The organism is Antrihabitans auranticaus, from assembly GCF_016481275.1.
Lineage (GTDB): Bacteria > Actinomycetota > Actinomycetes > Mycobacteriales > Mycobacteriaceae > Antrihabitans.
The window spans coordinates 169,132-279,771 of the sequence record NZ_JAEMNW010000003.1 but is presented as its reverse complement, the minus strand read 5'-3'; the positions used below and the strand labels follow the sequence as shown (position 1 = coordinate 279,771).

The window sequence follows — 110,640 nt, the reverse complement described above, 5'->3', positions numbered from 1 at the left end:
ATGCGACGACCTGCTGTGTGCGAACGAGTTCGGACTCCATGCGTTCGAGGTGGGCGCGCAGTGCCGCGTTGCGGGTTTCGTCGTCGGCCGCAGTGACCACCGCTCGCACCTCTGCGACCGGCATGTCGAGATCCCGAAGGCGCCGGATGAGATGGGCGCTCTCGACCTGTGCCGTCGAGTAGCGGCGGTAACCGGATCGGTCGTCGATCGTTGCCGGGTCCAGGAGCCCGACCTCGTGGTAGTAGCGCAGCGTCTTGACGCTCAGATGGCTCAGCCGCGCGAACTCTCCGATTGGAACCAGTGCCGTCATGTCCTAGAGCAAACACTCTCCAGTGGCCGGAGAGTCAAGGCCCCGATTCCGGCGCGGGGGCGAATCCCCGAATCGTTGCAGCGTCTAGGCTGGCTGATGACCGTTTTGTGTTCGAGGAAGGACGCACGTGCAACCGGGTGGACAACCAGATATGTCGCAGATCCTCGCGCAAGCTCAGGCGATGCAGCAGCAGTTGATGGCGGCGCAGGCGCAGATCGCCGAGGCAGAGGTTACGGGCCAGGCCGGCGGCGGTTTGGTGACCGCGACGGTCAGGGGAACCGGCGAACTCACCGGATTGACGATCGACCCGAAGGTCGTTGATCCCGAGGATGTCGAGACACTGCAGGATTTGGTAATCGGCGCGATCGCCGACGCGAACGCCAAGGCGCAGGAAGTCGCTACCCGCACGCTCGGACCGCTCGCCGGCGCATTCGGTGGCGGTGCACTCCCGGGTCTGCCGGACTTCTAGTGTACGAAGGTCCAGTCCAGGATCTGATCGACGAACTTGGCAAGCTTCCCGGCATCGGGCCGAAGAGCGCCCAGCGCATAGCCTTTCATTTCCTGTCCGTCGAGCCGCCCGAGATAGAGCGGCTGCAGAACGCATTGCAGAAGATCCGCGACGGTGTTCAATTCTGCATCGTATGCGGCACGGTCGCCGACAAGGAGACGTGTCGAATCTGCTCGGACCCGCGACGTGATCGGACGATGATCTGCGTCGTCGAGGAGCCCAAGGACGTCCAAGCTGTCGAGCGGACGCGTGAATTTCGCGGGCGCTACCACGTGTTGGGCGGTGCACTGGACCCGTTGAGTGGCATCGGTCCGGACCAGTTGCGAATCCGCGAGTTGATGACCCGTGTCGGAAATCAGGAGGACGGTATCGATGTCACGGAGGTCATCATTGCGACCGACCCGAACACCGAAGGCGAAGCGACCGCGACCTACCTGGTCCGCATGCTGCGCGTCTTTCCGGGGTTGTCGGTGACCAGGCTCGCGTCGGGTTTGCCGATGGGTGGCGACCTGGAGTTCGCCGACGAGTTGACCCTCGGCCGCGCATTGTCCGGTCGGCGGGCGATGTGACGATGGAATCGACCTTCGACCCCGCGCAGGCACTCGCGCTTGTGGGTCATCACTATCGGGCAGACGACTATTACGAGGTCGGACGCGAGAAGATCCGCGAGTTCGCGCGAGCCGTGCAGGACTACCACGCTGCGCACTGGAGCGAGGATGCTGCCTACGAACTCGGCTACGACGGTCTGCTGGCCCCGCTGACCTTCGTGTCCGTGGCGGGCATGTTGTCGCAGCGGCGACTGTTCGAGACGGTTGCGGCAGGCTACGACCTGAGCCAGGTACTGCAGGCCGACCAGATTCTCGAGTTCCACAAACCGGTCGTCGCAGGCGACCAGCTCACGAGCGATGTCTACCTGGAGTCGTACCGCCAGGTCGCGGGCAACGACATGATGGTCACCAAGAACATCATCACCGATCAGAAGAACGAGCTCGTGATGGTCACGCGCACCACACTCGTCGGTCGTGGCGGCGATGGACTCGATGCGGAAATTACGCGCGCGGTCGAAGAGGTGATCATGCACGGCCAGTCGTTCGCGAACTTGAGCAACTCGGCGCAGCCTGCCTCGACCACCGCCCCGCCGACCGTGCCACCCACGCCCGCGACCGAGCCCGGCACCGGCGAGATCTTTACGCGCACGCCACGGACCGCACGATTCGAAGAGGTCTCCGTCGGCGACGAACTACCGACCAGGACGATCACGCTGACTCGTGGTGACCTCGTCAACTATGCGGGCGTTGCGGGTGACGCCAATCCGATCCACTGGAGTGACCACGTTGCCCAGCTTGCTGGATTGCCCAACGTGGTTGCGCACGGAATGCTGACGATGGGGCTCGGCGCGGGTTACGTCACCCAGTGGCTCGGCGACCCGGCGGCCGTGACCAGCTACCGCGTACGTTTCTCGAGCTTCACGCTCGTCGATCCGCACCGCGCGGGGCACGTCGAATTCAGCGGCCGCGTGAAATCGCTGGATCCCGACACGCGCTCGGCGGTCGTCTCGATCATCGCCAAATCCGACGGCAACAAGATCTTCGGCCGGGCCACCGCCGACGTCCGATTCAGCTGAGATCGGTTCCGCCGTTCGGGCTAGGACGCGCGTGGCACCCTGCCGCGCGCCAGTGCCTGGCAGATGCAGCCGCTGGCGAGATCGAAGCAATCGACGATGAATCCGTGTCGCGCGGTGTCGAAATCGATGCAGCCCTCGTGCGTGCACTCGACGATGTGCCCCGTGTGCACGATCAATGTTCCGTGGCAGTGGTCGGTGTCGGTTGCGCAGGAATTGCAAACCATGTGTCCGTGATACCACCGAATAGGTGGCGACCTGGGGATATACGAGGCGTTTCGGTCCGTGATCATGGTGTCCAGCGTCACTTGCGTACTCTGACGTGATGGACGACTCGACCTTTCATGATCGGTTTCGCACCGACCTGTTGGCACTGCAGGAAATTGCGGTGTCCGAGGGTTCGAAACCCGACGCACCCGTTCCGAGTTGTCCGGGCTGGACGGTCGCGGACCTGTTCGGACACATGTGGTCGAATCATCGCTGGGTGCGTGCTGTCCTGCGAACGCGAGATCGTGCGGAGGTCCCCGAACCGGGAACGCACCCGATCGCCGACTTCGTCGACAGCGTGCCGGATCACCTGATCGCGATTCGCTCGATCCATCCGGACGAGCCGTGCTGGAACTTCGGCCCGCCGCCACGGACGGCGGGGTTCTGGATCCGGCGGCAGGCACACGAGCACGCAATTCATCACTGGGACGTGGCGAATGCGCTGAACCTGTACGACGTGAAGTTCGATGCGGACTTCGCTGCTGACGGTGTTTCCGAAGTCGTCGACATGTTCTATCCGCGCCAGATTCGGCTCGGACGCTCGGGCGCTGTCGCGGCAGCCGTGCGGCTGATCGCAACCGACGTTCCGGGGGAGTGGACACTCGGTGACGGCGAGCCCGCGGTGACCGTCCGCGCCCCGGCAGCGACGCTGTACCTGGGAATCTGGAAGCGAATCGCGTTGCTCGACGCGCCCGAGGCGCAGTTCGACGGCGACCGCGCGGCACTGAAAGACGCGCTCGCCCTGGCGATTACGCCCTAGCAGGTGGTGCGAGGCCCGGTTTTACAGCGGCCACAGTCCGGCCGAGCCGGACTGAAGTTCCCGTAGCACGCCGAACATGGCGTTCCACAGAATGACCGCGATGTTTTCTGCACTGCCCATCTACCCGACCGTACTCCCGCGCTCGGCCCCTCACCATGGGTTACCGTGCCCGCAAACGTTCCCGGCGCAACTGTGTGACTTCGGGTAGATCCAACGGCGCCAGTTCGGTGACGCCGAGCGCGCGCGCAAGGATCAGGTCGGCAAGTTCGGGGTTCCGAGCCAGTGCTGGACCATGCATGTAGGTGCCGATCACAGACCCCTGTACGACCCCTTCGAGCCCGTCGCCGACGCCGTTGCCGACGCCGTGTGTGACGCGGGCGAGGCCCTTCGCGTCGCTGCCCAAAGTTGTTCCGCCACGATGGTTTTCGAAACCTGTCAGCGGTTCGGTGAGGCCGTCGATCGTGGGCGAGGTGATGACCTCGCCGATGGACCGGGTCGCCTGCGGGGCGGTCGTGCAGTCGAGCATCGACACGCCGTCGACGCGTTCCCCGCTCGAGGTTTCGTACCAGTGGCCGAGCACTTGAATTGCCGCGCAGATCGCCAGTACCGGTGTGCCGCGTTCGGCGGCCTTTTGCAGACCCGGGTAGCGCTGCAGATGCCGGGTCGCGAGGCGCTGGGCAGAGTCTTCGGCGCCACCGAGCGTGTAGGCGTCGAGCGATTCGGGCACGGGGTCGTTGAGCGTGATTTCGACGATCTCGGCGTCGTAGCCGCGAAGCCGCAGGCGCTGCCGCAGGATGAGAGCGTTGCCGCCATCGCCGTACGTGCCCATCACGTCGGGCAGGACGAGGCCGATCCGGACTGTCGATTCACCCATTGCGAGCCTCCAGAGCCCGGTTGAGATCGCGGAACGAGGTGTAGTTGGCCAGTACCTCGACCCGTCCCGGCGGACACGACGCGATCGCGCGCACGGGATCCGCGACGGTCGTGTGCTCGACACCGGCGTACGTCAGTCGAACGGCGAGGTCAGTGGCGCGCTCGCCCGCGGCGACGACCTGAACACCCTCGAAGTGCTCGAACTTCACATCCCACAGCCAGGAGAGGTCCTCGCCGTCGGGCACCTGGCCGTTGACCGAAATCACGAGTCCGTCGACGGAGTGGTCGATCATCGACAGTGCTTCCTGCCAGCCAGCTGGGTTCTTGGCGAGCAGCATCCGCACGTTGTGCGCGCCGACCTGAACAGTGCTGTACCGACCAGCGACCTCCTGGACGGACGCGGCTGCGGCGACCGCCGCTGCGGGGTCGGCGCCGAGTGCGACCGCTGCTGCGACCGCCTGCGCCGCGTTGCCGCGGTTCGCCTTGCCCGGCAGGGCGAGCGCCATTTTCAGTTTCAGGCCATCGGGGCCGTAGAGATGTTCGTCGTCGAGCCACCAGTCGGGGGCGGGGCGCTCGAAATCGGCACCCGTACTACGCCAGTGGACGCCGTCCCACACGATCGGTTCACCGGATCGCGGACAACTCGCGGAATCGCTTGCCCAGCCGCCACCCGCGGCGACCCACACGACGTTCGGCGAGTCGTAGGCTGCAGAAGTCATCAGGACGTCGTCGCAGTTCGCGACCACCGTGGTCGTCGGATGTCTGCCCAAACCGGCACGTAGCCGGCGCTCGATCATGTTGATCTCGCCGACCCGGTCGAGCTGGTCGCGGCTGAGATTGAGCAGGACCACCGCGGCAGGTTCGACGGCGTCGCACACGTGCGGTACATGCAGTTCGTCGACCTCGAGAGCAGCGAGGCGAGCGGCCTTGTCGACGTTCAGTGCGGCGACGATGCCGGCGTCCATATTGGCGCCGTCGGCTTGCGTCGCGACATCGCCGACGGTCGCGAGTGCCGCGGCCGTCATCCGTGTCGTGGTCGACTTGCCGTTCGTCCCGGTAACCACGACGGTCCGCCGGCCCTGTGCGAGTTGCGTCATGATCGTCTTGTCGATCTTCAGCGCGATGAGGCCGCCGATCATCGAACCCTTGCCGCGTCCGGCTTTCTGTGACGCCCAGGACGCCGTCGATGCGGCGCGGAGAGCAACGCGCCCGCGGAAAGTGACGCCGCCCGAACGCTCCGTCCGTCGGCGCCAGCGCGCACGCGTCTTGTCGGTTCTCGCCATGCGCCGAGTTTGGCACAGCCGCATTCACAACACCGACTTTGCGGGCCACACCACAGCCGATCCTCGACCCGTCAACCCCGGAATAGCTAGGCATTCGCGGCCGGCTGCGGTTACGCTTTGCCGGACTTTTGCACCCGGCTTACCAACGCGAAGCTCGCGGGGCCCGGTACCCATCTCCGAGAGGACGTCCATGCGTTCGAAAATCATTGCGGTTCCGTTGTTCGCGCTATGTGTCGTAGCGGCCACGGCCTGTGGTTCGGATTCCAAAGACAGCGAGCCGACGAAGACCGACAAGCCCAGTTCTTCGCAGACGACGAGCCGCGCCGCAGCGACCACCAGCGCCGCCGCAGCCGATGCGCCGACCAAAGAGGAATACATCGTCGAGGCCGACGCCATCTGCACCAGCCTGCAGGCGGAGTTCCAGGAAGCAGCGTCCGGAATCGAAGACACTTCGCCCGAGGGCGACATTGTCCAGTTCCAGGAGACCGTTACCGAGTCGATTCGCGACCACGCCGACCAGTTGCGTGACCTGACCCCGCCCGAAGGCGACGAAGACACTCTCGATGACGTCTACACCGAGCTCGAAGGCGTCGCCGACACCATCGAGTCGACACCGCCGAGCCAGCTTCTTTCGATCGACGACCCGTTCGAAGCGGCTGACCAGAAGGCCCAGGAGTACGGCTTCACCGTCTGCGGTTCCTGACCGAAACGTCCTGCCGGTTACGATTTGCCCGACTTCGCACCCACCGGGTGAGTCGGGCATTTCGCCGTTTCACTGAATTCCTCGAGAGGAAACCAATGCGGTCAAGAATCATTGCGGTCCCGCTGTTCGCACTCTGTGTGGCGGTCGCGACAGGTTGTAGCTCGGATTCGAGCTCGGACGCGAAGGCCGAAGCGCCGACGAAGGCCGAATACATCACGTCGGCCGACAACATCTGCAAGGAACTGGAAACCCAGTTCGACGAGGACACCAAGGATTTGGATCCCTCGAACGAAGCCGATCTCGCCGACTTCAAGGACGCGATCGTCTCGGGTCTGCGTGAGCAGCTCGTGAAGCTGCGTGCACTCACCCCGCCCGAGGGCGATGCGCAGACCGTCGATGCCATCTACGACGAGGTCGAGGCCGGCGCCGACAAGATCGACAACCTGAGCCCGGACGAGATCGGCCAGGGCGACAACCCGCTCGAAAAGGCCGATGAGCTCGCCACCGATTACGGCATGAAGGAATGCGGTTCGGCCTAGCCGACCGTGGGCCGGTCAGTGCTCAGTCGAGGCTGACCGGCCGTAGGTATTCGTCGATGTAGGTGCGGTTCCACCACTTGCCGGTACTGCGCCGTTCCTGCCGGTCGGTAAATCGGTACTCGTACATGGTCGCCCTGATGTAGGCGGGTGGCGCATCGGGAAATGGGTTGATACGGAACAGCTTCAGAGTCGTCCGGTCACCCTGCAGAAGTTTGTTCGCCAGCGGTAGGAGCCACGGCCCAGCGTAGGTCGGCGATATCGCCGCGAACCACATCAGCCAATCGAGCCGCAGGTGGTAGGGCGCGATCTGGCGTGGCCGGCGCGCGAGATCGCCCGGTTTTCCTTTGAACTCGTATTCCTTCCACTCGGCTTCGGCGAGGTTCTCGCGAGCCGCGGTGCCGGAGATGACGACCTCGAAACGGGTGTGGGTCACGCTGCCGAAAGCGCCATAGGTATTGACCAGGTGCAGCGGGTCGAAGCTGTGATTCATCAGCTGCTTGCTCGACAGCATGTTGCGCACGGGCCAGAAACTGAGCACCGCGACGATAACCGCCACGGCGATCCCTATTCCGACGTGCCAGTGCGGCAGCGGGTCCGGGTCGGCAGGTGCGTCGATCGACAGAATGCGATTCCACCACGAACCCTCGATGACCGAGAGCGCGAGCACGATCGTCAAACCGTTGAGCCACGAGAAGTTTCCGCTCAGCATGAGCCACAGCTGGGTCACGACGATGATGGCGGCCGCGACGCTCGCGATGGGCTGTGGCGCGAACAGCCCGAACGGCACCACGAGCTGCGTGAAGTGATTGGCGGCTACCTCCATGCGGTGCAACGGTTTCGGCAGGTGATGGAAGTGCCAGCTGAACGGTCCGGGCAGTGGCTGTGTTTCGTGGTGGTAGTAGAGGCAGGTGAGGTTTCGCCAGCAGGGGTCGCCGCGCAACTTGATCAGGCCGGCACCGAATTCGAGTCGGAACAGCACCCAGCGCAGCAGGAACAGCACGAGTACCGGTGCTTCGGTCGAGGCGTTTCCCAGAAAGATCGCGAGGAAGCCGACTTCGAGAAGCAAGGACTCCCAACCGAATCCGTACCAGATCTGCCCCACGTTGACGATCGACATGTAGAGGATCCAGAGCACTGCCCACACCAGCATCGACGCCCACAGCGGTATTGCTTCGGTAATGCCGAACAGCGCGATTCCGGCTATCGCTACCCCGACCCAGGCCGTCGCGGCGAAGATTCGGTCGGAGTAGCGATAGTGGAAAAGGCTTGGTGCATCCCGGAATTCGGTGTACTCGAGATAGCGGGGGACAGGGGTCAGGCCGCGTTGCCCGATCAGGGCGCGGAACTGCAGGGCTGCGGCGAGAAACGCGACGAGGTAGACGAAGGCGAGAGTGCGCTGGAAGACCCAACGGCTGGTGGCGTACCCAGGATCCGTGAGCCACTCCACGGCGCCTCCAATACGGTTTGCTCCCCAACAAGTGTTCTACTCCGTTGAGCAGCACCTTTATGGCCAGTTGACGAAGCCGTTACCGCGCCGATGATCACGACGACGCCACCGGCAAGGGCGGCGAGACTGGGTTGCTCGCCGTATACGAGCCAGGCCGCGGAGATTCCGACCACAGGCACCAGCAACGAGAAAGGCGCGACGGTTCCGGCGGGGTACCGGCTCAGCAATGCGGTCCACAGTCCGGACCCGGCGATCGTGCCGAGCAACACGATGTAGGCCAGCCCGGCGAGTGCCATCCAGCCGGAAGGCTGCAGTGATTCCGCGAGCGCATGCCACCCGGTCGTCGGACCCTCGACGGCCGCCGAGATGGCGAGCAGCGGAAGCGGTGGCACAACGGCCATCCACAACGTGAAGTGCAGTGGGTTGGCCGGCTTGGCGAGCCGGGAGCCGATGTTGCCGAATGCCCAGCCGAGGCCCGCGAGCAGAGTCAGCAGCAAAGGCAGCAATGTTGCGTTCTCCGCACGGTCCCAGCCGATCGCGAGCATGCCGCCCGCGGCCAGCAGGAGGCCGACGATCTGCCGTGTGCGCACCTTCTCCCGCAGCAGGGCCGCGCCCAGTACGACCGTGAAGGGCGCCGACGACTGCAGCACCAGTGACGCAAGCCCCGTCGGCATGCCGACATTCATGGCTGTGAACAGAAACGCGAACTGTGCGATTCCGAAACCTGCCCCGTACAGCAGCAGCCATCTGAATGGGACGTCCGGACGCGGGATGAACAGGATTACTGGAATTGCGATCACCAAGAACCGCAGGCCACCGAAGAAGAAGGGCGGGAAGTGGTCGAGCCCGGCACGGATGGCGATGAAGTTCAGTCCCCAGATGACGACGACGGTCAGGCCGAGCAAGCGGTCGCGGGTGGTCATGTGGTCAATCGTGGCCATGTCAACAATTCAGGACAATCGAATATTGGTGAGGTATCCATGTAGTTTTACTTCATGAATGTGCGCCTCGACGCCAACCGGTTGGCGATCCTGCGCGAGCTCGCGGATCGCGAAACGATCGCGGCGACCGCCTCGGCGTTGTCCATGACGCCGTCCGCGGTCTCGCAGCAACTCAAGGTGCTCACCCGCGAGGCCGGGGTTGCGTTGCTGGAGCCGGACGGTCGCCGGCTACGGCTCACGGATGCAGGCCATGCGCTCGTCGTTCGGGCCGAGGACGTTCTGGCCGCGCTTGACCGCGCCGCTGCGGAAATGGAGCTCTACCGTGGCTCACTGCGCGGTCGGGTGCGGGTCGCGATGTTTCCGTCCGGTGCGGCGCTGCTCGCGCCCGCTGTGCTCACGGCAATGGCGAGTTCCGGTGTCGTCGTAGAGGTCGGCGACGAAGATCTGCCGTCCTCGGCCGTCCCACGCCTGCTGGCCGATTACGACGTCGTGCTGACGCACCGTGACGACAGAGCGCCGGCAATCGGTTCTGACCGAGTGGCGTCCCGTGTGCTGCTCCGGGAGCCGATCGACCTGGTCCTGGCTGCGACGCACCGTTTGGCGGGGCAGTCGTCTGTCTCGCTCAGCGAGTTGGCGGACGAGAACTGGCTCAGCGTTCGTGGTGGTTTTCCGGTCGACGACGTCTTGCAGTCGGTCGCGACAGTCACCGGCGTCCAACCACGGGTTGTCCAGCGCCTCAACGACTTCAAGGTGATCGAGGCGCTGGTCGCCAGTGGTCTGGGTGTCGCGCTGATACCGAGACTCGCTGTCGGCAATCCGCACCTGGTCGTGCTTCCCCTCACCGGCGTGCGCGCCGGCCGCGTCTACGAACTTGCGACGCGGCCATACGCGGACCAGCGCCCGGCGGTGGCTGCCGTGCTTGCCGCCTTCGAGTCCGCCGCGGCGCCGTTTCGTACCTGACTTACGGACCGAACTCGTCGGCGACGATTGCGGCCAATTCGAGGAAGGCTCGACGCGTCGGCTTGCTGACCAGCTCGAGATCGATCTCTGCCCCCTCGGCGAGGTGATCGTCGTAGGGCACCACCTGAACCGCGCGTGTGCGGTCGAGGAACAGCTTGCGCAACTGGTCGATGTCGATCGAGCTCGCGCCCTTGCGAGAGGCATTCACGACGACGACGGTGCGCTCGACGAGCTTGCCGTAACCGTGGTGTTCGAGCCAGTCGAGGGTCGCCGACGCGCTACGCGCGCCGTCGATCGCGGGCGACGTCACGAGCACCAGCGAACTCGCCATGTCCAGCACACCGGTCATCGCAGAGTGCATCAAACCGGTGCCGCAGTCGGTGAGAATGATGTTGTAGTAGGCCTGCAGAATCTCGATGGCAGAGCGGTAGTCGGCTTCGCTGAAGGCTTCCGATACCGCTGGATCTTGTTCGCTGGCAAGGACTTCCAGGCGGCTCGGTGCCTGCGAGGTATGCGCGCGGACATCCGAATACCGGTGAATGCTGGGGTCGTCCAGCAGATCGCGCACGGTCGACCGGGTCTGTTTCGGCACGCGATGGCCGAGTGTGCCGAGGTCCGGATTCGCGTCGATGGCGATCACACGATCGCCGCGCAGCGAGGAGAAGGTCGAACCGAGACCGATCGTGGTCGTGGTCTTGCCGACACCGCCCTTGAGCGAGAGAATCGCGATTCGGTAGTCGCCGCGGACCGGCTTGTTGACGCGGTCCGCCAGTTCGCGGTGTGCGACATCCGCGTTCGATTCGCCCGGGTTGATCGAGCCGCCCGACGCCTTGTGCACCGCGAGGCGCCAGCCACTGCGCGGGGCCCGCTTGGCGCGGCGCAGCAAACTCAGGTCGTTGACGGACTGTACGGGCTGCGCAACCTGCGCGGGCGGCGCCTGTTGCCACTGATTCTGAACCTGCTGCTGTGCGGGCGGTGGCGCCCAGGTGTAGACGGGTCCGCTCGACGGGAGGTCCGGCGGTGCCTGGTACATCTGCGCGACGCGGTCCTCCTGGAACGGCACTCGGCGAACCGTGCCGTCCGTGCCGATCTCCGACTTCTCCCGCGGCAAATGCTGCGGATCGACGGTCGGGGGGTGGTTCGCGAGCGGCGGGGCGCCGTTCGCCGGTGCCTGCGGCGGTCGTGACGGCGGTTGGTAGTGCTGATTCGGCGCTTGCTGGTAGCCCTGCGGGGTTGCGGGCGCTTGACCGTTCATGCTCCACGGATTGGGCTGCTGTTCGGGTCGCCGCTGCTCGGGCCGCTGTTGCTCGGGTCGCTGTTGCTCAGGTCGCTGTTGCGGTTCGCGGATCGCCTGCGTGTTCTCGGCTTCCGTCGAGCTACCATTCGGCGTCTCGGGCAACTGTGTTTGCAGCCACGGTGGCGTGGCAGGGCTGTACTCATTGTTCACGGCTGATCCCCCAGGCTCGAACCGGCCCTCCCAATGTATGCAGCCGGTTTCTGTGCGCAATATGCGCGGATCAGGCTAGCACCCCATGCGGTATCGCTGCTGGTCGGACGATTGCCGGGTAATCGGGTACGCGCCCTGGACCGTCGGGCGTTGCTGTTACAGCGTCACAGTGGCCGAGGGCCGTACTTATGCTGGTCGGCAACGGCTTTCAGGGTCGGTCGGGTATTCCGTCGCTTATTCTTCTGTGCGGCCGCAGAGGATTTCGCTCAGCTTCGTTCGTTGTGGTGTTGGTCACTGTCGCCGAACTGCCCTCTCGGCACTAGCAAATATCTGGCTACGTAGGATTTCTAACCGCCGACGGCGACGACGGCCACGGTGATGTTGTCTCGGCCGCCCGCTTCCAGCGCGTGCGCCACCAGTGCGCGCGCCGCTGACAGGGGGTCGCCGGCCGTGACGAACGGTGCCAGCTCCGCAGCCGTGGGGAGGTAGTTCCAGAGTCCGTCCGAGCACACGACGAGCACACCCGGAACCGCGGTAGTCAACGTCGACACGGCAGACGTGCCCCACGGACCGGAGTTCGCATCCGCGCCGAGCCAGCGCGTCAGCATGTGTGCCCGCGGATCCGACATCGCTGCTTCCTCGTCGGCGACGCCCGCCGAAACCAACGCCTGCGCCCACGAATCATCGAGGGTCAGCCGCTGACCTAGAGAGTCGGCACCCGAAGGGAACCAGTACGCGCGGCTGTCGCCGACATTGCCGACCGTGATCTCGAAAGTGTTGTCCGCGCGTGCGACGACGAGCGCAGATGTGTAGGTACACGACGGTGATCGCAGGTGGTGATCCTCGGCGACGGCGACGACAGCCGCCGCAGCTGCGGTCAGCGCGTCGGAGGTTGCGGCAGCACCCTCGAGCCCGGCGGCGTGCCCGGCCAGCAATGCTTCGACACCCGACCGTGCCGCGGCGGCGGAGGCGAGCTGAGGATCGTCGCAACTGGAGACGCCGTCGCACACTGCGAGTGCCACTACATCCAGGCCTGCGTCGACCGCAGTACCTGCCGCAGCCGCATCGTCGTTGTGTTCGTGCACGAGGCCGACGTCAGTCACGAGCGCGACCGGGCCGAGCACGGTTTCTTCCCGGTCGGCTTCCCCGAGTCTTTGCGGTAGTGCCGCACGTTCGGTCGCCGGTTGCGCCACAGTCATCACTGTCCCCCTACCTGTCCTTCGCCGCGATAGTAGTGCGGCGTTGTAAGAGGGCGCTGTGTGCGAGGAAGCTGTGGCGCAACCGGGATGCCGATTTACGACGCGCGGTTGACCGCGGATACGACTGCGCGCAGCGAAGCGGTCGTGATGGACGTGGCGATACCGACGCCCCACACAACTTTGTCGCCGATGGCGCATTCGACGTAGGCCGCGGCCTGAGCGTCCACTCCGGACGTCATCGCGTGTTCGGAGTAGTCGAGAACGCGGACGTCGACGCCGATCGTCGACAGCGCATCGACGAACGCCGAGAGCGGGCCCTCTCCTGTGCCGGAGATCTCGTGCTCTTTGCCGTTGAGCTTCACGATCGCGGTGATGGAGTCGATGCCGTCCGACGCCGTCACCTTCTGCGAGATGCGTTCCAGCGGCAGGAGCGGCTGCAGGTACTCGGTCGCGAAGACGTCCCACATCTCCTTGGAGCTGACCTCGCCACCTTCGCCGTCGGTGATCTGCTGAATTGCCCGGGAGAACTCGATCTGCAGGCGTCGCGGGAGTGCCAGGCCGTGGTCGGCCTTCATGATGTAGGCGACGCCGCCCTTACCGGACTGCGAGTTGACCCGAATGACGGCCTCGTAGGTGCGGCCGACGTCCTTCGGGTCGATCGGCAGGTAGGGGACCTGCCACAGGATGTCGTCGACATCGGAGTCCTGCTCGTCTGCCGAGACCTTCATCGCGTCCAGGCCCTTGTTGATCGCGTCCTGGTGGCTGCCGGAGAACGCGGTGTAGACGAGGTCGCCGCCGTACGGGTGCCGCTCGGGCACGGGCAGCTGGTTGCAGTACTCGACAGTTCGCCGGATTTCGTCGATGTTGGAAAAATCGATCTGCGGGTCGACGCCACGGGAGAACAGGTTCAGCGCGAGGGTGACCAGGCAGACGTTGCCGGTGCGCTCGCCGTTGCCGAACAGGCAGCCTTCGATGCGGTCCGCGCCGGCCTGATAGCCCAGTTCGGCTGCCGCAACGGCAGTTCCGCGGTCGTTGTGCGGATGCAGCGACAGCACGACCGACTCGCGCCGGGCCAGGTTCCGGCTCATCCACTCGATCGAGTCGGCGTAGACGTTGGGCGTAGCCATTTCGACGGTTGCCGGCAGGTTGATGATCATCGGGTTCGCGGGAGTGGGTGCGATGACCTCCGTGACCGCGTCGCAGACCTCGCGGGCGTACTCGAGTTCGGTGCCGGTGTAGGACTCGGGGGAGTACTCGTAGCGCCAGTGCGTGTCGGGGTACTTCGCCGCTTCGACGAGGCACTTCGCGGCGGCGTCGGTGGCGATCTTCTTGATCGCTTCGCGGTCTGCCCGGAACACGACGCGGCGCTGCAGGATCGACGTCGAGTTGTAGAAGTGGACGATCGCTTTGGGCGCACCGGCGCAGGCGACGAACGTGCGCTCGATCAGCTCACTGCGACACTGCGTCAGCACCTGGATCGTGACGTCGTCCGGAATGGCGTTGTCTTCGATGATCTCGCGGACGAAATCGAAATCCGTCTGGCTCGCGGACGGGAACCCGACCTCGATCTCCTTGTAGCCCATGCGAACGAGCAGGTCGAACATGCGTCGCTTGCGGGCAGGACTCATCGGATCGATGAGCGCCTGGTTGCCGTCGCGCAGGTCGACTGCGCACCACATCGGTGCACGGTCGAGAACCTTGTCCGGCCAGGATCGGTCGGGTACCGCTACGGGCTCTACCTCTTCGGCAAAGGGGCGGTAGCGGAAGGTCGGCATCGACGAGTTCTTCTGGGGGTTCCAGATGGGCTGGTCGACGGGAGCGGGTCGGGTCGGCGCGGTGATGGTGCGCGATCCGGAAGTGAAAGCGTCTGCGGGTGACATGTCAATTCTCCGACGAATTGGGGGACGGGCCGTCCTGGTGATTGGATCGACCGGCGCGACTGGACCCCGCGACGGGAAGCCGGTCTGGATCAGACCCCGCCGCGGCGGCTGAGGAGGAGCGCCCGCTGCATAGTTCGTGAGTCTACATGCGCCGGCGGATGCCGACATAAAGTATTCGGAGCCGCAACCGTCGCGGATAGAACGCGCTGGTCGAAGGCGGTGTCCGAGGGCTATGCGCTTTCGGTGCACGACTGTACACTGAACAATGTGGCTGTACAGAGAACCCGACCCCTCAAGCGCGACCGTAGCGCTGCCGTCGAGGCTGTGCGCGCCAGGCTCGGTGCGCGTGACCCGGCGACCGTGCGGATGCGTGACGTCGCCAGAGTGCTCGGCGTACCGGTCACCGGGGTCTACAAATACTTCGACTCGATCGACGACGTTCGGACGGCACTCGGGGCACCGGTTCGGGTCGCACCGTTGGCATCGAAAGTCGATGCAGCACAGGCTTTCTCCGAAACCTTCATTGCCAGGGCGGCGGGCCCCGAGCACATCAAGCAGGTCGTCGCGGAATTGCTCGGCGACACCCTCGAGATCGGCCCCATGCCGGTCGGTCCGAAGAGTGCGCGAGCCGTCGCGTCGGCGATCGGGAAGATCGGTGATATCGATGTGCGGCGAACCGGCGGACCGTCGTCGATGATGGTCACAGTTCCGGTCGCCGTCGACGTCGATGTCCGGGTCGGTCGCAACTACCGACGCAAGTTCTCGGCCACCGTGTCCATGCCGGTGAAGGTCGATATCGCGCCGACCGCCAACCTCCAATTGAAGGTCGAGACGAAAAAGCCGCGGCGGACCGACATCGCGGTTTCCGTCGATGTGTACGGTCTGTCGCTCAAGTTGATGCGCCGCATCGGCAGGGTCGACGAGCTGTTGCGTACGCATTCGCTCGACTATCTCGACAAGGTCTTGAACAGTCCCGAGGGTCGAGCGGCCACGACCATCGACCTCGGTCGCGTGATCGACGAGGCGTGGAAACGCGGTCTGGTTTTGCCGTAACCCCAGTTCGGGAACTCCGCACTCACCCAAGATCGATTCGCTTACGATGCGGGAGAGCTGAGGAGCAGTGATGCGCAGTCGGAACGAAACGAGCGCTGCAGGCGAGATCGATTCGAAAGACCGTCCATATCCACGAAAACCGCCGACCAAAATCATCGACTTTGTCATGTTGGGGCTTGCCGTCGTCTCGGTGCTGCTACTCGCCTGGATCACGTTCTTCGACGTGCCGGACGACCTCGTGCACAAGGTGATCATCGCCGACTACATCGTGTGCGCGATCTTTGCGGTCGAGTTCGCCTATCGCTGGCGCAAGTCGGGCGAAACCTGGAAGTTCCCCGTGCGCTACTGGTACGAAGTGCTCGGCATGATCCCGGTGTCCGATCCAGCCTTCCGCAGCTTCCGGCTGCTGCGGATCATCGTCGTTCTCGCCCGACTCGGCCGGACCGCCGACCGCGCATTCGGTGCTCGGATCACCGGAGCGTTGGTCGACAGGTTCGTCGTCACCATCGTCGACGTCATCAAGCGACCGATCACCGTCGCAATGTTGGACGAGGTCGCCGGCGTTCTACAGGCCGGGCACTACACCGCGAACATTGCTCGTGCGCTGGAAGAGAACCGGTCCGAACTGGACGCGATGATCCTCGAGCAGATCAAGCGTGACCCACAAGCGGGACGTTTCAAGTTCCTGCCGTTCCACGACGACATCATCAACATCGCTGCCGACACGACGTTCCGGATTCTGTTGGCAACCCTGGCGGATCCGCGTACCGACGAATTGGTTTCGGACATGATTCGCGAGAACCTCGACCAGATCAGGGACGCGGTGAAGCAAGGGCACGACAAGGAGGAGTCGGTGGCGGAGTCGACCACGTTGACGAAGCCGACGGGAAACCTCGATTTCGCGAGATAGTATCCCAGCCGTGACGACCCAGACCGATGTTGCGCGTGCCTACCTCGACGCCCTGATTTCGCACGATGCGCAGGCTGTACGGTTCGCCGACAACGCGGTCCGCTACGAGAACGGCATCAAGACCGGTCGGTCGGGCAAGCATCTGACGCGCAGTCTTTCCCGGGGTCCGCAGTATCGCGTTGTCCAGTCGATCCGCGAACTGGAAACTTCGGTCGACAGCGACGTGGTCCATACGGAGTACCTACTGGATGCGGGCCTTTTCGGCCGCAAGCTGGCGACGGTTCGCGTCGTGGAGGACTTCGTCATCCCCGCCGACGACCTCCTGATCCACCGCATCGACGCGAAGATCAAGCCACGGCGTTAGTACTCGACAGAACTACCGAGCGCAGCACCGAAGAACCGACACCGACCGCAACACGTGGACCGTTGTCGTGTCTTCGGCGAGAAGGTCGGTAACTTGAGTAAGCGCGTAGGCGAATACAGGGTCGAAGAAGAGTTCGAGCTAGGAAACCGACGCGCGCTCGGACAATGACTGGACGCAAACGCGTTCGGGAGTGCTCACGGCGACAATCGTGCCACTCACGGGAGGATGAGGTGCGAATTGGACAGGCGTGACTTCCTCACGGCGGCGGGCGTGGTTTCCGCGTCGTGCCTCCTGCCGTTGGGCCTGCCGAGAGCTGCGCGCGCCGAGGGGCCGTGGGTACCGCTGTTCCGCGCGTGGGTGCCGGAGATCTTCGCGCCCCTGCCCGATCCGCCGCAGCATTCCACCGCGATCGTCATCGGGTCCGGCTTCGGCGGCGCTGTCGCTGCTCTGCGTCTCGCCGAAGCAGGTGTGCAGACGACGGTTCTCGAGCGCGGCTCGCGGTGGCCGAACGATCCGTGGCGCGAGATCTTCACCGGTGACGATCTACCGGACGGTCGCGGTTTCTGGCACCGGACGAGTTTCACCGGCGTCACCAAGGTGCCGGTCTTCTTCGAAAGCTTCGGCGGCGTACTGGACTGCACCGAGTACGGGACGATCGACGTCTGGCGGGCCGCTGCGGTCGGCGGCGGATCGGTGATCTTCACCGGTGCGATGGTGGAACCCGAGCGCAGGCACTTCGACGCCGTCTTCGGTGGCTCGTTGAGCTTCGACGAACTGCACGACAAGTATTACCCGCGTGTTCGGTCGATGCTCGGACTGAGTCGAATGCCGATCGACATCTACGACTCGGAGCCGTTCACGCATTCGCGCGCCTGGGACGCACAGGTACGCGCAGCCGGCTACACGCCCGAACCGCTGGAATCGATCTTCAAGTGGGACGTGCTGCGCGACGAGCTCGCCGGCCGTTCGCGGCCATCGGCCACCGAGGCCCGCAGCAATCTGGGGAACTCGAACGGCGCGAAGTTCGATCTCGGCCAGAATTACCTGCGGTATGCCGAGAACACGGGTCGGGCAGCGATATTCGCCGGTCATCAGGTCGACGCGATCGCGGCTGAGCCCGGCGGTGGCTACAGCGTCGCCCTGCGAAAACTCGATCCCACGGGTGCGGTCCTGAGCACGCGGACGATCACCTGCGATCAACTGTTCCTTGCCGCAGGCTCGATCGGTACGTCCGAACTGCTCGTTCGCGCACGTGAAACCGGTGCGCTGCCGAACCTCAACGAGCATGTCGGTCAGAACTGGGGAACCAACGGCGACGTTGCACTGGCGCGTGGCGTGACGTCACTCGCGGGCGGTACCGGTGGTGTGCCGTGCGCGAGCAAGATCGTCGACGACTCCGGTCTGCCGACGACGTTGGAGAACTGGTACATCCCCGGAATCCCGGTCGACGTAGGTGCTCTCGCGTCGCTCGGAATGGTCATCGAGCCGACGCGCGGTCATTTCCAGCACGATGCGCGGACCGGACGGGTCGGCGTGGTCTGGCCGCAGAACGGAAGCGACAACGCTGTGGCGGCTGCGCGCGCGGTCAACGACCGGGTGCAGGAACGTTCCGGATCGTTGTTCGACTACCAACCGATCGGCTACGACGCGAACGCGTCTTTCACCGCGCATCCGCTGGGCGGTGCAGTGCTGGGCGCGGCGACCGACAGCCACGGTCGCGTTGTCGGTTACCGCGGGCTCTACGTCATGGATGGTGCGTTGCTGCCAGGAAGTTCTGCGGCGGTGAATCCGTCTCTGACGATCGCGGCGATTGCCGAGCGCAACATCGAGGCTATCGTCGGCAACGGCGGGTGACGGTCAGGCAGCGTCGATGAATCCCTTGTCGGAGGCGAGAATTCGTTTGCGTAGCCGTGGCGCGAGGTTCGCCTTGCTGATGTCTCCGTCGTAGTGTGCGACGACGCGGTGGTCCATGACTGCTCGCCACAGCGGTGGGCACATCGCGAGCATGATCATCGTCGGATAGCCGGCGGGAAGTTGCGGTGCCTCCTCGGCTGACCGCAGGGTTTGATACCGCCGGGCCGGGTTGGCGTGGTGGTCGCTGTGCCGCTGCAGATGGAATAGGAAAACGTTGGTGACCAGGCGGTCGCTGTTCCAGCTGTGCCGCGGCAGGGTTCGTTCGTAGCGCCCGCTTGCAAGCCGTGCCCGCAGCAGACCGTAGTGCTCGACGTAGTTCACCGTCTCGAGCATCGTGAATGCGATGGCGGCCTGCAAAGCGAGATACGGTGCAATCGACAGACCGAAGACCGCTAGCAACGTGCCGAACAGTGCTGCGCTCAGAGCCCAAGCCTGCAGGATGTTGTTGTGAAAGGTTATTGGGCCCTGCCCTTTTCGGCGCAGCCGGTCGATTTCGAGCCGCCACGCTGAGATGAACCCGCCCGCGATGCTGCGGGGTAGGAATGCCCAGAGGTTCTCGCCGAATCGGGCGCTCGAACAGTCCTCGGGTGTCGCGACTCGGACGTGGTGGCCGCGGTTGTGCTCCACGTACCAGTGCCCGTAAAACGACTGCGCCAGAGCGACTTTCGCGAGCCAGCGCTCATGCTTCTCTGTGCGGTGGCCGAGTTCGTGCGCGGCGTTGATGCCGATGCCCGATACCAATCCGACCGTTATCGCCAAACCGATCTTTGCGGTCACGTCGAGCGCACTGCTTGCCCATAGATGTGCGGCGACGACGAGCCCGGACAGCAAGACCGGCAGAAACAGGTAGGTGCACCACCGATAGAACTTGTCGTTCGACAGCCGCTCGTATTCGGAGTCTGGGGGGTTGACCCCGTCGTCGCCGACGAGGGCGTCCAGAATCGGCACGCAGACGAACACGATGACCGGGCCGATCCACCAAAACGCTTCGATACCGGTTTGGCGGACAAATGTCGACGGGAGTAGAGCGCACGCAGGGGCAAGCAAGCCCAGCACCCAGCAGTAGCGCTTGCGGTCACGCCATGCGCGGCCGTCGTTCGTCCCGTCCATCACCATCCCCGCGATCTATTCCCACCTGCTAATTCATAGATCTGGCGCAGGAGATCGTTAACGCTGCCTCGATCACAGTTCAGTCTAGATTGTCCGTGCGTCGATATTGCATCGAAACGCACCGTGGCCGTGCTGCCGCGCGCGCAACGCCGCAGCACGGCACGGAAGACTACGCGCTGGCCGCCTCGTCCTGAATCCAGATCGGCCGCCAATCGCGCAGCTCGTGGTAGCGGCGGAGCTCGGCGAGGCCACTGACCGATCCCATCCAGCCGGCGTGCGGCGGGTTTTCGCTGCCCCACCCGCTTTGGACGAACGTGAGCCTGGTCTTGCCGCCCGAATCGGCCAGTTCCCAGGTTTGCACTCCGGGCTTGCCCCAATCGACGGTCACCGACTGGCCGGGCGTGAGGTCGATGATCTTCGCCGCGTAGCCGGACTCGAAACCACCCATCGCGTAGCGGCCGCCCTTGTACGGCTCGATTTCGATCGGATAGCCGAACCACGCGCTCACCTGCTTGGAATCGATCAGCGACTCGTAGACCTCGTCGAGCGGTGCGTCGATCACCGAATCCACGCGAAGCTCGGTTGCGGTGAAATCGTGCCGATGGGTGAGTTCGCGGCCCTCGAGGTGGTCGACCAGGTTGGCGATCGCAAGGCACCAGAACGTTTGCAGTGCACCGCGAATCGACGTGTCTTCCATCGCCTCCTGAATGTCGAAGTGCGACTGCGACAGCACGACGATCGTCGAGTCGTCGCTTTCGGGTTCGACCCCGAGTTCGACCGTCGTATCGACGCCGTCGAGCAGCCAGTTGAATTTCACCGACGTGTCGTCGGCGTGCACCAAGCGCTGATGCGGGGCATCGCCCTCAGGGGTGTACTTGCCCCAGAATTCGAACTTGTTCGGTACGTCGACCTCGACCTCCTCTGCAAGCCAGATTCGAAGCAGTTCCGGGTCGGTCAGCGCATGCCGAACGGTCGCGGCCGGCGCGGCCACCCGGGCACGAAGGATCATCGGTTCAGTCATTGTTCTCTTCTCCCTTGGGATAGCAGGCCAAAGCGAGCTTGAAGGCATCGCCCTCGTCGCCGCCGTAGCGTGTGAAAAGGTCCTGCAGCGTCGTCTGCAGGTCGTTCAGAAATTCCTGGCGCCTGTGCGCAGGAACGTGAATCTCGCCGGAGACGCCGATCGACGGCAACTCCGGACGCGTCCGATCGAGCGCGGCGACATCCGACTGCACTTCCTCCATCAGGTCCAGGAGGTACCCGAGGCTCAGTTCGTCGCGCGATTTCTGCAACCCGATCCGGCCGACCAGTTGGGGCGACAGCCAGTACGAGCGAGCCGTTGCCTGGTAGATGCCCTCGGTGATGCCCCGAACCTTGCGCTCCGAAACGAGATCGACCAGCCCGGCCTCCACCAGCTTCTTGACGTGGTAGTAGACGCGCTGCGGTGTCTGGTCGAGCAGCTTCGCGACCTCGGTGCAGGTAGCGGGCTCGGCCAGCTTCCGCAGAACGTCGATGCGCTGCGGCTTGAGCAAGGCCTCGGCCTGCTCGATCTCTTCTAGGAACGCAACTTCTCTCATAACAAAAACGAGTTTGTACGTAAAAATCTGTTTTGTCAATAGGGTGAGGGGGCGCGACGCCCGCTCGACGAAATTGCTCGCCGAGAAGGCGGAAATGGGGCTGGCTTGTCGGGCGATGGTCAGGCAACCGCCTGGTCGAGGCGGGTGTCCGGCGCGGCTAGGGCGCCAACATCGCCATGAAGTTCTCGACGACTTGCTTGCGCGTCGGCAACCCGCGGTCGTTGCCGATGAGCGTCATCTGACTCATTCGCATCTGACAGGTGCCGAGGATCATGAAGGCTGCGGCGCGGGTGTCGATCCCGGCGCGGACCTCGCCGCGCTGCTGGGCGGCCGCGAGGTAACCGCCGAGCAGTTCGACGCCTTTGTGCGGGCCCATCTGATTGTCGCTGAGGTACTTGTGGACCGGTTCGCGCAGGTCGATGTCGGCGTGAGCGGCGTAGAACACGATCAGTGAGTCGCCGAGGAACGTCTCGAGCGCTGCGATGAACCGATCGAGTGCGGCGGCGAGGTCGAGATCGCCGAGTCCCGCTTCGCGTAGGGCGGTGAGGGGTTGGTGCACCTGCTGGAAGACGGCCAGCAACACGCCGGACCGGTCGCCGAAGTGATAGAAGATGCTGCCCTCGGAGACGCCGGCACGTGCGGCGATGTCTTTGGTCGTGGTGCGCGCGACCCCGCGTTCGCGCAGCAGTTCCAGAGTGGCGGTGAGGATTTGCTCACGGCCACCCGAGGGTGGGCGACCACGTCGCGGCGCTTTCTCGATGTCCATCTTGCCTGGAAACATACTGCACCAGATTTCTTGAGTCTGCACTCAGATAAGTATATTCTGAGTGCTGACTCAGGAAAGGAAGCGCTATGACGACCAAATGGTGGACGTTGGGTGCGGTCTGCACCGGTGTGTTCATGCTGCTGCTCGACATCACGATCGTGAACGTCGCGCTTCCGGACATTCAGGCGGAGTTCGGTGCGACCCTCGAAGGCCTGCAGGGGGTCATCGACGCGTATGCGCTGACGCTCGCGGCTTTGCTTCTGACGGCCGGAACCATCGCAGACCGCTCTGGTCGGCGGAAGGTCTTCGCTGTCGGTCTCGTCGTCTTCACGTCGGCGTCGTTGCTCTGCGGCATCTCCAACGACGTTGTGGTGCTGTCACTTTCACGCGCGTTGCAAGGAGTCGGTGGCGCGATAATGTTCGCGACCTCCTTGGCACTGCTCGCCCAGGCCTTTGCCCCACGTGAGCGCGGCGTCGCTTTCGGTGTCTTCGGCGCCGTGACCGGCGTCGCCGTTGCCGTCGGACCGGTCCTCGGCGGTGTTCTGACGTCGGGGCTCTCGTGGCGTTGGATCTTCTTCGTCAACCTGCCGATCGGCCTTGCGGCGTTGGCGGTGACGCTGTGGCGGGTCGAGGAGTCGCGCGATCCAGCTCGCCGTCCGATCGACTTTGCAGGTTGCGTCACTTTCAGCGCCGGGCTCGCGGCACTCGTGTTCGGTTTGATCCGCAGTCACACCGACGGGTGGAGTTCGGCGACCGTCGCGGGCTCCCTGATCGTCGCCGTGGCCCTGCTTGTTGCTTTCGTCGTGATCGAGCAGCGCTCGGCGGCGCCGATGCTCGATCTCGACTTGCTTCGCGTACCGACCTTCAACGGCGGGCTTCTCGCCGCGTGGGGAATCTCGGCATCGATCTTCTCGCTGCTGACGTTCCTGGTGATCTATCTGCAGGGCGTCATGCAGTTCTCGGCACTCGAGGCGGGTCTGCGATTCCTGCCTTTCACCTTGACGATCTTCGTCGTGGCAGCGATCGCCGGCAGGCTCAGCGACGTCGTCCCGGTACGATTGCTCATTGCCCCGGGGTTCGTCTTCGTCGGGGTTGGACTGCTCCTCATGCGGGGCAGTGATCCGACCGGAAGCTGGACGCATTTCCTGCCAGGTTTCATCGTCGCGGGAGTCGGCGCGGGGCTGATCAACGTCCCGCTGGCATCGACCGCCGTCGGCGTCGTTGCACCGGAGCGCGCCGGCATGGCGTCCGGGATCAACTCGACGTTCCGGCAGATCGGCATCGCGACCGGTATAGCAGCGCTCGGCAGCCTCCTCGCGGCGCGCATTCGCGACAGTGTTGCTGACGCACTGGCGACCGGTCCGCTTGCGGCGCAGGCCGCCGATGTCGCATCGAAGGCGAGCCTCGGCCGAACCGCTGACGCGCTGGCGGTTCTGCCACCCGAACAACGCGTTTACGCAGAACAAACCGTTGCGGTGGGATATGCCGACGCACTCGACTCGGTCCTCCTGGTGGGAGGCGTTGTCGCACTGTGCGTCGCGGTCGGCACGTTCTTCCTCATCAGGTCACGTGACTTCGTGCAAAACGATGCCGCCGAGGACGGTGTGGTGGGCGTCGCGGTGGGCTGAGTCCCTGTTCGCGGGCAGTCGTCGGTAGGCTTGCAAGCTGGAATGACTGCACACCGCATACATCGGAGGTAGGTCCGCGTGGCTCTCGTGGTCCAGAAGTACGGGGGATCGTCGGTCGAATCGGCCGAGCGCATCCGACGCGTCGCTGAGCGGATCGTCGAGACGAAGAAGGCAGGTAACGACGTCGTCGTCGTCGTCTCCGCGATGGGCGATACGACCGACGAGTTGATGGACCTCGCGACGCAGGTATGTCCGGCTCCACCGGCTCGTGAACTCGACATGCTGCTCACTTCCGGCGAGCGGATCTCCAACGCGCTGGTCGCAATGGCGATCCATTCGCTGGGCGCCGAGGCGCGGTCGTTCACCGGTTCGCAGGCAGGTGTGATCACGACGAGTGCGCACGGCAACGCGAAGATCATCGACGTGACGCCCGGCCGGGTCCGGACGGCGCTCGATCAGGGTTTGATCGTGCTTGTCGCGGGCTTCCAGGGTGTAAGCCAGGACAGCAAGGACGTCACAACTCTTGGTCGCGGCGGCTCGGACACGACAGCCGTTGCGCTCGCCGCAGCGTTGAATGCCGATGTCTGCGAGATCTACAGCGACGTCGACGGCGTCTACACCGCGGACCCGCGCATCGTGCCCAATGCGCAAAAGCTCGACAAGGTCTCGTTCGAAGAGATGCTCGAGATGGCCGCGTGCGGCGCGAAGGTGCTCGGCCTGCGGTGCGTCGAGTACGCCCGGCGCTATCACACAAAGGTGCACGTGCGTTCGTCGTACACCGAACGAGAAGGCACTTACGTATTCGGATCGATGGAGGACATCCCCGTGGAAGAAGCCATCCTCACCGGCGTCGCGCACGATCGAAGCGAAGCCAAGGTGACAGTCGTCGGCCTGTCCGACGAGCCAGGTTATGCCGCACGGGTCTTTCGCGCCGTTGCGGATGCAGATATCAACATCGACATGGTGTTGCAGAACATCTCCAAGGTCGAGACGGGCAAGACCGACATCACGTTCACATTGCCCAAGACCGACGGCCCGCGCGCTGTAGAGAAGTTGACCAAGCTGCAGGGTGAGATCGGCTTCACGAACATCGTCTACGACGACCACATCGGCAAGGTCTCGCTCGTCGGCGCGGGTATGAAGAGCCACCCCGGTGTGACCGCAACGTTCTGCGAGGCACTCGCGGAGGCCGGTGTGAACATCGATCTCATCTCGACGTCCGAGATCCGGATATCTGTGTTGTGCCGGGACACAGAGTTGGACCACGCTGTACGGGCAATACACGAAGCGTTCGAACTCGGTGGCGACGAAGAAGCAGTCGTGCACGCGGGGACTGGAAGGTAGGAGAGAACAGTGGGCTTGCGGATCGGCGTTGTCGGCGCCACCGGGCAGGTGGGCGCAGTCATGCGCGCGCTGCTCGAAGAACGGAATTTCCCGGCTGACGAGGTGCGGTTCTTCGCATCTTCGCGTTCGGCGGGCAAGAAGTTGCCTTTCCGCGGCTCAGAGATCGTCGTCGAGGACACCGAGACGGCCGATCCGTCGGGGCTCGATATCGCGCTCTTCTCCGCCGGTGCGACCATGTCGCGCGTTCAGGCACCGCGATTTGCCGCGGCCGGTGTGACCGTCATCGACAATTCGTCGGCATGGCGTAAGGACCCCGATGTTCCGCTGGTCGTCAGCGAAGTGAACCCCGAGCAGACGCGCGACCTCCGCAAGGGCATCATCGCGAACCCCAACTGCACCACGATGGCTGCGATGCCCGTACTCAAGCCGCTTCACGACGAGGCCGGACTGGTCCGGCTTATCGTGTCGAGCTATCAGGCAGTATCGGGCAGCGGGCTCGCGGGCGTAGAGGAGCTTGTTTCGCAGGCACGGGCAGTCATCGACGATGCCGAGAAGCTGGTCCACGGCGGCGACAAGGTGCAGTTCCCCGAGCCCGTCAAGTACGTCGCGCCGATCGCCTTCAATGTGCTCCCGCTCGCGGGTTCACTGGTCGACGACGGCAGTGGCGAAACGGACGAGGACCAGAAGCTACGCAACGAGAGCCGCAAGATTCTCGGTCTGCCGGATCTGCTCGTCAGCGGGACCTGCGTGCGCGTGCCGGTGTTCACCGGCCACTCGCTGTCGATCAACGCCGAGTTCGAACGGCCGTTGTCGGCCGAGCGGGCGCGCGAAATTCTCGCTGCGGCAGCGGGCGTCAAGCTCGTCGATGTGCCGACGCCGTTGGCGGCTGCGGGAATCGACGATTCTCTGGTCGGGCGTATTCGGCAGGATCCGGGTGTGCCGGACGGTCGAGGTCTCGCGTTGTTCGTGTCTGGTGACAACCTTCGAAAAGGTGCCGCGCTGAACACAATTCAAATCGCAGAGGTGCTACTCAGCAACTCCTGACGCGGCGCGCACCGGCACGTCATCATGCGATCGAACGACTGTGCGGGCCCGCGTTTCGTGGTGAGATTTCTCGTGGGGCGAGGTCCGTCTCGGCGCAACACTCGGTGTCGCGCTGGGCGGACCTCGTTGCAGGGGTGGGCATCGAACCCGACCTCCCGCGAATGTCGGAGGCGAGCGTTAGGGTGTGCTGGTGATTCGGCCAGGGCGGGCCGGGATGGCTCTCCCGGTGATGTTGCTTTTCTTTGCGTGTGTCGTCGGCGTGCGCGCCGCGGCTGCAGAACCCGTGTCGGAGAAAGAATGCACGGTCAGCAGCGGCCGTGTGCAGGAGACGGCGCTCCCCGAAGAGGTCGGTCTCGATTCCGTCGCACTTGCCAGGGCAGTGGACTTCGCCGCACAGCGGAATCGTGCGACGGTCCAGATCTTTCGGCACAACTGCCTGGTCGCCACAGCCCCGGATAACGAGCAACGCGCGGACACGGCGTGGAATCTGTTCAGTGTTGCGAAGAGCGTCGTCTCGATGGCGACGGGTGTCGCGTACGACGAAGGCAAGCTCGGTTTGGACGATGCAATCGGCCGCTATCTTCCTGTCGGAGTGGGGGACGAGGCGCATCGTGGCTTGACGATTCGGCAACTGCTGACAGAGACCTCGGGGTTGCGCAGCGCGACGGTGTCCGAGGGCGTCACCGGTCTGACGCAGCTCGACCCAGACGTCGTACGGCAGGCTCTCGCAACACCTTTCGCGTATCGGCCCGGCACGGTGTACGAGTACAACCAGCGGGCCGTCGACCTCCTGAGCTACGTCGTCGAACGCGCTGTGGGGCAACCTTTTCAGTCGTATGTGCAGGAAAAACTGTTCGATCCGCTCGGTATTCTGAAGACCGACTTCTATTGGGCGCGTGACCGTTCGGGCAACACGTACGGGTACTCGTACCTGTACATGCCGCCGAACGATCTCTCGAAGCTCGGGCTGTTGCTCTCGATGAAGGGCAGCTGGAACGGCACGCGTCTGCTGTCGGAGAACTACCTGCGACAGGCGCTGACGCCGTCGGAGAAGAATCCCTGTTACGGATTTCTGTTCTGGCTGAACCCGCCGAGCTGTGACGATCCGGTGCCGAGCGGCGCACCCGAGGACACCTTCGCGATGTCGGGCTTCGGATTGCAGAACGCGTTCGTGGTGCCGAGTCTGGACATGGTGATCACGTGGACCGGCGTGCTCGGGAACTACTCCAATTACGGTGTGCTGGGTGTCATTCAGAACAGTTCGGAACTGACCCACAACTTCTTTCGCGATCTGCTGGCCGCGGTCCGCGATGTCGAGGTTGCGGACCCGGGTCCGTACGTCGAGTTGCCGATCCGTTCGCTCGATCCCGGTCAGTACACGGACCTGGACATCACGCTCGGAATCCTCGGTATCGGCCCGTCCGCGTATCCCGGTTGTACGGTGCTCGATTGCAACGGTCAGTTCCTGGTGCCACCACTGAGCGACCTGCCACCGGGTTGTGTGCTGATCGGCTGCTTCGGCACGGCGCCGGGCACTCCGCGAATCAGTTGAGCGCCGACCGGACGAGCCACAGTCCTGCCCCGAGCGACAAGACGACCATGCCGCCGACCACTGATTCCCACGGCAGGCACACCGCGAGAACAACGCAGCCGAGTGCGCCGAGCACCGGAATCCAGCGCGGTGGCCGATTCTGCTCTGTCGTCAGTGTCCACGCCGAAACGTTCGCGACCAGGTAGTACACCAGAACCGCAAACGAGGAAAAGCCGATTGCCGACCGGAGGTCGACGGTCGCGGCCAGCAGCGCCACGACCACGCCGACCGCAATTTCCGCGCGATGCGGTACGCCGAACTTCGGATGTACCGCGTCCAGGCGGCGGGGCAGGTGACCGTCTCGTGCCATGGCGAGCGTGGTGCGGGATACGCCGAGGATCAATGCGAGCAGCGATCCGAGCGCGGCAAGTACAGCGCCGATCCGAACGACGGGTGCGAGCCAACCGGCGCCCGCGGCAGTCACAGCCTGCGCCAGCGGGTCTGTGGTGGATGCCAAGGTGTGCGCGCCCAGTGTGCTCAGCACTGCCACCGCAACGGCCGCATACACCGCGAGAGTCAGACCGAGAGCGATTGCAATCGCACGCGGAATCGTGCTGGCCGGGTCGCGTACTTCCTCGCCGAGCGTCGCGATGCGGGCGTAGCCGGCGAAGGCGAAGAAGAGCAGCCCCGCTGCCTGCAGAATCCCGCCGGGAGTTGTGTCGGCTACGAGGTCGAGATTGGTGCGGGGGCCATTTGCGCAGGCAGCAAGCACCGCCGCCAGGACGGCAAGCACAGCCGCGACGATGACCCGCGCTAGCACTGCCGACTTCTGGACGCCGACGTAATTGATTGCAGTCAGCAGGATTACGGCACCCGCGGCGATCGCGTGCTGCTGGGCGGGCCACGCATACGCGCCGACCGTCAAAGCCATCGCCGCGCAGGACGCCGTCTTCCCGACAACGAAAGACCACCCGGCGAGGTAGCCCCAGAATTCGCCGAGCTGCTCGCGGCCGTACACGTACGTGCCGCCGGATTTGGGATGAACTGCTGCGAGTCGCGCCGACGACGTCGCATTGCAATAGGCCACAAAGCCTGCGAGGACCAGCGCAATGAGTAGGCCGGATTCAGCCGCCGCCGCGGCTGGGGCAAGGGCGGCGAAGATGCCCGCGCCGATCATCGAGCCGAGACCGATGACGACTGAGTCGGCGAGCCCGAGGCGTCGTTGCAGTTCAGGTGAGGACTGTGCGGGCACGTGCGCAATCATGTCCCATCGGGGACACGTGCGCAGCGTGGAAGTAGAGGTCGACGCCCCGCAAGCGCCTCTCGGCGAGTGGTCGCTCGTGGCGACAAATGGGGTGAGGCCCGGGGCTGCTCGGGCGCCGACGGGATATTCAACCAGCCGACTCCGGGATCTATTCCGTACTCGTCCGAAGGTGTTCGAGAGTGCCTAGGATCAAGGGCACAAGGTCACTTCTTGAGGAAGATCATTATCTTGACTCGTTCCAGAATCCGAGCATACTGAGGCCATGCAAGCCGATGGCGAAGACCGTCGCGCGCAGTTGCGTGCTGCTGGTTTGCGTGTCACGACGCCTCGGGTAGCGGTGCTGAATGCCGTTGCAGCACAGCCGCATTCGGATGCGGACCGCGTAGCTGCGACGGTCCGCGAGGAACTGGGTTCGGTGTCCACGCAGGCCGTCTACGACGTCCTCAGGGCGGGCGTCGGTGCCGGACTGCTCCGTCGTATCGAACCGGCCGGCTCGCCCGCGCTGTACGAAACACGGACCGGTGACAACCATCACCACCTGGTCTGCCGGAAGTGTGGCGCGGTAGCCGACGTCGACTGCGTGGTCGGCCAGAGTCCGTGCTTGCAACCGTGCGACGATCAGGGCTTCGCTGTCGACGAGGCAGAGGTCGTGTTCTGGGGTCTCTGCCCGCCATGTCAAAGCTGAACCCGTGGTGAAGTTCAGTGCAGGGGTGCTGCTGTACCGGTTCGACGAAAACGGCGCCCTGCAGGTGCTGATAGCGCACATGGGTGGACCGTTCTGGGCCCGTAAAGACGAGCGTGCGTGGTCGATCCCGAAGGGCGAATACGGCGAGACCGAAGATCCGGAAAGCGCTGCGCGGCGGGAGTTTCACGAAGAGATGGGTCGCCCGCTGCCGGCCGGCGATCTAACCGATTTGGGCGTGTTCAAGCAATCCAGCGCGAAGTCGGTCACCGCCTATGCGCTGGAAGCCGATTTCGACGCGGAGTCGATCGTCAGCAACGAGTTCGAAATGGAATGGCCGCCGCGATCTGGGCGCACGCAACTGTTTCCCGAAGTGGATCGGGCTGCGTGGTTCGATTGCGCGACGGCCAAACTCAAGTTGGTCAAGGGTCAGGTACCGATCGTGGACCGCCTGCAAGCGTTTGTCGGCGGACGAACTCAGAGCAATCCGAACCAGTAGACCAGCGCTGCCAGGATGAAGACGATCACGGTTTCCACGGCTTCTCACCACCTCCGTTCGCGAGCCGTACTTCCATAATCGTCGGAAGTGCCGGTTTCGCAACGTTTGTGGTCGAACCGATATCCGTTGTCTCGCAATCGTGCTCGGCGTAGGCGTCAGGCTGGTATTACGCGCAGCAGAACGGTCTTGACCTTCAGCGCGAGCGTGTTCGCCGCGTCCTCGTCACCCGACAGGTAGGCGAGCAGACTCTGCTGGAACAGCCCGTCGAACAGCGCATACATGACGCTCGACGAAACCGTCGGCTCCGATCCCTGTAGCTCCGCGTACCTCGTGACGATGCGCCAGATCATGTTCTCGAGGCTTTTGTCGATCTCGGCGACGTCGGCGCGGAACGACTCTTCGAACATCGACTGCACCCGGAGGTCGTACCACAGTCGGTGCATCGTGCCCTCTTCGCGCAAGGTTGCGGTCATAGCTGCGCCGAAGCCGGCCTCGAGTTCCTCGGGGGTCTGAGCCGTAGCCACGACGTCGTCGTACCGCGTCACGCAACGTGCCTTGTAGAACTTCACGCAATGCGTGATCAGGTCTACCTTGTCGCGAAAGTAATAGTGCAGAACGCCGTGCGAGAACTCCGAGTTCTGCGCGATCTCGCGGAGACTGGTCCTGGCGTAGCCGAGTTCGGACAGGGTGTGCAGCGCAGCCTCGGCAAGCTGATCTCGCCGCTCGGTGAACTTGTCGATCTGGCGGCGCGAAATTCTGTCGACACTCTTGTCGGCGACGGCTGACACTGCAATTTCTCCTGCGGTATGGGTGACGTGCGAGTAAGTGTACAGCCAAAGGTTTGACATCTGTCCAACAAATTCTTGACGATCGTCCAGAAAAATCTTGACAGTCGTCCAAAGTTGAATACGCTGTGAGCTACATCACCTCCGACGCCGCTGTCGACCCGGCAGCGAATCCGCGATCGGACCCACGAACTGGAGGCAGGTCGGATGAGCGTCTTTGATCTCAGCGGGCGGAAGGCATTGATTACCGGCGGAGCGCGCGGGCTCGGTGCGGGCATGGCGGAAGCTCTCGCGAATGCCGGGGCGGCCGTGATGATCGGCGATCTGCTCGAGGCCGAAGGCAAAGCGACCGCGGACAGGATTGGAAGCGCGGGAGCAACAACAGGTTTCGTGAAGCTCGACGTGACGAACGAAGGCGACTGGGAGTCGGCCGTCGCGGCAACGGTGCAGGAGCTCGGCGGTCTGGACATCGTGGTCAACAACGCGGGCATCGAGATTTCGTCGCTGTTGGTCGATATCGATCCGAACGATGTACGACGAATGTGCGAGGTCAACATCCTCGGCACGATCCTGGGCGTAAAGCACGGCATGCGCGCCATGCGACCAGAGGGGGCCGCGGGTAAGGGTGGCGCGATCATCAACGTGTCGTCGGTCGCCGCCACGATCGCGTTCCCGGCGATCGCCGGCTACTCGGCGACCAAGTCCGCGGTCGACCGCCTGACCCGCGTCGCCGCGCAAGAATCGGGCAAGCTCGGCTACGGCATCCGCGTGAACTGTATTTATCCCGGCCTCGTCGCGACCGATATGGGCCTCGGGCTCGCATCCGACATGGCCAGACTCGGCCTGTGGCCGTCACCCGAAGCAGCGGTCGGCGACGTGATCGGCCTGACCCCCCTCGGCCGGCTCGGCGAGATCGGCGATATGGCCGACGCCGTCGTCTTCCTCTCCTCGGACGCTGCCCGCTTCATCACCGGCATCGGATTGCCGGTCGACGGCGGCATGGGCATGTGAGAACTACCTCCAACTGTTCTGAATTCGAAACCTGCTGAAAGGCTGCATCGTCATGAGTTCGACCAAGCCCGTCGTCGTCTACGGAATGTCCGGCTACACCGGCCGGTTGGTGTGCGAGTACCTGCGAGAATTCAACGTTCCCTTCATCGCTGCCGGCCGTGACAAGGCGCGAATTCAAGAAGTCATCGATCGTGTTCCGGGAATCGACACCGTCGACCATGAGGTCGTCGAGGTGGATCATTCGGTGGAGGCTCTCACCGAGTTGTTCACGGGTGCAAAGGTTGTCAGCAATATGGTCGGCCCGTTCATCAAGCACGGACCGATCGTCGCCGAAGCAGCGCTCGCGGCTGGCTGTCATTATCTCGATACCACCGGCGAGCAGGACTGGCTGCTCGAAGTGAAGGCGTCCTTCGACGATCGCTTTGCCGAAAAGGGGCTGGTAATCGCACCCAGCATCGCGCAGATGTACACGACCGGCGAGATCGCCGCGAACATCTGCCTCGAGAAGCCGGGCCTCGATACGCTCGACATTCTGGTGCTGTGGAAGGGCTTCCCGACGTACGCCTCGACTCAGACGATCTTCACGATCCTCAAAGCCGATTGGTTCTACCTCGAACAGAACCAGTACATGAAGTGGGAGCCGAGTGCGTCGGCCGAGGTGGTAGTGCCCGGCCAGCACGAGACTGCGCTCGCGTTGCCGTGGGGCGGTACCTGCCACCCTGTGTGGTTCAAAGACGATCCGCGCGTGGCCAATTGCAAGGCTATGGGCGGCGTGTTCAACCGGGCCGTGATGGAAGGCGTCGTCCAGACCGCGAAGATGGTCGAAGAGCAGATCAAGACGCTCCCGACGGTCGAAGAGCAGGAAGCGGCCCTCGCTGAAATCGCCGGCTCCGTACAGGCAGGCATGCCGCCGCGCGAAAACCCGCGGGTGAACATCTCGCTCGACTCGGTCTACGCGTCGGGTCCGCTGGGGCGTGCGCACTGCGTCATCTACGGCAACCAGAACTACAAGCAGACCGGCCTGCTGCAGGCGTACGCGGCGTACTCCCTGTTGCAGCAGGCGCCGAAGCGCGTCGGATTCGCCTCGGGCTGCCAGGCATTCGGGCATCGTGAGTTACTCGGTGTGCTCCGCAGCTTCGGGTTGGTGCTCGAGCCGGTGCTGACAGTCCACAGCTGACGAACAGTCGCGTGTGTGTTCCGGACCGCCGTCGGGGGCCGGAACACACACGCGCTGAAGGGAACTGATCATGCGGTTGGTCGACTATCTGGACAAGGGTGCATCGCTGGGCCCCGAAAACCCCTGCCTGACAATGGGTGCGGAGACCGTCACGTACGGGGATGTGCAACGGTCCAGCCACCGAATTGCCTGGGCGCTCCAACGCTCCGGAATTCAGCCGGGGGACAAGGTAGCTATTCTGTCGGCGAACGATCCGGTGGCATTCTCCTGTGTCTTCGGAATCAGTCGGGCGGGCGCAGTCTGGTGCCCGGTCAACCCGCGCAACGAAGCAGCCGAAAACCGTGATCTCCTAGATCTTTTCGACTGCCGCGCACTCATCTACCAGAAGGCGTTCGAGGGTTTGGTCGAGCGGATCAGGCCGGACCTGCCGAACCTGATTTCGCTGGTCTGCCTCGACGGCGAGACGGACGAGGTGCCGTCCTTCGGCATCTGGCTGGGTGGTGAGTCGGACCCGGTTGATATTGCGCCGGTGGACGACGTGGCGTTGCTGGTCGGCACCGGGGGCACGACCGGGCGGCCGAAGGGTGTGATGCTGACCGGTCGAAACATCGAGACCATGACCGCTCTGACGCTGATGGGTTACCCATTCGAAGGTAGGCCGGTCTATCTCGCCCTGGCGCCGCTCACGCATGCCGCGGGAGTCTTGTGCTTCCCGATTCTCGCGTTGGGCGGTCAGGTGGTCATCATGCCGAAACCCGATCTCACTCAGTTTCTTTCGCTGATCGAGTCGAAACGCGTCACACATACGTTCTTGCCGCCGACGCTTATCTACATGCTGCTCGAGCATGCCGACCTCGCCACCACGGACCTCGGTTCGTTGCAATGTTTCTGGTACGGCGCCGCGCCGATTTCGCCCGCGCGACTCGAAGACGCTCTGACGCGAATCGGGCCCGTCATGGCGCAACTATTCGGGCAGAGCGAGGCGCCGATGATGGTGTCGATGCTCCCGCCCAAGGAGCATTTCAACGCCGACGGGACCGTTGCCCGAGCACGACTGGCATCGGCCGGTAGGCCGGGACCGCTCGTGATCGTCGGGATCATGGACGCGCAGGGAAACCTGCAGCCGAGCGGCGAACGCGGGGAAGTGGTCGTCCGCAGTTCGCTCGTGATGACCGGCTACTACAAGAACGAAGCCGCGACAGCAGAGGCGTCGAAGTTCGGTTGGCATCACACCGGCGACATCGGCTATCTCGACGCTGACAACTACCTCTTCATCGTCGACCGGGCAAAGGACATGATCATCACGGGCGGGTTCAACGTCTACTCCGTCGAGGTCGAGCAGGCGTTGCTCGAGCACCCCGACATCCAGGACTGCGGTGTGATCGGGATGCCCGACGACAAATGGGGCGAACGGGTCGTGGCCGTTGTTCAGCCACACGCAGGCCGCACTGTCGACGCCGACGAGATCATCCGATTCGTGAAGTCACGCATCGGCAGCGTGAAGGCGCCGAAAGAGATCGTCGTCTGGCCGGACCTGCCGCGCTCCAAGGTCGGCAAGGTGCTGAAGAACGAAATCAAAGGTCAGCTGACGAGCTAGCCCTTCGCGTAGTTGGCCGCCGTCGAGGTGTCGAACTCGTAGGCAACGAACGCCTCGTCGCCGACGACCCACGCGTCGTGTCCCGGTTCGATCGCGTACGCCTCACCGACGCCGACCTCGCCCTCGGTGCCGTCGTCGTGGACTACGTGGATGCGTCCTGAAACAACTACGCCCAGGTGTCGTGCCTCGCAGCTGTCGGTGCCGGCGACAGGCTTGATGCATTCCGACCATTTCCAGCCGGGTTGAATCGTCAGGCGAGCGGCCTTCGCGCCGTTCAGATCGACGACGTCGACCTTGGTTTTGTCGGGTGTCCGGCTCTCGTCGGGCGAATCGAAGCTACGTGAAGTCAATGTGGTCATGGCAATGCTCCTACGACGGGCAGAACTGAATTCGACTGTGCAGTCTGATAATTCGGATGGGGCGTGGGCTACGCGCACTCATACGGGATGCCTGCGATTCGGCTGGCAGCGGGTCCCGACCACTCTGAATTGTCCGCCATCGGACGACGACTTGCAATGCAGGCCGCCGCAACGAAAACAGCTCCCGATCTGCGAACAGATCAGGAGCCGTTTTGTGTCTCAACCAACACGTCGGGGTGGCGGGATTTGAACCCACGACCTCTTCGTCCCGAACGAAGCGCGCTACCAAGCTGCGCCACACCCCGTGTTTGCGACCTGACGTAGCTTACAACAGCTCTCGTGCGAGTCCTAAACGGGCGGGGCGCTCGCGGGGATCGTGGACGCGCCATGATCGGACGCGGCATCGATCTTTCGTGGTGGGGCTGCGATCAGGGTAAGCAGGGTGGCCTCGGGGCGGCAGCAGAACCGCGCCGGTGCCCACGGTGACGTGCCGATTCCGGCGGATACGTGCAGACGCATGTGGGCGCCCCACTTGGACGGGCCCTTGACTCGGGAGCGATCGATTTCACAGTTCGTGACGAGCGCGCCGTAGAACGGTAGGCATAGCTGACCACCGTGTGTGTGCCCGGCGAGAACGAGGTCGTACCCATCGTCGGCGAACTGGTCGAGCACGCGTGGCTCGGGAGAATGCGTCAGTCCGAGCCGCAGATCTGCGAGTGGATTCGGCACGCCCGCGATCGTGTCGTACCGGTCGCGCTTCAGGTGCGGATCGTCGACGCCCGCGCTCGCGATCCGCACGCCGGCGACCTCGAGCTCCTTGCGCACGTGGGTGAGATCGTGCCAGCCACGTTCGGTGAACGCCGCGCGCAGGTCCCGCCATGGCAGCGGATCGCCGAGCTGGCGCTTGTGACCCTTGTCGAAGTACTTGAGCGGGTTCTTCGGGATCGGCGCGAAGTAGTCGTTGCTGCCGAAGACGAAAAGGCCTGGGCGAGCGAGCAATCCATCGAGTGCCTGCACGACGGCGGGGACGGCTCTTGGGTGCGAGAGGTTGTCGCCGGTGTTGACGACGAGGTCCGGGTCGAGTCGGTCCAGTTCGCGCAGCCAGTTCTGTTTCATGCGCTGCGGCGGAGTCATGTGGAGGTCGCTGATGTGCAACACGCGAAGCGTGGATGCACCCGGCTCGAGGACAGGCAGCGTCGCTTCGCGGAGCGTGAATGCGTTGCGCTCGATAATCGACGCATAACCGATGCCGAGCGCGGCAGCACCGGCTGCACCCCCGACCACGCGCTTGAGGACACTACGGGTTGCAGCCATTGGCCCAGAATAGTTGACCAGGGAAATCCTGGAGCAATTGTCGTCAGCCTGCGCGTACCGTGACCGTCATGGCGGAACTGAAAGCACAACTGCGAAGCGACCTCACAGAGGCAATGAAGGCAAAGGATGCGCTCCGGCGCGAGACGCTGCGAATGCTGCTCGCCGCTGTACAGAGTGCCGAAGTTTCCGGCAAAGAGGCGCGCGAACTCAGTGACGACGAGATCTTGAAGATCCTCGGCAAGGAGTCCAAGAAGCGCGGTGAGTCCGCCGAGATCTACACCGAGAACGGGCGGGGCGAGCTGGCTGCGAAGGAGCGCGCCGAAGCTCAGATCATCGACGAGTACCTCCCCTCGCAGTACACGGATGCCGAGCTCGCCGACGTGGTCGACACTGCGATTGCCCAGGTTGCCGAAGAAATCGGCGAGCGGCCGTCGATGCGGCAGATGGGTCAGGTCATGAAGGCAGCCAGCGCGCTTGCTGCTGGAAAGGCCGACGGCACCCGAATTTCCAAGGCGGTCAAGAACAGGCTGTGAACCAAAACATGCCCTGAAAGAAAGGGACCGTCGCATCGCGCGACGGTCCCTTTTGGGTCGGCCTGCTGCTATCTGGGCAGCGGGATCGGTATCGGTATCGGTATGCCCGGCGGGATGTTGGGAATCGGGATAGGCGGCGGCACGGGTCCGGGGGTCGGCCGTGCCGGCGTGTTCCGCTGGCTGCCGTCGCTGACGTACATCGTGACCGACGAACCGGGGATCGCCGATCCTGACGGCGACGTGCCCGTGACTGTGCCCCGGCTCGGCGTACCCGGCACGGTGACTGCGGTGACCTGGAAACCCGCCGTCACGAGTGTCGACGTTGCCGAACCCTGGCTCATGCCGGTTACGTCGGGAACCTGCGCGTTCTGCGAGCCGCGGACGTACTTCTGATCGACCGGCGGCAGCGCGGGCGGCGGGAAGTTGCCGATGACAGGCTTGATCGCGTTGTACCAGGTCCGAGCTGGTTCGTTACCACCGAACAGCGTTCCGTCACCACAGTTGCGCAACGGGAACGAGCAGATCTCGCCGGGTGTTGGTGTGTCGCCGTACACGTAGGCGGCACCCGCCAGCGAGTTCGTGAAGCCGAGGAACCCGGAGGAGCGGTGCGATTCCGTCGTGCCGGTCTTGCCGGACACGGGGTAGGACCAGCCCGCGGACTGAGCGGCTCCGGCCGAGGTACCCGCACCGATGTCGTCCTTGCTGAGCGCGTTGGCCAGCGTGTCTGCCAGACCGGGCTCGACGACCTGCTCGCACGGCTGCTGCGTAAGCGCGACTTGCTTGCCGTCCCGGTCGAAGATCGAGTCGATCGGCGAGGGCGGGCACCACTTGCCCGACGATGCGAGCGTCGCCGCAACGTTCGCGAGCTCGAGGGGGTTGACCGCCGTGGGGCCGAGCGTGAACGAACCGAGGTTCTGCTCCTTGACCATGTCCGCGAGGCTCTGCTCGGTGAAGCCGGACGTGTTCGGCAACGTGTAGGAGCGCAACCCGAGGCGGACTGCCATATCGACCGTCGGTGTGACACCGACAGCCTGAATCAGCTTCACGAACGCGGTGTTGGGGGAGGTTGCCAGCGCCTCCGTCACCGACATCGGCGACTTGTAGTTGCCCGCGTTCTCGACGCAGTAGGTGGCGGCCGGGCAACCCCTTGCTCCGCCGTTGCCGAGTCCGCGAGCGTCATAGCGCCGGGGAACGTCGAGCGAGGCGTTGATACCGAGGCCACGCTCCATCGCAGCTGCTGTGGTGAAGATCTTGAAGATCGATCCTGCACCGTCGCCGACCATCGAGAAAGGCTGCGGCTGGACGGTCTCGTTCGCCTCGCCGTTCAGGCCGTAGGTGCGGCTACTGACCATCGCGAGAACGCGGTGACTGTCCTGCCCCGGCTGGATGACGTTCATCACCTCGGCGATGTCGTCGAGGTCGGGCCGTGCCGCAGCGGTGACGGCGCTCTTGGTCGAATCCTGGACCGCAGGGTCGAGGGTCGTGTTGATTCGGTACCCGCCCTTGTCGATCTGTTCGCGGCTGATGCCGTTGTTCACCAGGTACTGCATCGCGTAGTCGCAGAAGAACCCGCGGTCGCCAGCGGCAATACACCCGCGTGGCAAGCTCTTCGGCTCGGGCAGGACGCCCAGCGGCAGCGTCTTTGCAGAGCGGAATTCGGCGGCGCGCTCGGGGTAGTTGTCGATCATTGTGTCCAGCACCGTGTTACGGCGCTCCAGGACACCTTCGGGGTTGGTGTACGGGTTGAGTCGCGAGCTCGACTGCACCATGCCCGCGAGCATCGCGGACTGCGGGACTGTCAGATTTATCGCGTCCACGCCGAAGTAGGTCTGCGCTGCGTCCTGAATTCCGTACGACGAGTTGCCGAACGGGACGAGGTTCAGATAGCGAGTGAGGATCTCGTCCTTCTGCAGCTTCTTGTCGAGCGTCAGTGCCATCCGGATCTCACGGATCTTGCGTGCCGGGGTCGTCTCGATCGCCGCGCGCCGCTCCGCGTCCGTCTTCGCGAGAACGAGCAGCTGGTAGTTCTTCACATATTGCTGGTCGATCGTCGAGGCGCCCTGCTGGACTTCACCGCTCGTCGTGTTCGTCAGGAACGCGCGCAGGGTGCCCTGCCAGTCGACGCCCTGGTGCTCCAGGAAGCGCTTGTCTTCGATCGACACGATCGCCAACTTCATGTTGGCCGCGATCTGGTCGCTGCGAACCTCGAAGCGACGCTGATCGTAGAGCCAGGCGAACGGCTGGCCGGTGACGTCGTACATCGTCGTCACGGCCGGGACGGTTCCGTCGACCAGCTCCGCCGCGACGTTGTCGACCGTATCCGCAGCGCGGTTGGACAGGAATCCGAAGCCGCCCGCGATGGGGAACAGCAGACCCGCTACCAATACGGCAGCGAGCAGGCAGCTACCGATCAGCTTGGCGATGGTGTTTGTAACCGGCACGCTAGACAGACTACGTGGCCGGGCCGACGAGAACGATTTCGAAGCCGGGCGGTTGCGCAACCGTGGTGTCGGCGTAGCCGAGTGCCCTCCCGAGCGGTCCGCCGCGCTTCGTTGCAGGCTTGTTGCTGCGCAAATTATTCGAACGAAAAATAGAACGTAGAACGAACGATTCCCGACCTGGACGATCGTCCGACATTCTTCCGGTTCCGGTGTTTGCCACAAATCTGCTGCGACTTTCGCCGTGTGTGGACGCCCGTACCAAAAATTTGGTTGCTAACACTTGCGCAGAAGGGTTCTCTTTACCTAGATTATCTCCCAGTGTGATACAGCTAACACCGATAACTGAATGTGGTGTAGTTAACGCGGGGATACGTGGCTACGCACTTTCTTGAGCGCCGTTAACTCGGTGTTCGGACTGCAAAGGGGCATACCGAATGCACATGACCACCCCGATCGCCCGACTAGATGTAGAGCAGGCAGAGGCTCGGATCGCCTGGGTTTCTCGAGCCAGATGTCGCGAGGTGGACCCCGATCAATTGTTCGTACGTGGTGCAGCACAACGCAAGGCAGCAACGATCTGCAGGCACTGCCCGGTATTGATGCAGTGTGGCGCAGATGCGCTGGACAATCGCGTGGAATTTGGAGTGTGGGGCGGCATGACCGAGCGGCAGCGTCGTGCGCTGCTCAAGCAGCACCCCGAGGTCGAGTCGTGGGGCGACTTCTTCGAGGCGCAGCGGCACCATCAGCCTGCGATGTAAAAAAACTCAAAAACAAGCGGCGCGGGTGCACACCCGCGCCGCTTTGTTATTCAGCCGTGAAACATTTGCATTTCACAACGACCCATTTATAAATTACATGGTTAGGATTCGTTGCTGAAAAGTTATCCGTGCCGCGTGAGTTGATCGGCGACGGAGCGAAGTGCTTCGAGGTCTACAACTTCGAACGGAAATGCCGGAACGGTAACAATTTCGACACGGGGATGCGCGCCTGTAAACCGCTGCAGCAGACGATCTTCACGCTTCGACAATGCCGCGCGCTGGGCGTGAACCCGCAAAACTCCGGCGGCGAGCGCATTTTCCGGCGTCGCCCCGCTTGCTTCGAGGCGGTCCGCTGCACTGAGGGCGTGGTCGACCGGCAGTCCCGACAGTGTCGGATGCGTCCGGTTCAGGACGAGTCCGGCCAGCGGCATGCTCTCACTGCTCAACCTGTCGACGAAGAACGATGCTTCGCGCAACGCGTCCGGCTCTGCGGCAGCCACGACGAGGAAGTACGTGCCCGGGCGGGAAAGCAGTTCGAAAGTGCGTTGCGACCTCGCCCGGAACCCGCCGAACATGGAGTCCAGTGACTGCACGAAAATCGAGATGTTGGAGAGCATTTGGCCGCCGACGATGGTCGAAACGCCCTTGAGCGCGAGACCCATTGCGCCCGAAACCAATCGACCGAAACCACGGCCCGGAGCCGTGAAGATGCGGATCATTCGGCCGTCGAGAAATGCGCCGAGCCGCTTGGGGGCGTCGAGGAAGTCCAGTGCATTCCTGGACGGCGGTGTGTCGACGACGATCAGGTCCCAGATCCCCTTGTCCGACAACTGCCCCAGCTTCTCCATCGCCATGTACTCCTGCGTGCCGCCGAACGACGATGCCGCAGTTTGGTACACGGGGTTAGCGAAGATGGCTTCTGCTTTGTCAGGGGCATGTTCGATGACCATGTCGTCGAACGTCCGCTTCATGTTGAGCATCATGGCCTGCAGCTCACCCTTGACCTCCGGACCGAGGTTGACCGGCTGCGGATCGTTGTCGAGGTTCTCGACGCCGAGGGCCTGCGCCAAACGGCGTGCGGGGTCGATGGTGAGCACAACCGTCTTGCGACCGTGCTCGGCGGCGCGCAATGCGAGCGCCGCGGCAGTGGTCGTCTTTCCGACACCGCCTGCGCCGCAGCAGACTATGAGCCTGGTCTTCGGGTCCTGGATGATGCGATCGAGCTCGAGCGTGTTGGCCGTCGTTGTCATCGCACACCCTGTTCGCTCAAGATCGCCGCAATTTCGTACAGCCCGCCGAGGTCTACCCCGTCGGGGAGAGCAGGAACGTGCAGACGCGCAACGTCGACCCCGTCGAGTTGCGCCGCACTTTCGTCCTGGCCCTGCAAAGTCGCCGAGTGCTCGACGGTTTCCAGAAGCAGTCCGTCGAAGTCCTTGTCGGGCAGATTGATTCCGGCGGACTCGAGCCCGCTTCGGACCGCATCGGCATCGATGTCACCCTTGGCCGCCTTCGCGCGAATCTCCTTGGCCAGAATGCCTTTGTGCGCACGGTTGACGATTACAGTGCCGACCGTCAACTCGGCTTCCTTCAGATCGGCGACCGCGTCGGCCGTTTCCTGGACGGGCAGCGCCTCGAGCAGCGTCACGAGGTGAATGACCGTGTCAGGCGAGTGCAGCAATTTGACGACGCCCTCGCTCTGCGATGCAACGGGACCGCCCTTGGCGAGTTCTGCCATTGCCTTCGTGACATCGAGGAAGGTGGCAATGCGGCCCGTAGGCGGCGCGTCCACGACGATCTCGTCGTACACCCGCTGGCCCGTGTCATCGACGCGGATGACGCATTCTTTGATCTTGCCGGTGAGGATGACGTCCTTGAGGCCCGGCGCGAGAGTCGTGACGAACTCGATCGCACCGAAGCGCTTCATGGCGCGACCGGCAAAGCCCAGGTTGTAGAACATGTCGAGGTATTCGAGAAACGCGTGCTCGGTTTCGATCGGCAGCGCGTAGACCTCGCCGCCGCGATCAGCGGTCGCGATCTTGGTCTCGGTCGGCGGAAGCGGTGGCACGTCGAATAGCTGGGCTATTCCTTGCCGGCCCTCGACCTCGACGAGCAGAACGCGTCGACCGCCGGCAGCCAGCGCCAGCGCCAGCGCTGCAGCGATGGTGGATTTGCCCGTGCCGCCCTTGCCGGAAACAAAATGCAGTCGGGCCTTTTCGGCTTTCGACGGCCACTTGTCTTCCAGTGGGTTGTCGGCCTCCAGGGGTTCCTCTGTTGATGCCACGCTGGGAGCTTAACCGCCACGTCATCCAGTGCGGACACATGTGTCAGAAATCGCCGACCGGACCACTAAAGGATTACCAGGGCGTCTACCCTCAGCGACATGAGCGAATTGACCAAGTGGGAGTACGCAACCGTTCCGCTGCTGACGCACGTCACAAAGCAGATTCTCGATCAATGGGGAACTGACGGATGGGAATTGGTTACCGTCCTCCCCGGACCGACGGGCGAACAGCACGTCGCGTACCTCAAGCGGCCCAAGGGCTGACATGGCGGACTGGCTGGCTCGCCTTGCCGAGCTCGGAATCGAACTTCCGCCGGTCGCGAAACCGGTCGCGGCGTACGTGCCTGCGGTGCAGACCGGCTCGCTCGTCTACACGTCGGGTCAACTGCCCTTCGTGGACGGGACGCTGACAGTTAGCGGCAAGGTCGGCGCGGCTGTTTCTGCGGACGACGCCAAGGCCGCTGCTCGCATTTGTGCACTGAACGCTCTCGCCGCCGTCGACGGTCTTGTCGGGCTGGACGCGGTTGCTCGGATCGTGAAGGTCGTCGGATTCGTTGCGTCTGCGGAGGGGTTCACCGGACAGCCCGGTGTCATCAACGGCGCGTCGGAGTTCTTCGGTGAGGTCTTCGGCGACGCGGGTGTCCATGCCCGGTCCGCGGTCGGTGTGTCGGAGCTTCCACTCGGCGCGCCCGTCGAGGTGGAACTGATCGTCGAGGTCGAGTAACAAGCGCCTATGGTGGGTGTCGTGGCTGATCATCCCGCGTATGGCCAGGTCCGGCAGGTCACGTCGACGGCAGCAGTGCTGCTCGCGGACAACCCCGGCAAGATGACGCTCGAAGGCACAAACACGTGGATTCTGCGTGGCCCGGAGTCGGAGTCGTGTGTGGTGATCGACCCGGGTCCGCGCGACCGCAAGCATGCAGAGCGGATCGCAGCGGTGGGACCGGTCGAGCTCACGTTGGTCACCCACCGCCATTTCGACCACACGGCCGGGCTCAAGCGGCATGTGAAGCTGACGAAGAGCCCTGTGCGATCGGTCGATCCGAAATTTCTCGATGACTCGTCGGAACCGCTGCGTGACGGCGAGATCATCGAGGCGGCCGGGTTGCGGATACGGGTCCGGGCGACGCCCGGGCACACCGCAGATTCGGTGAGTTTCGTGCTCGACGACGCGGTCCTGACCGGCGACACGATCCTGGGCCGGGGAACGACGGTCATCGACACACGGGACGGCACCCTGTCCGACTATCTCAGCTCGCTGGAGTTGCTTGCCGCGGAAGGCGCGGGCAAGGCCCTGCTGCCTGCCCACGGACCGGACAGACCCGACACGGCCGACATTGCGCGGGAATACCTTGCCCACCGCCAGCAACGCCTCGATCAAGTGCGCGCTGCGCTCGCGGTTCTGGGGCCGGAGGCGAAGCCCATGCAGGTCGTCCGGCATGTCTACGCCGATGTCGACAAGAAACTGTGGCCCGCTGCGCGGAGTTCGGTAAAGGCGCAACTCGAGTACCTGCGAGGTCCGCATGCCTGATTACGGCCGCTCGGTTCAGTTCGGGCTGTTCCCGACTCCCGATGCCGATCGCGTTCCCGAGATCCTGCAGCTGTGCGAGATGGCGGACGCCGAAGGGCTGGATTTCATTGGCATCCAAGACCATCCGTACCAGAAGCGCTTTCTCGACGCCTGGTCGCTGATGGCTGTGGTGCTTGCTCGAACGCAGCGGGTACGAGTGTTTCCCGACGTCGCGAGCCTGCCGCTGCGTCCGCCCGCGATGCTCGCGAAAGCGGCTGCAAGCCTGGACATTCTGTCGGGTGGACGACTCGAACTGGGTCTCGGTGCCGGTGCATTCTGGCCCGCAATCGGCGGTATGGGCGGTCCGGAGCGAGCGCCTGGCGAAGCTGCCGGTGCGCTCATCGAGGCGATCGATGTCATCCGGCTGGTGTGGTCAGGTGAGCGGTCGGTGTCGTACGACGGTTCGGCGTATCGGCTGTCCGGAATGCATCCCGGGCCGCCGCCCGCACACGACATCGGAGTTTGGCTCGGTGTAGGCGGTCCACGGATGCTGGCCGTGCTCGGCCGCTCTGCGAACGGCTGGATTCCGTCGAGCAGCTTCTTCCCGCCTGCGAAACTGCCTGACATGCACGCGCGTATCGACGAGTCTGCGCGCGAGGCCGGCCGCGAGCCCGCAGACATTCAGCGCGTCTACAACGTATTCGGCGAGATAACCGACGGAGCCTCGAATGGGTTCCTCAACGGACCGACAGACCAGTGGGTCGACGACCTCACCCGGCTCGTTGTCGAGACCGGAATGGACACATTCGTGTTCGGTGCAGAGAACGACGACCCGGCGCAGCACCGGCGCTGGGCTGCTGAAGTTGCGCCGGCTGTCGCCGAGGCCGTCGCTCGCGAACGCGGTTGATGATGCCGGGCTAGCGTGCCCGGCGTGCCAACCGCTCGGAGTCGAGAATCAAGACGCTCTTGCCTTCGAGCCGCAGCCAGCCGCGGTGTGCGAAGTCGGCGAGCGCTTTGTTGACGGTTTCGCGGGAAGCGCCGACCAGCTGGGCGATCTCTTCCTGTGTGAGGTCGTGCGTCACTCGCAGCGATCCGGCCTCTTGCGTACCGAAGCGCTGAGCGAGTTGCAGCAGCGCCTTCGCGACACGTCCGGGGACGTCGGTGAAGATCAGATCTGCCAGGTTGTTGTTGGTCCGGCGCAACCGGCGAGCGAGGACGCGGAGCAGCTGCTCAGCGATCTCGGGCCGCTGGTCGATCCATTCCTTGAGGGCGATCCGGTCCATGCTGACCGCGCGAACCTCGGTGACGGTCGTCGCCGTCGAGGTGCGGGGGCCGGGATCGAAGATCGACAGCTCGCCGAACATGTCCGACGGACCCATGATGTACAGCAAGTTTTCGCGTCCGTCCGGCGAGCGCCGGCCGAGCTTCACCTTGCCGGTGACAATGATGTACAGGCGGTCGCCTGGCTCGCCTTCGTTGAAGATGACGTGCCCGCGCGGGAAATCGACCGGATGCAGCTGCTGGCTCAGCGCCGCTACGGCTGATGGCTCGACGCCTTGGAAGATGCCGGCTCTGGCCAGGGCCTCGTCCACGTGTGCTCCTTTTCAGGAAGAAGTTGATCAAGCGCGCGATGCTAACGAATGTGCAGTCTACTTCGCACCTGTCCAACCGTAGTGACAGAGGCCACTCGACGCTATGAGATTCGTTCAGGAGATAATGAGCAATTGCCGCAGATAGAGGGCGGTGGGCGAGATTCGGGTCAGCTTGCCTTGCGTGCGCTGAGGGGTCCGCGTGAGCTGCGACGCTGCCCGACACCACGAGTGCGACGCCGTTGGAAGCGGGCAAGAGCTTCGGGCATCGTCTGTTTTGCGAGTGCTGCAACTTCTGCGTTGTTGGCTTCTTCGAGGAACTCTTGTACCTCCTGCTCACGCACCGTGAGCCGACTCAACCGGAACTCCACACGTTCCATAGCGAGCGCAAACAGCATGAGCAGCACCGGGAAGAGCACCACAGCGAGTCCTTGCATACGGTGAGTAAACACGGCGAAGGTCTCAGAAGGAACACGGTAAGGAATTTGTTGTCAGTCATATCCGTACAGTTGTGAGGTGCCTTACCCACTGACAATCCGAGGTTGCCGCGGTGTCTGCGCCTGTTCGTGACGAGACGAAGCTGGGCCTGGTCCGGCGTGCCCGACGGATGAATCGCGCCCTCGCAGTGGCGTTTCCCCACGTCTACTGCGAGCTGGATTTCACCAATCCGCTCGAATTGGCTGTTGCCACAATCCTTTCCGCGCAGTGCACGGACAAGCGGGTCAACGAGACGACGCCCGCGGTCTTCGCGAGGTACCGCACCGCACAGGATTACGCGGCAGCCGACCGGCTAGAGCTCGAGGAGCTCATTCGCCCGACCGGCTTCTACCGGAACAAGACAACGTCGCTGATCAACCTAGGCCAGGCGCTGCTCGAGAAGCACGACGGTGAGGTTCCGCACACGCTGGTCGAACTCGTCAAGCTTCCGGGCATCGGGCGCAAGACCGCCAACGTGATCCTGGGCAACGCGTTCGACATTCCGGGCATCACCGTCGACACCCATTTCGGCAGGCTAGTGCGCCGCTGGGGTTGGACGACCGATGAGGACCCCGTCAAAGTCGAGCATCAAATCGGCGAGCTGATCGAGCGCAAGGAGTGGACGCTGTTGTCACACCGCGTCATCTTCCACGGGCGCCGGGTCTGCCATGCCCGGAAGCCGGCGTGCGGCGTCTGCGTGCTCGCCAAGGACTGCCCGTCCTACGGGCTCGGTCCAACCGACAAAGAGACCGCAGCCAAACTCGTCAAGGGTCCCGAGACCGAGCACCTGCTCCACTTGGCCGGCCTCTGACATGAAACTGTCCAACAGTGCCCGGTGGAGCCTTGCTGCCCTCGTTGCTGTCATCGCGCTGATCGTCGCGTTGTGGCCGCGGGCGGGTGGCTCCGGCGACGCAGACGGCAGCGACATTGCGTCTTCCCGCGCGAGCAGCACGAATCCGTCGGCGCAGGCCTTGCCGGGTGAGCCGGTGGCGGGCCTGTCGGATTGTCCGCGCAGCGAAAATGCGGACGCCGCGCTGACGGCCGCGGGTCCGCTCGTCGGGATCACGCTGGAATGTCTGGGTAGCGGTGCCGTCATCGATCTGGCGCAGTCGCTCGCCGGGACGCCCGCGCTGCTCAATCTGTGGGCCTATTGGTGCGGTCCGTGCGCGACCGAGTTGCCGATCCTGCAGGAGTTCGCTGCCGAGGCCGACAAGTCGATCAACGTGGTCACCGTGCATTCCGACCCGGGCCGTGAGCAGGCCGTCTCGCGGTTGCGGGACCTGAACGTGACCCTGCCCGCGGTGCTGGATGGTTCCGCACGGGTGCGGGCGGCGGTCGGCGCGCCCGCGGTGCTACCGGTCACCGTTCTGGTGCGGGCAGACGGCACAATCGCCAAGGTGGTTGCCAAACCGTTCGACAGCGTCGAGGAGATCCGAGCGACCGTCGCAGAGAACCTCGGCGTGGCGCTATGAGTGGTCAGCCAAATCTCGTCGAGCCCGACCGCATTCCGGAATGGCTGCGCCGCGTCGCGGCATCCGAGCCCACCGATTCGACGGGCACCAACCCGATTCTCGCGCGCTATGCGAGCGCGGACCCGAACGCGCGCAAGGCCGCTGTTCTGGTACTCGTGGGCGGCGATTTGCAGTCGGCACCCGATGGGCCGGGTGGGCTGCCTCTCGACGCCGACGTGCTCCTGACCCAGCGGGCGTCCACAATGCGCCAGCATCGGGGCCAGGTCGCCTTCCCAGGCGGTGGCGCAGACCCCGAGGACGGCAGCCCGGTCGCGACCGCGTTGCGCGAGGCCGAAGAGGAAACCGGGCTCGATCCGGCCGGTGTCGAACCGATCGCGATCTGGCCGGGGATCTACGTGCCGCCGTCGCGTTTCGACGTCACGCCGGTCGTCGCCTACTGGCGCTCGCCGAGCCCTGTCAGCGTCGTCGATCCGGCCGAGGCCGAACGCGTTGTCCGCGTGCCGGTTCGGACACTGATCGACCCCGGCAACCGCTTCGTCGTGCGCCATCCCCTCGGGTACCGGGGTCCGGCATTCATGGTCGACGGAATGCTGGTCTGGGGCTTCACAGGCGGTATCTTGGCAGGTCTACTGGCGATTTGCGGCTGGGAGACGGAGTGGGATCACCACGACGTTCGTGACCTCGAAACTGCGCTCGAAGCCGCGGGTATGGCCGATTCGCTGGTCGTACCTCCCGAACTGGATTCGCCGTCGTTGCGCGGGGACCGCTCGGGCACAGCGAAGGATCGGGGAACGCGTCGATGACATCCTCCACATGGCTCGACATCGCTGTCCTGCTCGTTGCGCTGCTCGCCGCGACGTCGGGTTGGCGGCAGGGCGCGGTCGCGTCGGCGCTCGCATTCCTGGGCGTCGTGCTGGGCGCTGTCGCGGGGATCCTTATCGCTCCGCACGTCCTGGTGCACGTGAACGAGGGGCGCGGCCGAGTTCTGGTCGGCGTCCTGCTGATCGTGACGCTGGTGATCATCGGCGAGGTCGCGGGGATGGTCCTGGGCCGCGCAGCCCGTAGCGGAATGCACAGTCCCACGGCGCGGGGCGTGGACAGTTCGGTCGGAGCAGTCCTGCAGATGGTCGCCGTGCTGGCCGCGGCTTGGCTGCTCGCAGTTCCTCTGACGGCGTCCTCGCAACCGGAAATCGCTGCGGCAGTTCGTGGCTCGAAGGTCCTGGCCAAGGTCAACGCAGTCGCACCCGAATGGATGCGCGAGCTGCCGAGCGAATTCTCGGCGCTGCTCGACACATCCGGGTTGCCCGACGTGATCGGGCCCTTCGGGCGCACACCGATCACACGCGTCGATCCGCCGGACGCAAGCGTGCTCGAAAGTCCGATCGCGCGGAACCTCGAGCAGAGCGTGCTGCGCATTCGCGGAGTCGCGCCGAGTTGCCAGCGTGCGCTGGAGGGGTCCGGCTTCATCGTCGCGCCTGAGCGCGTGATGACCAACGCGCACGTCGTCGCCGGAACCACGGGCGTCACCGTCGACACCGAGGGTAAGGAACCGCTGGAAGCGAAGGTCGTCCTCTTCGATCCATCGGTCGACATCGCAATTCTCGAAGTGCCCGGCCTGACAGGTCGGGTGCTGGAGTTCGCAGACCAACCCGCGCAGACCGGCGACAACTCCATCGTGCTCGGCTATCCGGGCGGCGGCCCGTACACCGCCAGCGCGGCGCGCGTACGCGAGACCCTCGACCTCAAGGGCCCCAACATCTATCGGTCGGGAACGGTCGAGCGCGAGGTCTACACGGTGCGTGGATCGATTCGCCAAGGCAACTCGGGCGGTCCGCTGGTGGCCGAAGACGAGAAGGTGCTCGGCGTCGTATTCGGCGCTGCGGTCGACAACAGCGACACCGGGTTCGTGCTGACCAAAACCGAAGTTGCGGACCAGTTGGCCAGCGCAACCCAGCTCTCGGCGCCGGTGGAAACCGGCAGCTGCATCCTCTAGCCGGTCGGTCGGCCGGCCGGGACTTCGGCGAATCGGACGAGTTCGGCTGTCACCACGTCAGGCCGTTCCTGGTGTGCGAAATGGCCGGCCGACGGCACGGTGAGGAGCTCACGGTGCGGTGCCCACTGCCGGCAGCGGCCGAGTGTTCCGACGAGAATGTAGGGATCCAGGTCGCCATGGATCTGCAAGACGGGCACTTGGATGGGCCGATTCATGATCGCCATGAATCTGCGGCCGTCAGGTCGCCATTGGCTACGGAACGACCAGCGCTGATACTCCAGCGCGCTGTGCGCAACGCCTGCGATCCTGATCGCCGAGCGCATTCGCTGTGCCGCCGCCGTGAACTCGGTGGTGCGCGCAAATGCCGGGCCCGCTCGTAGACGTAACAGCCGCTCGACTTCGAAGCCGCCGTCGCGGGTCAGGCGGCGCTCCGGCCATCGCGGGATCTGATGGTGCAGGAAGCTCGGCAACCACGCCGATCGCTGCGGCTTGTCGCGCAGCACACCGCGTTTCAGGGCGATCGGATGCGGCGAGCTGACGAGTGCGATCGACCGCACCAAACGCGGATGCAGCACGGCTGTAGCCCAGCAGACGAGGCCGCCGTCGGCGTGCCCGACGATCATCGCGTCGGTGTGCCCGAGCGCCCTGATCAGACCCGCTATGTCGCCCGCGAGCGTCCAGCCGTCGTAGCCGCGGGGCGGTTTGTCGGAATCCCCGTAGCCGCGAAGGTCTACGGCGACCGCGCGAAATCCGGCGTCGGTCAGGCCCGTCAGCTGATGCCGCCAGGACCACCAGAAGTCGGCAAAACCGTGCAGGAGCAGCACGAGGGGAACATCGCTGCTGTTACGGGACGCTTCCGCGTCGGAGCGCGTGCCTTCGACGATGTGGAAACGGATGCCGTTTGCGTGAATGTCACGATGCACCCACGGACCGTCGATGCGGACTGTGGACGGATCGGGTTGGCTCAGCCTGGCCATTCAGTATCCACTGCCCATCACGAAACCACTGCCCATCACTAGCCACTGCCTCGAAGCGCGGGCACTGCCGATGTGCCTAACCGGCGTGTCGACCGTCGATCGCGGTCTGCTCGCCGACCGAAGACGGGAGCACCGTCTTGGCCTCTTTCAACGAGTTGATCGTCTTCTCCGGCGCCCGGATCTTGCGGACCCGCAGGTAGCCGAGGAAGGCGAGGAAGAACGCGAACACCACCATCGCGAGGAAGACGATCAGGAACGCGAGCCAACGCGACATCCAGACATCGAGCAGTTCCGCGAGGAAGAAGAAGAAGAAAAACGAGCTGAAGAGAAGAACAGTGAGGGCGAGGATGAACAGGACGCTGCCCTGCAGACCCTTCTTGATTTCACCGGTGACCTCGGCTTTGGCCAGCTCGACCTCGGCGCGGACAAGCGTCGAGACCTGGGCCGTGGCGTCTTTGACCAGGCTGCCCACCGTTGCCGAACTCATCACATCGACGTCCGTAAGCGGTATGGCCGTAATCGTCGAAGGCGCACCCGCCTCCGGCGCAGCGTGCCGGCCGCCGGTCTTGTCTCGGCCGTTGATGCGGTTGGTGAAGCTCACTTGTCGACCCCTCCGGTGCTCTCGTCCGTCGCGTCACGGGTGGGCGCACTCGGTGTCGCCGTCCCGCGGTGTTCTCTCACTCCAGCAGTGAATCACGCCGCGCCTGGTGGACGCGCCCGCGTCGCAACAGTAGCGCTGATCCTGCCAGTGATGCGGCCAATGACGTGATCAGAACAGCGGCTTTCGCAATATCCGTACTCGCCTGGTCGTCTACACCGGCCATCGCGAGTTCTGCCACTAGAAGGCTAACCGTGAACCCGATCGCGCCGAGAACCGACAGCGCAAAAACGTCGCGCCAGCCCACATTCTCAGGTCGCGAGGCGATCCGGAATCGCACCGCGAGCCAACTGACCCCGAAGATCCCGATCGTCTTCCCAAGTAGCAGACCAGCGATTATCGCCAGCGAGATCTGGTTGGTGAACAGCTCGCCGAGCAAGCCGCGGTCGATCACGACACCCGACGCGAACAGGGCGAACAACGGAACGCAGAGACCGGCGGAGATCGGTTGAATGCGGTGCTCCAACCGTGCGGCGGGGGCCTCGTCCTCGTTGGGATCGCGTCGGACACGCGTGAGTAGGCCGAGCGCCACGCCCGCAAGCGTCGCGTGGACGCCGGATGCGTGCACGGCGTACCAGGTGAAGAGCGCAAGTGGAACGTAGAGGAACGGCGTCGTGATTCGCTTGTGCTGGGCGAACGCGTATACGGCGAGACACGCCAGGGACGCGGCGATCCACAGCATTGCGATCGACGCCGTGAACAGGATTGCGATCAAGGCGATGGCCAGCAGGTCGTCGACGACGGCCAGGCTGAGCAGGAACACGCGCGCACCGGCCGGAACACGCGACCCCGTCATCGCCAGCACAGCAAGCGCGAACGCAATGTCGGTTGCCACCGGAATGGCCCAGCCGCGATCCATGCCGGGAGCGCCGAACCCGACCACCGCGGCGATTATCGCGGGCGCCAGCACGCCGCCGCAGGCCGCGATCACCGGCAGCAGTGCCTTCTTGCGATCCGAAAGCTCTCCGACGACGAGTTCGCGTTTGAGCTCCAGTCCCGCGACGAAGAAGAACACCGCAAGAAGTCCGTCCTGTACCCAGGTGCCGACGGTCAGTTCCAGGTGCACCGCAGACCAGCCGATCACGGCATCACGCAAGTCGATGTAGGAATCCGACACCGGGGAGTTCACCCAGATCAGGGCGATCGCTGCGGCGGCGAGCAAGATCGCGCCACCGACGGTCTCGGTGCGTAGGTAACGGGATAGTTCCGAGCGAAACGGTGCGGTCACGGCGGCCTCTCGAAGGGGTCTCCAAATCGATGCCGACCAGACTTCCCGGCGCTCCGCAAGCGATCTTACGTGGCGAGGGTGGTGTTCTCGAGTCCTTGGGGGCGTAGTTCCGGGTGCCGAAAAAGCGCACTGTGTGAGATAAGCAGCGGCTGACCCGGCCGTCGGACCTCCGGAAGGGAGGGGTTCACATGACTGTCGAACAGTTCACCCAGTACTTCATCGACTTAGCCCTCGAGGAAGAGGGCGAAGCCGAGTCGAGTCCGCTCGCCGCCTGAACCCTGTCCGCGGTGTTATAGGCGCTCGTTCACGCGTCACTTGCTTGCGCGGATCGCCTCGAACACACTCGGGTCGACCAGGGTCGAGGTGTCGCCGAGTTCGCGGCCTTCGGCGACGTCGCGCAGGAGGCGTCGCATGATCTTGCCGCTGCGGGTCTTGGGAAGCTCCGGGACGACGTGGATCTCGCGTGGCCGGGCTATCGGACTGATTTCCCGTGCGACCTCGGCCTTCAACTCCTTGACCAGGGCATCCGAATCGACTTCTCCCGCACTACCTTTCAGGATCACGAAGGCGACGATGCCCTGACCGGTGGTGTCGTCGGTTGCACCGACCACGGCAGCTTCCGCGACTTTGCGATGCCCGACGAGTGCAGATTCGACCTCGGCGGTCGAGATCCGGTGACCGGACACGTTCATGACGTCGTCGACTCGGCCGAGGACCCAGTAAGCGCCGTCGGTGTCGATCTTGGCGCCGTCACCCGCGAAGTACCAGCCCTGCTCGGCGTACTTCTCCCAGTAGGTGGCCTTGTAGCGCTCCGAGTCGCCCCAGATGCCGCGCAACATCGACGGCCACGGCTGATCGAGGACCAGGTAGCCGTTGGCCTCGGTATCGCCGCGCGTCACGTCTTTGCCGTTTTCGTCGACGACTTTGGCGCTGATCCCGGGTAGGGGTCCCATGGCTGCGCCGGGTTTGGTCGCGGTCACTCCGGGCAGCGGGGACATCATGATGGCGCCGGTTTCGGTTTGCCACCAGGTGTCGACGATCGGTGCCTTGTCGGCGCCGATGTATTTGCGGTACCAGCGCCAGGCTTCGGGGTTGATCGGTTCGCCGACCGAGCCGAGGAGGCGGATCGAGGACAGGTCGTGGGCGCCGGGGATGGTGTGTCCCCATTTCATGAAGGTGCGCACGAGGGTGGGGGCGGTGTAGTAGATGGAGACTTTGTATTTTTCGACGATGTTCCAGTGGCGGTGTTCGTCGGGGGAGTTGGGGGTGCCCTCGTAGACGACTTGGGTGGCGCGGTTGGCGAGGGGTCCGTAGACGATGTAGGAGTGGCCGGTGACCCAGCCGATGTCGGCGGTGCACCAGTAGACGTCTTTGCCGGGTTTGTGGTCGAAGACGTAGTGGTGGGTGTAGGCGGTTTGGGTGAGGTAGCCGCCGGTGGTGTGGATGATGCCTTTGGGTTTTCCGGTGGTGCCGGAGGTGTAGAGGATGAACAGGGGGTGCTCGGCATCAAAGGCAGTGCAGGCGTGTTCCGGCGAGGCCTTGGCGACGGTGTCGTGCCACCACAGGTCGCGACCTTCCGTCCAGGGGATCTCGATCTCGGTGCGGCGCACAACCAGCACGTGTTCCACGCTGTGCGGGACGTCGCCGTTCGCGTACAGGGCTTCGTCGACAGCTTCTTTCAGGGGCGCGGATTTGCCGCGACGCCACTGGCCGTCGGTCGTGATGACCAAGCGCGCTTCGGCATCGTCGACGCGCGACCGCAGGGCGGTCGGGGAGAAGCCGGCGAATACGACTGAGTGGGTGAGACCGAGGCGAGCACACGCGAGCATCGCGATGATGGCTTCGGGGACCATCGGCATGTAGATGGCGACGCGGTCACCGGCTTCGAGACCGAGGTCGGTGAAGGTGTTCGCGGCGCGGGAGACCTCGGCGAGCAGGTCGTTGTAGGTGAGGTCGCGGGAGTCGCCCGGGTCGCCTTCCCAGTGGATCGCGACCTGGTCGCCGTGGCCGTCGAGGACGTGGCGGTCGACGCAGTTGTAGGCGACGTTGAGTTTGCCGCCGACGAACCATTTCGCGACCGGAGCGTCGGACCAGTCGAGCACCTGGGTGAACGGTTCGTGCCAGTGCAGGCGGTTGGCCTGTTCGGCCCAGAATGCGTCGCGGTCGGCGTCGGCAGCGTCGAACAATTCCTTGCCAGCATTCGCCTGCGCCACGAACTCTTCGCTCGGTTCGTACGAATCCTGTTGCGCGTGGCCGGTTTCGGTCGTTGACATGGTCCCTGCCTCTTCCTGTTCGCATCCGTTGGACTGCGCTTGTGCGAGGACTTGCCGAGTACCCGCCGTGGCAAGTTCTACCCACGCGCGAGGCTAGTCCATCGAGACAGGCGTCACATGTGCGAGGTCGGTGCAGATGCCGTGTGACGTGCGCTCGGACGACTCCGGTGGTTGTCTGGACGGCATGGAACAGTCACTCAGCTTGATCACGCTCGGTGTTGCTGACCTCACCGTTACCCATTCCTTCTACGTGGACGGCCTCGGTTGGACCCCGACCCTCGTCGTCCCCGACGACGTCATCTTCATTCAGATAGGGCACGGCGTCCTGCTCTCACTGTGGAACTCGGAGGCCATGATCGCGGAGGCCGGACCGATCGTCGATGCGCGTGGCGGCGACGGCGCACCTCCCATCACGCTCGGTCATCTGACAGCGGACGAGAAGGGTGTCGACGACGTGCTCGACCTCGCCGCAAAGGCAGGAAGCCCACGAGTGATACCCGGTGAGCGGCGGCCGTGGGGCGGCTACAGCGGCTATTTTTCGGACCCCGATGGCTATCGCTGGGAAATAGCTCACAACCCGGGATTCGTCGTCGACGAGAGCGGCCGAGTGCGCATCGGTTGATGCCGGTAGCGTTTGACGACGTGTCCGATCCATTACAGCCGTTGGTCGAACTGCCAGGTGTGCGGGCGGCAGCCGACGCCGCGCGCGACGCGTTGGCAGAGGTCCACCGCCACAAAGCGAACCGTCGCGGCTGGCCCACGACCGCCGCAGAGGCCGCAATCCGTGCTGCGCGCGCATCGGCCTCGGCGGACGGCGGCTCCGTCGACCTCCCTGCCGAAGGGCCCGTCGAAGATCCGGTGCTCGCCGGAGCGTTGCGTGTCGGGCAGGCGTTGGACGGCGATTCGCTCAAGATCATGGTCGGTGTATGGAACAAGGCTCCGCTTCAGGCCATCGCGCGCTTGCATCTTTTGGCTGCGGCCGACCTCGTCGACGACGACAACGAACGGCTCGGTAGGCCACAGCAGGGGCGCGGGATCGGCGAACGGCTGTCGCTGTTGGCAGATGTCGTCGTGACCAGTTCGGCACCGGCGCCCGTAGTCGCTGCCGTCGTACACGGCGAAATACTTGCGTTGCGGCCGTTCGGTTCGGCCGACGGCGTCGTCGCCAGGGGCGCATCGCGTTTGGTGGCTGTGGCCAGTGGCCTCGACCCGCACAACCTCGGGGTACCGGAGGTGACGTGGATGCGATTCGGCGAGAAGTACCGAGCCGACGCCGCGGGATTCGCCTCGGGATCGGCCGAAGCCGTTGGTGCCTGGGTGATTTCGTGCTGCAACGCGTTCGAGGCCGGCGCGCGCGAAGCGAAGTCGATCGCCGATGCGGTTGGCGGATAAAGACTTTCGGACAAAATAAAAGCGGGCGGCGCTGCCGATAAATCGACTTCGCCGCCCGCTAGCACGGACTGCCCGGTTACCAAGCGTGCTAGGTGGGTTGTGTGACTGGCCTCGGCGTCGATCCGAATCCCGCTGGTTCATCCCCGCAACTTGTGCGAGGTCCTCGCCAACGAATCTTCGAATTACGCAGGCCCACAACACTTCTGCCCTTGTCGCGGCGCGCTCCGCGTGGGTGCCTGGTGCCCGTGCTCGGAATGACGGTCGGGGGATCGTTCCTTCTCTTCCGGATCGACCTTGGCCTTCCGTTCTTCCTTAAGTCATTTGTACCCCGTGACCACCGTCACATCAAGGGGAACCGCCAGATCAGAACAGTTCAACGTTTTCGACGTAGGAGACCGTATGTCAATGCGCCGGCCGCCAGGGCGCTCAACCCGACCGCTGCGGTGGCTGCCACGGTGGTCGACGAGGGTGCCTGGATTCGGGCACGAAGCGAGACCGGATTGGAGAACGTCAGGATGGGCCAGCCGCGCGCGGCGGCTTCCTTGCGGAGCCCCCGATCGGGGTTCACGGCCGTGGGATGGCCGACGACCTGCAGCATCGGCAGGTCCGTGATCGAGTCCGAGTAGGCAAAGCACCGGGCGAGGTCGTAGCCCTCTCGCTCGGCGAGCAAGTTGATTGCCTCGACTTTGCCGGGCCCGTAGCAATAGAACTCGAGTTCGCCCGTGTACTTGCCGTCTTCGACAGCGAGTTGGGTGGCCGCCGTGTGCGTCGCACCCAGGGCTTCTGCGATCGGCGCGACGACTTCTTCGCCCGACGCAGAGACGACGACGATGTCGTGGCCGCGGATGCGGTGATCGGCGATGAGGTCCGCAGCTTCGGCGAAGATGAGCGGATCTACGATGTCGTGCAAAGTTTCTGCCACGATTGCTTTGACCTGTGCCACATCCCAACCCGTGCACATGTCTGCCAAGTGGGCGCGCATGCGCTCGACCTGATCGTGGTCGGCCCCCGAGAGCAGAAAAAGGAATTGGGCGTAACTGCTCTTCAGTACCGCTCGGCGGTTGAGCAGTCCTTGATCGAAGAACGGCTTGCTGAAGGCGAGCGTGCTCGACTTCGCAATGATCGTTTTATCGAGGTCGAAGAACGCCGCGATGCGGGTTGCTGCGATGCCTGGGTTGCTCTGTGCCGTCACGGTTACAGGATAGGCACGCGGTGCCGGAATCGGTTTGGCCACGTCGGAACGACGGTGGATGACATGGGCATATGGACTTGCAAACGGGGGCGGGTCCGGGTGTAGTATTGCCAACACCTGGACTAGTTCCAGGCGCGTTCAGCCCGACCCCCCGGGGCTGAACCCGACGGCCCTCGCCTCCTCCCCCCCTGGCGAGGGCCGTCCTCTATTTTGGGCCAGGATCCCGTTCATTCCTGTACGACCGTCCAAGAAGTTATCCACAGGGGTCGAGTTATCCACAGTTGGGCTGCAGCCCCTTTCGCAGTGCTCGGTCGTCCCGCACGCTGTGTCCATGGATGACGGGACACCACGAAGGCATGCACTGGTGATCATGGGGGACGCCGCCGCGCGGCAGGAATCGGCGCGGATCGCGGCGGCAGCGGAATGCTTCCTGATCGAATCCGCGTGGCCGGTCGGGCGTCCGGCCTGGACGCGCGCGACGGTGGTTCTATTGGACGCCGAAACTGCGCGAATGGCTGCGCAGGAATTGTTGCCGCGCCGACCCGGAGTTGTCGTGATCGCGGATGGCGTTCCGGCACTGGAGGACTGGCAGAGTGCGGCGGCGATCGGCGCCGACAATGTGCTCGGTTTGCCCGGTGACGAATCGGTACTGGTGGCGCTGCTGGGCGAGCGACCAGAAGCGGGCTCCGGGCGCGGCGCGGTGATTGCGGTACTCGGTGGGCGTGGGGGCGCGGGCGCATCGACGTTTGCGGGCGCACTTGCGTTGACCGCGAATGCGACGCAGTTCCGCGAGCACTGCCTACTTGTCGACGGTGACGGTCACGGCGGCGGAATCGACTTGCTCCTCGGTGCGGAACACACGCCGGGCCTGCGTTGGCCGGCTCTCGTTCTCGAGGGCGGCCGGGTATCGGCGGCCGCATTGCACGCCGCGCTTCCGGCCGTGCAGCAAGGCGTTTCGGTGTTGGCCTGCGGTCGGGGTGATTCGGCGGGAGAGCCGAGCGCAGCTGCGGTCCGAGCTGTCGTGGAGGCGGGCCGAAATGTTGGGGACCTCGTGATCGGCGACATCCCGCGCAGGGGGTGCGATGTCGCCGAGGCGCTCGTGGAATCCGCGGACCTTGTCGTATTGGTGGTACCTGCCGAGCTTCGTGCGAGTGCTGCGGCAGAGGTGGTCGCGCGGTATGCGCAGTCACGCAATTCGCAATGCGGGCTCGTAGTCAGAGGGCCTGCGCCGGGTGGTCTGCAGGCTGCCGACATCGCGAAAGCGCTCGGGCTTCCGCTGCTGGCCGCGATGAGACCCGAGCCGCGCCTATCCGATCGACTCGAGCGTGGTGGTCTTCGATTGCGTAAGCGTGGTCCCTTGCGGACCGCGGCAGAGTCTGTGCTCGATGCGGTCGCTGAGCGGTCCGGCGTCCGGAGGTGGGTTGCGTGACCGCGCTCGAGTCCACCGATCTCCTCGATCGGGTTCGGGATCGGCTGTCGCAGACCGCTGCCGAACCCACTCCCGCGACGGTCGCGGCAGCAATACGCGCGGAGTCGGGCGGAGTGCTGGGCGATACGGATCTACTGCGAGCGTTGCGCCTGCTGCAGACCGAACTGACCGGCGTGGGTCCGCTGGATCCACTGCTCGCAGATCCGGCAGTGGCCGATGTACTTGTGACCGCACCGGACGAGGTGTGGGTCGATCGCGGCCGCGGACTGCAACGCGTGCCGATCACCTTTGCCGACGATGCAGCGGTGCGACGCCTTGCGCAACGGCTGGCGCTCGCCGCGGGGCGCAGGCTCGACGATGCGCAGCCTTGGGTTGACGGACGATTACCCGGCGTGGGGAACTCGGCATTCGGTGTTCGATTGCATGCTGTGCTGGCACCGATCGCGCAGGGCGGCACGTGTCTGTCGTTGCGGGTACTGCGACCCGCAACCCAGGGCTTGGATGCGCTGACGGAGTCGGGTGCAGTATCGGCCGACGCTCGTGCTCTGTTGTTGCGAATCACCGCTGCCCGCTTGGCTTTTCTCGTCATCGGCGGGACCGGTGCCGGCAAAACGACACTACTCGCCGCGCTGCTTGCGCAGGTCGACCCGGCCGAGCGCATCGTGTGTGTCGAGGACGCCGCCGAACTCGCACCGCAGCATCCGCACGTCGTCCGGCTGGTTGCACGGGCACCGAACGTCGAGGGGGTCGGCGAGGTGACGGTTCGGGATCTGGTCCGGCAGGCGCTGCGCATGCGACCGGACCGGATCGTGGTCGGCGAGGTCCGCGGCGCCGAGGTTATAGACCTCCTCACCGCGTTGAACACCGGCCACGACGGGGGAGCCGGAACGGTTCACGCGAACGCGCCCGAGGAGGTGCCTGCGCGTTTGGAAGCGCTCGCCGCATTGGGCGGCATGGACCGTGCCGCATTGCACAGTCAGCTGGCGGCAGCGGTCCAGGTCGTGTTTCACGTGGAGCGGCGTGCCGATGGCGCGCGCCGACTGGTCACGATCGGAATCCTGGAGCGCGACAACGACGGGTGGGTTTCGATCCTTCCGGCGTGGTCGGCCGACTGTGCCGACATGCCCGGTCGAGCTGCGTTGAACTCACTGTTGCACAGGCGGTCTGCGCGATGACCCTGGCGATTCTGTGCGTGGCACTCGCTCTGCTGGTTGCGCCGGTACACGATTCGCGGCGGCGTTTGGGGCGGCTGTTCGTGGTCGCAAGGGTGCAACGTGGCCTGCCAGATCCGCTGCTTCTCGCCGGGTTGCTATGTATCCCAGCCTTTCTCGTCGGTGGACCGAGCGCGCTGATCGCCACGGTATTGCTGGTGAGCCTCGTGCAGCATCGGCGACGGCGTTCCGGCGCGGACGGAGCAACGCAGGACGAGCGGCGAAAACTGCTGGACGGCATCGAGATTGTCATCGGTGAACTGCGGGTGGGTGCGCATCCGTCGGCGGCCTGTGACACAGCAGCGGTCGAGTGTTCAGGCGTGGGTTCGCGGGCATTCGCAGTTGCTGCGGCGCGCAGCCGCCTGGGCGGGTCGGCGGCGGATGGCCTCCGCAAGGCCGGCACTCCGGTCAGCGCCGAACTGGAGCGCATCGCGCACGCATGGCGAGTTGCCGAAGAGCACGGGTTGGCACTTGCCGAATTGCTGGTGGCCGTGCGGTCGGATCTGCAGGGGCGCATGCGCTTTCGAGGCAGGACCGAATCCGGTTTGGCCGGCGCACGGGCAACGGGTGCGGTCCTTGCGGGCTTGCCGCTGCTCGGGATCGGCTTGGGGCAGCTGATGGGTGCCGGGCCGCTGCGGGTGCTGCTCGGCGGCGGCGCAGGCGGGGTGTTGCTGGTGCTCGGCACAGCGTTCGTGGCTGCCGGTCTGTTGTGGACCGATGCCATCACCGCACGGGTACTCCGATGACGAGCCTCGAACTTGTCCTTGCGGCGGCCGCTATTCTGACGCTGCCGCGGTCGGCGACGGCAGGTGTTCGGTTGCGCGGGCTGAGGGTGAATGAACCCGTCGCGGTGGTACCTGAAGCGATTGCCTCGGATCCCCTCGCGCTCGCGGCCGCCTACGACCTCCTGGCGGCATGTTTGCGGGCCGGACTTCCGATGTCCACAGCCGCAGCGGCAGTATCAGTTTCGGCGCCACCCCCTCTTGCGGGGTCGTTGCGGCGGGCGTCGGACCTCCTTGCACTGGGTGCCGATCCGTCGACAGCTTGGGACGACGCGGCGGCGAACACCGAAACGGAGTCACTCGCGAGGACGGCCCGGCGGTCAGCGCGGTCCGGCGCGCCTGTCGCAGCAGCAATGGCTGAACTTGCAGCTGCGCAACGAGTTTCGGCCGAGGACACGGCGGCTGCCAGGGCGGAGCGAGCAGGCGTCCTGATGAGCGGACCGCTCGGGCTGTGCTTTCTCCCCGCATTCATCTGCCTCGGGATCGTTCCCGTGGTCATCGGACTTGCGAGCCGGACGCTCGGCGGTGGGTTGCTATGAGCGCTGGGACTCGAGAACTTCGGCACGGATCGGCCGTGTCGAGAGACGAAGGAGGGGACACCGATGCTTACATCGGCTTATCGGGAATTGCAGGCTCGACTCGTGCTGGCGGCGACAGCCGACGACGGAATGAGTACCGCCGAATATGCGATCGGCACGATTGCCGCGGCAGCGTTCGGCGCGGTGCTCTATACGGTTGTCACCGGCGACAGCATTGTGAATGCGCTGACCCGGATAATCGACAAGGCGTTGAACACAACCGTGTAACCGGGTTGGTGCGCGGCGATCGTGGAGCAGTGACCGTCGAGGCTGCGATCGCCCTCGCGTCGATAGTGTTCGTGGTCGTTCTGTGCCTCGGTGCCGCTCTCGCCGCGTCGATTCAGATTCGCTGTATCGACGCGGCGAGGGAAGCGGCTCGTCTTGCGGCTCGCGGCGACTCGGCGAACGCGGTGACCGTCGCGGAGCGGATAGCGCCCGACGGCGCTCAGGTCAGCATTCGGGTCGACGGCGAGCACATCGTGGCGACGGTGACCGCAGCGGCGGGATTGCTGCCGATCGACATCGAGACACAGGCGGTCGCAGCGGTCGAGCCGGAGCCGGAATGACCGAGAAACGAATCGGCGACGATCGTGGTGGCGCAACCATCCTCGCCAGCTTCGCAATTCTGGCTCTTGTCGTTGTCGCGGCGATGATCCTCCAAGTCGGTGCGGTCGTCAGCGCCCGGCACCGGGCGCAGTCAGCGGCAGACCTCGCGGCCCTGGCGGCGGCTGGTGCGCTGGATCGCGGTAGCGAGTCAGCTTGCGCCGCAGCGCAAGACGTTGCCGGGCGGATGTCCGTATCGGTCGGGTCCTGTGCCATCGAGGATTGGGACGCGACCGTCACGGTGCGTGCACGCGTCGAACTGTCGAACTTCGGGGTCAAGGAAGTGGAAGCGATTGCTCGCGCGGGACCGGTCGAATCCGATTAGCCTCGTTACGTGCCCGGAAATTCGGTTCTGAACAAGGTCATGGCGTTCGGCAACAGGACGATGTCGCGTCTCTACGCGAAGTCGAACGGCCGCATCGGTGGGAAGGTCAAAGGTTTGCCGGTGCTGGTGCTGACGGTCCGCGGGCGCAAGTCCGGGGCCGAGCGGAAGGCGCCCGTTGCGTACTTCGACAAAGACGGGGCGTACGTGGTTGTGGGGTCCGGGGGTGGTTCGAAGGAAACCCCGCAATGGTTCCAGAACCTCGCGGCCACCGACCGCGCGCGTGTCCTGATCGGCGAGGTGACGAGGGACGTGTCTGTTCGAATCGCCGAAGGTGCAGAGCTGAAGCAGCTTTGGGACGGTCTCGTGCTTCCGCGTGCCGCGTTCTTCGCCGACTACGAGAAAAAGTCGGGCCGGACGATCCCGATCGCGGTGCTGACGCCGACCATTTAGGCGGGATCGCACCGCCCGGACCGCACGCCACCCACGTGCTTGCGGCAGGCGTGGCAGGATGCGATCCAAGTTTGGCTCATGCTCGTGTGCGCAGGAGGCGACGTGACAACCGCACCGCGATCGCCGTCTCGGCTTCGTGCCTGGTTCCTTGCGGACATCACCGAACAGCCCGCCGGTCACCAGGGTCCGTACCGGAAGCCCGTGAAGGGCGAGAAGAAGCACGGCTGGTGGAAGGTCATGTGCCTGACCGGCGTCGATTACTTCTCGACGCTGGGCTACCAGCCGGGGATCGCGGCGCTCGCCGCAGGCGTGTTGTCGCCGCTGGCGACACTGGTCCTGGTCGCGCTGACGTTGTTCGGCGCCCTGCCCGTCTATCGCCGGGTGGCGCGCGAGAGTCCGCGCGGCGAAGGTTCGATTTCGATGCTTGCAAACCTCATTCCGAGCTGGGGCGGAAAGGTTTTCATCCTCGTTCTGCTCGGGTTCGCAGCGACCGACTTCATCATCACGATGACGTTGTCCGCGGCGGACGGCGCTGCGCACGTCGTCGAAAACCCTTTTGCGCCTGAGTTTCTGCACGACGAGAACATGCTCATCACCCTCGGTCTGCTGGCCTTGCTGGCGGCGATATTCCTGAAGGGATTCACCGAAGCCATCGGGATCGCGGTGACGCTGGTTGCGATATTTCTCGCGCTAAACCTGGTCGTCGTCGGGGTAGGTCTGTGGGAGATCGCCTCGGCCGATCACCTGGTCACCGACTGGACCCATGCGATGACCGCTGAACACGGCAGCATCTGGATGATGATCGGTATCTCGCTGCTCGTCTTTCCCAAGCTGGCACTGGGACTTTCGGGTTTCGAGACCGGGGTCGCGGTGATGCCGCAGATCAAGGGCGATCCGACGGACGACATCGACCACCTCGACGGCCGGATCAGGGGCGCGAAGCGGTTGCTGACCACGTCGGCGCTCATCATGAGTGGGTTCCTCATCACCACGAGCTTCATCACGACCGTCCTCATCCCGGAGGACGATTTCGAAGCCGGCGGACCCGCCAACGGTCGCGCCCTCGCGTACTTGGCCCACGAACACCTCGGCGAGATCTTCGGAACCGTCTACGACGTCAGCACGATCGCGATTCTGTGGTTCGCGGGTGCGTCGGCGATGGCGGGTCTGTTGAACCTGGTGCCGCGCTACTTGCCGCGCTTCGGCATGGCGCCTGAATGGGCGCGTGCGGTCCGTCCCCTGGTCGTTGTGTTTGCGCTCGCCGCGTTCGCAATCACCTGGTACTTCGATGCCAGCGTCGACAAGCAGGGTTCGGCATACGCCACCGGCGTCCTGGTGCTGATCACGTCCGCGGCTGTGGCGGTGACGTTGTCGGCAGTGCGCAGTGGCCAGAGGGGACGGGCAGTCGGCTTCGGCGTCGTCGCAGCGATCTTCCTGTACACGACGATCGCGAACGTCTTCGAACGTCCCGAAGGTGTCCAGGTCGCGTCGCTGTTCATCCTCGCGATCGTGACCGTCTCCTTCGCGTCACGCGTTGGCCGGGCATTCGAGTTGCGCGCAATCGAAGTGACCTTCGACGACGAGGCCGCGGCGATGATCGCGGACGCTGCCGCGAGCGGCGCGATCCGGATCGTGAGCCACGACGCCGACAGCGTCGACGCCGAGGAGTATCGGGCGAAGGAAGCCGAGCAGCGCACCAAGTGTCATATCCCGTCCGGTGATCGGATCCTCTTCCTCGAAGTGCAGATCAAGGACCCCTCGGAGTTCAAAACCGACCTCCATGTCACAGGCACCGATCGGTTCGGCTACCGCGTGCTGTCCGTGTCGAGTGCGGCAATCCCGAACTCGATCGCCGCGATCCTTCTCCAGATCAGAGCGGAGACAGGCCTCAATCCACACATCTACTTCGATTGGACCGAAGGGAACCCGGTCGAGAACCTGCTCCGCTTCCTGTTCATCGGGCAGGGCGAGGTGGCGCCGGTGACGCGAGAAGTGCTCCGCCGCGCCGAGCCCGACCCCGCGCTACGACCGCACGTTCACGTCGACAGCTGACGCTTTCGGCCGGCGCGTGCTCCATACCAGCGCTGCCGCCAGCAGTGCTGTCGTGATCCCGAACAGGATGGCCAGATTGCGGGCTGTGAAGAGCTCGAATCCGGCCGGCCTGTTCTGATCGACGACGGAGATCGGCGCACTGAGCACTGCCGACGCCTGCTGCGGATTTCCCGCGGGGATCGTCGATACACCGGTGTTGAGCTGGTCGGCAAGCGATTTGGACACGTTCTTGAGCTGTGTGATCGCACCGAGAATCTGGTCCTTGCTGCCGCCGAGCAGTTCGGGCGCCTGGTCGGCGATCGGCCCGATGCCTTCCTGCAGAAGCGCTCCGGCATCGCTCAACTGGGCCGATACCGACTGCAGTTGGCCGAAACCGCTGCGCAAGACTTCGCCCAGCTCGGTGTCGGGTCCGACGTCCGAGCCGACGAGCCCGGTCACCGAATTGAGTTGGTTCGACGCGAGTTCGAGGTCGGACCGCGTCTGACGCAGATCACGGACCACGTCACCGGTCGGGAGTCCACTTGCTTCCAGCAGGTTCGCAGCCTGATCGAGGCCGGTCCGGGCGCGTTCGTTGCCCCGGTTCAGGTCACCGATCGTGACGCCGAGCGCCGAAAGTCGATCGGCCAGTTCGGTGACTGAGCCGTCGGCACCGTTCACGGCTCCCGACACCTGACCTGCGACGTCGACCAACTGGTTCGCACCGGCGCGAGCTGTCTCCAGGTAGGGGAGGATCTGGTCCGCACCCGACAGCATCGTCTGGGCCTGTTCGTCGGCCGCGGCCACACCTGAGGAGAGCAGATTGGCGATGGTCTGGGTCTGTTGCAGTTTCTGGCGAGCCTGGGAAATCGTGAGCAGGTAGTCGCGAACACCTGCTGCACCCGTCTGGTCCGATACCGCGGTGATCAGGCTGTCCACCTGACGCTTGTCCCGGACGGAACCGCTGCCGTTGTAGCTGACGGTGAGTACGGCTTGGCGCGGCGTCGGTGTGCCGAGCGACGAGACCGCGTCGGAGAAGTCTGTCGGGATCTTCACGGCTGCCAGGTACTTACTGTTGTCGGCGACATCGGGGGCTACGACCTCCCAGTCGAATTTCGACTCCTGCTTCAGCAGGTCGACGACCTGATCACCGATCTTGACTGGTGAACCGGGTGATCCTTCATCTTCGTTGACGATCGCGACGGTACGTGCGGAATCCCGGTCCGACCGCACGGTCCAGTAGTAGAACCCCGCGCCCGCGGCCAGAAGTAGGACGAGGGCGCCAACCGCGACGCGCACTGCGAGACTGCTTGAGTTCAATGAGCGCATAACGCTCGAGAGTAGATCGAAACTATGACCGGGCCGTGGGGCGGTTGTGAGAACTCTCTGAGAATGAGCGGACTACATTCGTGCCCGCGTGCCGAGTCCGTCGAGCAAACCGTCGAGTGCATCCAGGTCCGCCCAGCCGTTCACGGCAATTCGCCCGGCGGGGTCGATTGTGACCTCGACACGATCGGGAGGCAGGTCGTGCGCAAGCTCGTTCCGGTAGCGCTCGGTCAGTGGGCGCAGCGACTGATTCGTCGAGCCGATCCACGGCCGCGTCGAATCCAATCGATCGGCAAGGAAAGGCCCGTCCGCGAGGAGGTCGGTCGCGTCGAGCAACGCCGCGATGTCGGCGCGCTCGGCGGACCACGTCAGGAGGTCGGCGTACTCGTAGCCGGTGAACGTCATCACCGACAAACCTTCGGCGCGAAATCGCTCTCCGAGTAGCGCAAGCGGTGCGGCTTGCTCGAAAGGTTCGCCGCCCAACAGCGTCACGCCTTCGACGCCGGCAGCAAGCGCCTCGCGCAGCGTGGTCTCGGAGAATTCGACGGTGTCGACGACGACGCCACCGCGGCTGGTCCAGAGCTGCGGATTGAAACAACCTGGGCAGCGAATCGTGCAGCCCTGCACCCACACCGCCGACCGCCGACCCGGCCCTTCCGATACCGTCGAGGTCAAGGTGCGGGCTATCCGGAGCGTGCCGGGTTCGCCAAGGGCGGGCGCGGTCACAGGTCCAGCCGCCGACCGCGCGCTTGAAAGCCGTGCTGCTGAACGGGTGGTGGTGGTGTGAGGGTGATACGCGCCGAGACCGCGCTCAGCTCATGGGGTTTCAGCCCGGCAGCAGCCGCGAACTCCTGCATGGACGTGAACCCGCCACGACGCTCGCGGGCAGCAAGCAGTTCTGTGACGACAGTTTCGTCGAGGCCCAGTCCCGCGAGTTCGGCGTGCCCCGCGCGGTTGACGTCGACGCGGACAGCGGGCTTGCCGAGGTTCACCGCGGGGGCCGGCTGCGGCGGCCCCCAATAGTGCCGGTTGTCGAACAGTGGCGCGGCGTGCGTCGAATTATGTTGGACGGGTTGGTAATACAGCGGTGGCGGATAAACGGGGTTGGTCGCCGGCGAACCTTCCCACCATGGCGCGGCGTTCTGCGCACGCCACTGCAGGTACTGCCGTCGCACGATTCCGGCGTGGACGATCCCGCCGATCCAGGTTGCGACCAGCAAACCGGACGCCCATGAGTTGATGGTTTCTTCGGTAGGCGTCCGGGTGGCGCCTGCGACGATCTCGTCGGAAGACGGTCCGGCGAGCTCGATGCAGACGATGAAGCCGATGAACAACACCGCGTAGACGGCAGCCGCGCCGAGCCAGATCTTGTTTCGCGCGCGCATCCCGATGTAGAGGAACGCTGCCCACGTCAGCATTCCGCAACCGAGGATGACGGCGAGCATCCACAGGCTGTTCCGCAGACGCCACGAGGAGTCTGCGAGCAGCATCTGTGGTGTCGGTCGCGCCTGGTAGTACATTCCCGCTAGCCGAGCCCGTCGCGAGCCGTGATGTGCGCCGACTCGTCGGTTCGAACCTGTACCGGCGCCGACTTCCACCAATCGTCGGTGTACGAGCTGTCGACCGTTGTTGCGTCGAGCAGGTCCTCCAGGACCTGGATGTACGGCAGGCACTCTTCGCCGACTGCCCGGTGGGTTTCGGCAGTCACGGACCCATCGGGTCCGATCACGACTTCGATGCGGACGCGTTCGGTAGCCATCACCGATCACCCCGCACTTCGAGCACCATCGTCACCGATGCGTCGGAATTCGCGGTCTCCGAAAGCAGTGTCATCCCCGCCGCGGGCGCACGATCTTTCAACTTCGCGATCACTTCTTCCTGCACCCGGAGGCCGTACGCCCTATCGATGGCTTGCACGACCTCGGTGCAGCGTGCAGCGTCTTTCGTACCGGTGAAGTGGGCCGACCACACGCCGTCGGGATCGCGGCGCAACTGGGCTGCGAGGCCTTCCCATTCGGCATCGATCGAATCCGGAGACTGGAGCGTAGTCCTGGCGCCGGTGTCCGGCAGAGCGGTTCGCAGCAGGTTCGGATCGCGCATTCGCGTCGACACCGTGCACGCGTTCCCGGCACCGCTGCGCATCGACGCCGCCTTCGTGGCCGCGGCAACCGCTAATGGCACGAGAATGATCGAAATGCTCACGCCGCGATTATTCACCCGAATCGGACCGGTCGTCAGGGCTGTAAGGGAAACGTCACACCCGTTGCGGATACGGCTCGCACGCTGGCCCATTCGCGCAGGTCGGCAATTTGGTCGTGTTGTGTCGTCGACAGCGGAACTGTGTTCTCCAGCGCATGGAACAGGTCGGCTGCGTCCAATGGCCGCCGGTCGGAATATGCATCGAACAGGCCCGCGATGACGGCTTGCTCGATCTCCGCGCCGGAGAACTCGCTGGATGCGGTGGCGAGGTCTTCGAGGAGGACCTCGGTCACCTTCAGCCCGGCGGCGGGTCCGCTGCGGACGCGTCTGTCCAGGTGTAGTCGCCAGATCTCCTCGCGCTCGGCAGGAGTCGGCAGGTCGACGAAGAAGATCTCGTCGAAGCGTCCCTTGCGCAAGAATTCCGGCGGCAACCGGTCGATATTGTTCGCCGTCGCGATGACGAACACCGGCGCGGTCTTCTCCTGCATCCAGGTGAGGAAGGTGCCGAAGACGCGTGCGCTGGTCCCGGTGTCACCCGCGGATCCCGCACCGGCGAAGCCCTTTTCGATCTCGTCGATCCACATGATGCAGGGTGCCGACGCCTCGGCCGTGGCGATGCTTGCGCGCATGTTGTGCTCGCTCGCACCCACCAAACCGGCGAACACCTTTCCGATATCCATCCGGATCAGCGGTAGGCCCCAGGCGGAGGCAACCGCCTTGGCCGTCATGGACTTTCCGCACCCGGGTACGCCGGTGATCAGGACGCCCTTGGGTGCAGGCAGGCCGTAGCGCGCGGCTTCTTCGAGCCATGAGTCCTGCCGCTTCACCAGCCAGGCTTTCAACGTGTCCAGGCCGCCGACGTCGGCGAGAGCGACCGGCGTGCGGACGATCTCGAGCAGTCCGGACTTTCTGATCGTCTGGGCTTTCTCGGCGAGCACGAGCTCGACGTCGTCCGCGGTCAGGCGGCCGTCGGCGACCATGGCTCGGGCGAACGCATTCTCGGCCTCGGCGAGCGTGAGTCCCTGCGCGGCCTTGGTCAGGCGGTCGCGGCCCTGGTCGTCGATCATGATCGCCACGGACCCGGTGTTCTCGACGATCATTCCGTCGAGCAGCTCCCGGATTTCGTCCTCGCGCGGCAGCGGGAAGTCGACAACCGTTGTGTCCTTCTCCAACTCGGCAGGAATTCGCAGTACGGGCCCGACGAGGACAAGCGTGCGAGCCGCCTCGCCCGCGCGGAAGTCGCGGACCGCGTCGCGCAACCACCGCACGACGACCGGGTCCGGTGGTCGCGTGCCGTCGCCGAAGAACGCATGCAGGTCGCAGAAGACGAACACTGCCCGCTCGTGAATCCGGCCGGCCGCGCTCAGTGCCGCAGCGGGTTCGAGGGTGCCGCGTTCGGTCGCCTCGCCCGGACGCCGCAAGCCCTGCGTCGCGGACCACAGCCACATCGACCGCGGGGTCTTCAGCGCGGACCGCACGGCGTCGATCTCCGCGAGCACGCGTTGTTCCTCGTGCGATTCGACATAGATCAGCGGAAACCGGGCTTGAAGCAGCTGAGTCAGCGTGTGGCGAAACGACGATGCTGTGCGCACGGCGACCACGTTAAGCCGTTCGTGTGAAATTTTGCGTAGTGGGTATCCGGCGCTCGTGGAGGTTCGCAAGGGGCGACGTCCCGTGGTGCACACAAGCGATCGAGTGGGAGACACGGTCGCGGATTTCGTCGTGGCAGTCGCCGCGGGAGATGCCCAGACGATAGGCGCCATCCGTCGGTCGCTCGCGAAGTGGCTGGCGGACGCTCCGATTTCGGAGGACCGCGCGTGCGACGTGCTGCTGGCCTGTTACGAGGCGATGGCGAACGTCGTCGAGCACGCATACGCGGGGGACGAGCCCGCATCGTTCGAACTTCGCGCGAGCAGGCACCGTGCGAACTGCGTTCTTGTCGTGACGATTACCGATCACGGGTCGTGGCGCATTCCGCCGACTGATTCCGCGGGCCGTGGTCGCGGTCTCCTGTTGCTGTCGGCCCTGTGCGACAAGGCCGATATTCATGCCGAACGCGAGGGTACGACAATCGAATTGGCGTGGGATTTGCCGAATCCGGTGCGGTAGTAATGTCCGGCTGCTCGATGGGTGACTAGGCTCTGTCATGGTCGGTCCGTTGAGCAGGAGGTTCCATGTCAGAGACGTCCATCGAGTCGGCAGTCTCGGTGATGCAGGGGGTTTCCAGCGAGGGGTTGCTGCCACAACTCGTGGCGCACCTCCGGCAGAACCGGACCGTGCTGCGCGAAGAGTGGGCGCGCCGAATCACGGACGCTCAGTTGCTGACAGCGATGACCTCGGAGGAGATCTTCTCCGAAGCAACCTCGGTCTACGACAACTACGTCGAGGTGCTCGAGACCGGTAGCGTCGAGGCGTTGCAGGCGTACGCGCGCGACCTGTCCGAGCGCATCATTCCGCGAGGCGTCGAGACCGACGAGGTCCTCGGCATCGTCCTGCTGCTGCGCGACGTGCTCGCGCGGTCGCTTTTCGAGAAGTACCAATCCGACTTCACCCTGTTGAACAGGGTTCTCGACGCGTACGAGCCCGCTGCGAACCGCATCGCCAACACCGTGGGCGTCAGCTTCGTCCAAGAGCGTGAGCGCATCATCCGCCAGCAGCAGGAAGCCATCCGCGAACTCTCGACGCCGGTGCTCCAAGTGCGCGAGCAGCTGCTGATTCTGCCGATCATCGGTGTGCTCGACGGCCAGCGTGCGCGTCAGCTCACCGAGCAGTTGCTCCGCGCGATTCGCGCGAACCGCGCGAAGGTCGTCGTCATCGACATCACCGGTGTACCGACGATCGACTCCACTGTGGCAAACCACCTGGTCCAGACCGTCGACGCTTCCGGTCTGATGGGCGCGAACGTCATCATCACCGGCCTGTCGTCGGAGATCGCCCTGACGCTCGTGACAATCGGTCTCGACCTCTCGAAGATGAACGCGGTCGGCGACCTGCAGGGCGGTATCGAAGAGGCGGAGCGCTTGCTCGGCTACGAGGTCACCCGCCAGGGCGATTCCCTCCGCGACGCGCGTTAAAGGATCAAGCGACCGATGCCGGTTCCGATTCTGAAGCAGGGTACGTACCTGATCGCGACAGTGCAGGCGGCTCTCACCGACGCCGACGCGCAGCGGCTGCAGGACGACCTGATGGAGCGCGTGAGCAGATTTCGCTCGCAGGGAATCATCGTCGACGTCACCGCGATCGACGTCATGGATTCGTTCGCGGCGCGCGCACTGCGCACGATCGCGCACATGACCCGCCTGCGTGGTGCCGAGACCGTGATCGTGGGATTCCAGCCCGAAGTTGCCTTCGCCATGGTGCAGTTGGGCTTGACCTTCGACGACATGTACACCTCGCTCGATCTCGAAGAGGGCATGGCGTTGCTCAACGGCCGAATTGCGCAGCGACGAAGCACGAATGGACGCGATGGTGGGAGGTGATCTCGTGGTTGCAGTCAACATCTCGGACGACATCGTTGCCGCCCGACAGGCCGGGCGTGAACTGGCGACGGATCTGGGTTTCTCGCTCACCGACGTCACGATGATCGCGACCGCGATCTCGGAGATCGCGCGCAACATCACGAGCTACGCGGGTACAGGCGAAATCCGGCTCGCCGTCGCCGACCGCGAGGGGCGGAAGGCGCTCATCGTGGAGGCGATCGACGACGGACCGGGTATCGCCGACATACCGCGGGCACTCGAGGACGGCTACTCGAGTGGCATGGGTCTCGGGCTCGGACTGCCCGGTGCGCGTCGGCTGATGGATCACCTCGAGGTCCGCTCCGAAGTCGGCCACGGGACGGTGGTCGAGATGTGGAAATTGGTGCCTCAGGTTGCGTGAACACGGGCGGTCCGGACCGATCGAATGGGCTCTCGCCGGGCGTCCGCTACCCGGCGAGGAAGTCTCCGGTGACCATGGGATCGTGCTCGATCTCGGCGACAGCGGCGCGCTCTTCGGGCTTATCGACGGGCTCGGGCACGGCCTGGCAGCCGCTGCCGCCGCAGAGCGGGCGGTCGCGGTGCTCGCGGAGAATCGGGCAGAGCCGCTCGACGTCTTGATGGTCCTGTCCGACCACGCGCTCGCGGACACTCGTGGTGCGGCGATGACGCTCGCGATGCTGTACTTCGGCACGAGTGAACTGTCGTGGCTGGGCGTCGGAAATGTGAGCACCTGCCTGATCGAGGCGACGCCGACCGGTCCGGCTGCGCGTGACACCGCTTTGCTGCTCGGTGGAATCGTCGGGTATCGGTTGCCGGCGACACTGCCGTCGCAAACCACGAAAATGCGGCCGGGCGATCTGCTGTTGATGGTCAGCGACGGCATTCTCGCCGACCACGGCGACGCGATCGACCTGTCGAAGCCGGCACACGTCATCGCCGACGACATCCTCAGCGGATACGCCAAGGAGATCGATGACGCGTTCGTGCTCGCCGCCCGGCATCGTGGCACGAAGCAGTGACGGACTCGGCAGACTCGTTTCGCGGTGCGTACGCGGCCGCCCTTCGCCGTCATCTCGCCGCACGCAGCGATTCGACTCTCGAGGCGGGACACGAACTGGGCCGTTGGGCGCTGTCGAATCGGGTCAGCCTGCTCGACATCACCGAGAATCATTTTCGAACGGCCACCGAACTCGGCGCGACCGAAGACGGTGCGGCACTGCAGTTCCTGTTGCAGACGTTCACCGCGCTCGACATCGCGACGCGCGGTTTCCTGGATGGAACACGACGGTACGAACAGCAGCGGACGCGTGCGGAGGACCTGGCCGAACGGGACGCCTTCCGTCGCGCGCTCGTCGACTCGCTGCAGGACGGTTTCTTCGTCGCAGACGGAGACGGCACGATCGTCGAGGTCAACGGTGCGTTCGGGGAGATGACCGGCTACGGACCCGAGGGAGTCCCGTACGAGTGGCCACACCCGTGGTTGCCGCCCGACGATCCCGGGCACCGAGATCGCTTCGCCGCTTATCTGCACGGGCGGGGTGGCCGGTTCGAAGTCGCCATTCGGCACAGGGACGGCCGGCGGATCTGGCTCGGGCTGAGTTCGAGTTCGGTGACTGGTCCAGAGGCGGCCGTTCCCATGTATGTCGGCACGATTCGCAACGTCACCGCGGAACGCGAAGTCGCGACACGGGAGCGAGCGGCTGCTGCCCTCGCGACCGCTCTCGTGTCGGCGACGAGCGTGGCAGAAGTGCTCGGAGTCGGCTTGCGAGAGTGCTGCGCCGCCGTCGATTCCGAACAGGCCTACGCGGCGGTCTGGCCGGAGGGTTCAGGCGACCCGGTCGTGTTCTCGGTTGCGCAACGGCCGCCGATCGCCTGGACCGACCTCGCCGAACGCACGCGGACGATCCTCGATCACGCCCGGCACCTACCGGCGCTGACTGTCACCAGCTCGCTGGAATCCATGTCGGAGACGCCGCGCGGATTCGCCGCGACCCTCGGCGAAGGCCATGACGCGACCATGATGATCGAGTTGCCTCCGACGCGGACGCTCACGACGAGCGACCGCGGCCTGCTGTTTCCGCTCGTCGGCCAACTCAGCCTCGCCTTGCAGCGCGCACGCAATTTCGACCAGGCTCGCACCACGTCGTTGACGCTGCAGCGCGCGATGCTCGGACCGCTCGAACTGCCGCCGCGCTTCGCGGTCCGCTACGAGCCTGCGGTACCGCCGCTGGAGATCGGCGGCGACTGGTACGACGTTGTGCCGTTGCCGGAGAACAGGATTGGAATCATCGTCGGCGACTGTGTCGGCCGCGGTCTGTCGGCCGCCGCCGTCATGGGTCAACTCCGGACGTCGGGCCGTGCGTTGCTCCTGCGTGGCGCTGGTCCGGGCCAGCTTCTCGACGAGCTCGACGCCGTGGCGCATCGAATTCCCGGCGCGGTCTGCACAACCGTCTGCGCCGCGATCCTGGATCCTGACACCGGCGTACTGCGGTACAGCAGCGCGGGCCATATGCCCGCGATGCTTGCGGCGCCGGGCGCTGTCGCGACTCCGCTGAACGAGGCTCGCGCGGTGCCACTGGCAACCTTCGATTGCGCCCCACGTCCCGAAGCGACCGCGGACCTGCCGCCAGGGTCGACAATCGTTGTCTTCACCGATGGACTCGTCGAGCGGCGGACCATGCCGATCGATGCCGGCTTCGACGCGGTTGCCGGGCTCCTGTCCGAAGCGGCCGAGCGGACGGCGGACGAGGTTGCGGACATGGTCCTCGCGGGGCTGCAGCCGGCAGAGGGGTACGACGACGACGTCGCGATGGTCGTGTACCGGCAGCCGCCGGCGCTGCTGGTCCTGGACGTCGATGCCCAGCCGACTCAGCTCGCGGTGATCCGCCGTGCCCTGCAGCGCTGGCTGTCGGCCGCCTCGATCCCGCCCCTGCTCGCTGACGACGTAATCTCGGCCGCCAACGAAATCTGCACGAACAGTGTCGAGCATGCGTACCGAAATCAAACTCCCGAACGAGTGATCCTGTCGGCGCGAGCGGACCCGGGTGAACTCATCGTCACCGTCGCGGACACGGGGACGTGGATCCCGCCCGCTGCCGATCCTGGTCTGCGAGGGCGGGGCCTTCCCATGGCGCGTGCTTTGACCGATGATGTGCAGATAGAGCACATGGAACGCGGCACCGCCGTCACGATGCGCACTGTTCTCACGCCACACCGACTTGCGGTGCCGGAAAGACCGACAGCGTGAAAATCGACACAGGCCAAGACCTGCGACTATTGGACCGATTTATGCGCTCCCGCGCCTTTCGTGAAAGATTATGGACATGAGCACCGACCCCGCCGATCAGTTGCGATCACCCGACACGCTGACGACCGCGCTCTCCGAGCAGAGTGATCTGACGGTCCTGACGGTGTCCGGAACGATCGACCTGGCGACGGCGGCAACACTACGAGACGCGGTGGACGTCGCGATCGGCAAAGCCCGCACGGGATTGATCATCGACCTGTCCGGTGTCGACTTCCTTGCCTCGGCAGGAATGACGATCCTGGTCGATGCTCGCCAGCGTGTGGCCGACAAGGCGTTCGCGGTGGTTGCCGACGGACCTGCCACAGCCCGGCCGCTCAAGCTGACCGGTCTGGACGAGGCGCTGTCGCTCTACGCGACCCTCGTCGAGGCGGTCGAGCGGATCGGCTGACCCGGCTACCCGGTCCGGAGTTCGCCGAGCACCGCGTCGAGCAGCGCGACAGCCCCCGCTTTGTCGAGGGGGTGGTTACCGTTTCCGCACTTCGGCGACTGGATGCACGACGGGCACCCCGCGAAGCATGCGCAGTCGGCGATAGCGTCGCGAGTCGCACCGAGCCACGTCACGATCTCGGCATGGCCGCGGTCGGCGAAGCCGGCGCCGCCGGGCTGCCCGTCGTAGACGAAAATCGTCGGCAGACCCGTGTCGCGATGCAGCGCGGTCGACACACCACCGACGTCCCAGCGGTCGCACGTCGCGACCAGCGGAAGTAGACCGATCGCAGCATGTTCTGCGGCGTGCAACGAGCCGGGCCACCGATCTTCGCTGATGCCAGCATGTTCGAGGAGTTCCGGGGTCACCGTGTACAGCACCGCACGGGTATTGAGTTGCTGCACCGGCATATCGAGTTCGACGGCGTCGAGGACCTCGCCGGACAACAACTTTCGCAGGTAGCCGACCACTTGATGGGTGACTTCGACGTGGGCAAGCGCAACTCGGACCTTGCCGTACGAGCGGTCCGCGAGGACGTCTTCGATCGTGATGTCCGTGATCTCGCGGGCCATGGTCGTCCATTCGGGTTCAGCCGCGCGCACCAGCGCGACGCCGTCCTCGAGATCGAGTTCGTCGACGACGAAAGTCTCACCCTGGTGCAGATATACGGCACCGGCGTGCAGCGTTGCGTGCGCGCGGCCGGCATCCGACGTGCCGAGCATGCGGCCCGATTCGCTTTCCACGATTGCGACCTGCATTCCGGCGCCGCCGCGAATGTTGATCTCGGCGTGCGGTTTCGTCTCGGCCGCAACGAACCAGCCGTGGCCGCGACGCCTGATCAGCCCCTGTTCCGCGAGTTCGCTCAGCACGTCCCACCCGCCGTACTCGCGGACCTCGTCATCGGTGAGCGGCAATTCCAGAGCAGCGCAGAGTAGTTGCGGCCCTAGGACGTACGGGTTCGTCGGGTCGGTGACGGTCGCTTCCACCGGCTTGTCCAGCAGTGCTGCCGGATGGTGCACCAGGTAGGTGTCGAGTGGATCGTCGCGCGCGATCAGGATGACGAGCGATCCCTCGCCCCGCCTGCCGGATCGGCCGGCCTGCTGCCAGAACGACGCGACCGTGCCGGGGAAGCCCGCCACCACAACGGCGTCGAGGCCTGCAATGTCGACGCCGAGTTCGAGCGCATTCGTGGTTGCCGCGCCGAGCAGGGTGCCGTCGGCCAGATTCGCTTCGAGCCTGCGACGGTCCTCGGGGAGGTAACCGGCGCGATACGCGGCGACGCGGGACACCAGGTCGGGGTCGACTTCCGCCAGCAATCTGGCAGTACCCAGCGCCGTGAGTTCTGCTCCCCGACGGGATCTCACGAAGGTGAGCGTCCGCGCGCCTTCGACGAGAAGGTCGGCCATGATTCGCGCGGCTTCGCTGGACGGCGCCCGCCGGACGGGTGCACCGTTCTCGCCGGTGACCTCGGTCAGCAGCGGCGGTTCCCACAGCGCGATCGTGCGCGGACCGTGCGGCGACCCGTCGTGGGTCACTTCCGCGCACTCGGCCCCGATCAGAAGAGATGCGGCAGCACCCGGGTCCGCGGTCGTCGCGCTGGCCAGGACGAAAACCGGGTCGGCACCGTAGCGCGCCGCAAGACGGCGCAACCGACGCAGTACCAACGCCACGTTGGAGCCGAAAACACCACGGTAGTAGTGGCATTCGTCGACGACCACGTAACGCAGATTCCGGAAGAAGCGTGACCACCTGGCATGGCCGCACAAAATGCCGATGTGCAACATGTCGGGGTTCGTGAAGACCCAGCGAGCGTTGTCGCGCGCCCACTTGCGGACCTCGCCGGGGGTATCGCCGTCGTAGGCGATCGCCGCGATGTCCGCGAGGCGGTCATCGGCGTCGATGAGGTCGTGGGTTGCGCGGAGTTGATCTGCGCCAAGGGCTTTCGTGGGTGCCAGATAGAGGGCGGTCGCCAACGGGTTCTGGCTGAGCTCGGTGAGGATCGGCAACTGGTAGGCCACCGATTTCCCGGACGCAGTACCGGTGGACACGACGACATGCCTGCCCTTTGCGGCGAGCGTGGCTGCCTCGACCTGATGAGACCAGGGCATGGCGATTCCGACCTCGCGCAACGCGTCGATCGCGGCCGGCGCGGCCCAGACCGGCCAGCCGGAGAACTGGGCGATGCGTGCGGGAAGGTCGACGACGTGCGTCAGCGGATCGTCGCGAGCGGGTGTGCCCACGAGGACACGATTCAACAACGATCGCCCGTAACTGAGTTCTGCGATGTCGTCGATGGTTGCGGCTTTGGACAGGTCGGTCAATCGAAACTCCGCCATTTCCGGCGATACAGTCTCGCGATGTCCGCGAGACCAGCGGTTTCGATGCTATACGGACGTCGGTCGAGTGCCGATCTAACCGACCGCGAACCGGTTATCGTATAGCAAACCGACTCCTTGTCCAGATTTGTCGGCACTACCACTCACCTGCGCTTTCGCATGATCAACACTTTCACGAATTGTCGTCAACTCGACTGTCGCACTGCACCAAACCGTGGTTGACTGATTCCTGGTCGCAGCTTCTGTGTTCGTACGCTCTTCGATGTGCAAGCGCTCGCAGGATCTTTTGTTGCGAGCGGTGTGCTTTGTGCTTCCTGAGGGGGTCAGAAGTACAGCGGTCGGAACGGGCCCGGCGAACTGGACGTGCTGTTCGTCGATTCCGGTATGAAAGAGAAGGAAAAGCATGGCACAGGGAACTGTGAAGTGGTTCAACGCGGAGAAGGGCTTCGGCTTCATTGCTCCGGAAGACGGTTCGGCTGACGTCTTCGTTCACTACTCCGAGATCCAGGGCAGCGGCTTCCGCACCCTCGAGGAGAACCAGCGCGTGGAGTTCGAGGTGGGCCAGGGCACGAAGGGCCCGCAGGCCACCGGAGTTCGCGCAGTCTAAGAGAAATATTTCGTTCGTTTCGAACGAGAAAATCCGCATGGGCGCGGTCGGCCAGACGTGCTCAGCTCGTCCCTCGTCACCTACGGGTGGCGGGGGACGGGTCGGTTTTCAGGTAAGCCCAGCCCGGATGTGAACTGTGGCAATGACAGTCCGGTTTCTCGGCTCGACTTGTGCAGCAGTGCAGCTTGATTCGGCAGGTCTCAATTCGTCGAAACCTGCACTGTCAAAGATTCGCCCAGCCGGCCGGCAATGTTGCGATGCCGGAAATCTTTCGTGTCCGCACTCGTGACCGAGCCTAAGTGTCTTACTGTCCCTTCTGTGGGTCAGCTGTCCTTCTTCTCTGCCGAATCGGTGCCGCCTGCGGTCACCGATCTCAGCGGGCTGCTTGCGGGGACAGGTCAGGTCGTGACGGCGAACTCGGCAGCGCGGGTTTCGGTCGTCGTCGCGCAATCGTGGCGAGCCCGTGCGATTGCGGGGTTCGTCGAAGAGTGCGGCCTGGCTGCGGAAATTGTGCAATCGCAGGAAGGGCACCCGCTGGTACGGACCGAGACGGTCCTCGACCTTGCGCCGCTGGCGTCGCAGTGGACAAAGGGTGCAGTGAAGTCGGTGCCGCACGGCTGGGTTCCCGGCCCGCGCGAGTTGCGTATCTGGGCGCTGGCCGACGGATATGGGGAGAACGACGGTGAGCGGTTCGTGCTCGGCCTCGATCCGCATGCACCCGAGACTCACACGCCACTGTCTCTGGCACTGATTCGAGCAGGTATCGCGCCGACGCTGATCGGCACGAGAGGCTCCAGTCCCGGACTCAGAATTACCGGACGAAGGCGTCTGACTAGGCTCGCGGAAAACATCGGTTCGCCGCCCGCTGCCGCAGATCCCGACCTCGGCTGGCCCCGCTTCTGACAGCCTTGTGAGGACTGAACTGCAGCTACGCGCGTACTGTGTGTAATTCTGGAGGGCCTGGGACCCGTTATTTACGGGGAACGGTGTAGCGCATCGGGGCGGTCCGCACACGATGCAAGCGATGTGAAAGGTACGGCACAGGTGGCAACACGAGACAAACCGGCGACGAGCGCGCCGGTTGCGGGACGAACTATACGTCGCCTCGTCATCGTCGAGTCACCCACAAAGGCGCGCAAAATCGCGCCGTACCTGGGCCGCGGATACACGGTGGAAGCCTCGGTCGGTCACATTAGAGACCTCCCGCGCGGTGCCGCCGATGTGCCGGCGAAATACAAGGGCGAGTCGTGGGCGCGACTCGGCGTGAACGTCGACCACGATTTCGAGGCCCTGTACGTCGTCAGCCCGGACAAGCGCGCGAAGGTCACCGAACTCAAGGGCCTGCTGAAGGACGCCGACGAGCTCTATCTCGCCACCGACCCTGACCGCGAGGGCGAGGCAATCGCCTGGCACCTGCTCGAGACGCTGAAACCGAAGATTCCGGTCCGTCGAATGGTGTTCCACGAGATCACCGAGTCCGCGATCCGCGCTGCCGCCCAAGACACTCGTGAGCTGGACAACGACCTGGTCGACGCGCAGGAAACCAGGCGCATCCTCGACCGGCTCTACGGCTACGAAGTAAGCCCGGTGCTGTGGAAGAAGGTCATGCCGCGGCTGTCGGCCGGCCGCGTGCAGTCGGTTGCGACGCGTGTGATCGTGCAGCGCGAGCGCGAACGGATGGCGTTCCGCTCCGCTGAGTACTGGGACATTCTGGCCAAACTGGACGCCGGCGCGGAAGCAAGCCCGCGGACGTTCGGTGCCAGGCTGGTCAGTGTCGACGGCTCGCGTGTCGCGTCCGGTCGCGATTTCGGGCCGGACGGCAAGCTGAAAGCCAGCACCGTCACGGTGATCGACGAGCCGTACGCGCGCCGGTTGGCCGAAGCGCTGAACGGCGTCGATCTCACGGTGTCCTCGGCCGAGTCGAAGCCGTACACCCGTAAGCCCTACCCGCCGTTCATGACGTCGACGCTGCAGCAGGAAGCGGGCCGCAAGTTGCGGTTCACCTCCGAGCGCACGATGCGCATAGCGCAGCGACTGTACGAAAACGGCTACATCACCTACATGCGTACCGACTCGACCACGCTGTCCGAGTCCGCGATCAACGCGGCGCGTGCTCAGGCGACCCAGCTGTACGGTCCCGAGTACGTGCACCCGACTCCGCGGCAGTTCACGCGGAAGGTCAAGAACGCGCAAGAGGCACACGAGGCGATCCGTCCTGCCGGTGACGTCTTCGCAACCCCGGGCCAGTTGCATTCGTCGCTCGATCAGGACGAGTTCCGGCTCTACGAGCTGATCTGGCAGCGCACGGTCGCGTCCCAGATGGCCGACGCTCGCGGCACCACGCTGACGCTGCGCATCACCGGCGTCGCAGGTACCGGCGAGGAATGTACGTTCTCCGCGTCCGGCCGCACGATCACCTTCGCGGGCTTCTTGAAGGCATACGTCGAGAGCGTCGACGAAGAAGCCGGCGGTCAAACCGACGACGCCGAGTCACGGCTGCCGGTCCTCGAAGAGGGCCAAGCGGTCACGGCGACCGAGCTGAATCCGGACGGCCACACGACCAACCCGCCCGCGCGCTACACCGAAGCCTCCCTCATCAAGGTACTCGAAGAGATGGGGATCGGTCGGCCGTCGACGTATGCCTCGATCATCAAGACCATCCTCGACCGCGGCTACGTCTACAAACGTGGCAGCGCGCTGGTGCCGGCCTGGGTCGCGTTCGCTGTAATCGGCTTGCTCGAAGCACATTTCGGCCGGCTGGTCGACTACGACTTCACTGCCGCGATGGAAGACGACCTCGACCAGATCGCCGGTGGCCTCGAACAACGCGGAAACTGGCTGACCAACTTCTATTTCGGTGGCGACAAGGGCGTCGATGGATCGGTTGCTCGCTCCGGTGGCCTGAAGCGGATGGTCGGCGAGCGGCTCGAAGAGATCGATGCCCGAGAAGTCAACTCCATCAAGATGTTCGAAGATTCCGAGGGTCGAGACGTCTTCGTCCGGGTCGGCCGTTTCGGTCCGTATCTCGAACGGTCCGTGCGCAATCCGGATGACCCCGACGGCGATGCCATCTCGCAGCGCGCGAATCTGCCAGATGATCTGCCGCCCGACGAGTTGACCGTCGAGCTCGCCGAAAAGCTGTTCGCTACACCGCAGGAGGGCCGCAAACTCGGCTCCGATCCGGCCACCGGACACGAAATCGTTGCCAAGGAAGGCAGATTCGGTCCGTACGTCACCGAGATCATCCCCGAACCGGCTGCGCCGGTGGAAGATACGACCAAGCCGCCCGCAAAGAAGGCTGCGAAAAAGGCTGCTGCTCCCAAGCCGCGGACCGGCTCGCTGCTGAAGTCGATGGACCTCGAGACGATCACACTCGAAGATGCGCTGCGGCTGCTGTCGCTGCCGCGAGTTGTCGGCACCGATCCGGGTACGGGCGAGGAGATCACCGCGCAGAACGGCCGCTACGGTCCGTACCTCAAGCGTGGCACCGACTCTCGTTCGCTCGCGAACGAAGAGCAGATGTTCACGGTCACGCTGGACGAAGCGGTTGCGATCTACGCGCAGCCGAAGCAGCGCGGTCGGCAGGCATCTGCGGCGGCACCGCTGCGGGAGCTCGGCAACGACTCCGCGACGGACAAGCCGATGGTGATCAAGGACGGCCGGTTCGGCCCGTACGTCACCGACGGTGAGACCAATGCCAGCCTGCGCAAGGGCGACGAGGTCGAGTCGATCACCGATGCGAGGGCGTCCGAGCTGCTCGCCGATCGTCGTGCACGCGGCCCGGTGACTCGCAAGAAGGCACCCGCCAAAAAGGCGCCGGCGAAGAAGTCCGCAACGACAGCCGCGAAGAAGGCGGCTGCGAAAAAGACGACCACCGCTGCGAAGAAGGCACCCGCGAAGCGAACGGCAGCCGCAAAAAAGAGCTGAGCAATTAAGGACAGACGCTGTCCGCAATTGCCTCTAACGTGTGGTTCATGACAAACACCGAACGCGAAGACCTCATCACGATGCTTGCCGACCAGCGCGAGCAGTTCCGCATCGCCGTCAGTGGACTCGACGAGACCCAGGCTCGGCTGCGGTCGACCGTGAGCGAGTTCACGCTCGGCGGCCTGCTCCATCACGTGTCGAACTGCGAAAAGCACTGGCTGGAGGTCGTCGTCGAGCGCGACGAAAACGCCGAGATGGATATGTCCAAGGCCGCCGAAGAGTATGTGATCGGCGATCACCAGACAGTCGACGGACTGCTCGCTGAGTGGGACAAGATCGTTGCGCGGACCGAAGAGGTCGTCCGGGGCGTCGCGAGTCTGGACGATGTGGTTCCGCTTCCGACCGCGCCGTGGGCGCCGGAGCGCGAATGGTGGACGGTGCGGCGGATCCTGCTCCACGTGTTCCGCGAGATCGCGCACCACAGCGGGCACGCGGACATCATCCGCGAAAGCATCGACGGCTCGAACACGACGTTCAAACGCGCGGGCATCGACCCCGAGACCGCCGCGAGCTGGGCTGCGGAGTGGAACTGACGCTGTCGGTGGGCGCCGCTACTGTGTAGCGGTGGCCGGGGTATTCGATCGTCTGGTGGGGCAGCAAGCCGTCGAGGCAGAGTTGACGGCTGCTGCCGTCGCCGCGCGGCGTGGCGCGGCAGCGGCGGGATCGTCCATGAGCCACTCGTGGCTGTTCACCGGTCCGCCGGGGTCGGGGCGGTCCGTCGCCGCACTCGCCTTTGCCGCCGCGCTGCAGTGCACCGATCCGGGAACTCCCGGGTGTGGTCATTGCCGGGCCTGCACGACCACTATGGCCGGTACACATGGCGATGTGCGGCGTGTCATTCCCGAAGGCTTGAGCATCAGCGTCGACGAGATGCGGGCGATCGTCCAGACTGCGGCCAGGCGGCCGAGCACGGGCGAGTGGCAGGTCGTGCTGATCGAGGACGCCGACCGTCTCGGCGAGCGTGCGTCCAACGCGCTGCTGAAGGCGGTCGAGGAACCGCCAGCGAAGACGGTGTTCCTGCTGTGTGCGCCGTCGACCGATCCAGAAGACGTCTCGGTGACCATCCGCTCTCGCTGCCGGCATATCCACCTCGTCACACCGGGCGTGGAGGCGATCGCGCAGGTCCTTCGCGAGCGGGACGGGCTGGCGCCCGATGTCGCCGAGTGGGCCGCATCGATCTGTGGTGGTCACGTGGGCCGGGCGCGGCGCCTTGCGACCGACGTCGGTGCGCGCGATCGCCGTCTCCAGGCACTCGGCTTGGCCGATGCGGCCGCCCGTGCGGGCCGTGGCTACGAGGCGGCGGAAGAGCTCGTGAAGGCCGCGGAAGCCGATGCGGTTTCGATGAGCGCCGAGCGTGACGAACGTGAGACCGAAGAGCTGCGTACCGCGTTGGGTGGCGGCGGGACGGGCAAGGGCGCTGCCGGCGCGCTGCGCGGGTCGGTCGGCGCCCTGAAAGACCTGGAACGCAAGCAGAAGTCGCGGCGGACGAGGTCGAGCCGCGATTCGCTGGACCGTGCCCTGATCGACCTGGCCGGGCTGTATCGCGATGCACTGGCGGTTCGGATGGGAGCAAGCGTGGCGCCGACGCATCCCGACATGGCGAACGACGTTGCCAAGCTGGCGAACCGGGCCTCGCCAGAGGGTTTGCTCCGTTCGGTCGAGGCGATTCTGGAATGTCGCGAGGCCATCGACCTGAATGTGAAACCGAAGTTCGCCGTCGCGGCCATGGTGGCCACTTTGAGCGCCGCAAAGTAGCGTTTGAGCAGCCAATTTTCGTCTAGCCCAGGAGACACGATAGACTCGCCTGCGCCGCAAGGCACGCCGCCTTAGCTCAGTCGGTAGAGCATTTCACTCGTAATGAAAAGGTCAAGAGTTCGATTCTCTTAGGCGGCTCCAGCAGAAAGGCCCCAACCCAGCGCAAGCGGGTCGGGGCCTTTCTCGTCTGTCAGGCTCGTAGTCGGTCAAAAGCAGACCACGACCCAGTTGCCGTAGACGTCGTACTCGTAATAGCAGTACGACGAGCTGACCGGTTCGGTGGTGGACGCTGCGGCGGCGACTGCGGGTCCGGCGCCGATGGCGACGGCCGCGGCGATGCCGACAACGGCGGCAGATGCGCGAATTCTGTTCTTGAACATGATGTTTCGATCTCCTGAATGGGTCTTCCCGTGGTCCTGCTTGCGAATAAAATATTCCCGTTCTGCCCCACGGATTGTCGATGGGCAGAACTCCCCCGTAGGTGACTCGGGTACGCTGCGGCACTGAGCTGATGGTTCGTCGGGGGACTTGAGAGATAAGAGGGAACATGCGCCGATCGTCCTTGTTTGCCGTTGTCGCTATTGCGGGGTTGCTGGTCTCGGGCTGCGGCTCCGACGACAGCTCTTCGGGCGGAGGCGACAAGCCGAGTACGTCGCTCGCGGAACTGCTGCTGACCGAGCCGGAGCTGCCAGCGGGGGCGAAGATTCAGCCGGTGCCGCAAGAGCAGCTCGCAGCTCAGGCCGAGCAACTCATTGAAATCATGGGCTCGGCGGAGGTGAACCCGCCGGAGTGTGCGACGAGCCAGAAGGACCTGTCCGAGTTCTCGCACGAGTTGCTGCAGAACGGTTCCCTCGTGGCCGCGTCCGGCGCCAACGGTGAGCTTTTCCTCGAGAGCGTCATGAACAGCGAGATGGACCTCGGCCGGATCGACTCGGCCATGGGTGGCACGTGCACCAACATCACCATGAAGTTCAGCGTCGAGGGGCAAAGTTCCGAAGGCGCGGTCGAGAACGTGAAGCTGACGGTGCCGGCGGAGCTCGGGGACATCGACGCCATTGCCTACAGCACCAAATCGACCTCGACGACCGGCGGAATCGGACCCGTCGAATCGACGACGATGCAGGGCATCGCCGTAATTCGCGGGTTGACCGTCAACGTCGGAGTTCGCGGCGAGAAGCCGGATCAGGCAGCCTTCGACCAGCTCTTCGTCGCGGCTGTCAAGAAGGTCCAAGCTGCCGAGTAGCGAAATGTGACTCGTCTGACCCTCCGGTGAAATCCCTGCTCAGCGTGGATGTTTCGACAGAATCGCTGGTCAGCGGCGGTGGGACGGCTGCGTTGACTTCCGTAGGCTTTCGGGATGTCACAACTAGCAATCGAACTGACCGAGGCAGGCCGAGTCTGGCTTATCCAGCGTCCGATCGAGATCGTTGCGTACATAGCTCTCGCCCTGCTGATCCGTTTTCTCGCGCATCGCGGGATCGACCGGTTGACGAAGCCACGGTCGGGTGGCGGTCCGTCGCTGCTGCGCCCATTGCGGGAGCGAGCGTCCGCCGAGGCTCGTGGGTCGAGGCTGAGCGAACGCCGGGCCCACAGGGCAACCACTATCGGCTCGGTGCTCAAGTCGACTGCGTCGATCGCGGTGCTCGTCTGGTGTGTGCTGCAGATTCTCTCGGCGGTCGGGCTGGACGTCAGACCGTTCCTCGCGTCGGCCGGCATCCTCGGACTCGCGATCGGGTTCGGTGCGCAGAACTTGGTTCGCGACTTCCTGTCGGGGATCTTCATGTTGCTCGAGGACCAGTACGGCGTCGGTGACGTCGTCGATCTCGGCGAAGCTGTCGGCACGATCGAATCCGTGGGTCTGCGCGTGACGACGCTCCGAGACGTCAACGGCACCCTCTGGTACTGCCGCAACGGCGAAATCATCCGGGTCGGCAACATGTCCCAGGGTTACGCGGTCGCCGTCGTCGACCTGCCCGTCGCGCACGCGTCCGACATCGACCGGGCTTGCGACGTCGCACAGCAGACCGCGGAAGAAACAGTGACTGCTTCGAACATCGAGTCCGACGTGCTGGAGCCGCCCGAGTTCCTCGGCGTGCAGAAGGTGACTGCCGACGGCGTCACCTTGCGCCTGACGGTGAAGGTCAAGGCATCGCGCCAGTGGGCGGTCCAGCGGTCGATTCACCGCGCTGTTCTCGACGCCTTCGCGGCGGAAAAGATCCGCGCACCGTACCCGAACGGGCTTCCGTACACGTCCAGTACGGCCTAGTTCGCAAGTTGCCTTCGGCGACCGGGCCGCGCTACGGTCCTGGCCATGATGGCGCGTTCCGGTCTTCGTCGAAAGCTCCTGGCTGCATTGCCGCTTGCGGTCGTAGCCATGCTGATCGCGGCGTCGCCGGGTTCCGCCGATCCCCGCCCGAGCGGCCCGGATGTGTCGGGTTGGCAGCATCCGAGCGGCGCACCGATCGACTGGTTCGCAGTCAAGAGTGCGGGCCACGACTTCGCTCTCGTGAAGGCAACCGAAGGCACCAATTACGTCAACCCGCATTTCCAGCAGGACACCGCGAGCATGCGTGCCGCAGGCGTACTGCGCGGTGCGTACCACTTCCCGCGGTTCGACCAGAACAATCCCGAGGAGCAGGCACTCTTCTACGTACAGAACGTGTTCCAGCAGAACGTTCTCGGTTCGCTGCCGCCGATCCTCGACGTCGAGCGTAGTAACGGTATGCCTGCCGACGTCATCATCAACTGGATGCACCGCTGGCTGACGACCGTGAAGGTGCTGACCGGACGTAACCCGATCGTCTACACCTGCCCCGGCTTCTGGAAGTACGAAGTTGCCAACTCGAACCAGTTCACGAGCTACCCGCTGTGGATCGCGGACTGGACTGGCAGCCCGCAGCCCGAGTTGGTCGGCGGCTGGCCGAACTGGGTCTTTTGGCAGCAGACCGATCGTGCAAACATCCCCGGGATCGACGCGCCGAGCGACAGCAACGTCTACAACGGCGACATGGGTCCGCTGATGGTGTGGGCCAATACCCCGTACTACATTTCGATGGGCAGCAGCTAGCTACGGAAGTTCGATCGACAGCCCGTGGCGGAAGACGTTCCCCGGGTCCCAACGTGCTTTGACCTGCTGTAGGCGTTGGTAATTCGCGCCGTAGTACAGCGTGTGCCACGGTACGCCCGAGCCGTTGTACCGCGGATCGCGAAGGTCCGGATCGGGATAGTTGATGTAGCTGCCGCCGGTCGCTCCGCCCGGCACCGGAACGCCGCCCGTCGTGGCGAAGAGATTGCTGTACAAGCTTCGAATCGCTTGCACCCGTTCACCTTCGGCTGCGGGGTTGCTCCACGAGCCCAGCAGTACCATCGTCATGAACGAGTCGCGCGCAGGCATCGCGGTGGCATCGGACGGCCGTGAATTGATCGCGCCACCCATCGGCACGAACTCCATTCCCGACTCCATACCGCCGCTTTGCGGACTCATCAGATATCGATAGATCAGTCGAATCTGGTCGGGTGACAACGCCTTTCGCAAGAATGCGGCCTTGTATGCGCCGGGGCGCGGTGCTGGTCCGCGGGGCGTCGACACCTGATTCATGTGATCGAGGAACGAACGGCGAACGGGCGGCGTGACAATCGGAGGCGGCCAGATTCCCTCGACGAGTGCGGAGACGAACTCCGCGTGCAGCGCATCCGCGTCGGGACGGTCCGCCGCCAACTGCGTGGTCACCTGGCTGAAGCTACCGACCAGCGAGCCGACATTCAGCGCCGCGAAGAGGTCTGCGAAGCGCGTACCGCTCGCGGTGTTCTGCTCGAAGATGTTCAGGTAGTTGCCGACAAATCTGGTGAACGAATTCTCATCGGCCACAGGCAGATAGATCGATGCGCTGAGCATCTGTCGGGGCGGTTTCGGCAGTAGCGCATCGAGAGAGCTGCCGTCGGTATCGTGTGAACGCAGCAGGAATCGGGTGATCACGCCGAAATTTCCGCCGCCACCGCCGGTGTGGGCCCACCACAATTCGGGGTTGTTCTCCCGTGTGGCGAGTTCGAGGGACGCGTTGCCGTCTTTGTCGACGACGACGATCTCGACGCCGTAGAGGTGATCGACGACCGCACCGTGCGTGCGCGACAGCGCACCGAAGCCGCCGCCGGTCGCGTGTCCGCCGACTCCGACGCCGAGGCAGGTGCCACCGGGAATCGTGACACCCCAGCCGCGAAAGAGCTTCTCGTACACCGTGCCGAGGTCCGCTCCGGCACCGACCGCGTAGGCGCGAAGGCCCTCGTCGTATCGCACATCGGTCAGCTGCGACAGATCGATGATCGCTCTGTTTTCCGGGCTGTCGACGAAATTTGCGAAGCAATGCCCGCCGGACCGTGGTGCACACCGCAGGCCCTCGTCCAGCGACTGCTGGACCGCTGCGGTTGTCTCCGCGGGTGTTCCTGGCAAGAAGATCTTCTCCGGACTGCCACGAAAGCGAGGGTTGTAGCCGCGGCCCGCCAAGCGGCGAAAGTCTGCGTCCGCGGGCCCGAGCGCGAGTGCGGTTCGGCGCTCCGGCACAGCGCCCGCGAACGGCGGGAACCCGAGGGTGATCGCGGTGCCGCCGAGGGCAGCGGCGCCGAGCAGCAGTCGTCGCCGCGACAGTTGCCTCATGCTTGGACAACCTAGTTGCCCGGCCCGAATCCGTGGCCTCAACCCTGTGGCAGCGCACACCTCACCGCACCTTGAGCCCGTTTTAATGGTACGAATCCGGGGGACGGTATGTTTTCGGGAGGTAGCGGGATGGCAGAAGGCGAATGGGTCGAACTCACCGACGCGCTCGACAAGCTCGAGAAGCAGTTGGCTGCGCGCGCTGAACAGAACGGTTTCGAGCTTGGCAAAGTCGAAGTCGAACTCGAAGTGCAGCTGCGCAGCGACGGCGATTCGGCGCCGATCTTCGGTGTGGTGACCTCGAACGGTGCGGATGAGCCGATCGGGCCGGTCCACCGGATCAAGACCTCGCTCCATCCGGCGCGACCTGGACTTCCACTCAAGGGCGCACGGCACCGGCGGACCTGATTAGTCTTGATGGCGAACGTCGTCGACCAGGGAGTTCGCCTTGTCATTTCCTGAACAGCCGTCCGATCCCCAGCAGCCGAACCTGAACAAGACGCCACCGCAGTACGGCCCTCCGCCACAGTACGAGGCGCCTCAGTACGAGGCGCCTCAGTACGCGGCACCCCAGTACGGCGCACCGCCGCAGTACGGGCAGCAGCACGGCGCCCCACCGCCGCAATACGGCGCGTACGGGTACGCGCAGCAGCAGTACGGTGCGCCACCCACCTACGACTACGCGTCCTGGGGCGCGCGAGTCGGTGCGTCGCTGCTGGACGGTCTGCTGACGCTACCCATCACGATCCTGATGGTCGCGGGTTTCTTCGTCCTCTTTGCGGGCGCCGAAGTTACCGAGTACTCGGACGGGTCGATCAAAGAAGTAGATCTGAACAGTGGCGGCGTGACGGCGGGGGTCGTCTTGATCGTCCTCAGCGTCGTCGGCGGTCTGGCGTTCACTATCTGGAACGTGATCGTGCGCCAGGGTCGGACCGGTCAGACGATCGGCAAGAAATGGGTCGGCATCACGACGATTGGCGAGCGGACCGGTCAACCGCTCGGTGTCAGCACGTCCTTTCTCCGATACCTACTCGCTTCGATCCTGACGAGCGCGTGCTTTCTCAACGTGCTGTGGCCGTTGTGGAGTGACAAGAAGCAGTGCTGGCACGACATGATCATCAATTCCGTGGTGATCAGGCAGCAATGACGCCGCAGGCTGTCGACTCTCGCGTCGGTTGGCGGGCTCTCGGTCCGCCGACCCTCGTCGCGGGCGTCGGCATCGGCGCGACAGTGCTCCTGCATTTCCGCGACCCGCACCAGCAGTACTCGTACGGGGTGTGCCCGTTTCATTTCGTGACGGGTCTGTGGTGTCCCGGTTGCGGCGGGATGCGCGCGGTCAACGATCTGACGTACGGCGATGTCGGCGCTGCGCTGTCGAGCAATGTCCTGATTGCGCCGCTGATCGTGCTGCTCGGTGTCTCGTGGGTGCTCTGGGTGCGAAAGCGGTGGCGCGGTGAAAAGGGCAGGATGATCGTAGTGAACCGCAAAGTTGGAACCGGCGTGCTCGTCTTCCTCGCCGTGTTCACGATTCTGCGAAATACGCCCTGGGGTTCGTGGTTGGCCCCGGCCTGACGGAGGCAGAAGTAGATGTTGCTTCAGATATTTTCGATCGTGCTCGTGGCGGGCGCGATCGTTGCCATGATCCCGGTTGCGCGCCAAGTCTTTCGGCGATCCGACGAAGACCGTGACACGGGTGGCGAATGACGGGCTCAGGTGACAGCGCCAGCGTCGACGGGCATGCTCTACAGATGACCGAATCGCTCAAGGCGCGGGTACGGGAGAAGTTGCTCCGGCAGATCACCGAGGACGGCTGCGACCCCGGTTTCGAAGCGGATACCGACGACCCGAGGCTGATCTCGCTTGCCGCGGATCTCGCTGCCCTGGATGAGGCCGCAGAAGACGACCCTGTTGTCGAAGACCTGGCGACGAGGTATTGGGTGCCCTGAAGATGACTCGAACAGCTCTCGTCACTGGTGCGTCGTCGGGCATCGGTGCGGCGACCGCCGCCGCGCTGTTGGCCAAGGGTTACCGCGTGATCGGCACCAGCCGCAACCCGGACACCATTGCCGCAGACGTACGCCTCGCCGGCGTCGAATACCGTGCGCTCGACCTGACGGACACAGCGGCCATCGAGAACTTCGCTGCGGTGCTGGGGGACGTCGACATCCTCGTCAACAATGCGGGGGAGAGCCAGTCGGGCCCCATCGAGGAACTGCCGATCGACGCGGTCGAGCGACTTTTCCAGCTCAACGTGTTCGGTCCCGTACGGCTGACGCAATTGGTTCTGCCCGGCATGCGTGCGCGGGGGTACGGGCGGATCGTCATGGTCGGCTCGATGCTCGCAAGCTTCCCGCTGGCCTACCGGTCGTCGTATGTCGCGACCAAGGCAGCGATCAAGGGGTTCTCCGACGCGGCGCGTTTCGAAGTTTCGCCGTTCGGTGTCTGGGTGACGACCGTCGAGCCCGGCTCCATCAACACCGGTATCAGTGAGCGGCGGACCAAGTACGTCGGGCAGGATTCGCCCTACGCGGCCGAGTTCGCCGCAATGATCGCGAAGTTGGACGGCCGCGAAAAGGAAGGCGTGTCCGCTGCGGAAGTAGCGGAGACGATAGTCGAAGCGATCGAATCGGAGCGTCCGAAACCCTTGTACGCGAGGGGGAGTCGAGCGCCCATCGTGTTCCTGCTGAAGCGGCTCGCGCCTGCGACGCTCGTAGAGAAGGTCATAGCCAAGCAGTTCGGGCTGAGTCGCTGACCATGAAGCTGGGATTGACGATTTTCCTGACCGATCAGGTCATCGATCCGGTGACGTTGGCCAAGGAAGCCGAAGCGCGCGGCTTCGGGTCGCTCTACTTTCCCGAACACACCCACATTCCGGTCGCGCGCAAGACACCGCACCCGGCGGAGGGCCGGGATTTCAGCGCGAGCTACAGGCGCACGCTCGACCCCTATATTGCATGCGCCGCTGCGGCTTCGGTGACGGACCGCTTGCTACTGGGCACGGGTGTCAGCCTCGTCATGCAGCACGATCCTGTGGTGCTCGCAAAGGAGATCGCCACGCTGGACCTCATCTCGGGTGGCCGCTTCGTCCTCGGCATCGGATACGGCTGGAACAAGGACGAGATGGAGACCCACGGCATCGATCCGGCGACCCGCCGCGCGCTGACCCGTGAATACATGCTCGCGATGACAGCGCTGTGGAGCCAGGACGAGGCGAGTTTCGCGGGCAGGTTCGTCGACCTCCCGCTTAGTTGGGCATGGCCGAAACCGGCCGGCCGAACCCGGCCGCGCACTCTGATCGGTGGGGCGGCCGGTCCCAAGCTGTTCGACCACATCGCCGAGTTCGCCGACGGCTGGGCGCCGTTCGGCGGTTCGGGGATTCGGGAGGCGCTGCCGAACCTGCACCGCGCGTTCGACGACGCGGGACGTGATCGCGCGGGACTGCACATCGTGCCGTTCAACACCGTCCCGACTCCGGGCAAACTCGAGTACTACGAGTCGCTCGGCATCAGCGAAGTGGTGGCGGGTCTGCCCGAGGGTGGGCGCGACGAGATCCTCGCCGAGCTCGATCGATTGGTCAAGGAATTCCCGGACTACTTGGGCTGACGCTTCAGCGCGGCGAAAGCTCCGGCAGGTTCTTCTCGTTCAGCCACGCATTCCACAGCGGATGCAGCGGTATGTGCGTGAAATGCGAAGCGAGATCGGTGAATTCGTCGGTCGTGACGGACGAGTGGGCGTGCCGAGCGGTCCAGGTCCGGAGAAGTTCGAAGAACTGCTCACGCCCGAGTACCGCGCGTAACGCATGCAGGGTGAGCGCGCCGCGCTTGTAGACGCGGTCGTCGAACATCAACTCCGGGCCGGGATCGCCGATGACGATGTCCTGTGGCATTCGGGAAAGGTTGTGCCGCGCTGCTTTTGCGAGCTGCTCGGCCGTCGGGCCGCCCGACTCCTCGGACCACACCCACTCGGCATACGTCGCGAAACCCTCGTGCAGCCAGATGTCCTTCCACGCCTTGATAGTCAGGCTGTTGCCGAACCACTGATGCGCAAGTTCGTGCGCAACGAGTCGCTCGGCGCCGCGCCTGCCGTCGCAGTGATTTGCACCGAAGATCGAGATGCCTTGCGCTTCAACAGGGATCTCGAGTTCGTCGTCGGTCACGACCACGGTGTAGTCGGTGAACGGGTACGGACCGAACAGCTCGACGAAGGCGCTCATGATCTGCGGTTGCCGACCGAAGTCGTGATCGAAGCGGTCACGCAGCCGGGGCGGAATGATCGCGTTCATCACGACCGGCTTCTGCCCGACCCGACGCTTCTCGTACTGGCCGATCTGCACGGTCGCCAAGTAGGACGCCATCGGCTCGGGCTGCTCGTAGACCCAGGTCGTCTGGCTCGACTTGACCTGCTTGCGAACCAGTGTGCCGTTGGCGACGGCATAGAACGGCGAGTCGGTCGTGATCGAAATGCGGTAGCTCGCTTTGGAACTGGGATGGTCGTCGCACGGGAACCAGGACGATGCCCCGTTGGGCTGGCTCGCGACGATGGACCCGGACGTCAGCTCTTCCCAGCCGACCTCGCCCCACAGGCCGCGGACCGGCTTGGGTGTACCCGCGTATTGCACGCTGATCGAGAGCACACCGCCTGCCGGAATCTTGTCCTGCGGGGTGATGCTCAACTTCCCGTGTTGATGGGAGTGCTTGGCGGCGCGACTGCCGTTCACGAAGACCTTCGACACCGACATGCTCTGGGCGAGGTCGAGGGAAAACTTCTGCCGGACAGCGGTTGTCACCGCCGTGATCGTCGCTGCGCCGGCCAGGCGGTTGCTCGCAACCTTGTACTGCAGCTCGAGCTCGTACCGCGAGACGCGATAACCCCGGTTGCCGGCTTGCGGCAGGTACGGATCGATGGGGTCTTCGTAGAATTTGCCTGACATCGCCTATCCACCCGTCCACGGAGCGATCGGGTTGCCCTGCCAGCGCGTAGACGGCGGCACGGTATCGCCGCGCATGACCAGTGATGCCGGACCGACCGTCGCGCCGGCGCCGATCCCTGCAGCAGGCAGCGCGACGCAGTGCGGACCGAGCGTTGCCCCTTCACCAATCGTCACGGTGTCCATGGCCATGATCCGATCATGGAACAGGTGAGTCTGCACGACGCACCCCCGCTCGACCGTTGCCCCGTCGCCAAGAGTCACGAGATCTGCCTCTGGGAGCCAATAACTTTCACACCACACGCCACGACCTATCTTCGCACCGAGTGCGCGAAGCCACACATTCAGAACGGGTGTACCGGTCGCCGCGCGGGCGAACCAGGGTGCTGCGACGGTCTCTACGAACGCGTCGGAGACCTCGTTGCGCCACACGAACGAACTCCACAGCGGGTGTTCGACCTTCTCGATCCGACCCACGACGAGCCACTTTGCCGCGACCGCCGACGCGCCCGCGACCGCTCCCGCAATCAGCAGGACGATTCCGCTGAGGAGTGCCGCAGCCGCGTAGCCGACGTCGGTGGCAATTCCCGCCAGCGCGAACAACACTCCCAGCCCGATCGCGAACGTGACCATCACCGGAATCAGCCGGCAGGTTTCGACGAGCGCACGAGCGATCTTCAGCTTCAGCGGCGGGTCGAAGGTCCGTTCGGAATCACCGTCGTTCTGCGCGCGGCGCAGCCGTACCGGCGGGCTGCCCAGCCAGGACGAACCGGCTTTCGCTTTCGAGGGCGCCGCGGAAAGAACCGCCACCAGCCCGTTTTTCGGCACACGGCGCCCAGGTGCGGTCATGCCCGAGTTGCCGAGGAATGCGCGCTTGCCGACCTTCGCTTCGGCGATGTGCATCCAGCCGCCGCCGAGTTCGTAGCTTGCGATCATCGTGTCGTCGGCGAGAAATGCGCCGTCGGCGACCGTGGTGAATTTCGGCAGGAGCAACACCGTCGACGCCTCGACATTGCTGCCGATCTTCGCGCCGAGCAAGCGCAACCAGATCGGCGTCAGCAAGCTCGCGTACAGCGGGAACAGGAATGTGCGCGCGGAGTCCATCAGCCGTTCGGTCGCCCAGATCTGCCAGCCGATGCGGCTGCGAACCGGGTGGTGGCCTTCGGTGAGGCCGATCCCGAGCAGTCGAACGGCGACCACTGTGGCGATCGCGAAGACCGCGAGGCTGACGATCGTTGCCAGGGGGAGGATCGTCAGTGCTCGCACGAATGCGGATACCACGGATGTGTCGTTTCGAATCCACCAGCCGATCAACGCAATTCCAGCGCTCAGGCCGAAGATCGGCATGCCGGCGATCAGTATCGAGGAGATGCCGAACGCGCCGATCCAGTGGACCGCCCGGCGCGGTGTCTTGTCGGGCCACGGGTGCTCGGCCTTGCCGACCTTCACAGCGGGTGAACCGGCCCACTCCTGCTCGGCTTTGACCTTGCCGATGACGCCCGATCCCGCTGCGACCACAGCGTTTCGTCCGACGGTCGAGCCCGGCAGCAAAGTGGATCGAGCACCGATGACGGCGCCGGGACCGATCACGACCGCACCGATATGGATCACGTCGCCGTCGATCCAGTGACCCGACAGATCGACCTCGGGTTCGACGGAACAACCGTCGCCGAGTTCGAGCATTCCGGTGACCGGCGGCAGTGTGTGCAGATCGACGCCCTTGCCGACCTTGGCGCCGAGCGCCCGCGCAAATGGGACCATCCAGGGCGCGCCCGACAGATTTTCGGCGCCGCTGGCTTCGGACAGCCGTAACGCCACCCAGAGGCGCAGGTGAACGCTGCCGCCGCGCGGGTATGTGCCGGGTTCGACGCCGCGCAACAGCAGGCGCGCGCCGACAACGCAGATCGCAATCCGCCCGATCGGCGTGATGAACAGGAAGAACCCCAGTGCGGTCCACCACCACGACAGTGTGGGGAAGACCGGGTTGACATGCGAGAACAGGTTTGCGGCGATGGCGAGCCAGGTGACCCACTGCAGGCCGGTCAATGTCATCAGCGACACTGTCAGTGCGACTTGGATCAGCTGCGAGCGCAACGGAGTCGGCTTCACCGTGCGCGGTTCGACGGCCACCGACGGCGCGAACTCGTCGAGCATCTCGGCGAGCGAACCGAGCCGGGGGTGGTCGTACAACTCCGCGACGGTGACTTTCGGAAAGCGCTCACGAAGGGCCGTCACCAATTGGGCGGCCGCAAGCGAGCCGCCGCCGACCTCGAAGAAATCGGTATCCGGACCGGAGACCTGTGCGCCCAGAATCGAGGTCCAGAGTCCCGCCACCCACGCCGCGGTGCCGGTGAGTCCGTGATCTGGTTGGTCGTCGTCACCAGCACCGGGCAACGGCCATGGCAGGGCCGCGCGGTCGACTTTGCCGGAGGTCCGCGTCGGTAGTTCGTCGACAAGGGCGAGCCTCGGCACCAGGGCGGCCGGAAGTTGCTCGCTCAAATAGTTGCGCGCCGCGGCGAGGTCGAAGTCCGCGTCCGCACTTGCGATGTAGCCGACGAGGATCTGATGGCCCGCACCCGTCGTGCGGACAGCCGCGGCACCTCCTGCGACACCGGGAAGGTTCTGCAGTGCCGTATCGACTTCGCCCAACTCGATTCGGCGGCCACCGAGCTTCACCTGGTCGTCCGCGCGACCCTGGAAGAGCAGGCCGGTTCGGACGAGACGGACGAGGTCGCCGCTGCGATACGCGCGGTCCCAGCCGAGGGTCGGCATCGGTGCGTACTTCTCGGCGTCCTTCGCGGCGTCGAGATACCGGGCAAGACCGACGCCGCCGATGACCAGTTCACCGACCTCGCCCTCCGCAACAGGTTGGCCATGCCCGTCGACGACGGCGAGATCCCAGCCGTCCAGCGGCAGCCCGATGCTGACCGGTTCGCCGGGGCGCAGCATGGCCGCGCACGCGACGACGGTCGCCTCGGTAGGTCCGTAGGTGTTCCAGACCTCGCGTTCGGTGGTGTCCGCGAGTCGGTCTACCAGGTCGGGCGGGCAGGCCTCGCCACCGAAGATCAAAAGCCGCACTGCCTCCAGGGCTTCCGCCGGCCACAGGGCAGCCAGGGTCGGGACGGTCGACACGATGCTGACGTCGTGGCTCACCAGCCATGGCCCGAGGTCCATACCGGACCTGACCAGCGCGCGTGGCGCCGGTACGAGGCAGGCGCCGTATCGCCAGGCGAGCCACATTTCCTCGCACGACGCGTCGAAAGCGACCGACAACCCGGCGAGAACGCGGTCGCCGGGCCCGATCGGTGCGTCCTGGAGGAACAGGCGTGCCTCCGCGTCGACGAATGCGGCGGCGTTGCGATGGCTCACCGCGACACCCTTCGGTGTACCGGTCGAGCCGGACGTGAAAATGACCCAGGCGTCGTCGTCCGGGGTGGGACGGCGTACGGATCCGGTGCGACCCGGAGTCGTCTTGGTGATGCCCTTCGCAGTGATGATCGCGCTGACGCGGGCCTCGCCGAACACGAGCTCGGCGCGTTCCTCGGGGTCGTCGGCGTCCACGGGAACGTACGCGGCGCCCGCCGCGAGAATCGACAGAATCGCCACGTACAGCGAGTACGAACCGGACGGCATCCGCACCCCGACCCGATCTCCGGCCCGGACCCCCGATTTCGCCAACCACTCGGTGCCCTCGTCGATTGCTTCGAGCAGTTCGTTGTAGGTGAGGCTGGCGTCGCCGTCGTCGATCGCAGGCGCATCGGGATGTGCCTGCGCGGCTGCGTCGAGGATGTCGAGCAGGGTGCGCGGATCGGGCGCGTCGGACGCGCGCAGCATTTCGCGCGGGATCTCGGTTCGATCCACACCCTGTGACTGAAGAGACAACCGGCTGCCCACCTTCTATCGAGCGGAGGCGGTCCGCCCCCATTCGCTCGTTATCCCACGGTTAGCTTGCCAAAAGGTGAACGCGAATGCGGTGAGTCGTGCAGGAAGCAGAGACGGTCGCCACGTGTTGCAGTGGATATGACCATCGAAACAATCCCAGACAAGGTAGCCGAGCGCCTAGCCGCAGAAGCGGTCATCTGGTTGACGACCGTCCGCAAGGCGGGTGCGCCCGCCCCGACGCCGGTGTGGTTCCTGTGGTCGGGCGGTGAGTTCTTGATCCTCACCCAGCCTGACTCGGCCAAGATGGCTCATCTCGCCCGAAATTCGCATGTGTCGCTGAACTTCAACGGCTCGGCCGAGGGCGGTGAGGTGTCGGTGTTCACCGGACTCGCTGTCGTCGACCCGGCCGGTCCCACACCGGAGGAGTGGGAGAGTTATCTCGCGAAGTACGGCACCGATATGACCGGCATCGATTACACCCCGGAGCGGTTTCTCGCCGACTACTCGGTGCTGTTGCGAATCCGTCCGGAGTCGCTGCGGGGCTGGTAGTTCGTGACGTGCGCCACACGCATGTAGCGTGGTTGGGGTGACGAACACAGAACTCGTCGCGCGGGTCCTCAGTGCATTGCCCGATGACGATGACCATCCGTATCGCACCGGTGCGTGGACGCCTCAGCGCAACGAGTGGAACGCGCCGGAGCTCGAGTTGCTGGCGGGCGAGATACCGGCCGACCTCGACGGCATCTACCTGCGCAACACCGAGAACCCAGCGCTACCGTCGATCGGCCGATACCACCCGTTCGACGGTGATGCAATGGTGCATCTGGTCGGCTTCCGGGACGGAAAAGCTTTCTACCGCAACAGGTTCGTCCGAACGGACGGTCTGCTCGCCGAGCAGGAAGCCGGCCGGCCGCTGTGGGCGGGGCTGTCGGAGCGGCCGACCAAGGCGATCCGCGAAGACGGCTGGGGTGCGCGCGGACGGATGAAGGATTCCTCGAGCACCGACGTCGTGGTTCACGCCGGTGTTGCGATCACGAGCTTCTATCAGTGCGGCGATCTGTATCGACTCGATCCGCTGACCCTGGACGACCTCGGCAAATCGACATGGCACGGCCAATTTCCCAGCGCCCTCGGTGTTTCCGCGCATCCGAAGGTCGACGACCGCACCGGTGAAATGCTGTTCTTCAACTACAGCACCGAATGGCCGTACATGCATTACGGCGTGGTCGACGCGGAGAATCGGCTCGTCCACTACGTCGATATCGAACTTCCGGGACCACGCCTTCCGCACGATATGGCCTACACGGACAACTACGCGATCCTGAACGATCTGCCTCTGTTCTGGGACCCCGAGCTTCTGCAGAAGAACGCCTTCGTGCCCCGTTTGCACCGTGACATCCCGACCCGGCTCGGCGTGATTCCGCGCCGCGGCCAGTCCAACGAGATCCGGTGGTTCGAATTCGAGCCGACCTACGTCCTGCACTGGTCGAATGCCTATGAGGTCGGCGACGAGGTGGTCGTCGAAGGATACTTCCAGGACTGTCCGGAGCCGCAGGTTGCACCGGATGCTACGTACTACCAACGCCTTTCGCGGTTTCTCTCGCTCGACGGCATGCAGACGAAACTGCACCGGTGGCGAATGAACATGCGAACGGGTGCTACTTCCGAGGAGCGACTCAGCGACACGCTGAGCGAGTTCCCGATGATCAACGGCCAGTTCGCCGGTAGGCAGCATCGCTACACGTATTCGACGACGGGAGTACCTGGGTTCTTCCTCTTCGACGGTCTGCTGCGCCACGACGGCGATACCGGTAAGGAAGAGCACTACTCGTTCGGCGAGGGTGTGTTCGGCAGCGAGACCGCCGTCGCTCCGCGGGTCGGAGCTACGGCAGAGGACGACGGCTACCTGATCACGCTGACGACCGATGTCGACAACGACCGGTCCGAATGCTTGGTCTTCGACGCGGCAAACGTGACGCTCGGCCCGATCGCGAGATTGCTTTTACCCGAACGTATTTCGAGTGGAACGCACTCGACGTGGGCCGCGGGGGACAGCCTGCCGAACTGGCGTTAGACCGGCAGGTGACGTTCCAGGAAGGCGACCTGATCGGCGATCGCCTTCTCGAATGCGTCCCCGACGTAGATGTCGAAATGACCGACCGGGTAGCGGACGATCTCGCTGCGCGGAGCCTGAATCGCATATTCCAAGGTCTGTTTTGCAGGCGCTACCGTATCGGTGTCGCAGACGCAGAACAGGATTGGGCTCTGCACCTTCTTCGCTGACCGGCCGGGATGATGCAGCGCAATTCTGGTTCCCACGCGCGCTGCAACTTCGTTCCGGAAGTAGTGGCCCTCCGGTACGAGACCCAGAAAGCCGTCGACCGCGTCGGCTGAGTTCATCAGCGCAGCTTCGCCCGGACTGCCCGCGAGGGGCACCATCACCGGCGCCCGACCGAGGATTCGCGCGAGATCGTCCTGCACAGCGAGTGCGGTCACTTTCGCGATCGCGGGTCCGAGCGTCAACGCCGACGCGGTGCCACTTGTGAAGGGGCACTGAGAGATGACTGCGGCGACGCGTGGGTCGCGTGCAGCGGAAATGATCACGTGGCCGCCGCCGAACGACGAGCCGAAGATCGCCACCTTGTCGGGATCGACGTAGAACAGTGAGCGGGCGTAACCGATCGCCGCCGCCCAGTCGGCCAATTGCCGATCGATATCGAGCAACTGACGCGGTTCGCCGCCGCTTTCCCCGAAATGCCGGTAGTCGAACACGAGGCACGTGTAGCCGGCGGCGACGAACCGCTCAGCGTAGCGGTCGAGGCCCATCTCCTTGACCGCACCGAGGCCGTGGCCGAGGACAACGGCAGGCCCGGGGCCCGTCCGGTCGGCCTGGTATAGCCATGCGCTGATGAGGTCGTCGCCTGATTCGAACGTCACGTCGATGCGGTCTGGCATGGACCGGAGAGTAGCCGAGTGTGTGCTCTAGCGCGTGCGGACGGGGGTCTTCTGCCAGATCTCCGCGAGATTCTCGAGCGGAAGGTCGAGCGCAGCGCTGAGGCAGACCACGGTCCCGAATGCCGGCGTCGGTAGCCGTCCGGTCTCGATCTTGCGGAGAGTCTCCGGCGACATGTCGGCGGCCTGGGCGACATCTTCGAGCGAGCGATCGCCGCGTGCTTCGCGGAGCATGGCGCCCAGGCGTCTGCCTGCCTCCAGTTGGGCCTGACTGAGCGGTTTGCGAACCATGGTATTAAAATACCAGGGTGATCGAACTGAAGTCACCCCGCGAGATCGAGCGGATGCGAGTCACCGGAGCGTTCGTCGGCGAAGTGCTGACCGAGTTGAGCAGAATCGCCGCAGTCGGCGTCAATCTGCTCGACCTCGAGCGGCACGCGCGTCGAATGGTCGACGACCGTGGAGCGGTGTCCTGCTATTGGGACTATTCGCCGTCATTCGGCAAGGGGCCGTTCCGCAACGTGATCTGCCTGTCCGTGAACGACGCTGTGCTGCACGGCCTACCGTTCGACTACGTCCTGCGCGACGGCGATGTTCTGAGTATGGATTTCGCGGTCTCGATCGACGGTTGGGTCGCCGATTCGGCGGTCACGGTGATCGTCGGAACTCCTGACGACGAAGATCTGCGGTTGATTCGGGCAACAGAGGAAGCGCTCGTGGCGGGTATTGCCGCAGCCCAACCCGGGAACAAGTTGGGCGACATCTCGGCGGCGATCTTCGAGGTCGCCGACGGCCACGGCTATCCGGTCAACACCGAATTCGGTGGGCACGGCCTGGGTCGGACGATGCACGAGGATCCACACGTCGCGAACAACGGTCGGGCGGGGCGCGGATTGGTACTTCGACCCGGGCTGACGATTGCGCTGGAGCCGTGGTTGGCGCGCACAACCGACAAGATCGTTTTCGACCCGGATGGTTGGACGATCCGGTCCGCCGACGGGTCCCGCACTGCGCACAGCGAACACACCATCGCGATCACGGCCGACGGGCCACTGGTGCTCACGGAGCGTGCATGAGTACCTTGCAGCCGAAAGACAAAGTGTTGTGCGCGGTCTACGGGGTGTTGGCGCTGGTCGCACTCGTCGCGACCTGGTGGAACAACATCGCGTTCGTGCTGTCCGACGACAACGGGGGACTTGCCGGCTTCGTTCGTGGCGGGTACGCCAACCATGCGGCGGCATCGTTGACCAACGACGTGATTCTGGTTGCTGTTGTGGCGCTTGTATTTATCTTCGTCGAGGGTATGCGGCTCGGGATCCGGCGCCTGTGGATCTACCCGATCCTGTCGGTGTTCGTAGCGATCAGTGTGGCGGTGCCGGTGTTTCTCATAGTCCGGCAGGTTCGGCTCGCTCGGTTTGACAAACTCGCGTAACGGCTGCCATTCTCGGTTCAGGTCATGAGTACCAGCGCAAAGCCCCGGCTTGCTGGTCGGCAACCCTCCTCCGCGGTGGGGTGCTCCGGGTGACGACCTGGCTGTTGTCCAAAACCGGACACGGCAAGCGCGGACTCTGAGGCTTATCACCCGACGGGTCCCTTTATCGATGGGACATGACGATGACTGCTGTACTCACCGCCGAATGTGCACTCACTCCGATCGCCAACGTGTCGGGCTGTGACCTGCAAGTTCCGCTCGTTCAGGGCGGCACGTGCACCTACGCGAACTTCGACTATGCCGCCAGCGCACCAGCTTTGGCGCAGGTGACCGATCGCGTCAACACTGTCTTGCCGTTCTACGCGAGCGTCCACCGCGGCGCCGGTTACGCGTCCAGACTGTCGACCGATTGCTACGAGGGCGCACGTGAGTCGGTAGCGCGGTTCGTAAAGGCAACCGACGACCAGGTTGTCGTTTTCACACGGAACACCACTGATTCGTTGAATCTGCTGGCGTCGTGCGTTCCCGGCGACACCGTCGTGCTCGACCTCGAACACCACGCAAATCTGTTGCCGTGGAACAAGAACGGCCGCCGCGTCGTACCGACTGCCGACACGATCGAGGAAACGATCCGGAACCTCGTCGCGGAATTGTGCAGCAAGCCTGCCGCGCTGCTGTCGGTGACCGGCGCGTCGAACGTCACCGGTGAGGTCCTCCCGATCGCGCGCCTTGCCCGGATCGCGCACCAGTGCGGTGCCCGAATCTGCGTCGACGCAGCACAATTGGCCCCGCATCGGCGAATCGACCTGGCGGCGTGGGACGTCGACTACATCGCGTTCTCCGGGCACAAGCTGTACGCACCGTTCGGCGCGGGAGTTCTTGTGGGACGGCGGGATTGGTTAGACAACGCGGACCCGCACCTGATCGGTGGCGGCGCGGTGAAAGCCGTGACTACGACGTCTGCGGAGTGGGCACCCGCTCCGCAACGGCACGAGGCCGGTAGCCCGAATGTCCTCGGCGCTGCAGCGTTGGCCGCGGCGTGTGATGCGTTGTGTGCCTTGGACAACGAGGTCGTTCGGCAGCGTGAGGAAGACCTGTGCGCGCGGCTGCGGACCGGACTCGACTGCATCGACGGCGTCGAACAGGTCAAGATCTGGAACGACAGCGACGATTGCGTCGGCATCGTGACGTTCACCGTCGACGGTTTCGAGGCAGGCGAAGTCGCGGCGTATCTCTCGGCCGAGCACGGAATCGGCGTGCGAGACGGTCGGTTCTGCGCGCATCCGCTGATCGCGAAGCTAGGTCGTACGGCTGCGGTGCGGGCGAGTGTCGGGTTGGGCACGTCCAGTGCAGACGTCGATCGCTTGATTGCTGCATTGGCCCAGCTCGTTGCGGGTCGGCGGACGTGGCGATACGAGAAGACCGGCGGCCATTGGAACCCGTCGCCCGAGACGCGGGACTTCGAATCTGCCAGAGGAAATGGCTCGTCCGCCTGCGTGTAGCGCGGGTACGCTGGATTTCATGTCATGGGATTCGAGTGTCGCGACGCTGGTTTCCCGTCGCCACGTCGACCTGTGCCGGTGCGCCGCAGGGCACTGTCCCGACTGAGCGATCTTCCTCGCCGTTCACGATTCGAACCGTTCGGGCTTCGAATCCGTTTGCCCAGTCTTCACACCTCACGCGTACCAAGGATTCCCATGCCATCTTTAGCGACCAAGTCGTTTCACGTCGCGTTGGAGTTGACCGCGACCAGCCCCCTGGCTCCGTCCGACTACTGGATCGAGCTGACCAACCCGCCCGCGCTCGATCTCGTTGCCGAACCGCGGAAGGTCGTCCGCGTCCGGGCGGCCGACCTGCGTGAAGCGCAGCGGTTGCGCGCCGGAATTCGAGCCGACGCCGTCGCGGCAGGTCGCGATCCCGATTCGGTTGCGGTACTGCTCGACATCGACACGATCGTCGCAGAGTCGGCGGACTCAGCGAGAAGTGAACTAGCACAGGCGGGTTCGCCGCAGGGTCGGGCAATCTCCTACATCGGCACAGCCAAAGGACTCGCGGGATTGATCGCCGACATCCGCGCCGCGGAAGTTGCCGACGGCGTAACCCTGCGCCCACTCGCCGGTCCGGGAACCCTCGAGTTCATCGTGTGCGACGTATCCGCCAACCTGCGTGAGCGTGGCCTGCCAATCGGCAGCCCGAACCTGTCGCAGGTAGTCCCCGCGTTTCGTCGGGCGTCGTAGGTGGGGCTTTTCGGTTGTCGGGGTAGCCTGCTGAGCATCTGAAAGGGCGATTTGCGTTTCGTCGCACACTTTTTCGGGGCGGACCCGTTGTGGCGTGCTGCTGCGCGCCGCGCTGGGTGCCCTCGCCGAGAGGGCTGTTGGCTGAGCGTCGCCCGAGTAGGCGCCCCGGGAACCGCCTTTTCGGGGGCTTCGGCGTGCAAACTGTCGATTTTGGCTGAGCCGCACCCCTTTTCGGGGCGACCCCGGCGTGTCGCTCGGCAAGTCGGGGTGCGACTCCCGAGTCGGGGTGCGGCTGGGGCTGGGCTGGGCGGGGCTGGGCGTGTCGGTACGCGCCGCGCCGACAGCCCTCGCCGAGAGGGCTGTTGGCCGAGCATCGCCCGAGTAGGCGCCCCGGGAACAGCCTTTTCGGGGGCCATTCAACCACTGCTCGGTGTGTCGCTACGCGACGCGCCGGGTGTTCGGCGTGCAAACTGTCGATTTTGGCTGAGCCGCACCCCTTTTCGGGGCGACCCCGGCGTGTCGCTCGGCAAGTCGGGGTGCGACTCCCGAGTCGGGGTGCGGCTGGGGGCGGGGCAGGGCAGGGCCGGGGCGGGGCGAACGGCCGCGAAAAGCTCAATCCCCCAACGGAGTCGGGCGATAGTACCGCCCGTTGTGGTAGAGCAGGGGGGCGCCGGTGGGGTCGTCGCCGGTCTCGTCGTGGACCCGCGTAACCAGCCCCACGACCAGGGTGTGGTCTCCGATCGGAATGAGTTGCTGGACCACCACGCGCAACCAGATCGGGGTGCCGTGGAGTACCGGCTCGCCCGTCTCGAGGCGGGTCCACAGCGACCGGTCACTGAAGCGTTCGGACGCCTCGCGGGCGAATCGCTGCGCCAGGTGGCGCTGGTGTTCGCCGAGGAAATGAATCACGAGCGAGTCGGTAGCGTGCAAACCGCCGAGGCTCGACGACGTGTGCGCGATGTTGAACGACACCAGCGGGGGATCGAGGGAGATCGACGCGAACGACGTCGCCGTGAATCCAACGGGGCCCTGCTCGCAGTGCAGCGTGACTATCGTGACGCCGGCGGGGTAGTGGCGCATCGCTGACCGGTATTGGTCCGCGGCTATTCCACTCGGGTCGTCAGGAACCGAGAAGCCGGTCAGGTGTTTTGTTGAGTACGTCGGGTCTGACAATGCATTGCTCCGGACGCCCTTGGGTGGGCACGAGAAGTGGTGGTGTCGTCGGAAAGAACTACGACGACAAACACGTACTCGTTGAAGTACGGCACAAGTCTACGTACCGCCGTTGCCACCCACCCGTTGTCATGATGGGCTCAACTGTACCGATCCGGTCAGTACTCGGGATAACCACCTTCGGGGCCGAGCATCCGCGAAATACGCCGACGCGTCACGCGTCCCAAATTGTCGACACTGTTTTCGGATACTTCGCAATGGACACACGATTCGAAGACCCGGTCCAGGTCACTCTGCGAAAACGCCAACAATTCGACGTCGGCTTTCGCGAGTAAGTCGTCGTGCGTTTCGAATGGTCTTCCGTCGGCGACCTTCTTCGCCCACGTTACGCAGCAACAACACTCGAACAAGGCGTGGACTGCCTTGCTCCGTGGCATTGCGTTGAATTGGTCCAGTCCAATTCCCTGGTGCATCAACATCTTTGCCTCCGCTGCCCTTTTTGTTCCGCCTCTCATCATGAGCGCGGAACCGCCGGGCTTCCTATAGTTGATACCCGAATTAGCAGAGGTTTAACGTGGCGTAACACACATTGCCGCTGCTCGCTACGCTTGCTCGATGACTGATTGGAAAGCGTTCACCGTCGAAACAAAGGACCGTGTGGCAACGGTCACTCTCATCGGGCCTGCCAAGGGCAATGCGATGGGACCGGACTTCTGGGCCGAACTCCCGCAGATCTTCGGGCAGCTCGACGCTGACCCCGATGTCGCCGCTGTCGTCCTCGCGGGCTCCGGCAAGCATTTCTCGTTCGGCTTGGATCTTGTTGCGATGGGCCCGCTGTTCGGTCCGTTGCTCGCCGACAAGGCGCTCGCAGCACCGCGGACCGACTTTCTGAACGAAGTGAGGCGTCTCCAAGCGTCGGTTACCGCGGTCGCCGAATGCCGCAAGCCGGTTATCGCCGCAGTTCAGGGCTGGTGTATCGGCGGCGGTGTCGACCTGATCGCTGCGGTCGACGTCCGTTATGCGAGCGCCGACGCGAAGTTCAGTATTCGTGAGGCGAAGGTCGCGATCGTCGCCGATATCGGATCTCTGCAGCGCCTGCCGGCCATTATCGGTGACGGTCATCTGCGTGAGCTGGCCTTCACCGGCAAGGACATCGACGCGAAGCGGGCGCAGCAGATCGGTCTTGTCAACGATGTGTTCGACGACGCGGAGGCGGCTCTGGCGGCTGCTCATGAGACAGCCCGTGAGATTGCCGCAAACCCGCCGCTGGTCGTGCAGGGCATCAAGGACGTACTGGGCCGCGAACGCGCGAATGTGGTGGCTGACGGGCTGCGATACGTCTCGACGTGGAACGCGGCGTTCCTGCCGTCCGAAGACCTCACCGAGGCGATACAGGCGATCTTCCAGAAGCGGGAACCGCAGTTCAAGGGACAGTAAAGCCAGATTTATCGGTTGCCATGCCGAACTGCGCCGTCACATACTTGCGTCATACAACTAGTTGAGGACTGCAAGTAAATGCGGAGGGCGCATGGACGAGTACGCGGACGAGATAGGCCGTGAACTCATCCGTCTCCAACGCGTCAGGGATCGGACGACTTCCCAAATTGCGCTGGCAAAGGGAGGCGTCGATCCTGCGATCTTCACGTGTTTGTTTCGGCTGATGACCGACGGGCCCATGCGGTCCGGGGCGTTGGCCGAGGCGGTGTATTCGGATCCGTCGACCGTCAGTAGGCAGGTTGCGCAGCTTGTCGAGCGCGGCCTTGTCTCGCGGCAGGCGGATCCGGTCGACGGACGAGCAATCGTCCTCGTCGTCACGGACGCTGGGCGTGCTCTGGCCGAGCAGATGCGACGTCGGCGAAACGAGAACCTGAGCCGGGTCATTGCCGACTGGCCGGTCGAGGACCGGAGTGAGTTCGTGCGCCTGCTCGGCCGCTTCGTCGACGACTACGAACGCCGCCGCCCCGAGATGATCGCTGCGCTGGTTCCACAGGACTGCGCCACGAAGAAGGAAGATGGCATATGACAAGCACTGCAGAGCCACCGGACGCCAAGAACGCCTCCGGTTTCACACACCGCGAGATCCTCGTGATCATGAGCGGTCTCATGCTCGGCATGCTGCTCGCCGCGCTCGACCAGACGATTGTCGCGACTGCGATCCGGACCATCGCCGACGACCTCAACGGGTACTCGTTGCAGGCCTGGGTGACGACCGCTTACCTGATCACCGCGACCCTTGCGACGCCGCTTTACGGCAAGTTGTCCGACATGTACGGCCGCAAGCCGTTCTTCATGGCGGCGATCACGATCTTCATCATTGGATCGCTGCTCTGCACGCTCGCACAGTCGATGTACATGCTCGCCGCGTTCCGTGCGATCCAGGGCCTCGGCGCCGGCGGCTTGATGTCGCTCGCGTTGACCATCCTCGGTGACATCGTCGGACCGCGTGAACGCGCGAAGTACCAGGGTTACTTTCTCGCCGTCTTCGGTACGTCGAGCGTCATCGGACCGGTTATCGGCGGGCTTTTCGCCGGTCAGGCCACGATTCTCGGTGTCAGCGGCTGGCGTTGGGTTTTCCTGGTCAACGTCCCGATCGGCCTTTTCGCGCTAGCCGTCGTGTTTCGCGTTCTGCATCTGCCGCGCACCAAGAAGCCCGGTGTGCGGGTCGACTGGTGGGGCGCGCTTGCGCTGGCGATCGGTATCACGCCGCTTCTCATCGTCGCTGAGCAAGGTCGTGAGTGGGGTTGGAGCAGCGGCAAAGCCATCCTTTGCTACGTCATCGTCGTGGTCGGGATCGCGGGGTTCATCGCGATCGAGGCTGCGCTGAAAGACGCAGCGCTGATCCCGCTGCGCATGTTCAAGAACACGACCTTCGCGCTTGGCGTGGTCATCTCCGTCGTCGTCGGTGCCGCGATGTTCGGTGGCATCACGCTTGTTCCGCAGTATCTGCAGGTGGTTCGCGGTGCCAGCCCGACAGCCGCGGGTCTGCAGATGCTGCCGCTCGTGCTGGGTCTGATGCTCGGCTCGGTGGTCTCCGGTCAGATCATCTCCAAGACCGGTCGATATCGGGTTTTCCCGGTGATCGGTGCCGCGATGCTCACGATCGGCCTCTTCCTACTGCACTTCATCACGGCGGATTCGCCACTGTGGGTCGCAATGTTCTACATGCTCGTCACCGGTTTCGGGCTCGGTAACCTGATGCAGCCGCTCACCCTCGCACTGCAGAACGCGTTGCCGCCCAAGGATATGGGCGTGTCGACGGCCGCCGCGACCTTCTTCCGGCAGATCGGTGGAACGCTCGGTGTCGCTGTATTCCTGTCGATCCTCTTCCAGAAGGTGACGCCGAACATCAGCAACGAGCTCAAAGCTGCGGCAAGCGATCCGGCCTTCGTCGACGCACTCAGCCATCCTGCCAACCCGGCAGACGCGAAACTTGCTCAGGCCGCGCATGATTCGGCGGTGGCGGGCAGCGTCCTCAACGACAGCTCGATCATTCAGCAGCTGAGCCCGGTGCTGGCGTACCCGTTCAAGGTCGGCTTCGCCGAATCGATGTCGGTGGTGTTCCTTTCAGCCACGGCTGTCGCGTTGGTTGCTCTCGTTCTGGTGATGTTCTGGAAGGAAGTTCCGCTGCGGACTGCCGGCGGTATTCAGGCAGCGGCCGAAGCCGAGCTCCACGACACGCACTTTCCTGAGCCGGAGCCACAGAACGAGCCGGAGGCGACCGCCGACGTGTCGGTTGAGAAGAAGTCGTCGAACAGTCCGTGATCGACTACTTCGAGCGGCCGCCCTGCGATGCGTTGGCACCGTTCGTCCGGAAGCTGTGGCACCTGAAAGGGCCGCGCCCGGCACGGTACGAGAAGATCCTGCCGCTGCCGTTCGTGCACTTCATCGTCAACCTGTCCGATCCGTACTGGGTGGTCGGCGATGACGGTGCACGACGGCAGGAGTTCGCAGGCGGATTCGTCTCGGGCATCCAGCCGCGGTATCTCGTCATCGAGGACCCAGCGCAGCTGGTGCACGTCGGAGTCGAGTTCGAGCCGTACGGCATCCGTGGGTTCAGTGCGCTGCCCACCGCAGCGCTGACGACTGCGGTGCACGGCAGCGCGGAAGTATTTCCCGGCAGTGCGACGCTGCGGCCCGAGCTGATCGGGCTGCCTGGTCCGGCTGCGTGCGACAGGCTCGAAGCGTTTCTGCTGGACCGCGGGGTCAGTGCACCGGATCCGGTGGTGGTCGAGGTCTGCCGTCGAATTGATGCCGAGGCGGATATCGATATCTCGGCCCTCGCCGCCGACGTCAACACGGGCCACCGGCGGTTGATCCAGCTGTTTCGGGAGCACTGCGGAATCACGCCGAAGGCGTACGCGGACGTGGTTCGCTTCCATCGCTTTCTGCGTGAGCTTCCGCTCGACGGCTCACGGCAGACGTGGACCGACTTGATTGCGCCGTCGTCGTACTACGACCAATCGCATTTCATTCACACGTTCAAACGCTTCACCGGGTTCACACCGCGGCGCTACCTCGAGCGCGTGGAAACGCTGGGACCCGAGTTTGCGCTATTTGTTCCACTCGTCGATGCGACGTAATTTTCTACAATTTTCGCCGGCTGCGTGACCGCTAGTTTCGCGGCATGGACGACGTGAATCCGCTGGCAATAGTGCTCGGCGCACTTTCGGTATTCGTTATCGGTGGCATCTGGTATTCGGCGTTGTTCGCCAAGCCCTGGCAACGGGCGGCAGGAGTGACCGATGCTGAGCTTCAGACCGGCGCCGCGCGGATTTTCCTTGGCGCAGCGGCATTTTCGCTCGTGATAGCTGCGACGATGGCGCCGTTCATCGGCACCGAGGGGCCAGCGTTCGGCGCCGCGGCCGGTGCCGCCGCGGGAGTCGGCTGGGTGGGCTGCGCGCTCGGGATCGTATATCTCTTCGAGCGGCGCAGCCTTGCCCTGCTTCTCATCGATGCCGGCTACTTCGCCGTGGCGTTCACGGCGATGGGCGCAATCATCGGAGCCCTGCAATGAATCCGCGGCGATAGGCGGTCAGTGCCCGCCGGTGTCCTTCAAACGCTGAATCGACGCCTCGACCTCGGCTTCTGCCTCGGCGCGCCCGACCCATTCCGAACCCTTGAC

117 protein-coding genes, 2 tRNA genes and 1 riboswitch (2 of these 120 cut by a window edge) are annotated in these 110,640 nt (G+C 64.5%); of the genes, 74 read left to right on the top strand and 45 right to left on the bottom strand.

From position 1 onward, the window contains the following. A protein-coding gene (locus JGU72_RS15635; RefSeq protein ID WP_199684886.1) for a MerR family transcriptional regulator crosses the window boundary here: on the bottom strand, positions 1-310 show its 5' portion. It extends 485 nt beyond the left edge of the window; the window shows 310 of its 795 coding nt (coding positions 1-310); its start codon is at positions 308-310; the stop codon falls past the left edge of the window. Between the two features lie 127 nt (positions 311-437). Between JGU72_RS15635 and JGU72_RS15630 the strand changes: the two genes are divergently transcribed. The 3 genes from JGU72_RS15630 to JGU72_RS15620 are packed head-to-tail and all read left to right on the top strand — an operon-like array spanning position 438 to position 2,442. After that, complete coding sequence (locus JGU72_RS15630; RefSeq protein WP_199684885.1) at positions 438-779, top strand: YbaB/EbfC family nucleoid-associated protein; 342 nt, start codon at positions 438-440, stop codon at positions 777-779. Beyond that, positions 779-1,387, top strand: a complete 609-nt coding sequence (gene recR / locus JGU72_RS15625; RefSeq protein WP_199684884.1) for a recombination mediator RecR — start codon at positions 779-781, stop codon at positions 1,385-1,387. Before JGU72_RS15630 ends, recR begins: the two co-directional genes overlap by 1 nt. A gap of 2 nt (positions 1,388-1,389) precedes the next feature. Beyond that, positions 1,390-2,442, top strand: coding sequence for a fused (3R)-hydroxyacyl-ACP dehydratase subunits HadA/HadB (locus JGU72_RS15620; RefSeq protein WP_199685341.1), 1,053 nt, complete (start codon positions 1,390-1,392; stop codon positions 2,440-2,442). A 20-nt stretch (positions 2,443-2,462) separates the two neighbouring features. On the opposite strand, the gene JGU72_RS15615 is transcribed toward JGU72_RS15620, so the two are convergent. Further along, positions 2,463-2,666, bottom strand: a complete 204-nt coding sequence (locus tag JGU72_RS15615; protein ID WP_199684883.1) for a hypothetical protein — start codon at positions 2,664-2,666, stop codon at positions 2,463-2,465. Positions 2,667-2,764: 98 nt separating this feature from the next. On the opposite strand from JGU72_RS15615, the gene JGU72_RS15610 reads away from it, so the two are divergent. Beyond that, positions 2,765-3,466: a maleylpyruvate isomerase family mycothiol-dependent enzyme gene (locus tag JGU72_RS15610; protein WP_199684882.1), complete on the top strand. Its 702-nt coding sequence runs from the start codon at positions 2,765-2,767 to the stop codon at positions 3,464-3,466. Between the two features lie 160 nt (positions 3,467-3,626). On the opposite strand, the gene JGU72_RS15605 is transcribed toward JGU72_RS15610, so the two are convergent. Then, the gene (locus tag JGU72_RS15605) at positions 3,627-4,340 is read right to left on the bottom strand and encodes a type 1 glutamine amidotransferase (RefSeq protein ID WP_199684881.1); all 714 of its coding nucleotides are present in this window, start codon (positions 4,338-4,340) and stop codon (positions 3,627-3,629) included. Then, complete coding sequence (locus JGU72_RS15600; protein WP_199684880.1) at positions 4,333-5,622, bottom strand: Mur ligase family protein; 1,290 nt, start codon at positions 5,620-5,622, stop codon at positions 4,333-4,335. Before JGU72_RS15600 ends, JGU72_RS15605 begins: the two co-directional genes overlap by 8 nt. A gap of 190 nt (positions 5,623-5,812) precedes the next feature. On the opposite strand from JGU72_RS15600, the gene JGU72_RS15595 reads away from it, so the two are divergent. Both JGU72_RS15595 and JGU72_RS15590 read left to right on the top strand, forming a co-directional pair. Then, positions 5,813-6,325 carry a hypothetical protein gene (locus tag JGU72_RS15595; protein ID WP_199684879.1) on the top strand — a complete coding sequence of 171 codons (513 nt, stop codon included), beginning with the start codon at positions 5,813-5,815 and terminating at the stop codon, positions 6,323-6,325. Positions 6,326-6,420: 95 nt separating this feature from the next. Further along, positions 6,421-6,864, top strand: a complete 444-nt coding sequence (locus JGU72_RS15590; RefSeq protein WP_199684878.1) for a hypothetical protein — start codon at positions 6,421-6,423, stop codon at positions 6,862-6,864. A gap of 22 nt (positions 6,865-6,886) precedes the next feature. On the opposite strand, the gene JGU72_RS15585 is transcribed toward JGU72_RS15590, so the two are convergent. Together JGU72_RS15585 and JGU72_RS15580 are read right to left on the bottom strand one after the other, a co-directional pair. Beyond that, the gene (locus JGU72_RS15585; RefSeq protein ID WP_199684877.1) at positions 6,887-8,311 is read right to left on the bottom strand and encodes a lipase maturation factor family protein; all 1,425 of its coding nucleotides are present in this window, start codon (positions 8,309-8,311) and stop codon (positions 6,887-6,889) included. Further along, on the bottom strand, positions 8,197-9,234 hold the full coding sequence (locus JGU72_RS15580; protein ID WP_199684876.1) for an EamA family transporter: 1,038 nt from the start codon (positions 9,232-9,234) through the stop codon (positions 8,197-8,199). The genes JGU72_RS15585 and JGU72_RS15580 overlap by 115 nt, the downstream gene beginning before the upstream one ends. A gap of 72 nt (positions 9,235-9,306) precedes the next feature. On the opposite strand from JGU72_RS15580, the gene JGU72_RS15575 reads away from it, so the two are divergent. Next, on the top strand, positions 9,307-10,212 hold the full coding sequence (locus tag JGU72_RS15575) for a LysR family transcriptional regulator (RefSeq protein WP_199684875.1): 906 nt from the start codon (positions 9,307-9,309) through the stop codon (positions 10,210-10,212). Position 10,213: 1 nt separating this feature from the next. Here the strand turns inward: JGU72_RS15575 and JGU72_RS15570 are convergent, their stop codons facing one another. The 3 genes from JGU72_RS15570 to leuA all read right to left on the bottom strand — a co-directional run bounded on the left by JGU72_RS15570 (position 10,214) and on the right by leuA (position 14,738). Beyond that, positions 10,214-11,659 (bottom strand): nucleotide-binding protein, encoded by a 1,446-nt coding sequence (locus JGU72_RS15570; protein WP_307828463.1) that lies wholly within the window; start codon positions 11,657-11,659, stop codon positions 10,214-10,216. Positions 11,660-12,006: 347 nt separating this feature from the next. Continuing rightward, a complete protein-coding gene (locus tag JGU72_RS15565; RefSeq protein ID WP_199684874.1) occupies positions 12,007-12,858 on the bottom strand; it encodes a PP2C family protein-serine/threonine phosphatase in 852 nt (283 codons plus the stop codon). Between the two features lie 95 nt (positions 12,859-12,953). After that, positions 12,954-14,738, bottom strand: a complete 1,785-nt coding sequence (gene leuA, locus JGU72_RS15560) for a 2-isopropylmalate synthase (protein ID WP_199684873.1) — start codon at positions 14,736-14,738, stop codon at positions 12,954-12,956. 267 nt (positions 14,739-15,005) lie between these two features. Between leuA and JGU72_RS15555 the strand changes: the two genes are divergently transcribed. The 4 genes from JGU72_RS15555 (at position 15,006) to JGU72_RS15540 (ending at position 18,919) form a co-directional block, all read left to right on the top strand. Next, on the top strand, positions 15,006-15,791 hold the full coding sequence (locus tag JGU72_RS15555) for a TetR/AcrR family transcriptional regulator (RefSeq protein ID WP_199684872.1): 786 nt from the start codon (positions 15,006-15,008) through the stop codon (positions 15,789-15,791). Positions 15,792-15,861: 70 nt separating this feature from the next. Beyond that, the gene (locus tag JGU72_RS15550; RefSeq protein ID WP_199684871.1) at positions 15,862-16,701 is read left to right on the top strand and encodes an ion transporter; all 840 of its coding nucleotides are present in this window, start codon (positions 15,862-15,864) and stop codon (positions 16,699-16,701) included. A 10-nt stretch (positions 16,702-16,711) separates the two neighbouring features. Continuing rightward, a complete protein-coding gene (locus tag JGU72_RS15545; protein WP_199684870.1) occupies positions 16,712-17,065 on the top strand; it encodes a hypothetical protein in 354 nt (117 codons plus the stop codon). 225 nt (positions 17,066-17,290) lie between these two features. Beyond that, positions 17,291-18,919 (top strand): GMC oxidoreductase, encoded by a 1,629-nt coding sequence (locus tag JGU72_RS15540; protein WP_199684869.1) that lies wholly within the window; start codon positions 17,291-17,293, stop codon positions 18,917-18,919. Positions 18,920-18,922: 3 nt separating this feature from the next. On the opposite strand, the gene JGU72_RS15535 is transcribed toward JGU72_RS15540, so the two are convergent. From JGU72_RS15535 to JGU72_RS15520, 4 genes are all read right to left on the bottom strand, one after another. After that, positions 18,923-20,095, bottom strand: a complete 1,173-nt coding sequence (locus JGU72_RS15535; RefSeq protein WP_199684868.1) for an alkane 1-monooxygenase — start codon at positions 20,093-20,095, stop codon at positions 18,923-18,925. A gap of 163 nt (positions 20,096-20,258) precedes the next feature. Then, positions 20,259-21,110 carry an SRPBCC family protein gene (locus tag JGU72_RS15530; protein ID WP_199684867.1) on the bottom strand — a complete coding sequence of 284 codons (852 nt, stop codon included), beginning with the start codon at positions 21,108-21,110 and terminating at the stop codon, positions 20,259-20,261. Then, on the bottom strand, positions 21,103-21,663 hold the full coding sequence (locus JGU72_RS15525) for a helix-turn-helix domain-containing protein (protein ID WP_199684866.1): 561 nt from the start codon (positions 21,661-21,663) through the stop codon (positions 21,103-21,105). Before JGU72_RS15525 ends, JGU72_RS15530 begins: the two co-directional genes overlap by 8 nt. Positions 21,664-21,820: 157 nt before the next feature. Then, on the bottom strand, positions 21,821-22,471 hold the full coding sequence (locus JGU72_RS15520; RefSeq protein WP_199684865.1) for a TetR/AcrR family transcriptional regulator: 651 nt from the start codon (positions 22,469-22,471) through the stop codon (positions 21,821-21,823). Positions 22,472-22,515: 44 nt separating this feature from the next. Between JGU72_RS15520 and JGU72_RS15515 the strand changes: the two genes are divergently transcribed. From JGU72_RS15515 to JGU72_RS15500, 4 genes are all read left to right on the top strand, one after another. Next, a complete protein-coding gene (locus tag JGU72_RS15515) occupies positions 22,516-24,057 on the top strand; it encodes an MFS transporter (protein ID WP_199684864.1) in 1,542 nt (513 codons plus the stop codon). A gap of 78 nt (positions 24,058-24,135) precedes the next feature. Next, positions 24,136-25,401, top strand: a complete 1,266-nt coding sequence (locus JGU72_RS15510; RefSeq protein WP_199684863.1) for an aspartate kinase — start codon at positions 24,136-24,138, stop codon at positions 25,399-25,401. A gap of 9 nt (positions 25,402-25,410) precedes the next feature. Next, positions 25,411-26,445 (top strand): aspartate-semialdehyde dehydrogenase, encoded by a 1,035-nt coding sequence (locus JGU72_RS15505; RefSeq protein WP_199684862.1) that lies wholly within the window; start codon positions 25,411-25,413, stop codon positions 26,443-26,445. A gap of 190 nt (positions 26,446-26,635) precedes the next feature. Continuing rightward, positions 26,636-27,997 (top strand): serine hydrolase domain-containing protein, encoded by a 1,362-nt coding sequence (locus JGU72_RS15500; RefSeq protein WP_307828462.1) that lies wholly within the window; start codon positions 26,636-26,638, stop codon positions 27,995-27,997. On the opposite strand, the gene JGU72_RS15495 is transcribed toward JGU72_RS15500, so the two are convergent. Further along, the gene (locus JGU72_RS15495; RefSeq protein ID WP_199684861.1) at positions 27,990-29,240 is read right to left on the bottom strand and encodes an APC family permease; all 1,251 of its coding nucleotides are present in this window, start codon (positions 29,238-29,240) and stop codon (positions 27,990-27,992) included. The two genes, JGU72_RS15500 and JGU72_RS15495, sit on opposite strands and share 8 nt — an antisense overlap. Positions 29,241-29,502: 262 nt before the next feature. Here JGU72_RS15495 and JGU72_RS15490 point away from each other — a divergent pair, with 262 nt between their 5' ends. Together JGU72_RS15490 and JGU72_RS15485 are read left to right on the top strand one after the other, a co-directional pair. Continuing rightward, positions 29,503-29,925: a Fur family transcriptional regulator gene (locus JGU72_RS15490; protein ID WP_199684860.1), complete on the top strand. Its 423-nt coding sequence runs from the start codon at positions 29,503-29,505 to the stop codon at positions 29,923-29,925. Positions 29,926-29,929: 4 nt separating this feature from the next. Continuing rightward, entirely contained in the window at positions 29,930-30,421 is a 492-nt protein-coding gene (locus JGU72_RS15485) for an NUDIX hydrolase (RefSeq protein ID WP_199684859.1), read from the top strand. 155 nt (positions 30,422-30,576) lie between these two features. Here the strand turns inward: JGU72_RS15485 and JGU72_RS15480 are convergent, their stop codons facing one another. Further along, positions 30,577-31,209, bottom strand: a complete 633-nt coding sequence (locus JGU72_RS15480; protein WP_199684858.1) for a TetR/AcrR family transcriptional regulator — start codon at positions 31,207-31,209, stop codon at positions 30,577-30,579. Positions 31,210-31,413: 204 nt separating this feature from the next. On the opposite strand from JGU72_RS15480, the gene JGU72_RS15475 reads away from it, so the two are divergent. The 3 genes from JGU72_RS15475 (at position 31,414) to JGU72_RS15465 (ending at position 34,991) form a co-directional block, all read left to right on the top strand. Further along, complete coding sequence (locus tag JGU72_RS15475; RefSeq protein ID WP_199684857.1) at positions 31,414-32,217, top strand: SDR family NAD(P)-dependent oxidoreductase; 804 nt, start codon at positions 31,414-31,416, stop codon at positions 32,215-32,217. Between the two features lie 52 nt (positions 32,218-32,269). Next, a complete protein-coding gene (locus JGU72_RS15470; protein WP_199684856.1) occupies positions 32,270-33,394 on the top strand; it encodes a DUF5938 domain-containing protein in 1,125 nt (374 codons plus the stop codon). Between the two features lie 70 nt (positions 33,395-33,464). After that, positions 33,465-34,991, top strand: coding sequence for an acyl-CoA synthetase (locus tag JGU72_RS15465; protein ID WP_199684855.1), 1,527 nt, complete (start codon positions 33,465-33,467; stop codon positions 34,989-34,991). Here the strand turns inward: JGU72_RS15465 and JGU72_RS15460 are convergent. From JGU72_RS15460 to JGU72_RS15450, 3 genes are all read right to left on the bottom strand, one after another. Further along, entirely contained in the window at positions 34,988-35,350 is a 363-nt protein-coding gene (locus JGU72_RS15460) for a cupin domain-containing protein (RefSeq protein WP_199684854.1), read from the bottom strand. The two genes, JGU72_RS15465 and JGU72_RS15460, sit on opposite strands and share 4 nt — an antisense overlap. 231 nt (positions 35,351-35,581) lie before the next feature. Further along, a tRNA-Pro gene (locus tag JGU72_RS15455) sits at positions 35,582-35,655 on the bottom strand. Between the two features lie 43 nt (positions 35,656-35,698). Next, positions 35,699-36,664: a metallophosphoesterase gene (locus JGU72_RS15450; RefSeq protein WP_199684853.1), complete on the bottom strand. Its 966-nt coding sequence runs from the start codon at positions 36,662-36,664 to the stop codon at positions 35,699-35,701. A 68-nt stretch (positions 36,665-36,732) separates the two neighbouring features. Between JGU72_RS15450 and JGU72_RS15445 the strand changes: the two genes are divergently transcribed. Beyond that, positions 36,733-37,197 carry a GatB/YqeY domain-containing protein gene (locus tag JGU72_RS15445; protein ID WP_199684852.1) on the top strand — a complete coding sequence of 155 codons (465 nt, stop codon included), beginning with the start codon at positions 36,733-36,735 and terminating at the stop codon, positions 37,195-37,197. 68 nt (positions 37,198-37,265) lie between these two features. Here the strand turns inward: JGU72_RS15445 and JGU72_RS15440 are convergent, their stop codons facing one another. Further along, positions 37,266-39,620 (bottom strand): transglycosylase domain-containing protein, encoded by a 2,355-nt coding sequence (locus tag JGU72_RS15440; protein ID WP_199685338.1) that lies wholly within the window; start codon positions 39,618-39,620, stop codon positions 37,266-37,268. Between the two features lie 452 nt (positions 39,621-40,072). Here JGU72_RS15440 and JGU72_RS15435 point away from each other — a divergent pair, with 452 nt between their 5' ends. Further along, complete coding sequence (locus JGU72_RS15435; protein WP_199684851.1) at positions 40,073-40,396, top strand: WhiB family transcriptional regulator; 324 nt, start codon at positions 40,073-40,075, stop codon at positions 40,394-40,396. A gap of 122 nt (positions 40,397-40,518) precedes the next feature. Here the strand turns inward: JGU72_RS15435 and JGU72_RS15430 are convergent, their stop codons facing one another. Next, positions 40,519-41,646 carry an ArsA family ATPase gene (locus JGU72_RS15430; RefSeq protein ID WP_199684850.1) on the bottom strand — a complete coding sequence of 376 codons (1,128 nt, stop codon included), beginning with the start codon at positions 41,644-41,646 and terminating at the stop codon, positions 40,519-40,521. Next, complete coding sequence (locus JGU72_RS15425) at positions 41,643-42,677, bottom strand: ArsA-related P-loop ATPase (protein ID WP_374101118.1); 1,035 nt, start codon at positions 42,675-42,677, stop codon at positions 41,643-41,645. Before JGU72_RS15425 ends, JGU72_RS15430 begins: the two co-directional genes overlap by 4 nt. 99 nt (positions 42,678-42,776) lie before the next feature. On the opposite strand from JGU72_RS15425, the gene JGU72_RS15420 reads away from it, so the two are divergent. Genes JGU72_RS15420 through JGU72_RS15405 form a run of 4 tightly spaced genes read left to right on the top strand, consistent with a single transcriptional unit; the run spans position 42,777 to position 45,094 of the window. Further along, on the top strand, positions 42,777-42,941 hold the full coding sequence (locus JGU72_RS15420; protein WP_199684849.1) for a DUF4177 domain-containing protein: 165 nt from the start codon (positions 42,777-42,779) through the stop codon (positions 42,939-42,941). A gap of 1 nt (position 42,942) precedes the next feature. Further along, positions 42,943-43,401, top strand: a complete 459-nt coding sequence (locus tag JGU72_RS15415) for a RidA family protein (RefSeq protein ID WP_199684848.1) — start codon at positions 42,943-42,945, stop codon at positions 43,399-43,401. Positions 43,402-43,410: 9 nt separating this feature from the next. After that, positions 43,411-44,208, top strand: coding sequence for an MBL fold metallo-hydrolase (locus JGU72_RS15410; RefSeq protein ID WP_199684847.1), 798 nt, complete (start codon positions 43,411-43,413; stop codon positions 44,206-44,208). After that, on the top strand, positions 44,201-45,094 hold the full coding sequence (locus tag JGU72_RS15405; protein ID WP_199684846.1) for an LLM class flavin-dependent oxidoreductase: 894 nt from the start codon (positions 44,201-44,203) through the stop codon (positions 45,092-45,094). Before JGU72_RS15410 ends, JGU72_RS15405 begins: the two co-directional genes overlap by 8 nt. Positions 45,095-45,104: 10 nt before the next feature. On the opposite strand, the gene JGU72_RS15400 is transcribed toward JGU72_RS15405, so the two are convergent. Together JGU72_RS15400 and JGU72_RS15395 are read right to left on the bottom strand one after the other, a co-directional pair. Further along, positions 45,105-45,779, bottom strand: a complete 675-nt coding sequence (locus tag JGU72_RS15400; RefSeq protein ID WP_199684845.1) for a Crp/Fnr family transcriptional regulator — start codon at positions 45,777-45,779, stop codon at positions 45,105-45,107. Positions 45,780-45,946: 167 nt separating this feature from the next. Next, positions 45,947-46,213 carry a hypothetical protein gene (locus tag JGU72_RS15395; protein ID WP_199684844.1) on the bottom strand — a complete coding sequence of 89 codons (267 nt, stop codon included), beginning with the start codon at positions 46,211-46,213 and terminating at the stop codon, positions 45,947-45,949. A gap of 170 nt (positions 46,214-46,383) precedes the next feature. On the opposite strand from JGU72_RS15395, the gene nth reads away from it, so the two are divergent. From nth to JGU72_RS15375, 4 genes are read left to right on the top strand one after another with little or no spacing between them, the layout of a single operon-like run. After that, positions 46,384-47,064 carry an endonuclease III gene (nth, locus tag JGU72_RS15390; protein ID WP_199685336.1) on the top strand — a complete coding sequence of 227 codons (681 nt, stop codon included), beginning with the start codon at positions 46,384-46,386 and terminating at the stop codon, positions 47,062-47,064. 1 nt (position 47,065) lies between these two features. Beyond that, positions 47,066-47,725 (top strand): TlpA family protein disulfide reductase, encoded by a 660-nt coding sequence (locus tag JGU72_RS15385; RefSeq protein ID WP_199684843.1) that lies wholly within the window; start codon positions 47,066-47,068, stop codon positions 47,723-47,725. Beyond that, a complete protein-coding gene (locus tag JGU72_RS15380) occupies positions 47,722-48,528 on the top strand; it encodes an NUDIX hydrolase (RefSeq protein ID WP_199684842.1) in 807 nt (268 codons plus the stop codon). Before JGU72_RS15385 ends, JGU72_RS15380 begins: the two co-directional genes overlap by 4 nt. Then, positions 48,525-49,718, top strand: a complete 1,194-nt coding sequence (locus tag JGU72_RS15375; protein WP_199684841.1) for a MarP family serine protease — start codon at positions 48,525-48,527, stop codon at positions 49,716-49,718. The genes JGU72_RS15380 and JGU72_RS15375 overlap by 4 nt, the downstream gene beginning before the upstream one ends. On the opposite strand, the gene JGU72_RS15370 is transcribed toward JGU72_RS15375, so the two are convergent. The 4 genes from JGU72_RS15370 to acs all read right to left on the bottom strand — a co-directional run bounded on the left by JGU72_RS15370 (position 49,715) and on the right by acs (position 54,854). Then, a complete protein-coding gene (locus JGU72_RS15370) occupies positions 49,715-50,686 on the bottom strand; it encodes an alpha/beta fold hydrolase (protein WP_199685335.1) in 972 nt (323 codons plus the stop codon). The two genes, JGU72_RS15375 and JGU72_RS15370, sit on opposite strands and share 4 nt — an antisense overlap. An 85-nt stretch (positions 50,687-50,771) precedes the next feature. Next, positions 50,772-51,278: a phage holin family protein gene (locus JGU72_RS15365; protein WP_307828496.1), complete on the bottom strand. Its 507-nt coding sequence runs from the start codon at positions 51,276-51,278 to the stop codon at positions 50,772-50,774. A gap of 94 nt (positions 51,279-51,372) precedes the next feature. Continuing rightward, complete coding sequence (nhaA, locus tag JGU72_RS15360; RefSeq protein WP_199684840.1) at positions 51,373-52,581, bottom strand: Na+/H+ antiporter NhaA; 1,209 nt, start codon at positions 52,579-52,581, stop codon at positions 51,373-51,375. Positions 52,582-52,892: 311 nt separating this feature from the next. Then, on the bottom strand, positions 52,893-54,854 hold the full coding sequence (acs, locus tag JGU72_RS15355) for an acetate--CoA ligase (RefSeq protein ID WP_199684839.1): 1,962 nt from the start codon (positions 54,852-54,854) through the stop codon (positions 52,893-52,895). Between the two features lie 184 nt (positions 54,855-55,038). Between acs and JGU72_RS15350 the strand changes: the two genes are divergently transcribed. Both JGU72_RS15350 and JGU72_RS15345 read left to right on the top strand, forming a co-directional pair. Continuing rightward, positions 55,039-55,476 carry a VOC family protein gene (locus tag JGU72_RS15350; RefSeq protein WP_199684838.1) on the top strand — a complete coding sequence of 146 codons (438 nt, stop codon included), beginning with the start codon at positions 55,039-55,041 and terminating at the stop codon, positions 55,474-55,476. A gap of 20 nt (positions 55,477-55,496) precedes the next feature. Then, entirely contained in the window at positions 55,497-56,246 is a 750-nt protein-coding gene (locus JGU72_RS15345) for an oxidoreductase (protein ID WP_199684837.1), read from the top strand. A gap of 373 nt (positions 56,247-56,619) precedes the next feature. Here JGU72_RS15345 and JGU72_RS15340 read toward each other — a convergent pair whose 3' ends face one another. Continuing rightward, complete coding sequence (locus JGU72_RS15340; RefSeq protein ID WP_307828459.1) at positions 56,620-57,438, bottom strand: HAD-IB family hydrolase; 819 nt, start codon at positions 57,436-57,438, stop codon at positions 56,620-56,622. A 331-nt stretch (positions 57,439-57,769) separates the two neighbouring features. Here JGU72_RS15340 and ssd point away from each other — a divergent pair, with 331 nt between their 5' ends. From ssd to JGU72_RS15295, 9 genes are all read left to right on the top strand, one after another. Further along, positions 57,770-58,867: a septum site-determining protein Ssd gene (gene ssd / locus JGU72_RS15335; protein WP_199684836.1), complete on the top strand. Its 1,098-nt coding sequence runs from the start codon at positions 57,770-57,772 to the stop codon at positions 58,865-58,867. After that, positions 58,864-60,042, top strand: a complete 1,179-nt coding sequence (locus JGU72_RS15330) for a TadA family conjugal transfer-associated ATPase (protein WP_199684835.1) — start codon at positions 58,864-58,866, stop codon at positions 60,040-60,042. The genes ssd and JGU72_RS15330 overlap by 4 nt, the downstream gene beginning before the upstream one ends. Then, a complete protein-coding gene (locus tag JGU72_RS15325; RefSeq protein ID WP_199684834.1) occupies positions 60,039-60,824 on the top strand; it encodes a type II secretion system F family protein in 786 nt (261 codons plus the stop codon). Before JGU72_RS15330 ends, JGU72_RS15325 begins: the two co-directional genes overlap by 4 nt. Further along, the gene (locus tag JGU72_RS15320) at positions 60,821-61,399 is read left to right on the top strand and encodes a type II secretion system F family protein (protein WP_199684833.1); all 579 of its coding nucleotides are present in this window, start codon (positions 60,821-60,823) and stop codon (positions 61,397-61,399) included. Before JGU72_RS15325 ends, JGU72_RS15320 begins: the two co-directional genes overlap by 4 nt. Before the next feature lie 63 nt (positions 61,400-61,462). Next, positions 61,463-61,666 carry a DUF4244 domain-containing protein gene (locus JGU72_RS15315; RefSeq protein ID WP_199684832.1) on the top strand — a complete coding sequence of 68 codons (204 nt, stop codon included), beginning with the start codon at positions 61,463-61,465 and terminating at the stop codon, positions 61,664-61,666. Between the two features lie 29 nt (positions 61,667-61,695). Next, complete coding sequence (locus JGU72_RS15310; RefSeq protein ID WP_307828458.1) at positions 61,696-62,004, top strand: TadE family type IV pilus minor pilin; 309 nt, start codon at positions 61,696-61,698, stop codon at positions 62,002-62,004. Continuing rightward, positions 62,001-62,366 (top strand): Rv3654c family TadE-like protein, encoded by a 366-nt coding sequence (locus tag JGU72_RS15305; protein ID WP_199684830.1) that lies wholly within the window; start codon positions 62,001-62,003, stop codon positions 62,364-62,366. Before JGU72_RS15310 ends, JGU72_RS15305 begins: the two co-directional genes overlap by 4 nt. A 9-nt stretch (positions 62,367-62,375) precedes the next feature. Then, positions 62,376-62,816, top strand: a complete 441-nt coding sequence (locus JGU72_RS15300; protein ID WP_199684829.1) for a nitroreductase/quinone reductase family protein — start codon at positions 62,376-62,378, stop codon at positions 62,814-62,816. A 78-nt stretch (positions 62,817-62,894) separates the two neighbouring features. Then, the gene (locus JGU72_RS15295; protein ID WP_199684828.1) at positions 62,895-64,868 is read left to right on the top strand and encodes an APC family permease; all 1,974 of its coding nucleotides are present in this window, start codon (positions 62,895-62,897) and stop codon (positions 64,866-64,868) included. Here JGU72_RS15295 and JGU72_RS15290 read toward each other — a convergent pair. The 6 genes from JGU72_RS15290 to JGU72_RS15265 form a co-directional block, all read right to left on the bottom strand. Continuing rightward, positions 64,839-66,143 (bottom strand): YhgE/Pip domain-containing protein, encoded by a 1,305-nt coding sequence (locus tag JGU72_RS15290; RefSeq protein ID WP_199684827.1) that lies wholly within the window; start codon positions 66,141-66,143, stop codon positions 64,839-64,841. The genes JGU72_RS15295 and JGU72_RS15290 overlap by 30 nt on opposite strands. A gap of 102 nt (positions 66,144-66,245) precedes the next feature. Then, positions 66,246-66,896 (bottom strand): 4Fe-4S single cluster domain-containing protein, encoded by a 651-nt coding sequence (locus JGU72_RS15285; RefSeq protein WP_199684826.1) that lies wholly within the window; start codon positions 66,894-66,896, stop codon positions 66,246-66,248. After that, complete coding sequence (locus JGU72_RS15280) at positions 66,893-67,690, bottom strand: ComEA family DNA-binding protein (RefSeq protein ID WP_199684825.1); 798 nt, start codon at positions 67,688-67,690, stop codon at positions 66,893-66,895. Before JGU72_RS15280 ends, JGU72_RS15285 begins: the two co-directional genes overlap by 4 nt. 5 nt (positions 67,691-67,695) lie before the next feature. Then, the gene (locus tag JGU72_RS15275; protein ID WP_199684824.1) at positions 67,696-67,929 is read right to left on the bottom strand and encodes a DUF2997 domain-containing protein; all 234 of its coding nucleotides are present in this window, start codon (positions 67,927-67,929) and stop codon (positions 67,696-67,698) included. After that, positions 67,929-68,372, bottom strand: a complete 444-nt coding sequence (locus JGU72_RS15270; protein WP_199684823.1) for a hypothetical protein — start codon at positions 68,370-68,372, stop codon at positions 67,929-67,931. The genes JGU72_RS15275 and JGU72_RS15270 overlap by 1 nt, the downstream gene beginning before the upstream one ends. A 32-nt stretch (positions 68,373-68,404) precedes the next feature. Next, entirely contained in the window at positions 68,405-69,961 is a 1,557-nt protein-coding gene (locus tag JGU72_RS15265; RefSeq protein ID WP_307828457.1) for an AAA family ATPase, read from the bottom strand. Between the two features lie 103 nt (positions 69,962-70,064). Between JGU72_RS15265 and JGU72_RS15260 the strand changes: the two genes are divergently transcribed. The 7 genes from JGU72_RS15260 (at position 70,065) to JGU72_RS15230 (ending at position 75,543) form a co-directional block, all read left to right on the top strand. Beyond that, a complete protein-coding gene (locus tag JGU72_RS15260; protein WP_307828456.1) occupies positions 70,065-70,478 on the top strand; it encodes an ATP-binding protein in 414 nt (137 codons plus the stop codon). Positions 70,479-70,543: 65 nt separating this feature from the next. Further along, positions 70,544-71,443, top strand: coding sequence for an STAS domain-containing protein (locus tag JGU72_RS15255; protein WP_199684820.1), 900 nt, complete (start codon positions 70,544-70,546; stop codon positions 71,441-71,443). Positions 71,444-71,458: 15 nt separating this feature from the next. After that, positions 71,459-71,848 (top strand): STAS domain-containing protein, encoded by a 390-nt coding sequence (locus JGU72_RS15250; RefSeq protein WP_199684819.1) that lies wholly within the window; start codon positions 71,459-71,461, stop codon positions 71,846-71,848. Further along, positions 71,838-72,248 (top strand): ATP-binding protein, encoded by a 411-nt coding sequence (locus JGU72_RS15245; RefSeq protein ID WP_199685332.1) that lies wholly within the window; start codon positions 71,838-71,840, stop codon positions 72,246-72,248. The genes JGU72_RS15250 and JGU72_RS15245 overlap by 11 nt, the downstream gene beginning before the upstream one ends. After that, positions 72,241-72,867: a SpoIIE family protein phosphatase gene (locus JGU72_RS15240; RefSeq protein WP_199684818.1), complete on the top strand. Its 627-nt coding sequence runs from the start codon at positions 72,241-72,243 to the stop codon at positions 72,865-72,867. The genes JGU72_RS15245 and JGU72_RS15240 overlap by 8 nt, the downstream gene beginning before the upstream one ends. Further along, the gene (locus tag JGU72_RS15235) at positions 72,864-75,095 is read left to right on the top strand and encodes a SpoIIE family protein phosphatase (protein ID WP_199684817.1); all 2,232 of its coding nucleotides are present in this window, start codon (positions 72,864-72,866) and stop codon (positions 75,093-75,095) included. The genes JGU72_RS15240 and JGU72_RS15235 overlap by 4 nt, the downstream gene beginning before the upstream one ends. Positions 75,096-75,171: 76 nt before the next feature. Continuing rightward, positions 75,172-75,543 carry an STAS domain-containing protein gene (locus JGU72_RS15230; RefSeq protein WP_233532485.1) on the top strand — a complete coding sequence of 124 codons (372 nt, stop codon included), beginning with the start codon at positions 75,172-75,174 and terminating at the stop codon, positions 75,541-75,543. A 5-nt stretch (positions 75,544-75,548) separates the two neighbouring features. Here the strand turns inward: JGU72_RS15230 and JGU72_RS15225 are convergent, their stop codons facing one another. After that, positions 75,549-77,918 carry a DEAD/DEAH box helicase gene (locus JGU72_RS15225; RefSeq protein WP_199684815.1) on the bottom strand — a complete coding sequence of 790 codons (2,370 nt, stop codon included), beginning with the start codon at positions 77,916-77,918 and terminating at the stop codon, positions 75,549-75,551. 403 nt (positions 77,919-78,321) lie between these two features. On the opposite strand from JGU72_RS15225, the gene JGU72_RS15220 reads away from it, so the two are divergent. The 6 genes from JGU72_RS15220 to JGU72_RS15195 all read left to right on the top strand — a co-directional run bounded on the left by JGU72_RS15220 (position 78,322) and on the right by JGU72_RS15195 (position 84,408). Then, a complete protein-coding gene (locus JGU72_RS15220) occupies positions 78,322-78,525 on the top strand; it encodes a cold-shock protein (protein ID WP_005248460.1) in 204 nt (67 codons plus the stop codon). Between the two features lie 318 nt (positions 78,526-78,843). Then, positions 78,844-79,428 (top strand): hypothetical protein, encoded by a 585-nt coding sequence (locus JGU72_RS15215; RefSeq protein WP_199684814.1) that lies wholly within the window; start codon positions 78,844-78,846, stop codon positions 79,426-79,428. Between the two features lie 141 nt (positions 79,429-79,569). Further along, positions 79,570-82,452, top strand: coding sequence for a type I DNA topoisomerase (gene topA / locus JGU72_RS15210; protein WP_199684813.1), 2,883 nt, complete (start codon positions 79,570-79,572; stop codon positions 82,450-82,452). A 47-nt stretch (positions 82,453-82,499) separates the two neighbouring features. Further along, a complete protein-coding gene (locus JGU72_RS15205) occupies positions 82,500-83,045 on the top strand; it encodes a DinB family protein (RefSeq protein ID WP_199684812.1) in 546 nt (181 codons plus the stop codon). A 31-nt stretch (positions 83,046-83,076) separates the two neighbouring features. Further along, the gene (locus JGU72_RS15200; RefSeq protein ID WP_199684811.1) at positions 83,077-84,267 is read left to right on the top strand and encodes a DNA polymerase III subunit delta'; all 1,191 of its coding nucleotides are present in this window, start codon (positions 83,077-83,079) and stop codon (positions 84,265-84,267) included. 65 nt (positions 84,268-84,332) lie between these two features. Next, a tRNA-Thr gene (locus JGU72_RS15195) sits at positions 84,333-84,408 on the top strand. A 65-nt stretch (positions 84,409-84,473) separates the two neighbouring features. Here JGU72_RS15195 and JGU72_RS15190 read toward each other — a convergent pair. After that, positions 84,474-84,647, bottom strand: a complete 174-nt coding sequence (locus JGU72_RS15190) for a hypothetical protein (RefSeq protein WP_199684810.1) — start codon at positions 84,645-84,647, stop codon at positions 84,474-84,476. A 167-nt stretch (positions 84,648-84,814) separates the two neighbouring features. On the opposite strand from JGU72_RS15190, the gene JGU72_RS15185 reads away from it, so the two are divergent. From JGU72_RS15185 to JGU72_RS15175, 3 genes are all read left to right on the top strand, one after another. After that, on the top strand, positions 84,815-85,510 hold the full coding sequence (locus JGU72_RS15185; RefSeq protein WP_199684809.1) for a hypothetical protein: 696 nt from the start codon (positions 84,815-84,817) through the stop codon (positions 85,508-85,510). 114 nt (positions 85,511-85,624) lie between these two features. Beyond that, positions 85,625-86,533 (top strand): mechanosensitive ion channel family protein, encoded by a 909-nt coding sequence (locus JGU72_RS15180; RefSeq protein WP_199684808.1) that lies wholly within the window; start codon positions 85,625-85,627, stop codon positions 86,531-86,533. Between the two features lie 48 nt (positions 86,534-86,581). After that, positions 86,582-87,334: a glycoside hydrolase family 25 protein gene (locus JGU72_RS15175; RefSeq protein WP_199685331.1), complete on the top strand. Its 753-nt coding sequence runs from the start codon at positions 86,582-86,584 to the stop codon at positions 87,332-87,334. Here the strand turns inward: JGU72_RS15175 and JGU72_RS15170 are convergent, their stop codons facing one another. Then, positions 87,335-88,918 carry an FAD-binding oxidoreductase gene (locus JGU72_RS15170; protein ID WP_199684807.1) on the bottom strand — a complete coding sequence of 528 codons (1,584 nt, stop codon included), beginning with the start codon at positions 88,916-88,918 and terminating at the stop codon, positions 87,335-87,337. 129 nt (positions 88,919-89,047) lie between these two features. On the opposite strand from JGU72_RS15170, the gene JGU72_RS15165 reads away from it, so the two are divergent. The 6 genes from JGU72_RS15165 (at position 89,048) to JGU72_RS15140 (ending at position 92,518) form a co-directional block, all read left to right on the top strand. Continuing rightward, positions 89,048-89,323, top strand: coding sequence for a trypco2 family protein (locus tag JGU72_RS15165; RefSeq protein ID WP_199684806.1), 276 nt, complete (start codon positions 89,048-89,050; stop codon positions 89,321-89,323). 40 nt (positions 89,324-89,363) lie between these two features. After that, entirely contained in the window at positions 89,364-90,062 is a 699-nt protein-coding gene (locus JGU72_RS15160; RefSeq protein ID WP_199684805.1) for an RDD family protein, read from the top strand. Then, positions 90,059-90,487 (top strand): DUF2752 domain-containing protein, encoded by a 429-nt coding sequence (locus tag JGU72_RS15155; RefSeq protein ID WP_199684804.1) that lies wholly within the window; start codon positions 90,059-90,061, stop codon positions 90,485-90,487. The genes JGU72_RS15160 and JGU72_RS15155 overlap by 4 nt, the downstream gene beginning before the upstream one ends. 176 nt (positions 90,488-90,663) lie before the next feature. Then, a complete protein-coding gene (locus JGU72_RS15150; RefSeq protein WP_199684803.1) occupies positions 90,664-90,861 on the top strand; it encodes a hypothetical protein in 198 nt (65 codons plus the stop codon). A gap of 2 nt (positions 90,862-90,863) precedes the next feature. Beyond that, on the top strand, positions 90,864-91,667 hold the full coding sequence (locus JGU72_RS15145; RefSeq protein ID WP_199684802.1) for an SDR family oxidoreductase: 804 nt from the start codon (positions 90,864-90,866) through the stop codon (positions 91,665-91,667). Positions 91,668-91,669: 2 nt separating this feature from the next. Next, a complete protein-coding gene (locus JGU72_RS15140) occupies positions 91,670-92,518 on the top strand; it encodes an LLM class F420-dependent oxidoreductase (RefSeq protein WP_199684801.1) in 849 nt (282 codons plus the stop codon). Between the two features lie 4 nt (positions 92,519-92,522). Here JGU72_RS15140 and JGU72_RS15135 read toward each other — a convergent pair whose 3' ends face one another. Together JGU72_RS15135 and JGU72_RS15130 are read right to left on the bottom strand one after the other, a co-directional pair. Further along, positions 92,523-93,845: a M1 family metallopeptidase gene (locus JGU72_RS15135; RefSeq protein WP_199684800.1), complete on the bottom strand. Its 1,323-nt coding sequence runs from the start codon at positions 93,843-93,845 to the stop codon at positions 92,523-92,525. Between the two features lie 3 nt (positions 93,846-93,848). Continuing rightward, the gene (locus tag JGU72_RS15130; protein WP_199685330.1) at positions 93,849-97,676 is read right to left on the bottom strand and encodes a Pls/PosA family non-ribosomal peptide synthetase; all 3,828 of its coding nucleotides are present in this window, start codon (positions 97,674-97,676) and stop codon (positions 93,849-93,851) included. 186 nt (positions 97,677-97,862) lie between these two features. Here JGU72_RS15130 and JGU72_RS15125 point away from each other — a divergent pair, with 186 nt between their 5' ends. Next, positions 97,863-98,273: a TIGR03667 family PPOX class F420-dependent oxidoreductase gene (locus JGU72_RS15125; RefSeq protein WP_199684799.1), complete on the top strand. Its 411-nt coding sequence runs from the start codon at positions 97,863-97,865 to the stop codon at positions 98,271-98,273. Between the two features lie 37 nt (positions 98,274-98,310). Then, positions 98,311-99,798: a carotenoid oxygenase family protein gene (locus JGU72_RS15120; RefSeq protein ID WP_199684798.1), complete on the top strand. Its 1,488-nt coding sequence runs from the start codon at positions 98,311-98,313 to the stop codon at positions 99,796-99,798. On the opposite strand, the gene JGU72_RS15115 is transcribed toward JGU72_RS15120, so the two are convergent. Beyond that, the gene (locus JGU72_RS15115; RefSeq protein ID WP_199684797.1) at positions 99,795-100,679 is read right to left on the bottom strand and encodes an alpha/beta hydrolase; all 885 of its coding nucleotides are present in this window, start codon (positions 100,677-100,679) and stop codon (positions 99,795-99,797) included. The two genes, JGU72_RS15120 and JGU72_RS15115, sit on opposite strands and share 4 nt — an antisense overlap. Before the next feature lie 27 nt (positions 100,680-100,706). Next, positions 100,707-100,967 (bottom strand): helix-turn-helix domain-containing protein, encoded by a 261-nt coding sequence (locus tag JGU72_RS15110; RefSeq protein ID WP_199684796.1) that lies wholly within the window; start codon positions 100,965-100,967, stop codon positions 100,707-100,709. A 17-nt stretch (positions 100,968-100,984) separates the two neighbouring features. Between JGU72_RS15110 and map the strand changes: the two genes are divergently transcribed. From map to JGU72_RS15090, 4 genes are all read left to right on the top strand, one after another. After that, positions 100,985-101,752 (top strand): type I methionyl aminopeptidase, encoded by a 768-nt coding sequence (map, locus tag JGU72_RS15105; RefSeq protein WP_199684795.1) that lies wholly within the window; start codon positions 100,985-100,987, stop codon positions 101,750-101,752. Beyond that, positions 101,749-102,108, top strand: coding sequence for a DUF2834 domain-containing protein (locus JGU72_RS15100; RefSeq protein ID WP_233532483.1), 360 nt, complete (start codon positions 101,749-101,751; stop codon positions 102,106-102,108). The genes map and JGU72_RS15100 overlap by 4 nt, the downstream gene beginning before the upstream one ends. A gap of 20 nt (positions 102,109-102,128) precedes the next feature. Further along, positions 102,129-102,244, top strand: a riboswitch (SAM riboswitch). Positions 102,245-102,290: 46 nt separating this feature from the next. Next, a complete protein-coding gene (locus JGU72_RS15095) occupies positions 102,291-103,610 on the top strand; it encodes an aminotransferase class V-fold PLP-dependent enzyme (RefSeq protein WP_199685328.1) in 1,320 nt (439 codons plus the stop codon). A 195-nt stretch (positions 103,611-103,805) separates the two neighbouring features. Further along, the gene (locus JGU72_RS15090) at positions 103,806-104,345 is read left to right on the top strand and encodes a hypothetical protein (RefSeq protein ID WP_199684794.1); all 540 of its coding nucleotides are present in this window, start codon (positions 103,806-103,808) and stop codon (positions 104,343-104,345) included. 612 nt (positions 104,346-104,957) lie between these two features. Here JGU72_RS15090 and JGU72_RS15085 read toward each other — a convergent pair. From JGU72_RS15085 to JGU72_RS15080, 3 genes are read right to left on the bottom strand one after another with little or no spacing between them, the layout of a single operon-like run. Beyond that, positions 104,958-105,518: a flavin reductase family protein gene (locus JGU72_RS15085; protein WP_374101117.1), complete on the bottom strand. Its 561-nt coding sequence runs from the start codon at positions 105,516-105,518 to the stop codon at positions 104,958-104,960. A 58-nt stretch (positions 105,519-105,576) separates the two neighbouring features. Continuing rightward, on the bottom strand, positions 105,577-105,651 hold the full coding sequence (locus tag JGU72_RS31430; RefSeq protein ID WP_374101125.1) for a putative leader peptide: 75 nt from the start codon (positions 105,649-105,651) through the stop codon (positions 105,577-105,579). Positions 105,652-105,676: 25 nt separating this feature from the next. Beyond that, positions 105,677-105,997: a 2-oxo-4-hydroxy-4-carboxy-5-ureidoimidazoline decarboxylase gene (locus JGU72_RS15080; RefSeq protein WP_199684792.1), complete on the bottom strand. Its 321-nt coding sequence runs from the start codon at positions 105,995-105,997 to the stop codon at positions 105,677-105,679. 136 nt (positions 105,998-106,133) lie between these two features. Between JGU72_RS15080 and JGU72_RS15075 the strand changes: the two genes are divergently transcribed. From JGU72_RS15075 to JGU72_RS15055, 5 genes are all read left to right on the top strand, one after another. Then, complete coding sequence (locus tag JGU72_RS15075; protein WP_199684791.1) at positions 106,134-106,955, top strand: crotonase/enoyl-CoA hydratase family protein; 822 nt, start codon at positions 106,134-106,136, stop codon at positions 106,953-106,955. Between the two features lie 91 nt (positions 106,956-107,046). Further along, the gene (locus JGU72_RS15070; protein WP_199684790.1) at positions 107,047-107,541 is read left to right on the top strand and encodes a MarR family winged helix-turn-helix transcriptional regulator; all 495 of its coding nucleotides are present in this window, start codon (positions 107,047-107,049) and stop codon (positions 107,539-107,541) included. Further along, positions 107,538-109,280, top strand: coding sequence for an MDR family MFS transporter (locus JGU72_RS15065; RefSeq protein ID WP_199684789.1), 1,743 nt, complete (start codon positions 107,538-107,540; stop codon positions 109,278-109,280). The genes JGU72_RS15070 and JGU72_RS15065 overlap by 4 nt, the downstream gene beginning before the upstream one ends. Beyond that, positions 109,277-110,098, top strand: a complete 822-nt coding sequence (locus tag JGU72_RS31050) for an AraC family transcriptional regulator (protein ID WP_199684788.1) — start codon at positions 109,277-109,279, stop codon at positions 110,096-110,098. Before JGU72_RS15065 ends, JGU72_RS31050 begins: the two co-directional genes overlap by 4 nt. 44 nt (positions 110,099-110,142) lie before the next feature. Then, positions 110,143-110,532 (top strand): DUF1761 domain-containing protein, encoded by a 390-nt coding sequence (locus JGU72_RS15055; protein ID WP_199684787.1) that lies wholly within the window; start codon positions 110,143-110,145, stop codon positions 110,530-110,532. Positions 110,533-110,550: 18 nt separating this feature from the next. Here the strand turns inward: JGU72_RS15055 and JGU72_RS15050 are convergent, their stop codons facing one another. Further along, a protein-coding gene (locus JGU72_RS15050; RefSeq protein WP_199684786.1) for an inorganic diphosphatase crosses the window boundary here: on the bottom strand, positions 110,551-110,640 show its end. It continues 402 nt past the right edge of the window; 90 of the gene's 492 nt are visible here — the last part of the coding sequence; its start codon lies beyond the right edge, outside the window; its stop codon occupies positions 110,551-110,553.

What these genes read in the sequence shown, in the direction of transcription:
- JGU72_RS15620 (WP_199685341.1), top strand. Translation starts at nt 1,390, where the DNA reads ATGGAATCGACCTTCGACCCCGCGCAGGCACTCGCGCTTGTGGGTCAT.
- JGU72_RS15615 (WP_199684883.1), bottom strand. Translation starts at nt 2,666, where the DNA reads ATGGTTTGCAATTCCTGCGCAACCGACACCGACCACTGCCACGGAACA.
- JGU72_RS15610 (WP_199684882.1), top strand. Translation starts at nt 2,765, where the DNA reads ATGGACGACTCGACCTTTCATGATCGGTTTCGCACCGACCTGTTGGCA.
- JGU72_RS15605 (WP_199684881.1), bottom strand. Translation starts at nt 4,340, where the DNA reads ATGGGTGAATCGACAGTCCGGATCGGCCTCGTCCTGCCCGACGTGATG.
- JGU72_RS15600 (WP_199684880.1), bottom strand. Translation starts at nt 5,622, where the DNA reads ATGGCGAGAACCGACAAGACGCGTGCGCGCTGGCGCCGACGGACGGAG.
- JGU72_RS15595 (WP_199684879.1), top strand. Translation starts at nt 5,813, where the DNA reads ATGCGTTCGAAAATCATTGCGGTTCCGTTGTTCGCGCTATGTGTCGTA.
- JGU72_RS15590 (WP_199684878.1), top strand. Translation starts at nt 6,421, where the DNA reads ATGCGGTCAAGAATCATTGCGGTCCCGCTGTTCGCACTCTGTGTGGCG.
- JGU72_RS15580 (WP_199684876.1), bottom strand. Translation starts at nt 9,234, where the DNA reads ATGACCACCCGCGACCGCTTGCTCGGCCTGACCGTCGTCGTCATCTGG.
- JGU72_RS15575 (WP_199684875.1), top strand. Translation starts at nt 9,307, where the DNA reads ATGAATGTGCGCCTCGACGCCAACCGGTTGGCGATCCTGCGCGAGCTC.
- JGU72_RS15565 (WP_199684874.1), bottom strand. Translation starts at nt 12,858, where the DNA reads ATGACTGTGGCGCAACCGGCGACCGAACGTGCGGCACTACCGCAAAGA.
- leuA (WP_199684873.1), bottom strand. Translation starts at nt 14,738, where the DNA reads ATGTCACCCGCAGACGCTTTCACTTCCGGATCGCGCACCATCACCGCG.
- JGU72_RS15550 (WP_199684871.1), top strand. Translation starts at nt 15,862, where the DNA reads ATGCGCAGTCGGAACGAAACGAGCGCTGCAGGCGAGATCGATTCGAAA.
- JGU72_RS15540 (WP_199684869.1), top strand. Translation starts at nt 17,291, where the DNA reads ATGAGGTGCGAATTGGACAGGCGTGACTTCCTCACGGCGGCGGGCGTG.
- JGU72_RS15535 (WP_199684868.1), bottom strand. Translation starts at nt 20,095, where the DNA reads ATGGTGATGGACGGGACGAACGACGGCCGCGCATGGCGTGACCGCAAG.
- JGU72_RS15530 (WP_199684867.1), bottom strand. Translation starts at nt 21,110, where the DNA reads ATGACTGAACCGATGATCCTTCGTGCCCGGGTGGCCGCGCCGGCCGCG.
- JGU72_RS15525 (WP_199684866.1), bottom strand. Translation starts at nt 21,663, where the DNA reads ATGAGAGAAGTTGCGTTCCTAGAAGAGATCGAGCAGGCCGAGGCCTTG.
- JGU72_RS15515 (WP_199684864.1), top strand. Translation starts at nt 22,516, where the DNA reads ATGACGACCAAATGGTGGACGTTGGGTGCGGTCTGCACCGGTGTGTTC.
- JGU72_RS15495 (WP_199684861.1), bottom strand. Translation starts at nt 29,240, where the DNA reads ATGATTGCGCACGTGCCCGCACAGTCCTCACCTGAACTGCAACGACGC.
- JGU72_RS15490 (WP_199684860.1), top strand. Translation starts at nt 29,503, where the DNA reads ATGCAAGCCGATGGCGAAGACCGTCGCGCGCAGTTGCGTGCTGCTGGT.
- JGU72_RS15475 (WP_199684857.1), top strand. Translation starts at nt 31,414, where the DNA reads ATGAGCGTCTTTGATCTCAGCGGGCGGAAGGCATTGATTACCGGCGGA.
- JGU72_RS15470 (WP_199684856.1), top strand. Translation starts at nt 32,270, where the DNA reads ATGAGTTCGACCAAGCCCGTCGTCGTCTACGGAATGTCCGGCTACACC.
- JGU72_RS15465 (WP_199684855.1), top strand. Translation starts at nt 33,465, where the DNA reads ATGCGGTTGGTCGACTATCTGGACAAGGGTGCATCGCTGGGCCCCGAA.
- JGU72_RS15460 (WP_199684854.1), bottom strand. Translation starts at nt 35,350, where the DNA reads ATGACCACATTGACTTCACGTAGCTTCGATTCGCCCGACGAGAGCCGG.
- JGU72_RS15450 (WP_199684853.1), bottom strand. Translation starts at nt 36,664, where the DNA reads ATGGCTGCAACCCGTAGTGTCCTCAAGCGCGTGGTCGGGGGTGCAGCC.
- JGU72_RS15445 (WP_199684852.1), top strand. Translation starts at nt 36,733, where the DNA reads ATGGCGGAACTGAAAGCACAACTGCGAAGCGACCTCACAGAGGCAATG.
- JGU72_RS15435 (WP_199684851.1), top strand. Translation starts at nt 40,073, where the DNA reads ATGCACATGACCACCCCGATCGCCCGACTAGATGTAGAGCAGGCAGAG.
- JGU72_RS15430 (WP_199684850.1), bottom strand. Translation starts at nt 41,646, where the DNA reads ATGACAACGACGGCCAACACGCTCGAGCTCGATCGCATCATCCAGGAC.
- JGU72_RS15420 (WP_199684849.1), top strand. Translation starts at nt 42,777, where the DNA reads ATGAGCGAATTGACCAAGTGGGAGTACGCAACCGTTCCGCTGCTGACG.
- JGU72_RS15415 (WP_199684848.1), top strand. Translation starts at nt 42,943, where the DNA reads ATGGCGGACTGGCTGGCTCGCCTTGCCGAGCTCGGAATCGAACTTCCG.
- JGU72_RS15410 (WP_199684847.1), top strand. Translation starts at nt 43,411, where the DNA reads ATGGTGGGTGTCGTGGCTGATCATCCCGCGTATGGCCAGGTCCGGCAG.
- JGU72_RS15405 (WP_199684846.1), top strand. Translation starts at nt 44,201, where the DNA reads ATGCCTGATTACGGCCGCTCGGTTCAGTTCGGGCTGTTCCCGACTCCC.
- JGU72_RS15395 (WP_199684844.1), bottom strand. Translation starts at nt 46,213, where the DNA reads ATGCAAGGACTCGCTGTGGTGCTCTTCCCGGTGCTGCTCATGCTGTTT.
- nth (WP_199685336.1), top strand. Translation starts at nt 46,384, where the DNA reads ATGAATCGCGCCCTCGCAGTGGCGTTTCCCCACGTCTACTGCGAGCTG.
- JGU72_RS15385 (WP_199684843.1), top strand. Translation starts at nt 47,066, where the DNA reads ATGAAACTGTCCAACAGTGCCCGGTGGAGCCTTGCTGCCCTCGTTGCT.
- JGU72_RS15380 (WP_199684842.1), top strand. Translation starts at nt 47,722, where the DNA reads ATGAGTGGTCAGCCAAATCTCGTCGAGCCCGACCGCATTCCGGAATGG.
- JGU72_RS15375 (WP_199684841.1), top strand. Translation starts at nt 48,525, where the DNA reads ATGACATCCTCCACATGGCTCGACATCGCTGTCCTGCTCGTTGCGCTG.
- acs (WP_199684839.1), bottom strand. Translation starts at nt 54,854, where the DNA reads ATGTCAACGACCGAAACCGGCCACGCGCAACAGGATTCGTACGAACCG.
- JGU72_RS15350 (WP_199684838.1), top strand. Translation starts at nt 55,039, where the DNA reads ATGGAACAGTCACTCAGCTTGATCACGCTCGGTGTTGCTGACCTCACC.
- ssd (WP_199684836.1), top strand. Translation starts at nt 57,770, where the DNA reads ATGGATGACGGGACACCACGAAGGCATGCACTGGTGATCATGGGGGAC.
- JGU72_RS15325 (WP_199684834.1), top strand. Translation starts at nt 60,039, where the DNA reads ATGACCCTGGCGATTCTGTGCGTGGCACTCGCTCTGCTGGTTGCGCCG.
- JGU72_RS15320 (WP_199684833.1), top strand. Translation starts at nt 60,821, where the DNA reads ATGACGAGCCTCGAACTTGTCCTTGCGGCGGCCGCTATTCTGACGCTG.
- JGU72_RS15315 (WP_199684832.1), top strand. Translation starts at nt 61,463, where the DNA reads ATGCTTACATCGGCTTATCGGGAATTGCAGGCTCGACTCGTGCTGGCG.
- JGU72_RS15305 (WP_199684830.1), top strand. Translation starts at nt 62,001, where the DNA reads ATGACCGAGAAACGAATCGGCGACGATCGTGGTGGCGCAACCATCCTC.
- JGU72_RS15295 (WP_199684828.1), top strand. Translation starts at nt 62,895, where the DNA reads ATGCTCGTGTGCGCAGGAGGCGACGTGACAACCGCACCGCGATCGCCG.
- JGU72_RS15280 (WP_199684825.1), bottom strand. Translation starts at nt 67,690, where the DNA reads ATGTACTACCAGGCGCGACCGACACCACAGATGCTGCTCGCAGACTCC.
- JGU72_RS15275 (WP_199684824.1), bottom strand. Translation starts at nt 67,929, where the DNA reads ATGGCTACCGAACGCGTCCGCATCGAAGTCGTGATCGGACCCGATGGG.
- JGU72_RS15255 (WP_199684820.1), top strand. Translation starts at nt 70,544, where the DNA reads ATGTCAGAGACGTCCATCGAGTCGGCAGTCTCGGTGATGCAGGGGGTT.
- JGU72_RS15250 (WP_199684819.1), top strand. Translation starts at nt 71,459, where the DNA reads ATGCCGGTTCCGATTCTGAAGCAGGGTACGTACCTGATCGCGACAGTG.
- JGU72_RS15230 (WP_233532485.1), top strand. Translation starts at nt 75,172, where the DNA reads ATGAGCACCGACCCCGCCGATCAGTTGCGATCACCCGACACGCTGACG.
- JGU72_RS15225 (WP_199684815.1), bottom strand. Translation starts at nt 77,918, where the DNA reads ATGGCGGAGTTTCGATTGACCGACCTGTCCAAAGCCGCAACCATCGAC.
- JGU72_RS15220 (WP_005248460.1), top strand. Translation starts at nt 78,322, where the DNA reads ATGGCACAGGGAACTGTGAAGTGGTTCAACGCGGAGAAGGGCTTCGGC.
- JGU72_RS15205 (WP_199684812.1), top strand. Translation starts at nt 82,500, where the DNA reads ATGACAAACACCGAACGCGAAGACCTCATCACGATGCTTGCCGACCAG.
- JGU72_RS15190 (WP_199684810.1), bottom strand. Translation starts at nt 84,647, where the DNA reads ATGTTCAAGAACAGAATTCGCGCATCTGCCGCCGTTGTCGGCATCGCC.
- JGU72_RS15185 (WP_199684809.1), top strand. Translation starts at nt 84,815, where the DNA reads ATGCGCCGATCGTCCTTGTTTGCCGTTGTCGCTATTGCGGGGTTGCTG.
- JGU72_RS15180 (WP_199684808.1), top strand. Translation starts at nt 85,625, where the DNA reads ATGTCACAACTAGCAATCGAACTGACCGAGGCAGGCCGAGTCTGGCTT.
- JGU72_RS15175 (WP_199685331.1), top strand. Translation starts at nt 86,582, where the DNA reads ATGGCGCGTTCCGGTCTTCGTCGAAAGCTCCTGGCTGCATTGCCGCTT.
- JGU72_RS15170 (WP_199684807.1), bottom strand. Translation starts at nt 88,918, where the DNA reads ATGAGGCAACTGTCGCGGCGACGACTGCTGCTCGGCGCCGCTGCCCTC.
- JGU72_RS15165 (WP_199684806.1), top strand. Translation starts at nt 89,048, where the DNA reads ATGGCAGAAGGCGAATGGGTCGAACTCACCGACGCGCTCGACAAGCTC.
- JGU72_RS15155 (WP_199684804.1), top strand. Translation starts at nt 90,059, where the DNA reads ATGACGCCGCAGGCTGTCGACTCTCGCGTCGGTTGGCGGGCTCTCGGT.
- JGU72_RS15150 (WP_199684803.1), top strand. Translation starts at nt 90,664, where the DNA reads ATGACCGAATCGCTCAAGGCGCGGGTACGGGAGAAGTTGCTCCGGCAG.
- JGU72_RS15145 (WP_199684802.1), top strand. Translation starts at nt 90,864, where the DNA reads ATGACTCGAACAGCTCTCGTCACTGGTGCGTCGTCGGGCATCGGTGCG.
- JGU72_RS15140 (WP_199684801.1), top strand. Translation starts at nt 91,670, where the DNA reads ATGAAGCTGGGATTGACGATTTTCCTGACCGATCAGGTCATCGATCCG.
- JGU72_RS15135 (WP_199684800.1), bottom strand. Translation starts at nt 93,845, where the DNA reads ATGTCAGGCAAATTCTACGAAGACCCCATCGATCCGTACCTGCCGCAA.
- JGU72_RS15130 (WP_199685330.1), bottom strand. Translation starts at nt 97,676, where the DNA reads ATGCTGCGCGCGTCCGACGCGCCCGATCCGCGCACCCTGCTCGACATC.
- JGU72_RS15125 (WP_199684799.1), top strand. Translation starts at nt 97,863, where the DNA reads ATGACCATCGAAACAATCCCAGACAAGGTAGCCGAGCGCCTAGCCGCA.
- JGU72_RS15115 (WP_199684797.1), bottom strand. Translation starts at nt 100,679, where the DNA reads ATGCCAGACCGCATCGACGTGACGTTCGAATCAGGCGACGACCTCATC.
- JGU72_RS15110 (WP_199684796.1), bottom strand. Translation starts at nt 100,967, where the DNA reads ATGGTTCGCAAACCGCTCAGTCAGGCCCAACTGGAGGCAGGCAGACGC.
- JGU72_RS15100 (WP_233532483.1), top strand. Translation starts at nt 101,749, where the DNA reads ATGAGTACCTTGCAGCCGAAAGACAAAGTGTTGTGCGCGGTCTACGGG.
- JGU72_RS15095 (WP_199685328.1), top strand. Translation starts at nt 102,291, where the DNA reads ATGACTGCTGTACTCACCGCCGAATGTGCACTCACTCCGATCGCCAAC.
- JGU72_RS15090 (WP_199684794.1), top strand. Translation starts at nt 103,806, where the DNA reads ATGCCATCTTTAGCGACCAAGTCGTTTCACGTCGCGTTGGAGTTGACC.
- JGU72_RS15080 (WP_199684792.1), bottom strand. Translation starts at nt 105,997, where the DNA reads ATGTTGATGCACCAGGGAATTGGACTGGACCAATTCAACGCAATGCCA.
- JGU72_RS15075 (WP_199684791.1), top strand. Translation starts at nt 106,134, where the DNA reads ATGACTGATTGGAAAGCGTTCACCGTCGAAACAAAGGACCGTGTGGCA.
- JGU72_RS15070 (WP_199684790.1), top strand. Translation starts at nt 107,047, where the DNA reads ATGGACGAGTACGCGGACGAGATAGGCCGTGAACTCATCCGTCTCCAA.
- JGU72_RS15065 (WP_199684789.1), top strand. Translation starts at nt 107,538, where the DNA reads ATGACAAGCACTGCAGAGCCACCGGACGCCAAGAACGCCTCCGGTTTC.
- JGU72_RS15055 (WP_199684787.1), top strand. Translation starts at nt 110,143, where the DNA reads ATGGACGACGTGAATCCGCTGGCAATAGTGCTCGGCGCACTTTCGGTA.